The organism is Streptomyces sp. rh34 (genome assembly GCF_002551245.1).
In the GTDB taxonomy this organism is placed as follows: Bacteria; Actinomycetota; Actinomycetes; order Streptomycetales; family Streptomycetaceae; genus Streptomyces.
The window spans coordinates 1-115,343 of sequence record NZ_NTGZ01000003.1 but is presented as its reverse complement, the minus strand read 5'-3'; the positions used below and the strand labels follow the sequence as shown (position 1 = coordinate 115,343).

At 69.2% G+C, this 115,343-nt stretch carries 93 protein-coding genes, 11 pseudogenes and 4 CRISPR repeat arrays (1 of these 108 running past the window's edge); of the genes and pseudogenes, 60 read left to right on the top strand and 44 right to left on the bottom strand.

Features of this window, described 5'->3' with window-relative positions:
• Window positions 1-805 carry the 5' portion of a hypothetical protein gene (locus tag CR470_RS41080; protein ID WP_306667781.1) on the bottom strand. 230 nt of this gene lie to the left of the window's left edge, so 805 of the gene's 1,035 nt are visible here — the first part of the coding sequence; its start codon is at window positions 803-805; its stop codon lies beyond the left edge, outside the window.
• 237 nt (window positions 806-1,042) lie between these two features.
• A pseudogene (locus CR470_RS41075) lies at window positions 1,043-1,813 on the bottom strand (pentapeptide repeat-containing protein); the annotation flags it as partial.
• Between the two features lie 126 nt (window positions 1,814-1,939).
• Between CR470_RS41075 and CR470_RS39255 the strand changes: the two are divergent.
• On the top strand, window positions 1,940-2,137 hold the full coding sequence (locus tag CR470_RS39255) for a hypothetical protein (protein ID WP_179892081.1): 198 nt from the start codon (window positions 1,940-1,942) through the stop codon (window positions 2,135-2,137).
• 70 nt (window positions 2,138-2,207) lie between these two features.
• Here CR470_RS39255 and CR470_RS40205 read toward each other — a convergent pair whose 3' ends face one another.
• Both CR470_RS40205 and CR470_RS01675 read right to left on the bottom strand, forming a co-directional pair.
• The gene (locus CR470_RS40205) at window positions 2,208-2,342 is read right to left on the bottom strand and encodes a hypothetical protein (protein WP_257138335.1); all 135 of its coding nucleotides are present in this window, start codon (window positions 2,340-2,342) and stop codon (window positions 2,208-2,210) included.
• Between the two features lie 38 nt (window positions 2,343-2,380).
• Window positions 2,381-2,668, bottom strand: a complete 288-nt coding sequence (locus tag CR470_RS01675) for a helix-turn-helix domain-containing protein (RefSeq protein WP_097865775.1) — start codon at window positions 2,666-2,668, stop codon at window positions 2,381-2,383.
• Between the two features lie 194 nt (window positions 2,669-2,862).
• Between CR470_RS01675 and CR470_RS40200 the strand changes: the two genes are divergently transcribed.
• From CR470_RS40200 to CR470_RS01665, 3 genes are all read left to right on the top strand, one after another.
• The gene (locus tag CR470_RS40200; RefSeq protein ID WP_257138334.1) at window positions 2,863-3,327 is read left to right on the top strand and encodes a Helicase associated domain protein; all 465 of its coding nucleotides are present in this window, start codon (window positions 2,863-2,865) and stop codon (window positions 3,325-3,327) included.
• Window positions 3,252-3,602 carry a helicase associated domain-containing protein gene (locus tag CR470_RS38595; protein WP_257138339.1) on the top strand — a complete coding sequence of 117 codons (351 nt, stop codon included), beginning with the start codon at window positions 3,252-3,254 and terminating at the stop codon, window positions 3,600-3,602. Before CR470_RS40200 ends, CR470_RS38595 begins: the two co-directional genes overlap by 76 nt.
• A 230-nt stretch (window positions 3,603-3,832) precedes the next feature.
• Complete coding sequence (locus CR470_RS01665; protein WP_097865773.1) at window positions 3,833-5,698, top strand: ATP-dependent nuclease; 1,866 nt, start codon at window positions 3,833-3,835, stop codon at window positions 5,696-5,698.
• Between the two features lie 1,047 nt (window positions 5,699-6,745).
• Here the strand turns inward: CR470_RS01665 and CR470_RS01655 are convergent.
• From CR470_RS01655 to CR470_RS01645, 3 genes are read right to left on the bottom strand one after another with little or no spacing between them, the layout of a single operon-like run.
• A complete protein-coding gene (locus tag CR470_RS01655; protein ID WP_097865771.1) occupies window positions 6,746-7,147 on the bottom strand; it encodes a DUF6009 family protein in 402 nt (133 codons plus the stop codon).
• Window positions 7,144-8,673, bottom strand: a complete 1,530-nt coding sequence (locus CR470_RS01650) for a DNA primase family protein (RefSeq protein WP_097865770.1) — start codon at window positions 8,671-8,673, stop codon at window positions 7,144-7,146. Before CR470_RS01650 ends, CR470_RS01655 begins: the two co-directional genes overlap by 4 nt.
• The gene (locus tag CR470_RS01645; protein WP_257138333.1) at window positions 8,670-9,782 is read right to left on the bottom strand and encodes a bifunctional DNA primase/polymerase; all 1,113 of its coding nucleotides are present in this window, start codon (window positions 9,780-9,782) and stop codon (window positions 8,670-8,672) included. The genes CR470_RS01650 and CR470_RS01645 overlap by 4 nt, the downstream gene beginning before the upstream one ends.
• 685 nt (window positions 9,783-10,467) lie before the next feature.
• On the opposite strand from CR470_RS01645, the gene CR470_RS01640 reads away from it, so the two are divergent.
• The gene (locus CR470_RS01640) at window positions 10,468-11,250 is read left to right on the top strand and encodes a hypothetical protein (RefSeq protein WP_097865768.1); all 783 of its coding nucleotides are present in this window, start codon (window positions 10,468-10,470) and stop codon (window positions 11,248-11,250) included.
• 52 nt (window positions 11,251-11,302) lie between these two features.
• Here the strand turns inward: CR470_RS01640 and CR470_RS01635 are convergent.
• A pseudogene (locus tag CR470_RS01635) lies at window positions 11,303-11,968 on the bottom strand (IS110 family transposase); the annotation flags it as partial.
• A gap of 142 nt (window positions 11,969-12,110) precedes the next feature.
• Between CR470_RS01635 and CR470_RS01630 the strand changes: the two are divergent.
• A pseudogene (locus CR470_RS01630) lies at window positions 12,111-12,995 on the top strand (transposase); the annotation flags it as partial.
• A gap of 62 nt (window positions 12,996-13,057) precedes the next feature.
• Here CR470_RS01630 and CR470_RS01625 read toward each other — a convergent pair.
• Entirely contained in the window at window positions 13,058-13,789 is a 732-nt protein-coding gene (locus CR470_RS01625; RefSeq protein WP_097865767.1) for an HNH endonuclease family protein, read from the bottom strand.
• 571 nt (window positions 13,790-14,360) lie between these two features.
• Here CR470_RS01625 and CR470_RS01620 point away from each other — a divergent pair.
• Window positions 14,361-14,720 carry a VOC family protein gene (locus CR470_RS01620; RefSeq protein WP_097865766.1) on the top strand — a complete coding sequence of 120 codons (360 nt, stop codon included), beginning with the start codon at window positions 14,361-14,363 and terminating at the stop codon, window positions 14,718-14,720.
• 64 nt (window positions 14,721-14,784) lie between these two features.
• Here the strand turns inward: CR470_RS01620 and CR470_RS01615 are convergent, their stop codons facing one another.
• The 3 genes from CR470_RS01615 to CR470_RS39250 all read right to left on the bottom strand — a co-directional run bounded on the left by CR470_RS01615 (window position 14,785) and on the right by CR470_RS39250 (window position 16,909).
• Window positions 14,785-15,528, bottom strand: a complete 744-nt coding sequence (locus CR470_RS01615; protein ID WP_097865765.1) for a hypothetical protein — start codon at window positions 15,526-15,528, stop codon at window positions 14,785-14,787.
• Window positions 15,525-16,505 (bottom strand): hypothetical protein, encoded by a 981-nt coding sequence (locus tag CR470_RS01610; RefSeq protein ID WP_097865764.1) that lies wholly within the window; start codon window positions 16,503-16,505, stop codon window positions 15,525-15,527. Before CR470_RS01610 ends, CR470_RS01615 begins: the two co-directional genes overlap by 4 nt.
• Before the next feature lie 248 nt (window positions 16,506-16,753).
• On the bottom strand, window positions 16,754-16,909 hold the full coding sequence (locus CR470_RS39250) for a hypothetical protein (protein WP_179892090.1): 156 nt from the start codon (window positions 16,907-16,909) through the stop codon (window positions 16,754-16,756).
• 367 nt (window positions 16,910-17,276) lie between these two features.
• Here CR470_RS39250 and CR470_RS01605 point away from each other — a divergent pair, with 367 nt between their 5' ends.
• Window positions 17,277-19,079 carry a hypothetical protein gene (locus CR470_RS01605; RefSeq protein ID WP_143663743.1) on the top strand — a complete coding sequence of 601 codons (1,803 nt, stop codon included), beginning with the start codon at window positions 17,277-17,279 and terminating at the stop codon, window positions 19,077-19,079.
• 47 nt (window positions 19,080-19,126) lie between these two features.
• On the opposite strand, the gene CR470_RS01600 is transcribed toward CR470_RS01605, so the two are convergent.
• The gene (locus CR470_RS01600) at window positions 19,127-19,798 is read right to left on the bottom strand and encodes an SMI1/KNR4 family protein (protein ID WP_097865762.1); all 672 of its coding nucleotides are present in this window, start codon (window positions 19,796-19,798) and stop codon (window positions 19,127-19,129) included.
• A 201-nt stretch (window positions 19,799-19,999) separates the two neighbouring features.
• Window positions 20,000-20,281 carry a restriction endonuclease gene (locus tag CR470_RS01595; RefSeq protein WP_373561382.1) on the bottom strand — a complete coding sequence of 94 codons (282 nt, stop codon included), beginning with the start codon at window positions 20,279-20,281 and terminating at the stop codon, window positions 20,000-20,002.
• 114 nt (window positions 20,282-20,395) lie between these two features.
• On the opposite strand from CR470_RS01595, the pseudogene CR470_RS01590 reads away from it, so the two are divergent.
• Window positions 20,396-20,941 (top strand): annotated as a pseudogene (locus tag CR470_RS01590) (transposase); the annotation flags it as partial.
• A 55-nt stretch (window positions 20,942-20,996) separates the two neighbouring features.
• Here CR470_RS01590 and CR470_RS38585 read toward each other — a convergent pair.
• The 6 genes and pseudogenes from CR470_RS38585 to CR470_RS01570 all read right to left on the bottom strand — a co-directional run.
• A pseudogene (locus tag CR470_RS38585) lies at window positions 20,997-21,119 on the bottom strand (IS5/IS1182 family transposase); the annotation flags it as partial.
• Window positions 21,120-21,198: 79 nt separating this feature from the next.
• The gene (locus CR470_RS01585) at window positions 21,199-21,660 is read right to left on the bottom strand and encodes a hypothetical protein (protein ID WP_107489429.1); all 462 of its coding nucleotides are present in this window, start codon (window positions 21,658-21,660) and stop codon (window positions 21,199-21,201) included.
• Window positions 21,642-21,767: a hypothetical protein gene (locus CR470_RS40195; protein ID WP_257138331.1), complete on the bottom strand. Its 126-nt coding sequence runs from the start codon at window positions 21,765-21,767 to the stop codon at window positions 21,642-21,644. The genes CR470_RS01585 and CR470_RS40195 overlap by 19 nt, the downstream gene beginning before the upstream one ends.
• A 65-nt stretch (window positions 21,768-21,832) precedes the next feature.
• Complete coding sequence (locus CR470_RS01580; RefSeq protein WP_097865761.1) at window positions 21,833-22,429, bottom strand: phage holin family protein; 597 nt, start codon at window positions 22,427-22,429, stop codon at window positions 21,833-21,835.
• On the bottom strand, window positions 22,426-22,890 hold the full coding sequence (locus CR470_RS01575; protein WP_097865760.1) for a hypothetical protein: 465 nt from the start codon (window positions 22,888-22,890) through the stop codon (window positions 22,426-22,428). The genes CR470_RS01580 and CR470_RS01575 overlap by 4 nt, the downstream gene beginning before the upstream one ends.
• Entirely contained in the window at window positions 22,887-23,732 is an 846-nt protein-coding gene (locus CR470_RS01570) for a hypothetical protein (RefSeq protein ID WP_218923745.1), read from the bottom strand. Before CR470_RS01570 ends, CR470_RS01575 begins: the two co-directional genes overlap by 4 nt.
• A gap of 238 nt (window positions 23,733-23,970) precedes the next feature.
• Here CR470_RS01570 and CR470_RS01565 point away from each other — a divergent pair.
• Window positions 23,971-24,724, top strand: a pseudogene (locus tag CR470_RS01565) (transposase family protein).
• Window positions 24,725-24,865: 141 nt separating this feature from the next.
• Here the strand turns inward: CR470_RS01565 and CR470_RS01560 are convergent.
• Window positions 24,866-25,807, bottom strand: a complete 942-nt coding sequence (locus CR470_RS01560; RefSeq protein ID WP_097865758.1) for an alpha/beta fold hydrolase — start codon at window positions 25,805-25,807, stop codon at window positions 24,866-24,868.
• A gap of 118 nt (window positions 25,808-25,925) precedes the next feature.
• Here CR470_RS01560 and CR470_RS01555 point away from each other — a divergent pair, with 118 nt between their 5' ends.
• The gene (locus tag CR470_RS01555; RefSeq protein WP_097865757.1) at window positions 25,926-26,906 is read left to right on the top strand and encodes a helix-turn-helix transcriptional regulator; all 981 of its coding nucleotides are present in this window, start codon (window positions 25,926-25,928) and stop codon (window positions 26,904-26,906) included.
• Window positions 26,907-27,238: 332 nt separating this feature from the next.
• Here CR470_RS01555 and CR470_RS01550 read toward each other — a convergent pair whose 3' ends face one another.
• Window positions 27,239-27,802, bottom strand: coding sequence for a YdeI/OmpD-associated family protein (locus CR470_RS01550; RefSeq protein ID WP_097865756.1), 564 nt, complete (start codon window positions 27,800-27,802; stop codon window positions 27,239-27,241).
• A 423-nt stretch (window positions 27,803-28,225) separates the two neighbouring features.
• On the opposite strand from CR470_RS01550, the pseudogene CR470_RS01545 reads away from it, so the two are divergent.
• Window positions 28,226-28,828: pseudogene (locus tag CR470_RS01545) on the top strand (ATP-dependent DNA ligase); the annotation flags it as partial.
• An 84-nt stretch (window positions 28,829-28,912) separates the two neighbouring features.
• Here CR470_RS01545 and CR470_RS01540 read toward each other — a convergent pair.
• On the bottom strand, window positions 28,913-29,263 hold the full coding sequence (locus CR470_RS01540) for a hypothetical protein (protein WP_257138337.1): 351 nt from the start codon (window positions 29,261-29,263) through the stop codon (window positions 28,913-28,915).
• Between the two features lie 144 nt (window positions 29,264-29,407).
• On the opposite strand from CR470_RS01540, the gene CR470_RS01535 reads away from it, so the two are divergent.
• The gene (locus CR470_RS01535; RefSeq protein WP_257138328.1) at window positions 29,408-29,674 is read left to right on the top strand and encodes a DUF6207 family protein; all 267 of its coding nucleotides are present in this window, start codon (window positions 29,408-29,410) and stop codon (window positions 29,672-29,674) included.
• Between the two features lie 259 nt (window positions 29,675-29,933).
• Here CR470_RS01535 and CR470_RS01530 read toward each other — a convergent pair whose 3' ends face one another.
• Together CR470_RS01530 and CR470_RS39245 are read right to left on the bottom strand one after the other, a co-directional pair.
• Window positions 29,934-30,794 (bottom strand): helix-turn-helix domain-containing protein, encoded by an 861-nt coding sequence (locus tag CR470_RS01530; protein WP_179892089.1) that lies wholly within the window; start codon window positions 30,792-30,794, stop codon window positions 29,934-29,936.
• A gap of 4 nt (window positions 30,795-30,798) precedes the next feature.
• A complete protein-coding gene (locus tag CR470_RS39245) occupies window positions 30,799-31,080 on the bottom strand; it encodes a hypothetical protein (RefSeq protein WP_179892088.1) in 282 nt (93 codons plus the stop codon).
• 588 nt (window positions 31,081-31,668) lie between these two features.
• Between CR470_RS39245 and CR470_RS01525 the strand changes: the two are divergent.
• Window positions 31,669-31,902 (top strand): annotated as a pseudogene (locus tag CR470_RS01525) (ATP-dependent DNA ligase); the annotation flags it as partial.
• Between the two features lie 105 nt (window positions 31,903-32,007).
• On the opposite strand, the pseudogene CR470_RS01520 reads toward CR470_RS01525, so the two are convergent.
• Window positions 32,008-32,271, bottom strand: a pseudogene (locus tag CR470_RS01520) (HNH endonuclease); the annotation flags it as partial.
• 436 nt (window positions 32,272-32,707) lie between these two features.
• Here CR470_RS01520 and CR470_RS01515 point away from each other — a divergent pair.
• The 5 genes and pseudogenes from CR470_RS01515 (at window position 32,708) to CR470_RS39020 (ending at window position 39,896) form a co-directional block, all read left to right on the top strand.
• The gene (locus CR470_RS01515; RefSeq protein ID WP_097865785.1) at window positions 32,708-36,163 is read left to right on the top strand and encodes a DNA polymerase III subunit alpha; all 3,456 of its coding nucleotides are present in this window, start codon (window positions 32,708-32,710) and stop codon (window positions 36,161-36,163) included.
• Window positions 36,160-37,197, top strand: coding sequence for a DNA polymerase Y family protein (locus CR470_RS01510; RefSeq protein ID WP_097865752.1), 1,038 nt, complete (start codon window positions 36,160-36,162; stop codon window positions 37,195-37,197). The genes CR470_RS01515 and CR470_RS01510 overlap by 4 nt, the downstream gene beginning before the upstream one ends.
• 648 nt (window positions 37,198-37,845) lie before the next feature.
• Complete coding sequence (ku, locus tag CR470_RS01505; protein WP_097865751.1) at window positions 37,846-38,781, top strand: non-homologous end joining protein Ku; 936 nt, start codon at window positions 37,846-37,848, stop codon at window positions 38,779-38,781.
• A 40-nt stretch (window positions 38,782-38,821) separates the two neighbouring features.
• Window positions 38,822-39,157, top strand: a pseudogene (locus CR470_RS01500) (ATP-dependent DNA ligase); the annotation flags it as partial.
• Between the two features lie 226 nt (window positions 39,158-39,383).
• On the top strand, window positions 39,384-39,896 hold the full coding sequence (locus CR470_RS39020; RefSeq protein ID WP_143663742.1) for a hypothetical protein: 513 nt from the start codon (window positions 39,384-39,386) through the stop codon (window positions 39,894-39,896).
• A gap of 58 nt (window positions 39,897-39,954) precedes the next feature.
• On the opposite strand, the gene CR470_RS01490 is transcribed toward CR470_RS39020, so the two are convergent.
• Window positions 39,955-40,620: a hypothetical protein gene (locus CR470_RS01490; RefSeq protein ID WP_218923744.1), complete on the bottom strand. Its 666-nt coding sequence runs from the start codon at window positions 40,618-40,620 to the stop codon at window positions 39,955-39,957.
• A gap of 20 nt (window positions 40,621-40,640) precedes the next feature.
• Between CR470_RS01490 and CR470_RS01485 the strand changes: the two genes are divergently transcribed.
• On the top strand, window positions 40,641-41,603 hold the full coding sequence (locus CR470_RS01485; RefSeq protein WP_179892087.1) for a hypothetical protein: 963 nt from the start codon (window positions 40,641-40,643) through the stop codon (window positions 41,601-41,603).
• A gap of 50 nt (window positions 41,604-41,653) precedes the next feature.
• Here CR470_RS01485 and CR470_RS01480 read toward each other — a convergent pair whose 3' ends face one another.
• From CR470_RS01480 to CR470_RS01450, 7 genes are all read right to left on the bottom strand, one after another.
• A complete protein-coding gene (locus CR470_RS01480) occupies window positions 41,654-42,034 on the bottom strand; it encodes a hypothetical protein (RefSeq protein WP_179892086.1) in 381 nt (126 codons plus the stop codon).
• The gene (locus tag CR470_RS01475) at window positions 42,031-42,288 is read right to left on the bottom strand and encodes a hypothetical protein (RefSeq protein WP_097865782.1); all 258 of its coding nucleotides are present in this window, start codon (window positions 42,286-42,288) and stop codon (window positions 42,031-42,033) included. Before CR470_RS01475 ends, CR470_RS01480 begins: the two co-directional genes overlap by 4 nt.
• 96 nt (window positions 42,289-42,384) lie before the next feature.
• Window positions 42,385-42,999, bottom strand: coding sequence for a restriction endonuclease (locus tag CR470_RS01470; protein WP_373561381.1), 615 nt, complete (start codon window positions 42,997-42,999; stop codon window positions 42,385-42,387).
• 167 nt (window positions 43,000-43,166) lie between these two features.
• Window positions 43,167-43,376, bottom strand: a complete 210-nt coding sequence (locus CR470_RS01465) for a hypothetical protein (RefSeq protein WP_097865780.1) — start codon at window positions 43,374-43,376, stop codon at window positions 43,167-43,169.
• A 231-nt stretch (window positions 43,377-43,607) separates the two neighbouring features.
• On the bottom strand, window positions 43,608-43,850 hold the full coding sequence (locus tag CR470_RS01460) for a helix-turn-helix domain-containing protein (RefSeq protein ID WP_097865749.1): 243 nt from the start codon (window positions 43,848-43,850) through the stop codon (window positions 43,608-43,610).
• Window positions 43,851-44,226: 376 nt separating this feature from the next.
• Entirely contained in the window at window positions 44,227-45,879 is a 1,653-nt protein-coding gene (locus CR470_RS01455; RefSeq protein WP_143663741.1) for a hypothetical protein, read from the bottom strand.
• 398 nt (window positions 45,880-46,277) lie between these two features.
• A complete protein-coding gene (locus tag CR470_RS01450) occupies window positions 46,278-47,105 on the bottom strand; it encodes a helix-turn-helix domain-containing protein (protein WP_097865747.1) in 828 nt (275 codons plus the stop codon).
• Between the two features lie 112 nt (window positions 47,106-47,217).
• Between CR470_RS01450 and CR470_RS01445 the strand changes: the two genes are divergently transcribed.
• The 4 genes from CR470_RS01445 to CR470_RS01430 all read left to right on the top strand — a co-directional run bounded on the left by CR470_RS01445 (window position 47,218) and on the right by CR470_RS01430 (window position 49,624).
• Window positions 47,218-47,994 carry an alpha/beta fold hydrolase gene (locus CR470_RS01445; protein ID WP_097865746.1) on the top strand — a complete coding sequence of 259 codons (777 nt, stop codon included), beginning with the start codon at window positions 47,218-47,220 and terminating at the stop codon, window positions 47,992-47,994.
• A 200-nt stretch (window positions 47,995-48,194) separates the two neighbouring features.
• Entirely contained in the window at window positions 48,195-48,335 is a 141-nt protein-coding gene (locus CR470_RS40190; protein ID WP_257138326.1) for a hypothetical protein, read from the top strand.
• Between the two features lie 105 nt (window positions 48,336-48,440).
• Window positions 48,441-49,283 carry an IS5 family transposase gene (locus CR470_RS01435; RefSeq protein WP_097865745.1) on the top strand — a complete coding sequence of 281 codons (843 nt, stop codon included), beginning with the start codon at window positions 48,441-48,443 and terminating at the stop codon, window positions 49,281-49,283.
• A gap of 56 nt (window positions 49,284-49,339) precedes the next feature.
• The gene (locus CR470_RS01430) at window positions 49,340-49,624 is read left to right on the top strand and encodes a hypothetical protein (protein ID WP_097865744.1); all 285 of its coding nucleotides are present in this window, start codon (window positions 49,340-49,342) and stop codon (window positions 49,622-49,624) included.
• 703 nt (window positions 49,625-50,327) lie between these two features.
• Here CR470_RS01430 and CR470_RS01425 read toward each other — a convergent pair.
• Window positions 50,328-51,194 carry a GNAT family N-acetyltransferase gene (locus tag CR470_RS01425; RefSeq protein ID WP_097865743.1) on the bottom strand — a complete coding sequence of 289 codons (867 nt, stop codon included), beginning with the start codon at window positions 51,192-51,194 and terminating at the stop codon, window positions 50,328-50,330.
• A 289-nt stretch (window positions 51,195-51,483) separates the two neighbouring features.
• Between CR470_RS01425 and CR470_RS01420 the strand changes: the two genes are divergently transcribed.
• The 3 genes from CR470_RS01420 (at window position 51,484) to CR470_RS01410 (ending at window position 55,179) form a co-directional block, all read left to right on the top strand.
• Window positions 51,484-52,500, top strand: a complete 1,017-nt coding sequence (locus CR470_RS01420) for a hypothetical protein (protein ID WP_257138324.1) — start codon at window positions 51,484-51,486, stop codon at window positions 52,498-52,500.
• Window positions 52,490-54,406 carry a hypothetical protein gene (locus tag CR470_RS01415; RefSeq protein WP_143663740.1) on the top strand — a complete coding sequence of 639 codons (1,917 nt, stop codon included), beginning with the start codon at window positions 52,490-52,492 and terminating at the stop codon, window positions 54,404-54,406. The genes CR470_RS01420 and CR470_RS01415 overlap by 11 nt, the downstream gene beginning before the upstream one ends.
• A 113-nt stretch (window positions 54,407-54,519) precedes the next feature.
• Window positions 54,520-55,179, top strand: a complete 660-nt coding sequence (locus CR470_RS01410; RefSeq protein WP_097865741.1) for a hypothetical protein — start codon at window positions 54,520-54,522, stop codon at window positions 55,177-55,179.
• Between the two features lie 5 nt (window positions 55,180-55,184).
• Here the strand turns inward: CR470_RS01410 and CR470_RS01405 are convergent, their stop codons facing one another.
• A complete protein-coding gene (locus tag CR470_RS01405) occupies window positions 55,185-55,583 on the bottom strand; it encodes a hypothetical protein (RefSeq protein ID WP_097865740.1) in 399 nt (132 codons plus the stop codon).
• A gap of 505 nt (window positions 55,584-56,088) precedes the next feature.
• Here CR470_RS01405 and CR470_RS01400 point away from each other — a divergent pair.
• A complete protein-coding gene (locus tag CR470_RS01400) occupies window positions 56,089-56,562 on the top strand; it encodes a hypothetical protein (protein WP_097865739.1) in 474 nt (157 codons plus the stop codon).
• Window positions 56,563-56,754: 192 nt separating this feature from the next.
• The gene (locus CR470_RS01395; RefSeq protein WP_143663739.1) at window positions 56,755-57,315 is read left to right on the top strand and encodes a hypothetical protein; all 561 of its coding nucleotides are present in this window, start codon (window positions 56,755-56,757) and stop codon (window positions 57,313-57,315) included.
• On the opposite strand, the gene CR470_RS39240 is transcribed toward CR470_RS01395, so the two are convergent.
• The 3 genes from CR470_RS39240 to CR470_RS01385 all read right to left on the bottom strand — a co-directional run bounded on the left by CR470_RS39240 (window position 57,281) and on the right by CR470_RS01385 (window position 58,485).
• Window positions 57,281-57,427 (bottom strand): hypothetical protein, encoded by a 147-nt coding sequence (locus CR470_RS39240; RefSeq protein ID WP_179892084.1) that lies wholly within the window; start codon window positions 57,425-57,427, stop codon window positions 57,281-57,283. The two genes, CR470_RS01395 and CR470_RS39240, sit on opposite strands and share 35 nt — an antisense overlap.
• Window positions 57,424-57,930: a hypothetical protein gene (locus tag CR470_RS39235; RefSeq protein WP_097865737.1), complete on the bottom strand. Its 507-nt coding sequence runs from the start codon at window positions 57,928-57,930 to the stop codon at window positions 57,424-57,426. Before CR470_RS39235 ends, CR470_RS39240 begins: the two co-directional genes overlap by 4 nt.
• Window positions 57,931-58,008: 78 nt before the next feature.
• Window positions 58,009-58,485 carry a hypothetical protein gene (locus tag CR470_RS01385; RefSeq protein ID WP_097865736.1) on the bottom strand — a complete coding sequence of 159 codons (477 nt, stop codon included), beginning with the start codon at window positions 58,483-58,485 and terminating at the stop codon, window positions 58,009-58,011.
• Window positions 58,486-58,729: 244 nt separating this feature from the next.
• Here CR470_RS01385 and CR470_RS01380 point away from each other — a divergent pair, with 244 nt between their 5' ends.
• The 11 genes from CR470_RS01380 to CR470_RS39225 all read left to right on the top strand — a co-directional run bounded on the left by CR470_RS01380 (window position 58,730) and on the right by CR470_RS39225 (window position 75,574).
• Window positions 58,730-59,053 (top strand): helix-turn-helix domain-containing protein, encoded by a 324-nt coding sequence (locus CR470_RS01380; RefSeq protein WP_097865735.1) that lies wholly within the window; start codon window positions 58,730-58,732, stop codon window positions 59,051-59,053.
• Window positions 59,054-59,672: 619 nt separating this feature from the next.
• A CRISPR array of direct repeats spans window positions 59,673-62,203; the repeat unit is 29 nt; unit sequence GGGACCATCCCCGCGGGCGCGGGGAGCAG.
• A 297-nt stretch (window positions 62,204-62,500) separates the two neighbouring features.
• On the top strand, window positions 62,501-62,863 hold the full coding sequence (locus CR470_RS40185; protein ID WP_097865734.1) for a hypothetical protein: 363 nt from the start codon (window positions 62,501-62,503) through the stop codon (window positions 62,861-62,863).
• 957 nt (window positions 62,864-63,820) lie between these two features.
• Window positions 63,821-66,625 carry a CRISPR-associated helicase Cas3' gene (gene cas3, locus CR470_RS01370; protein WP_257138322.1) on the top strand — a complete coding sequence of 935 codons (2,805 nt, stop codon included), beginning with the start codon at window positions 63,821-63,823 and terminating at the stop codon, window positions 66,623-66,625.
• Window positions 66,618-68,318, top strand: a complete 1,701-nt coding sequence (casA, locus tag CR470_RS01365) for a type I-E CRISPR-associated protein Cse1/CasA (protein WP_097865732.1) — start codon at window positions 66,618-66,620, stop codon at window positions 68,316-68,318. Before cas3 ends, casA begins: the two co-directional genes overlap by 8 nt.
• The gene (gene casB / locus CR470_RS01360) at window positions 68,315-69,007 is read left to right on the top strand and encodes a type I-E CRISPR-associated protein Cse2/CasB (protein WP_097865731.1); all 693 of its coding nucleotides are present in this window, start codon (window positions 68,315-68,317) and stop codon (window positions 69,005-69,007) included. The genes casA and casB overlap by 4 nt, the downstream gene beginning before the upstream one ends.
• Entirely contained in the window at window positions 69,004-70,206 is a 1,203-nt protein-coding gene (cas7e, locus tag CR470_RS01355) for a type I-E CRISPR-associated protein Cas7/Cse4/CasC (protein ID WP_097865730.1), read from the top strand. The genes casB and cas7e overlap by 4 nt, the downstream gene beginning before the upstream one ends.
• Complete coding sequence (gene cas5e, locus CR470_RS01350; RefSeq protein WP_097865729.1) at window positions 70,203-70,940, top strand: type I-E CRISPR-associated protein Cas5/CasD; 738 nt, start codon at window positions 70,203-70,205, stop codon at window positions 70,938-70,940. Before cas7e ends, cas5e begins: the two co-directional genes overlap by 4 nt.
• Window positions 70,940-71,707 (top strand): type I-E CRISPR-associated protein Cas6/Cse3/CasE, encoded by a 768-nt coding sequence (cas6e, locus tag CR470_RS01345; protein ID WP_097865728.1) that lies wholly within the window; start codon window positions 70,940-70,942, stop codon window positions 71,705-71,707. The genes cas5e and cas6e overlap by 1 nt, the downstream gene beginning before the upstream one ends.
• A 4-nt stretch (window positions 71,708-71,711) precedes the next feature.
• On the top strand, window positions 71,712-72,674 hold the full coding sequence (gene cas1e, locus CR470_RS01340; RefSeq protein ID WP_097865727.1) for a type I-E CRISPR-associated endonuclease Cas1e: 963 nt from the start codon (window positions 71,712-71,714) through the stop codon (window positions 72,672-72,674).
• Window positions 72,671-73,021: a type I-E CRISPR-associated endoribonuclease Cas2e gene (gene cas2e, locus CR470_RS01335; protein ID WP_097865726.1), complete on the top strand. Its 351-nt coding sequence runs from the start codon at window positions 72,671-72,673 to the stop codon at window positions 73,019-73,021. Before cas1e ends, cas2e begins: the two co-directional genes overlap by 4 nt.
• An 80-nt stretch (window positions 73,022-73,101) precedes the next feature.
• A CRISPR array of direct repeats spans window positions 73,102-74,970; the repeat unit is 29 nt; unit sequence CTGCTCCCCGCGCCCGCGGGGATGGTCCC.
• Window positions 74,971-75,403: 433 nt separating this feature from the next.
• Entirely contained in the window at window positions 75,404-75,574 is a 171-nt protein-coding gene (locus CR470_RS39225; protein WP_179892082.1) for a hypothetical protein, read from the top strand.
• A gap of 650 nt (window positions 75,575-76,224) precedes the next feature.
• On the opposite strand, the gene CR470_RS39015 is transcribed toward CR470_RS39225, so the two are convergent.
• From CR470_RS39015 to CR470_RS01320, 3 genes are all read right to left on the bottom strand, one after another.
• Window positions 76,225-76,614, bottom strand: a complete 390-nt coding sequence (locus CR470_RS39015; protein ID WP_143663738.1) for a hypothetical protein — start codon at window positions 76,612-76,614, stop codon at window positions 76,225-76,227.
• A gap of 10 nt (window positions 76,615-76,624) precedes the next feature.
• Window positions 76,625-83,194, bottom strand: a complete 6,570-nt coding sequence (locus CR470_RS01325; RefSeq protein ID WP_143663737.1) for an RHS repeat-associated core domain-containing protein — start codon at window positions 83,192-83,194, stop codon at window positions 76,625-76,627.
• A 141-nt stretch (window positions 83,195-83,335) separates the two neighbouring features.
• Entirely contained in the window at window positions 83,336-86,710 is a 3,375-nt protein-coding gene (locus CR470_RS01320; protein ID WP_306667780.1) for a LamG domain-containing protein, read from the bottom strand.
• Between the two features lie 2,134 nt (window positions 86,711-88,844).
• Here CR470_RS01320 and CR470_RS01305 point away from each other — a divergent pair.
• Entirely contained in the window at window positions 88,845-89,516 is a 672-nt protein-coding gene (locus CR470_RS01305) for a hypothetical protein (protein ID WP_097865722.1), read from the top strand.
• A gap of 404 nt (window positions 89,517-89,920) precedes the next feature.
• Window positions 89,921-91,599: direct repeats of the CRISPR family, unit length 29 nt; unit sequence CTGCTCCCCGCGCCCGCGGGGATGGTCCC.
• A gap of 274 nt (window positions 91,600-91,873) precedes the next feature.
• A CRISPR array of direct repeats spans window positions 91,874-92,942; the repeat unit is 29 nt.
• Between the two features lie 1,474 nt (window positions 92,943-94,416).
• On the opposite strand, the gene CR470_RS01300 is transcribed toward CR470_RS01305, so the two are convergent.
• Window positions 94,417-96,513 carry a hypothetical protein gene (locus CR470_RS01300; RefSeq protein ID WP_097865721.1) on the bottom strand — a complete coding sequence of 699 codons (2,097 nt, stop codon included), beginning with the start codon at window positions 96,511-96,513 and terminating at the stop codon, window positions 94,417-94,419.
• Window positions 96,514-97,849: 1,336 nt separating this feature from the next.
• The gene (locus tag CR470_RS01285; protein ID WP_257138319.1) at window positions 97,850-98,614 is read right to left on the bottom strand and encodes a GntR family transcriptional regulator; all 765 of its coding nucleotides are present in this window, start codon (window positions 98,612-98,614) and stop codon (window positions 97,850-97,852) included.
• Window positions 98,615-98,981: 367 nt separating this feature from the next.
• Here CR470_RS01285 and CR470_RS01280 point away from each other — a divergent pair, with 367 nt between their 5' ends.
• From CR470_RS01280 to CR470_RS01190, 19 genes and pseudogenes are all read left to right on the top strand, one after another.
• The gene (locus CR470_RS01280) at window positions 98,982-100,013 is read left to right on the top strand and encodes a hypothetical protein (RefSeq protein WP_097865718.1); all 1,032 of its coding nucleotides are present in this window, start codon (window positions 98,982-98,984) and stop codon (window positions 100,011-100,013) included.
• A 108-nt stretch (window positions 100,014-100,121) separates the two neighbouring features.
• A complete protein-coding gene (locus CR470_RS01275) occupies window positions 100,122-100,679 on the top strand; it encodes a hypothetical protein (RefSeq protein WP_097865717.1) in 558 nt (185 codons plus the stop codon).
• Between the two features lie 172 nt (window positions 100,680-100,851).
• On the top strand, window positions 100,852-101,343 hold the full coding sequence (locus CR470_RS40180; RefSeq protein WP_257138317.1) for a hypothetical protein: 492 nt from the start codon (window positions 100,852-100,854) through the stop codon (window positions 101,341-101,343).
• A complete protein-coding gene (locus tag CR470_RS01265; RefSeq protein WP_097865716.1) occupies window positions 101,343-101,540 on the top strand; it encodes a hypothetical protein in 198 nt (65 codons plus the stop codon). The genes CR470_RS40180 and CR470_RS01265 overlap by 1 nt, the downstream gene beginning before the upstream one ends.
• On the top strand, window positions 101,530-101,712 hold the full coding sequence (locus tag CR470_RS01260) for a hypothetical protein (RefSeq protein ID WP_097865715.1): 183 nt from the start codon (window positions 101,530-101,532) through the stop codon (window positions 101,710-101,712). Before CR470_RS01265 ends, CR470_RS01260 begins: the two co-directional genes overlap by 11 nt.
• Window positions 101,709-101,972, top strand: a complete 264-nt coding sequence (locus CR470_RS01255) for a hypothetical protein (protein WP_097865714.1) — start codon at window positions 101,709-101,711, stop codon at window positions 101,970-101,972. The genes CR470_RS01260 and CR470_RS01255 overlap by 4 nt, the downstream gene beginning before the upstream one ends.
• A gap of 104 nt (window positions 101,973-102,076) precedes the next feature.
• Window positions 102,077-102,304: pseudogene (locus tag CR470_RS41070) on the top strand (DUF5999 family protein); the annotation flags it as partial.
• A 226-nt stretch (window positions 102,305-102,530) separates the two neighbouring features.
• Window positions 102,531-103,109, top strand: a complete 579-nt coding sequence (locus CR470_RS01245) for a DUF6197 family protein (RefSeq protein WP_097865712.1) — start codon at window positions 102,531-102,533, stop codon at window positions 103,107-103,109.
• A gap of 263 nt (window positions 103,110-103,372) precedes the next feature.
• A complete protein-coding gene (locus CR470_RS41065) occupies window positions 103,373-105,148 on the top strand; it encodes a DUF2637 domain-containing protein (RefSeq protein ID WP_097865711.1) in 1,776 nt (591 codons plus the stop codon).
• A 282-nt stretch (window positions 105,149-105,430) separates the two neighbouring features.
• Window positions 105,431-105,946 carry a DUF6197 family protein gene (locus CR470_RS01235; RefSeq protein WP_257138316.1) on the top strand — a complete coding sequence of 172 codons (516 nt, stop codon included), beginning with the start codon at window positions 105,431-105,433 and terminating at the stop codon, window positions 105,944-105,946.
• A 124-nt stretch (window positions 105,947-106,070) separates the two neighbouring features.
• Entirely contained in the window at window positions 106,071-106,595 is a 525-nt protein-coding gene (locus CR470_RS01230) for a hypothetical protein (RefSeq protein ID WP_257138315.1), read from the top strand.
• Between the two features lie 1,138 nt (window positions 106,596-107,733).
• Window positions 107,734-108,654, top strand: coding sequence for a hypothetical protein (locus CR470_RS01225; protein ID WP_257138314.1), 921 nt, complete (start codon window positions 107,734-107,736; stop codon window positions 108,652-108,654).
• Window positions 108,655-108,674: 20 nt separating this feature from the next.
• Window positions 108,675-109,055 carry a hypothetical protein gene (locus tag CR470_RS01220; RefSeq protein ID WP_097865709.1) on the top strand — a complete coding sequence of 127 codons (381 nt, stop codon included), beginning with the start codon at window positions 108,675-108,677 and terminating at the stop codon, window positions 109,053-109,055.
• A 100-nt stretch (window positions 109,056-109,155) separates the two neighbouring features.
• The gene (locus tag CR470_RS01215; RefSeq protein WP_097865708.1) at window positions 109,156-111,483 is read left to right on the top strand and encodes a hypothetical protein; all 2,328 of its coding nucleotides are present in this window, start codon (window positions 109,156-109,158) and stop codon (window positions 111,481-111,483) included.
• Between the two features lie 317 nt (window positions 111,484-111,800).
• On the top strand, window positions 111,801-112,268 hold the full coding sequence (locus CR470_RS01210) for an RRQRL motif-containing zinc-binding protein (RefSeq protein ID WP_257138312.1): 468 nt from the start codon (window positions 111,801-111,803) through the stop codon (window positions 112,266-112,268).
• A 26-nt stretch (window positions 112,269-112,294) separates the two neighbouring features.
• Complete coding sequence (locus tag CR470_RS01205; protein WP_097865707.1) at window positions 112,295-112,768, top strand: hypothetical protein; 474 nt, start codon at window positions 112,295-112,297, stop codon at window positions 112,766-112,768.
• A 142-nt stretch (window positions 112,769-112,910) separates the two neighbouring features.
• A complete protein-coding gene (locus CR470_RS01200; protein ID WP_097865706.1) occupies window positions 112,911-113,492 on the top strand; it encodes a hypothetical protein in 582 nt (193 codons plus the stop codon).
• A 62-nt stretch (window positions 113,493-113,554) separates the two neighbouring features.
• Window positions 113,555-114,331, top strand: a complete 777-nt coding sequence (locus CR470_RS01195) for a hypothetical protein (protein ID WP_097865705.1) — start codon at window positions 113,555-113,557, stop codon at window positions 114,329-114,331.
• A 23-nt stretch (window positions 114,332-114,354) separates the two neighbouring features.
• Window positions 114,355-115,343, top strand: a 989-nt coding sequence (locus CR470_RS01190) for an NUDIX domain-containing protein (RefSeq protein ID WP_107489425.1), incomplete at its 3' end; no start/stop codon positions are given.

Sequence of the window (115,343 nt, the reverse complement as noted above, 5' to 3'; positions counted from 1 at the left end):
TGCCGCCGCCGGCCGGGACGGTCCCGGTCGCTTCCTGTTTCGGGGAGTCCCGGGCGATCCCGAAGCCCATCAGCAGCACCACCGTGGCGAGCATGGTGGCAGCGAGCCAGTACAAGGCCCGCGAGGCACGCAGGCCGTACCCGGACAGGGCCCAGTATCCGTGCAGCAGCCCGCGTTCGGTACGAGTCGTGCCCTCACGGTCGTGACGGCGCATCTCCATCTCGCCGTAATAGAAATCCGCCGCTCCCGGCTCGTTCTTGCTGTCCTCGAACGACTTCCGCAGCGCCCGGTACACCGGTGCCAGCTGCGCCGGTCCGACGTGTCTGGTGCTGAACTCCGCTTCGTTCCAGCCGGGGATCGCTGCTGGCTGGTCGGCGCGCCAGTGGTGTTCTTCGGCGAGGGTGCGGCGCTCGGTGAACCGGACCGGGCGCCCGTGGCGCCAGACGGTGCGGGAGGGGACCTTGGCGAAGGTGCAGGCGCCCTCCAGTCTCAGCTGGTCCAGATGCACGGTCCCGGTGAACAGGCACTGCGACAGGTCGACATCGGCGAGGACCAGGTGAGCCGCGTCCACCCCCCGCAGCGAAGCCATCCGCACCCCGGCATCGGGCGCGCCGTCAAGACCCTGTTCTGCCATCGGCCCTCCGTCGGTGAGCTCGAAAGGACTGGCCTCCGCGGCGATCGTCAGGGGGTGCTCGAAGACCGCGTGGGCGAAGTCCACCGTGGTGTAGCGCAGACGCAGCTCCGCCGTCGCGGACCAGCGGGTCCGCCGGCACTCCAGCTCGCACGCGGCAAGCAAAAGGGACACCGGACCACCGAACACCGCCCCCGACAACCGCACCCGCCCCGCACACACCAACGGCCCGAAGCTGTCCGCCCGCTCGAAGACCGCCGACTCAAACACGGCATCACCCATGAAGGCCGCCGACTCGAACCCGGCACCGCCCGTGAAGGTCGCCGACCCGAACACGGCGTCACCTGTGAAGGTCGCTGACTCGAACCCGGCGTCACCTGTGAAGGTCGCTGACTCGAACCCGGCGCTGGCCGTGAAGGTCGCCGACTCGAACCCGGCGTCGCCCGTGAAAGTCGCCGACTCGAACCCGGCGTCGCCCGTGAAAGTCGCCGACTCGAACCCGGCGTCGCCCGTGAAAGTCGCCGACCCGAACCCGGCACCTTCCGTGAAGGTCGCCGACCCGAACCAGGCGTCGCCCGTGAAGGTCGCCGCCACGAACCCGGCGCTGGCCGTGAAGGTCGCCAACCCGAACCCGGCGGTGCCCGTGAAAGTCGCCGACCCGAACACGGCAACGCCCGTGAAGGTCGCCGCCAAGAACCCGGCGTGGCCCGTGAAGGTCGCCGAGTCGAACCCGGCGGCGCCCGTGAAGGCCGCCGCCAAGAACACGGCGTCGCGCTCGAAGGTCGCCGACCCGAACCTGGCGTCGCCCGTGAAGGTCGCCGCCTCGAACCCGGCGGCGCCCGTGAAGGTCGCCGACCCGAACCTGGCGGTGCCCGTGAAGGTCGCTGACTCGAACCTGGCGTTGCCGAGTCTGGGGTGGTTGGTCGCGGGGTCGCGGAGAGAGTTGAGGAGGGCATCGAGGAGGGGCTCGGTGAAGAGGGTGCCGCGGTGGTCGATGTCGGTGCCGGGGGCCAGGCCGGCCAGATAGGTGTCGCGGTCGGGATCGGCCAGGTGGGCGAGACACGCGGGGTGGCCGGGGACGTGGATGCCGCGGCATCCGACGGGGTCCTCCGCAGTGGTGCCATGGCCGCAGTGCGGCCAGTCGGGCGGAGTCAGGGAAGGGCCGGAGCTCGGGTGCAACATACCTGAAAGACGATCGCGCACGGCCTGATGGTTGCTGGCCCGTCCTCCCGCATGGCCCACTGCACTGAAATCTTCGCTGCCGCACGAAAGGCGTACTGAAATGAATCGTGCGCCACTGAAATCTGCGTGCAGTCCGACATCCAGGAAGCACGCACTCACCCCATAGACACCCACAAGACCCGCAGAGCCCGCAGCACCCGCCCCGCCGGCGGACACCACGGACTCCACGCGTCCCGACGACAGCCCGGCGCGCACCTCCACCACAACAACGGGCACAACCTCGACCAACCCCTCCTGGCCCGCTACCTCGCCGGCCTTGCCTGACCGTAAATCAGCCCCGGTCGGACCTGTCAGAACCAACAGGTCCGACCGGGGCTGATCCGTATGGTCGGCGCTATCCGGCGGCGCGCTCATGGAAGAACAGGCTGGCCCTGTCGAGGAGGGCCTCGACGGTCATTCCCAGGCGCTTCGCCTCCAGCGTCGTCAGGGTCGCCGCCAGTTGGACGGTTACCCCGTACAGAGCGTGCATCCCAACGGCGCCGTGCCTCTGGACTGCGGTGGCGGGGGTCAGGGGTGGATGGTGAGCTGGGCGGCGCCGGGCATCGGTGCGCGGCGGCGGGCGGGCAGGCAGTGGATGGCGCGGTCGACGCCGACGAGGAGGTCTCCGACGGGGATGCCGTAGTGGGCGGAGAGGTTGTCGACGTCGGTGAGGGTCCAGGTTGCGGTGCCGGACTGTTTGCGGCTGATCTGGGTCTGGCTCAGGCGGAGGCCGGCCGCGAGGTCGGCCTGTCGCTCGCCGGTGAGGTGCATGAGGGCGGCGACGGTGAGCCGCAATGTCTGCTCTGTGCTGGGCATATGCGTACTCCGCATCAGAGCCGGGGACCGGCATCGTGGCGGCGGCCTTGAGGCGGCCGGAGATCACCGCGCCGACCGTGCGGTGCAGCGGGTCGGGCAGCGAGCGGGCGATCACCTCCCACAGCAGCGGCACCGGCCACCTTGCCGCGAGGAGCCCGGACACCATGAGGCCCTGGTCCCGGAGCGTGGCTCCGGTGAGCAGCAGCTCGGGGTGTGCCGCGCCGATCGCGCCCAGCAGATCGATGCCGGGCGAGGAGTCGACCCGCACCGGACCACGGGCCGGGGCACCTCTGGGTATCTGGGTCAAGCGCCAGTGCACCCTCTACGGCAGCCTCCACCCCGACCAGCAACACCTGCTCGCCGCGATCGGCATCACCCGCGACGCCGCCCGGGCGCGGGTCGGCCCGCGTGACTCCCGCCGGCTGACCACCACCCCGCGCTTCGATACCGACGTCGCCCATGCCCGCTCGTACACGGCCCAGCACGGACACCTCGCCGCACGCTCGAGCAAGGAACACGAAGGGTTCCCGATCGGACGCTGGCTGGCCGAACACCGCCAACGCGCCCGCAAAAGAACCGCGACATCACCGTCCAGCACGGCCGCCTCACCCCGGACAAACACACGCGACAAGACGGCTTCTCCCTCGGCACATGGCTGAGCCGCCAACGCCGCAACGCTCGCGCCGGCGCCCTCTCCGCCACCACCGCAGCCGCCCTCGCCAGCTTGGATCCGTGGTGGAACCCGCCCTGGCCCTACCCCTGGCAGCAATACCGCACCACGATCAGCGGGAACGAATCCGTCCCGGACACACTCCAACGGTGGGCCAGAGCGCAGCGCAGGCAATGGAGTACCCTCCACCCCGCCCAACAACATCTACTCACCCACACCGGCATCACTGGACGAGATCGCAGTGTCCGACAGACCGGCGGGTAACCCGTAGTGACCATCCACTCCACCATGGTCAGGGGCGCTCCCATCGTCTGAGATATGATCTTCGATCGCCCTTCTACGCTGACGCGCCCTCTGCGACGTTGGGATCCCGGCTCTCCCGTGCCTCATCAGACGCTAGAGTTTTCCCACGTCGCCCCGAAGTGGCGTGATTCAACGGCGCGTTAACGGCTGCTGGCCACCAGCGTGTCCGTGCTGTACTGCAAGGGAGCATTGTGCGACTCGTCGAACTCAGCGTCACTAATTTCCGCTCGCTGGGCGACGTCCAGAGCATGCCGATCCATAAGCAGACCATCCTGACGGGCCACAACGACTGCGGGAAAACAGCGACTTTGGACGCCATCGCCTTCCTGCTAGGCGAGCGCCCCCCCGCGGACAGCGATGTCTCTCAGTTTGCCGAGAGTGAACCCACGCGCGCTGCCCTGCCGGCGGCCGACGATGTTGGGGCACCGGTCGCGGTGACGGTGGAAGGGCGGTTCGACCTATCCGAAGTCGAGAAGAAGGCCCTGGGGCTCAGCTCTTCCATCCAGGTGCGCCGTCGGCACGTGGAAGGCGAAGGCGTCTCGCTCGAGTGGCTGGCGCAGGTGCCGCAGAATCCCGCACTACGGAACGTCTCCTCGCTGAAGGTGCCTGAGCTCCGCACCCTTGCCTCCGATGTAGGCGTCAAGTTGCGGGAGGGCCAGCCGAACGTCAAAGCGAGCTGGACCGAGGTTCTCGAGGATTATGTGGCCTCAGCCCCAACGGTTGCCGGTTGGACGCAGGCGCCCGAGCACGTCGTCAGCGCCCTGCCTCAGCTTCTCTATTTCCGAGGCGACGCCGCGGAGACTCCTGACACTGTGGTCCGCAGCATCCTGACCGCGAAGTTGCGTGAATACACCCTGCGTGAGGAGACCCGACAGAAGATCACCGATCTGGAGTCCGATTTTTCCGGCCTACTCAAGGACGATGCCAGCCGCCTGCAGAAGTTGGTCGAGGAACGATGCGCCCTTGACTCCTTCTCGCTGGAACCGACCGTGCAGTTCCGGCCGACTGTCAGTGGCGTCTCGATGACTGCTGCGGCACCGGGCCAGCGGGCTGTATCACTGGCTGCGGCCGGGGCGGGCCGGTCCCGCAGGATTTCGCTGGCCCTGTGGGAGGCCAGTCAACAGCTTCTCTCAGAATCAGCAAGGGACGGCGCCGCGGGCGGAGTGATCATCGCTTATGACGAGCCCGACACGCACCTTGACTATGAGCACCAGCGTCGCATCATGGACATGATCAAGGTATCGGCGTCCGCCGAGCAATCCACCGTGATCGTTGCCACCCATTCCCTGAACCTGATCGACGGCGTCGACATCCAGGACATCGTGCATCTCAACAGTAGGGATGGGCGGGCCTACGTACAGTCACTCGGCGCAGAGGACAGCGACGAGGATACTCGGCGCTTCCTCTCGAACATGGCGGTTTCCCTGGGCTTCCGCAACAGTGTCCTCCTGCACGAACGGTGTTTCGTCGGGGTGGAGGGCCCCACCGAGTACGCGGCACTGCCAGCACTGTTCAAGCTGGCGTTCGGCTACCCGGTCCAGTCTGCGGGCATCGCGCTGTGGGACTGCGGCGGCAACGACGGTGCCCTCAACTTCGCCAAATTCCTCAAGAAGCACAAGCGCACCGTCTTGTTCCTGGTCGATGGTGACTCGATCCGCGACAAGGAAAAGGAGTTCAGCCTCAATCGTCTGGAGAAGTACGGTTTCACCGAGAAGGACTGCCTATTCCTCGGAGACCCGAACGAGCTGGAGGACGTCTTCAGCGATGATCAGTGGGCCGACACCATGAATGCCGAATGGCCCCGCAAGGACGAGCAGCAGTGGACGTCCACCGACGTTGCAGCTCTGCGCAGCACCGGCAAGTTCAGCAAGTCGCTTCACACCCTGCTGTACCAGCACTCCGAGCATGCCCCCCGCAAAAAGGAGAGCATGGTCGTCGAGCTGGCACAGCGACTGCGGCAGCCCTCAGATGTTCCGCCAGCCTTGGTGAAATCGTTCAAAGATGCGATCAAGGTGGCCAGCGAGGCCGGGTTGCGTCACTGGGCCGAGAACGAGTGAGCCAGCCGCGCTGAACGGCGGGCTTTCATTCGGCTAAGACGCTGCTCACGGGTAGGCGCCTCCCATGAGTGCACTCCGGCAGAAGCCACCCACCGTCGGCCATGTCTGCTCTTCTCCTCACCGCACCACCGGCACCCGGACGGCGCGGGAGGATCTGTATGCCGAACACGCACTGCCATGGCACGCACCTCAACACTCTCCACTCGGTCCGTCACTGGCGTACTCAAAGAGTGCCACGCAGCACTGACAATCGGCAGACCGAGAACAGAGCCCAAGCAAGCTGGCACCTCCTGAAAACTCCCGGCAATGACCTGGGCAGGCTGCTAGACGGCAATGGGGCGTCGGCGTCCGTCGCTGGTGGTGTCGATGGGCGCTCTGCAGACGAAGCTAGCGCAGGCATCCACGGCGATCCCGGTACGGGGCGATGCCTGCCTGCCGCACCGGTCGCTGGGGCGATCCCGAGCTCCTGGGCGAGGTCCTCTTGATCGTCGTCAGCTATGGGCGCAGGCACGGCCGTCGGCAGAGCACCGCACGGCGGTGAGACCGCCCCTCGCCCCGCGCCTGACGGTCAGCTTCTTGGGAGATGCCATTACCTGCCCTCACCAGGTTCTGTTGGCTTCGAACACGACAGTGAGCAGCGTTTTGACAGCAGTTCGGGAGGCACTGCGGTAGCTGGCCTGCGTCGAATGTTCACGGCTTTGAGCAGCAGCTCGGGGGCCGGCAGCGAGATCGGCCGTCTGCCGCTTCCGGAGAGGCAGGGCAAAAGCGCTGGCTACGGGGCCAGGTGGTCCGTCGTGGCGGCACCGTTGCCGGGCACCAGGCCCGTGGTCCGTGTTGCTGCCCGACGCCGTGAACATCGACATCGCCGCCGTGCAGGTGCCTCCCGCAACGGTGAACAACTGCTGACGCGAGTCGTGAACAAAGCCAGGGCCAGGTACGGGGGGGGTGGGCGGCGTCAATCGGTGAGGGTGTCCTTGACCCTTTCCTTGGCCTGGTCGGCTCCGCCTTCGGCGGTGAGCCGCTCGTTGTCGACCGGTACGGCCGGTGTCAGAGCGGAAGAGTTATGCCGAGTTCCTGCATGGCGGTGGAAGGCGGGCCGCCCTCGGAGCGCTCGGTCTTGAAGCCCTTGATGCCGGCTGCGAGGGTGCGGGGGTCGACGGCTTCGGCGGGGGCGCCAGTGGCGTAGAGGCCTTGGGGTTGGGTGTCGCGGTCGTGCGGGAGGAGCCAGAAGACCCGGCGGCGGAAGGTTCCTGAGGAGCGGGAGGCTTTGGCTTGAGGGCTCAGGAGTGCGTAGCCGATCATGCGTCCGTCACGGTGGTAGGGGGGTTTGCCGCGGCGGGTGGGCAGGCGGTCCAGGCTCTGGCGGACGTAGTCGAGGTCGGTGGTCTCTTCGAGCCAGACGAGTTCGATCTCGTGGCTGATCTCGTCCTCGGTGATCAGGGAGCTCATGCGTTCGCCTGCCTCTCCTGCTCGGGGAGCAGTCCGATGCCCGGGTAGTACTTGCGCTGGTTGGACAGGATCATTTCCTTCGGGGAAGCCAGGCCGGCGAGTTCGCGGGCGCGGGCGGCGAAGGCGCGTGAGGTCATGGCCGGGGCTCCTTCTTCCTGGCACCAGGTGCGGTAGGCGGCGTAGAGACCGGTCTGTTCGGCCCGCAGTTCTGGGCCGAGGGTGCAGCATTCCTCGAAGAAGCGGCCGGTGTGGTCCTCGGTCTCGGCGTATGCGGTGGTGGCGATGCGGACGCGTTCGGGTCCGGTGAGATTCTTGTCTCCGGCGAGGTAGCGGCGGGCGCCGTCGATGAGCCAGCCGAGGATGCCGGGACCTTCTTCGGTGACGAGGATGTCGGCGAGGTTGTCGATCTTGCGGTCGTCGGAGACGACGCGGGTGAAGGGGATCAGGCGCATGCGGCGCCAGAATGCGAATCCGCCGGTGCCGACCTCGGGCCGGTGGTTGCCCAGGAGCCAGAGCTTGTGGGTGGGCTGGAAGCTGAAGAAGTCCTGGCGCATCCGGCGGGCCTTGATGCGGTCTCCGCCGGTGAGGAGCTTGACCCGGGCCTCGTCGAACTTGTCCCCGTGCTTGACCTCGGAGCAGACGATGACGCGCCGTCCGTGGAGTTCGGCGAGGTCGGTGGGGTGTCCTTCGTAGGGGCGGGCCATGAGGAAGCCGGGTGGGGCGGCGTCCGCGTAGTCGCCGAGGAGTTTCATGAGGACGTCCAGGAGGACGGACTTGCCGTTCTTTCCTGAGCCGAAGAGGAAGGGCAGGACTTGTCCTCCGACGTCGCCGGTGACGGAGTAGCCGAGGAGGAGTTGGAGGAACTCGATCATCTCGGTGCCTTCGGCGTCGTCGCCGAAGGTGTCGGTGAGGAAGCAGTTCCATCGTGGGGTTGGGCTGGGGCGGGGGCCGACTGAGGTGGAGCGGGAGTGGAAGTCCTTGTTCGGGTCCGGGGTTTTCAGCAGGCCGGTGCGGAGGTCGACGATGCCGTCGGGGGTGCATAGGGCGTAGGCGTCGGCGTCGAGGCGTGCGGCGTTGAGGACCATGCCCGGGGCTGATTTGGCCTGGGTGAGCATGGCGTTCATGCCGGTGGTGGAGAGTGCTCGGCGGCGGTGCTGCTGGAGGGCCTGGGTGGTGTAGAGGCCGCGGGGATCGTTGGAGGCGATGCTTTCGGCGAGGTCGCCGGCAGCCCAGACGACGGTGTCGTCCTCGTCGATCTGCCAGCGGGTGGTGTCCCACCTGTACCAGCCCATGCCGGGGACATGCCGGTAGTCGTTGGCGTAGAGCTTGACGAAGAGTTTGGCGTTGCCGCGGTCGGTGAGGGTGTCCGGCAGGAGCCCGTGCTGGGTCGCTTCCCCGGAGGTAGCCGGCACGGGGGGCGGTAGGGCTTGGGCGGGCAGAGGCAGTGGGGCTTGTTCTCGGATCTGTGCGGCGACGAGTTGCGGGTCGAAGTGGAAGAGCGTGTTGTCGTTGCCGGGGGATGTCATCGGCCGCTCCCGGGGTACAGGGGGCGCTTGAGCCCGGCGGCCATGCCGCTGCGGATGATCTGTTGAGCCCGGCGGTCCTGGCCCGGGCGGGCGGCGGCCGCCGTTTGCAGGAGGATGTCCTCGGCTTCTTTCTGGGTGAGACGGCTTGCGGCGACGAGGCCGCCGAGGGTGTAGGCGGCGCGGTTGAGGGTGTCGGAGAACCCGGCTCCCTCAGCGACTTGGCCGCAGGCTTCGACCGGTGCGAGCACGGAGGCGAGGATGTTGTGGGTGTGGTTGCGGCCTCCGCCCGCGGCGATGACGGCCTGCTGTGCTCTCGGGGGCACTGCGCGGGGGGCTGGAACGTCCAGGGCGGGGAGGTGGCCGGTGCGTTCGAGTTCCTGGGCCAGCCAGTCGGGGAGGACGGCAGGACGCCGTACAGTGCCCAGCGGTGTGTAGGTCCCGGCGGTCGTGGTGGTGCCGGGCGCGACGATATAGCCGCCGTGGGCGCGGACGTCTACCTGCCAGGCCAGAGCACGACCTGGGCTGGAGCCGCTGGAACACTGCCACTGGCGGTTGTCCCCTGCCCGGTACCAGACGTGGAGCCCCCCGGACGGTGTCCGCACGCGCAGCGTGTTCGCGTCCTCTGCCGGGCTGGGCATGTTGCGCAGGGCCGCGAGCACGGCGATGGTGTGGAACCCGTTGGTGAGACCGGTGAGGTTGACCTGGTCGCTGATGGGAATCCCTGGCAGGATCCTGTCGCGGCTGGGGGGCTTCGTCGCGTGGGCATCGATGTCGATCACGATGAGTCCTGCCGGGCCACATGCCACACCGGTACCGAACTGGGGGTTGCCACCCCACCAGCGGTCGATGCGGCGCTGGTCCAGCGTTGCCGCGTGAAAACTGTGGCACCAGCGGCCCTCGACAGGGCAGGTACATCCTGCATGAGAGTGGCCAGGCTGCCGGCAGGATTCACAGTTCGCCGCAGGAGTCTTACGGCCGGGAGCCAGGGGGTGGACCGGCCACCCCTGACGGGCGCACCACCTCGCCGTAGCGAGTGGCACATCAGCGACTGAAGGAAGCGAGCCTTCATCCCGTGAGTCGCTGGGGGAAATCCGCAGGTCAGCAGGCATGTACACCCCCTCTTAGCGACCGAAGCGACTGAACAACAAACACACCTTAGCGAACTGCTGCCCGCTGCTGGCGCTGGCGTGACGGGAAGGGCGCGTCTCCAGCCAGTGAGCAATCGGGACTGCCACTGAAACAGCGACTGAAACAGCTGCGCAGCGACCGGAGCCCTCGGTCGCTGCGCATGGTGTTCCCGAAAGCAGCAGCTCAGGGGCATGGCACTGCAGTGACAGCGACTGAAGCGACTGAAGCTCGCTATATATGACGCACACGCGCACACAGGAGGTCTTGATATATGCCTAAGTCCGGTCGCTTCGGTCGCTGTTCGCTCCACTACTCGCTCCTGACCTGCGGTTTCTTCCTCTTGCGACGGAGCGACCGACGGAGTGCCCAGTCGCTCGGCTTGAGTCGCTGACCAGTTCAGCGACTCAAGCGACTCACATCCCCGCACGCACCGGAACGTGCTGCCTCTCAGTTGGCCTGAGCGCGCCGCGCGGGTCGGGCTGGGCAGCGGCCGCTCAACGGTCTTCCGGGGTTCGGGGGTTCGGTATGACCGCCAGGAACTGTTCTCCGCAGGGCTGGGTGCAGCTGTACAGGTGTCGGGCGGGGCCAGGCGCTGGTGGACGAGGGGGGCGCGGCGCAGTTTCCGCACGGGCGAGGTAACCCAGCCGGCGCAGGGGAGGCTTCCCGATGGTGTCGCTGTGGAGCAGGTTCGACTCGTTGCCCGCAGGACGGTTCAATGCCTGGGTGGCGAACTGGGCACAGATGCACGACTGGCAATCTGACGTGGACCGAGTCCCCGAGCTTCTGGGTCGTTTGGAACATGGGGACGACGATGCGGCGTGGTCGGAGTTGGGGCATCGGTTGATGCTGGAGCGCGACCTGGTGTCGCCCGCGGGCATCGCCGCCCTGCCCCATCTCGTGCGTCTCGCACCGGGGAGCACGAAGGCACGGCACTTGGCCGGAGAAATCATGGAGCGCTCGGCAGGACAGCACGGCTGTGACGATCTGCTGGCTGACAGCGCCGACGCGATCGCCGAATTCGGCATCCACCTGGACCGGCACCTGAAGTCCCGACCGGCCGACTACTTGGTGACCTTCCGCGCGCTGCTCGCGGTCCGGGAGCAGTATCACTGGGCCAACGTCCTGGGGGACTTCACGGACGACTTCTACGACCTGTTGTGCCCTCACTGCGCCACGCAAGTCACCGTTGCTATCGGCGACTACGGGCGCTACTCGGCGATCCGTGACTGGAACCTGGGCGACGTGGACCGGCGTGAGCTCCGGCCGACGCCCGTCGAGGAGCTTTCGGGCGTCGGCCGGTGGATGCACGAGATGGCCATCCGCGATGGGGAAGTCGTACTCGCTGAGGGAATCTCCCATCTTTTCGGCAAGGCAGAGTGTCCGAGATGTGCCAGCGTCTTCACCATCGCGGATGAGTATGAGGCCACCAACTGCCCGATCCTCCGGTAGCCCCGCGTGACACCGGCGCACGGCCCTTCTGAGCAGGTGGGGGCAGTTTCCCTCACGCCGCCCGCGAGACCTGGATGACCGAGGCCGGGAAGGCTGCGGCTTCATCAAACTGTTCACGGTGCTGAAGGCAGTGGTGGAGCTGGCCGATCAAGCCGTTGAACACGTTACGCAGGGCGGAAGCGTGCCAGTCGCCGCGTTCGTCGCGGCGGTGGCGATAGCGGACCATGGCCCCGGGTGAGGCGCGAAGGGCTGAGAAGGCCCAGAGGTAGCCGACGTGGTTGAGCCGGTCGTTCTTGATGCGGCGGCGGGTGACGGCAGACTTCTTGCCGGAGGCCCGGGTGATGGGCGACGACCCGGCATAAGCTTTCAGCCCGCGGGCATTGGCGAACCGGTTCCGATCGTCGCCTAACTCGGCCAGCACGCGGGCTCCAAGCTGGGTTCCGAGTCCTGGGAAGCTCAGGATGATCTCCGCGTCCTCGTGTTGGAGGAAGGCCTCCTCTGCGGCCTGGGCAAGGTCGTCCACGGCGGTGCAGGCGGCTTCCAGCTGGGCGAGGAGCGCAAGCATCTGCCGGCCCAGAGCCTTCTCCACCAGCGGCGGATGGTAAGCCCACTCGGCTCGAAAGATCTCCCGGAGCCGCTCGGTCTCGGCCTCGATTCCCCGCTGGCGGCCGGCACGCCGGAGGGCGGCGGCAATCTGAGGGCGGGTCAGGCGGGCGGCGTCGGAGCCGCCTTGAGCTTGTTTTTTTAACGTCCCCTGTTGAAGGGCCGGTTGGCCATTAGTGGGCGATGAGACAACGGTGCGGCCTTGGTGTGATCATGTGCGTTGTCGAGACGCTGTTGATCATGCCAAGGCCGCGAGGGTGAGTCTCCTGCACGACGCTGTTCGCGTCGAGTCCCTGACCGTGTTGTCGCGGTTCCGGACCGACTTCTACGACTGCCTGACCGCCCGCGCGGACGCGTTGTTCGAGCTGACGGACGCGGTGCTGTGCACCGACGGGCCGGTGCGGTCGCTGGTCGACCTCGCGCTGGCGCCCGAGCACCGCCGGGGTCACGGCGCCCTCTACGCCGGTCTGAATCGCGGAGGGGTGGACGTCGCCCGGCTGCGGCGGGTCTGGGCCGGGGTGCCGCTGCCCCGGGCAGCGGACGGCCGGCTGGTGCTGGCCGTCGATGTCTCGCCGTGGCTTCGGCCGGACGCCGGGACCGTGCCGGACCGGTCGTTCTGCCACACCTACGGCCGCGGCAGCGCCAAGCACCAGATGATGCCCGGCTGGCCGTACTCGGTCGTCGTCGCCCTCGAAAGCGGACGCACCTCCTGGACCGCGTTTCTGGACGCGGTCCGCCTGGCCCCCGGCGCCGACCTGGCCGCTGTCACCGCCGACCAGGTCCGCGAGGTGGTCGAACGGCTCGTCGCCGCAGGCCAGTGGACCGAAGGAGACCCGAAGATCCTGGTCGTGCTGGACGCCGGCTACGACGCCCCGCGCATCGCCTATCTGCTGTCCGGCCTGCCCGTCGAGGTCCTGGGCCGGACCCGTTCGGACCGGGTGATGCGCCGCCCGGCGCCCTCGCGGGAGGAGTTCCTCCTGGCCCATCCGAAGGGCGGACGGCCGCCCAAGCACGGCGGGGAGTTCGTCTTCGGCGACCCCGCCACCTGGGGCGCCGAGCAGGCCGTCACGGTCACCGACACCCGCCTCTACGGCAAAGCCACCGCCCAGGCGGTCGAGGGTTTCGGGGCGCCACTCGTGCACGTCGCACACCACCCGGTCCGCCGGCAGGTAGTCGGTGGTTCAGGCCTTGCTGGTGCCGATCGTCAGGCTGCCGGGGTGAAGGTGACCGTTGTGTCCGGGCAGCCGTCCGCGAGGAGCAGTAGCTTGTCGACCTCGGCCTGGTCCGCGGTAAGGCTCCATCGGAGCTTGGTGGCGGTCCAGTCGGCCGTGTAGATGCAGTGGGCGGACGCGGACGGGGGCAGCCACTCCGCAGGGTCCTTGCTCCCCTTGGACCGGTTGGTCTTGAACGTCACGGCCACAAGCGACCGTTCCGCTTCCACGTCGTTGGCGTAGGCCTCACGGCGGTCCGCCTCCCAGTCCTGCGCCCCGGATGACCAGGACTCTTCCAAGGGCACCATGTGATCGAGGTCAAGCTTGCCCGGGTCGGTAACGGTGACGCCGTCGTAGTAGGAGAGCCATTCCCCTCCGGACAGCTTGCATCCGGCGCCCTTCGTCGGGGGCTTCACGGCTTCGGCGAGGAGCACCTCCTCCCGGGTGTCGCATCCGTCGTCGGGGTCGAGGCCGGCGTTCCAGTGCTTGAAGGCCTTGCGGTCGTATCCGCCCGTGGCCTCGGGGGCGACCTCCAGTTGCCCGATCGCTTCCGCAAGGGGGGTGCCGTCGGCCGGTCCGCCGGGGGCACCGGGACTCGCGGTCTGCGACGCCGCCGGTACGGACGGCTTGTCGTCCTGGGCGACGTTCGGCTCGGTGGTGCAGGCGGCGAGGGCCGTGGCCAGCGCGGCGGCAAGCACAGGTGCCAGGATGATGCGACGGTTCATGGGCAGGGCCTCCAAAAAGGGCAACGGTCCCGGACCATGATGGCCGGTCAGCACGGCGTACGGTGACAGAACGCCGAGGTGTCGATCACCTCAGGAGGACGGTTCAGCCGCAGACCGCGGGTGGTCAGCGTTCCACCGGTCCAAGCGCGCTCGCCTTCTGACGATGGCGGCCCGGCCATGGACATCTGCGCTCCTTACGTCCGCGGCCCGGACCGGCCGCGCTTCGAGACTCTCAGTCGACGAGGCCGGTCAGCATCCTTCCGCGTACTGAACCTGTCTCCGCCGGGCGAGCAAGAGCGACTCCGGCTGCTCCACCCAGGGGGGACGGAACGTCAGAAGGTGGCGCCCCTCGTACGCCCAGGTTCACTGGCAAGGAAACTGAACGACTGGGTTCGATGTCGGCGGACAGTCATGTGGGTCGCGGGATACTCCTCGTCGAGGGAGTGGTGACGCGGCCCTCGACATTCTTCGTGAACACCTTCTTGGGCAGAGTTGCGGCCGGGAGATGAACGGGGTGTCCGGGAAGCGTTTCGGGCGAAGCGTTTTGTCGAGTAGATCGTGGAGGTGGGCTGTGTTCAGCACCGTTCGTACCGTGATGACCTTTGCTGTGGATCCGGAGGCGTCGGCGCGGTGGTGGGGTGAGCTCCTGGACGTGCCCGTGAAAATGGAGGTCAGCGACACCGGTGCCGTCTACGCCTGGGTGGAGATCGGTGGGGTTGAGGTGGGCTTCCATCCGGTGGACGACGAGCGCAACCCTCGCGGGGGGAGCCCGGTCGTGTACTGGGGTGTGGATGACGTCGATCAGGTCCGCGAGCGGCTGTTGGCGGCCGGCTGCGAGCATCACCGCGGCCCGCTGACCATTGAGCCCGGCCGGCGCATCGCTCAGCTGCGCGATCCGTTCGGCACGATTGTCGGCGTCGAGGGCCCGTAGAACCCGCCGAACGCCCGCTGCCCCGCCGACCATCTCGGCCGGCGGGGCAGCGGGCGCTCCGCGTCTACCCGTTCAGGCCGTGCAGGCTTTCCAGTCCGGTGGCCGCCGCGTACGCGTGCAGGGCGTTCTTCAGCGTGCCGGCTGTCCAGCGGGCGCCGAGCGCGGCGGTGGCGTCCAGGTACAGGCCCAGCACCCGGGCCGGGCTGAGCTCGTGTCCGGCCTGCCGCAGGACGGCGGGCAGGGTGATCAGATCGATCAGTCCGGTCACGTCCGGGCGCACGCTCTCCACGTCGAGGAGGACCACCTCGCCGTCCGGGCGCCTGCGCAGGTGCTGGGGCTTGAGGTCGAGGTGGCCCAGCGGCACCAGCTCGGTGCCGTAGGCGTCCAGGTGTGCGGCCAGCACCTCGGTGTAGGCCGCCGGGTTCGTGATCCAGGCCGGGGCCGGGGCGCCGTGCAAGGCGGAGAGGGTGAAGCCGGCCAGTGCGTCGGTGGCCTCGGTGGGCAGTCGCAGTGAGGCCGTGTGGACGGCGGCGACGCGTTCGGCCAGTACGGCGGGCATGGCCGACAAGGTCCAGTCGGCGGGCTCGGGCAGGTACTCCAGCAGCAGCGACAGAGACTTTTCTCCTTCCGCGTACAGCCGGGCGACTGGTGCGGTGTCGGCCAGGAGTGCGTACGCCAGGGTCTCCCCGGCGTACGCGGCCGGATCGGAGTGAAGCTTGAGCACCAGCGGGACCTCCGGCGGCGGCCGGTGCACGGTGAACACCGCGGCGGTGTACCGGGCGCTGAGCACGCTGATCCTGCCGTTCACGCCGGCGCGGCGATCCCTGCGGCCAGGTGCAGGTAGGACAGGGCGGCGAGGTCGGGGCGCTGGTGCTCGCCGTAGATGCCGAAGAAGGCGTAGACGAGGCTGTCGAGGGGGCGGCCGATGTGCCAGCACTCCATCGCGCCGCCGGCCACGTCCCACACTTGCAGGCGTCCTTGGAGCAGGGCGAGGTAGTCCTGGAAGAACATCTCGGCGCCGAAGGGGTAGGCGGCCATCGCCTCCTCGCGGCCGGTGGCCTCGACCTGCACGAAGTCGGCGGTGGTGACGTCCCAGGCGAACTGCAGGAGCTTGCCGTTGGGGCCGTCCTTGAGTCGCAGCACTGCGCGGTGGGGGCCGAGCGGGCCGGAGAGGTACTCGTGGATGCTGCACGCGAGCATCCCGGTGCCGGTGGCCAGCAGCTCGCGGCCCAGCTGCGGCAGTGCGACCCGGACTTCGGCGAGGGCCTGGTCCTGGTCCTGGTCGGTGGGCGGCTGGGTGAGCGGGGAGAGCTCAGTGTCGCCGGGGTCGGCCAGGAACGCGGCGTGGGTGGTCAGCGTCTCGTACTCGAAGTCGTCGTCGATCCGCACCCACCCGACCTGGCCGGACGTGACCATCTCTGCGGGCGAGGCCGGGAGGGTCAGGCGCTCGCCGGGGCGCGGGCCGTGGACGTGGAAGAGGTGCTGGAGGCTGTTGGCGGCCGCGGCCATCGCCGGGTGGTCGCAGTAGAGGAACGGCCCGTGCGGCGAGGCCGGGGGCAGGAAGCCGTTGCCGCACAGCGCCACGTCCTGGATCCCGTCGAGCGGGGCGAGGACGTCGAGCAGTAGCTGGTTGAGGACGCTCAAGCCGGTCTTGTGGCGGGTGCCGTCCACGCCGGGCAGCAGGTTGACCGAGGAGGCGGGCATGCCGGGCGGCACGATCTGGGAGTTGTTGGAGACCACGGCCATCCGCGGTGCGGGCTGGGCGCCCTCGGCGACCTGCGGCACGGACGTCGAGGGCAGTGGAGCGTCCGGCGGCGAGTCGGGCCGGGGCTCAGGAAATGGAACACGGGCTGACATTGTCCGGGTTGGAATCCGCGCTTCCACTCGCCTGGTCGATCCGGAAAGGCAGCAGCAGCCGAGGCCGGGTCGTCCCCAGGCTGTTCCGCTGGGCAGCGGCGTGGAGGCCGTGGACACGCTGCATCGTCGTTGCCCACCGGGGCGTCGGCGGCTCCTCATTTCAGGCGCGTGGGAAGTCAGCGCCTGACCGGCGGGCGACTTTCGAGGGACGCCAGCTCAGCCGGGTCGATGGTTCCCTGCTGCCACTTCGACCGGTAGCGCTTGAGTCGGACTCCCAGCGTGTAGCCGGTCTTTGTCTTCCACCCGACCTTCACACCGTTGCTCTGCAGCAAGAGTGCAACCTGATCGTGACCGAGAGTTCCGCAACCGTGTGCAGCGTCACATCTGGTTCCTGTCGAACGTTCAGGGATGTCCGAATAGGTGGCGTTGATGCGTGAGCGCAGTAGCACCTAAGAAGGTGGACAGCGCGACGAATCGACCACCAAGAGTGAGGGCTGCAACTACGTGTCCAGCTTAGCTAGACGAAAAGGCATGACAGCTCGTATAGCCATGGTTGTCGCGGCTGCTCTATTCCTGGGATCCGGAATAGCAACCGCTGCACCTGAGCCCGACTTGCCTCCCGCTTCCACTCCCAATGCCGCTCCTTCATCTCGCCCTGCAGCAGGTCCGGAGAGCAACGTCCTGGCGGGCAACCGCCCAGTGTCGGGCAAGAACCCACAGGCTGGCCCGACCTGGACTCAGGCGGGCGGGGTATGGCAGGTCAACACCACCGAGACGGTCCTGCGCAACACGGTGACCGACAAGGACAACGACAAAGCGAACCTGACGTTCGAGGTCTACACGACCGATTCTTTCGGCAAGCCGAAAACACAAGTAAAACTTGATGACAGCCAGTTCGGTGTCCTCGTGTCCAAGTATGTGTCATCCGGCTCGACGGCTGAAGTCAAGGTCTCACACGGGAGGCTGAAGCCAGGCGTCACTTACGCCTTCCACACTTCTGCCTACGACGGCGGGCTGTATGAGACCGAGTGGTCCCCGTGGGTCAACTTCAAGATCCGCAACCGGGCTGTCGACATCAAACTGCTCGAGCCCAACAAGGACGCTCCGCCCCTCAATCAGGATGGCCACCAGCAGCCACAGGCTATCGCTCAGCCGGACGTACAGCCGGTACCGCCGGCTGTGCCGCCCATGGGACGTAGCGCGGCAGATGGGTGGAACTGTGGTGAGGTGAACGAGAAGACAAACATTCAGCCGTGTTCACGTCTGGTGCCGGACGACAGTAAGAAGACCCGGGCCGCCCTCACCAAGGGGACGACGGCGGCGCTGCCTCATCTGGTCGACTGGTGCGCGGGCTTCGGGAACTCGCACATCAAGCGGTACGAGGCGTGCATCGGCAGCTTCACTTTCGAGTACGTCGGAGTCGTCGTCAAGGACGGCAAACCCACCGGCGAAGTCCTGAACGCCTCGTGGGCTGTCGGCCAAGAGGTGAAGCTGGCGCCGAATTCGGCGACGTTCACCGAGCAGATCACCCTCGTGCCGGTGGCGGTCGATGCGAAGTTCGTGTCGGTGACGCTGGACGTGCGGTTCGACTGCATGATGCCTGACCGGTGCACCAACGGTCCGCATGCGTGGGACGGAGCACTGGAGTGGCTGGGTGCGGATCCGTTCTCGCACACGGCTGTCGGGAAGATCGATCACACCTGGAGCGGGGCCAACAAGGCCGACACGCTGGACTTGTCCACGAAGATCACCGCCTACTCGCCGGTGGCGAACCCGGCTGCCTCGCGCTGGCAGGCCGATGGCGCGCAGATCCGCTGCGACAAGATTTCTTCCGCCACGCCGGGCTGCACGTTCCACAAGTACATTCCGACGTGGGTGATGAACTTCGACAAGACTCCGGCCGCGGTGGCACACGCATGGCTGATCCAATCCAAGCTGCCGAACCATCCGGGCAGCAGAGCGCACAACAAGCCAATGTTCTTCCTGCCGGAGGCTGCCAAGAACGCCCCTGGCCGTGACCCGAACAAGAACCGGGACGTGATTTGCCCGAAGAACAGTGACGGCACAAGCTGGGCGAGCAGACACGGCAACCCGGACGCCACGCTCGTCCCGGAGATCAGCGCGGGCGACAAGGTGTCGTGCGACGAGTTCGCCTATGCCTCCAGCTACAACTCCGGCGGTATGCCCGGTGGCATCATCGGGGGCCTGAATCCGGTCGCTTCGGGCGATGAATGCGTGCAGACTTACGCCACCCGCGTCAAGCAGGGCGAGTGGCACCTGTATGACGACGAACGCAAGGCGGCCCCGACGTGGAACGAGGTCTGCGGCCGCTCCGCCATGTCGAGTTGGATAAATTCGACCTCGATGGGCGGCGCGTTCAGCTCTGGGTTTTCCGGTAAATACCGGCTGCTCGACAAGGACCCCTACTGGGTGAGCTTCCCTCAGTTCGGTCACTGCGACGCCTCTAAGGGGTCCGTGACCTGCACCGTCCCTAAGCCGTAAAACGGCTGGGGGTCCGGCAGGACACTGCCCCTGCCGGACCCCCAGCCTCAACGAGGAGCATCCAAAAGGATCCGGCCCTCGGGAAACTGAGGCTCTTCCCCAGGGGCCACCCATGTCAGCCCTCCGCACACAGTCAACGCGGGCCAATTGTCCTCGTCACGCTGGCCATCGGGTTCAATAAGACAGCGGCCTTGTTCCAGGGCGTCCGCGATCTCGGCGAGCCACTCCTGAAGCGGCCAGCCCGAGGAAGACTCCGGAATGAGTTCCGGTTCGCGGTCGACCACCCATCGGCCGAGATTACCGCAAGATGGCGCACCCGGGCGGGCGTCGAGGTAGAGCCCATGCCACATGTCGTCCGGAGTGCAGGAGATCGGAATTCGGCCCGGTTCGCGTTCCCAATCGCGAGTCTGCATCACATAGGCGCTCTGCAGTTGCTCCAGTCGATACCAGCCCTGCCCCCCGGGCAGGAAGCCGGCGGGCCACCAGCTCTTCCCGTCCTCAGGATCGTCGATCCCGTCATGAAGCCGGTACCAGGCCCGCAGCGCGGGCGGAAACGTCACACCGATCGCCTCCTCCACAGCCGCGATATCGGCCTCACCAGCCGCAGGGCGCAGCAGTGCAGCGGACGCCGGGGCATGAGCATGCAGCCACTTCTCTACACGCTCCCACGCCGCAGTTGCCTGTCCGGCCAAGGCTTCCACATTCCGTTGATCTGCCATACCCCCCACCGTACAAGCGCGTTCGAAAGGCGCCTTTGAGAACTGTCATGATCACCGCAGCAGCGGCCAGTGCCTGTCAACGGTGGGCTACGAGAGGGAGCGATGGCCACCATGCCGATACTCGGCACCCGGCGGCGGGGGCCCGGCGGCCGGTCCGACTCCAAGCCCCGGGCCGGAGACCCCGACCGGCGGGACGGCCGGCTACATGGCGGTCGGGGCGTGTTCGGTGAGGCGATCCAGCCGCGTGTAGAGGGCTCGTACGAGCCTGGTGCGGTTCTGGGCGCAGTGGACGGTGCCTTGTATTGGTAGGGAGAGGCGTCCGGCGGCTTCGCGAAGGATGATTTCGGCGAAGGCACCGCGGCCGTCGTTCTTCGGCAGGGCGGCGGCGTGGCGCTGGACGTCGGCGGCGACCGCGCGGGCGCCACCGGTCAGTTGGACCACGATCTGCTCATAGTCGCGTGGGGTGAGTTCGGGTTCTTCCATGCGAGGACGGCGGTGACGAGCGCTTCGTACGGTGCGCGGTCCAGCGGAAATCGGCTGTTTCCAGGCCGTGGGGAGCGTGGAGCATGGTGTGGGTGTCGCTCATCGCTTCCCTACGACTCCGGCGGCGTCGAGCGGCCCGGCGCCTGGGTCGCGGAGATCACCGACATGCCCGATCTGACCACCTGGCCCAAGGGGATGCGGCTGATCGTCCGCAAGGAACGGCCGCACCCCGGCGCCCAGTTGCGCTTCACCGATCTTGACGGACTGCGGCTGACCTGCTTCGCGACCGACACCAAAGGCGGCCAGCTCGCCGACCTGGAACTGCGTCACCGCCGCCGGGCCCGCTGCGAGGACCGCATTCGCAATGCCCGCGACACCGGCCTGCGCAACCTGCCCCTGCACGACAGTGCCCAGAACCAGATCTGGCTGGAGATTGTCCAGATCGCCCTCGACCTGCTGGCCTGGACGGGGATGCTCGCCCTCACCGGCGACACCCGCCGCTGGGAGCCCAAACGGCTCCGCCTACGCCTGTTCTCCGCCATCGCACGACTCGTGAACACCGGCCGCCGCCGCTTCCTTCGCTTCACCGCCCGATGGCCCTGGAGCGACGTCATCACCCGGGTAACCGACCGACTCCAAGCCCTGCCCGCCCCCGGCTGACAAGCCACTCCGACCGCCCCAACAACCCGCACCACCCCCGGAGAGTGAGGCCTTTTCATCCTGCCTCTGAGCTGGCCTGATGGAGGGTGAGGACGGCCTGGACGATGGCAGTGATGCGGGTGGTCGAGCATCACAACTTGCGCAGGAGCCGCCAGGTCTTGAGGGTGGCCATGGCCTGTCCAAGGTCCCGCCGTCCGTCCAGACCGAACCGTCCGCTCTCTTCGTCCGCTGCGGTCGTCGGCCCTCTGGCGCCCTGGTCATGGTGTGAACACCCACTTTGAGCCCGCGCGCAGGAACGGCGATCCCGGACCGGGCTTGACAGGCCCGCCTTCACCGCCGATCCGGACGCCGTCGAGCTTCCACCCGTCCCGCCACACGTCGTCGTGGGCTTCTGTGAGGAACACGACCGAGCCGGCCAGCTCGGGGTCGCGGAATGCGTAGACCTGCCACTTCGTCCCAGACGCGAACCGGTCCTCCCAGGAGCCGTGGATGACATCGGCGAGCTGAGCTTCGTGCCCCTCGCCGTCAATGTCGCGGTACTCGACGAAAATCGTCTGCCCGCCATCGGCGTCGTCGGAATGCAGGATGGCCCAGGCGGTGCGGGGCGTCGCGTCGAGAGCGGGCAGCGGTCCGCGTGTCCTCCGGCGCAGGTCGATGGACATCCAGACGAGGAAGGGAACCGCAAGCGCGCCGATCCCGATCATGATCCACGTGAGCACGTGGCCCCACCCTGGACGATCGAGAGGATCCCGATGCCGACCCACACGGCGATGCCGCCGATGACGGCCACAGGCATCGCCCAGCCGTACCGGAACAGAAATGGCATGTCGGCTCCGTACCCGGGGCCAAACACCCGCGCGGCCGCCCGACCGAACAGCGATCCGCTCGTCGTCACGGCAGCGCCCCCTTCTCCTCATGATCGGGCCAGCCAGCGAACTGCTCGTCGGCGAGGTCGTCCGGGTCGACGGAGTTATGCCGGAAACAGATCCGCCGCCCCACCCAGGTCTCATCAGGTCTGTCCGGACTGCCGGATCCTCCGCCGGTTCCACAATCTATGTGCCGTCGGATCGTGACCCCGTCAGGGAGCGTGGCCGTCACCGCGAGCTTGTAGAAGGTCGTGGGAGAGCCCTCCCCGTCGTGGCCCTCCCACGATCTGACCTTGTCGATGACGCCGACGGAGCAGTACGCGTCCGCGAATCTCGCCTGGGAGAGCCGGCTCTCGGCGATGCTGTTCAGGATGGCGCCGATCGCGGTCACGCCTAGGGCGATCCCGAATCCCCAGGGGAAGATGTCGTAGCGACTGACGTCGGCGATCCAGAACCAAATGGCGAGCACGATGCTCGCCAGGTTCATCAGCATGAACAGCCCCACCCCGGCGAGCAGGATCCCGCTTGAGATGTCATCGAACCGGGAGAGACGACGGATCCGTGCCCGGGTCTGCGGCGTCTTCGCCCGGGCAGCCCAGAACTCGACGTACTCGTCGCTCATGACCCATATCCTCTCGGCCGGTACGGGAACGGGGAACCCGGACCGACATCGATCGGTCCCGACATGCCGCCCATGTAGACACCGTCAAGGTTGTAACCGCAGCGCCAGACATCGTTGTGCGCCCCAGTGAGTACAACGCGCGTGGTCGCAGGTGAGTAGGGGTAGATCTGCCATATGCTTCCGGGCGTGAACCGGTCGAGCCAGGAATCATCAATGACATCGGCGAGGTAGGTCTGCTGAGTCGTGCCATCGGCGTCGACGTATTCGACCTTCACGTTCGCTTCGGCCGAATCCGACAAACTCGTGTCATAGACGCGGACCACCGTGGCGGGATAGGCGCGGTTCCGATCGATCAGCGGCGGCTGGCGGTTCGGGTGGCGAATCGCTGGCCAGATGACGAGGAGCATCAATATCACGAACAGTGCGCTCAGGAGGGCCGCTGGCCAGGGCATCCACGTCATCTCGTCAGCCGCCCCTCATTCTTGCGCCCAGATTTCCGGCGGAGCTTTCTGCGGATCTTCTGCAGCTTCTTCGGCACCGGCACGGGCGTGATGGTCACCTCGTCCGAACCGTCCCGCGGTTCGGTGATGAGTACCCACTCGTGCTCTGCGGTGGTGCCGGCTGTCGCGGAGACGGGAAGGTGAAGGATGAAGTAGCCACCCTCTGCGTGTGCGCCGAACAGCGTCGCCGAGGAGAGTGGGTTCGATCGGGCGGGAGGCAGGCCCTTGCGCGAGAGCCACTCCTCGAACGCCGCATGGATTCCCGTCGCCTGGCGGTCGTCCAGACTATGGTCGAGGGCGATGTACGTCGCCCAGCTCGCCTCGCCATCGTCATAGTCCAACGACCCGCGATGGATCGAGTGCACGACGCCGTGCTCGAAGATCCACTCGTTCTCGGCCCGCAGATTCCGCAGCATGCTCGGTCGCAAGAACAGCAACCCGAGGGCGATGAGCAGCCAGACACTGGCGCCGATCCACGCGAGCCACGGCACCCAGTCCGGCCAGGAGTCGCGGCTCTCGCCATTGACCGTGATATTCCAGCCAGCACCGGTCGGATCCGTGACGGTCTGATAAGTCAGAAACGCGACGGCGGCAAGGGGGAGGACCACCCAGAACACCGGCGCGTAGACCAGCTCTGTGCGACGCAAGTCTTCACTGCCCGCCCACCGGGCAACTTCATCGACCGACTCCGGTCGGGGTGCATCGCGGGGGCGGTCGGGACGGGGCGGCATCGATGCGGGATCCCTCGCCCAGATCCCAGCATGTTCGCCGGGCATCTGACTGGTGAAACTGTGCTGACCCATATCGCCCCCCTTGCCGTCGGGTCAGGGGCCACCATGATGCGATGCAAGTATCTGTGTCGACGAAGGCGTGTGACGTCTCCTTCTGTCTGACACATACTCCCATGACCGGCGCTCCCGATCACAGAGCTGGTTCCAACCTGTCGGCGCTGTCCGTCAGTTGGGCGGCTCCGCAACATGATCAAGCTCCTGGTAGGAGGTGTCACGACCAAGATCCACCGCGCCCCACCAGGAGCTTCGCGTGCTCGGCTACCCGTCGTCGATTGATCTCTCCAGCCGCACCCTGAGATACCTGAGCGCTCGACTGCATGCCGGCGGCGGGAGATCGGGACGCGCTGGCGGCGTCTGCCCGTAGGTCGACAGGCTCTGCTCGCCTTGGCCCACCTGAGGTGCGGCGATACCTATGCCCAGCTCGCCGCCGGATTCCGCATCGGTATCGCGACGGTCTATCGCTACATACGCGAGGTCATCGACGTCCTGGCCGCCCTCGCCTCGACCCCGACCGAGGCAATGAAGACCATCCGGACCAAGGCGTTCGAGATCCTGGACGGCACCCTCCTGCCGATCGACCGGATCGCTGCCGACGCCCCGTACTATTCCGGGAAACACGAGCGCCACGGCATGAACGTCCAGGTTTTCACCGATCCGTTCGGTCGGCTGTTGTGGCGCCACCCGCCCTGCCCGGGTCCGTCCACGACCTGACCGCCGCACGGGCCAGGAATCATCGACGCGCTTGCCGCGGCCGAGCTGAAGTGCTGGGCGGACAAGGCTTACCAGGGAGCCGGCTGCCCCGTCCGCGCCCCGTTCCGAGGCCGCCGCCTCAAGCGGTGGAAGCGCCCGCACAACAGCAGTCACGCCAAGATCCGCTGCCTGGTCTAGCAGGCCATGGCCGCGCGCTGAAGAGCTGGCGACTCCGACGGAAGATCCGCTGCAGCACCAACCGCATCACCGCGATCGTCCAGGCCGTACTCGTCCTCCATCACGCGTCAGCATGAGGTTGGAAAAGGCTCAGTGGAACCCGGCGCCCACCCGACGCGACAACCGGGCCCTCGACCTGCACCATCACCGGAAAACCTTCATCCCGAAAGGGCAGAGACCCGGTCAGCTAACCGACGAGGACTCATGAACGATCGAGGCTAGCCCTGCCGGTCCAGCCATTCTGAGATCACGCGGTTGGTTTCTTCGGGCATTTCCCCCTGGATCCAGTGACCGCAGTCCAGGCCGACCACTTCCACGTTGGGCACGAACTCCGCCAGTCTTTCGAACCTCGGGACCGCCACGTCCTGGTCGCCGTAGATCATGAGGGTGGGCTGCTTGATGATCGGGTCGGCGTCCGCCAGCTGGTGCCAGTTACGGTCGAGGTTCCTGTACCAGTTGATGCCGCCCGTGAATCCCGACGTCTCGAACGCGGAGATGATGACGGCCAGGTCACTCTCGGTCATGGCGGGCTCGCCGAGCGGTGCTTTCGCCTTGGCGAGGTTGATGAATGCCATGCCCGGCTCAGGGGGTGCGGGGGGCACGTTCTTCCGGTAGAGGTTGCGGAGGAACTGGGAGGTGTTGACGTCGAGCACGGCGTCCGCGACGCCCGGCTGCCGGTTGAAGTGGACGAAGTAGAAGTCGCCGCCGAGGAAGGTTTCCATGACCTCGATCCACGGTGTTTCTCCGCGTGCCATGTACGGCAGGCTCAGGTTGATCAGCTTGTTCACCCGGTCGGGGTGCAACTGAGCCAGGCTCCAGACGACGAACGCGCCCCAGTCGTGGCCGACGAAGGTGGCGTCGTCGTAGTCATAGTGGTCCAGGAGCGCGACGAGGTCGCCCGTCAGGTGTTCGATGTCGTAGTCGGTCACCTCGGTCGGGCGGGAGGAGTTGCCATATCCCCGCTGGTTCGGCGCGATGACGTGGTAGCCGGCTGAGGCGAGGACGGGCATCTGGCGACGCCAGGTGACGGCGTGCTCCGGCCAGCCGTGGCAGAGCACGATGGGCTTGCCCTTGTTCTCCCGGCCCGCCTCGAAGACTTCGAGCTCCACACCGTTGACCTGGATGAGGGTGGGCTCGGGAAATTCTGCTTGGTTTGACACTGCACGTTTCCTCTCTGAGGGCGCTCGCCGGTGGTCGACCTCCTCGATGAGGTCATGTCGCCACCTTGCTCCCTAAACCGGTCACCTTGTGACCGTTTTTTATGAGATTTTTGTCTGTATGCGATCCGATCGGCTGGTGGCCATACTCCTGTTGCTCCAACGGCGCGAGCAGGTGACAGCCGCGGAGGTCTCCCGGGAGCTGGACGTCTCGGAGCGCACCGCCCGCCGTGACCTCGACGCCCTGGCCATGGCCGGGGTGCCCGTGTACTCCGTGCAGGGCCGAGGCGGCGGCTGGCGCCTGGTGGGCGGTGCTCGTACCGATCTGTCCGGGTTGACCTCCAGTGAGGCACGCGCCCTGTTCCTGGCTGTCGGTCCGGCCTCGGATGCGACGCCGGCGATGAAGGCAGCTCTGCGCAAGCTCGTCCATGCTCTGCCGAAGCCCTTCCAGGTGCAGGCCGAGGCAGCAGCGGCGTCGCTGGTCGTAGACCCGCAGCGATGGGGGGCGAGCCGGATCGAGCACCGGCCGCCGCGCTTCCTCGACGAACTGCAGGACGCGGTGATCAGCGGCGTCCAGGTGTCGCTCGGCTACGTCGACAGCAAAGGCGTCGAAACCCGGAGAACTGTCCATCCGCTGGGCATCGTCGCCAAAGGTCCTGTGTGGTATCTCGTCTCCCACACCGGGACCGGCCGACGGGTCTTCCGGATCGACCGCGTGTCGTCCGCCGACCCCACCGGCGACCCTGTGCACCGGCCCGGGGACTTCGAACTTGCCGAGAGCTGGAATGAGATCGCCGAAGAGGTCGATCGCAAACGAACGCCGCTGGAGGTCCAGGCGGTATGCGCACCCGACGGGGTAGGCATCCTCCGGATGGCGCTCGGCGACCGGCTCGACGTGGGAGGCTCCACGACCGATGGCCGCATCGAGGTCGTGATCCGAGGCCCCAATGAGTACATCCTCGCCGGCGAGCTCTCCGGGCTGGTCGAATGGGTCGAGGTGACCGGCCCTCCGAGTGTCCGAGACCGCCTGGCCTCGATCGGCAACGCCCTCGTCGAACGATACGGCCGACCGCGCACCAGCGGAGACCTTCACCCGTCTTGAAGCGGACGAGGCAGGACTTCGAGAACAGTTCCGCTCAGTAGCGTGGTCTTCGCCGTTCCGGCAGACGCCTGGCCACGAGTCGGCGGGTACGCCGACCCGGCTCGCCGCGGGTGGGCCGTCTCGTGCCGGGCCGACGTCGCCACGCTTCGGCGAGCTTCCGGGGTCGAGGTCGCGGCGGGCGGTGCAGGCTGTGGTTGACGTCTGGCACCTCGTGGGCGGCGGTGTCGATCGCTGCGCTTGGGCGCCGAAAGGGCAAGCCCGACGGGTTCCTGGAACGGCAGGTCCCGCGCTGGACGGCTACGCGCTCGCGCTCGGCCCCTTCGAGAGGGCCCTCAGGTTCCCGGCCGCCGGAACTGCTTGAGCCGCACCCCCTCCAGGCTGTCGGCGATCAGCTGATCCAACCGCCGCTCCCGAGTCTCGGCCCGCTTGGCACTGATCGCATAGTGGATGGCCGACTTGCGGTAGGACGGAGCCTGCCCGCTGAACCACTCCCACGCCCGCGGCTCCGCCTGGAAGCGAGCCAGCTGCGCCGCCTCGAACTCCCAGACCGGCTTCTCCTCGCACTCCCGGTCACGGGCTTCGAACACCGCGATGCCGGCCGGCCGCGTCAGCCCCTGCGCGGTCAGCTTCTCGATCTTGCGAAGGTTGACCTGGCTCCAGTTGCTGCGCGGCCTGCGCGGGGTGAACCGGATCGTCCAGGAGAAGTCGTCGATCGGGCTCTGCCGGCCGTCGATCCAGCCGTAGCACAGGGCTTGGTCGACTGCCTCCGACCAGCTCAGGGTGGGCTTGCCCGTTCCTTTCTTCCACATGCCCACCCGGCATTCGGAGGCAGTCGCGTGGTGCTCCTCCAGCCAGTCCCGGAACTCCTCAGGACTTGAGAAGAAGATTGACTCCATGCGCGCTGCTCCTGTCGGTCGTCTCGCCGGCTCCATTGAACCTGTCGGATACGGCAATCCGAGAGTCTCACCGCGCCGCCCGGAATCTGCGCCGGGGTGTCATCACCCTGACGGGCAGGCAACCACAGGAGCCGAGCGGGGACGGATCGGCCGCAGGCCCCTCGTTCGAGGAGCGCAAGAGCCCCGAAATCGGCGCATTCGGATCGCGAGACAAGGTGTTGATCAACTTCGCGACCGCTGCGCCGACACGACCTGGCGCAGGTTGGTCTCCAGCACGCCAGAGCGCCCGATGCGCGGAGCGATCCGTCAGACCCTCAGGCCGAAGATCATGCCCGAACCCGCGCGCGCGTCAACGCCAGGGCGTCGATTCCGATCCGGTTCGGGCCGTACCACGTCCGAGAATCCACGAACTCACGCGCTTCGGTTTTCGATGTCGTGCACCTCGGCGGCCGGCTCCTGACCGGCCTGCCGTACGCGGAGCGGCGCGGGCTCCTGGAGGACCTCGGGCTGGCCGGGCCGGCATGGTCGACACCCGCAGCGATCATCGGGCACGGGGCTCAGGCCTGGGAGACGGTACGGGCCGCCGAGCTGGAAGGGCTCCTCGCCAAGCGGCTCGACTCCCGGTACGAGCCCGGTGTTCGGTCGAAGTCCTGGTTGAAGATCAAGGTTCACCGTCTCGCCGACGTCGTCATCGGAGGATGGGTTCCCGGGCGCGGCCGGTTGGCCGGTCTGCCCGGTGCCGTCCTGGTTGGCGAGCGGCGCGACGGACTACTGCACTACGCGGGCAGCGTCGGCACCGGCTGGAGTGAGGCCGAACGCGCCCGCCTCGCCGAGCTCCTCCAGGTGGCGGCCATCGATGCCTGCCCCTTCGCACAGATCCCGCCGGTGGCCGGGGCCCGGTGGGTACTCCCCCGGCTCGTCGGCGAAGTCCGGTACTCCTCCCGCACCCGCGCCGGACGCCTGCGCCACCCGTCCTGGCATCGGCTGCGCCCCGATCTCGCACCCGACGACGCTCACCCGACCTGACCGCCGTGCCCCTTTGTGCCCGGGCTCCTCGCTTGTGCGTCCGGGCAATGTCCGGGTTCTGACATGCCTCCGCCCGGCGTCGCGCTACGCCGCCTCGGACATGCGCTCGGGCTGGTCGTCCACGTGCTTCAGCTGCATCCGGCCGTCGACGACGAGACCGGGGCCCAGCGTCTGCCAGAACGGGTGGGTGCTCACCTGGATACCGAGGTCAAGCAGCCGCTTCCGGTAGGCGGCGACCTGCTGATGCTGCTCGTCGGTGTAGCCGGGGCTGTCCGGCTTGGAGGGCCGGTATTCGGAGTGGAGCTGCTTGTCCGCCTGCCACCCGGGCATCGGCTCAGCGGACCAGGGCAAGGTCCGGACGTACTGCTCGTACTCGGACCGGGTCCGGTGCAGAGCGATCTGCGCGTCGCGCAAATCCTGGGGGAAGTCGTACATGGTCACACGAGAATGCTACGTCTGTTCGAATATCGGATGCGAGCGGCACACGGCTCGGCAACCTCACATCACGCGGTCATTCATCCGGGTGGAGCACACCCTGGGCCGTGAACCGGAACCGGCGGCTGCGGCGTCGCACCGGGCATGGACTCCGTGATCGACGCCCGCGACCTCAGTGAGCCCGGGCTCGTCGTACTCGACATCACCGCCGCCGACGAACCAACCGCCCTCGCCCTGATGGACGGGCTGCAACAGCTCTGGGCCACCTCCGGCATCACCACGATCCGGCGCGACCCCGCCCAGCCCGGCGTCCGCGCCCGGGTGCACGCGGACATCCGCCGCACCAACCCCGGCCGCCCGGCAGGCCTTCCCCAGGGAGAGGAAGAGCGGGGCGGCACGCCGAACCAGTGACGGGCAGCAGGGCCCTGTCCGACGACGGTCCGGCATGTCGCCATCGCCGTGCGGCCCGGACGGTGCAGCGTGGAACGCGAGCCCGTCCGGACGCTCTTCGCACGCCCACCGGACTACGTGCCGCAGATCCGCAGCACGTGCCGCTCGCCGTCGATGTCTCGGCCCCGTCCGTCCGCCCGGCGCCCGAGGTCGGATGCCCGTCACTCACGGTCCCTGTCCCGCCGAAACCGGTGGGACAGGGACCGCTGCAGGGGGGCTTCTAGTGGTTCTCTCCCTCGGCGGAGGTTCCGGCGGACAGCCAATCTCCGCAGACGGGGCAGTGCGCGAGGCCCTGGAGGACTGACCGGAGACGGTACCGGCTGACCTGGGCGCACGAGGTGTGGACCGCGGACCACGGTGCGACTGCGCCGGGGAACTTCTCTCGAGGGATCAGGCCGGCCTCCTGCATGCGGGCCTTGGCGAACGGTGCCTCCATCCGGTGGGTCAACTTGACCTGCTCCCGGTCGGCCATCCTTTGGGACAGCCGGTGGTGCTGAACGCGTCGCCAGGCCTGGACCCACATGGGGAACCTCCTTTCCGGTATTCGTAGTGCGACGAGGTACGCCTGAAGGGTCCGCTCCGAGCCGGGAAGGCTCTTACGGCGGGAGAAGCGCTCCGCTGAGCTGCGGGAGAGGGAGGCGTAGCTGCGCGTTTCCTGGTAGTGGCGGTCGGCCCGTTGTTCCATCTCCCGGGTGGAGGGGCGTCCGTTGTCCTCCCAGGCCCGTGCGAGGGCGGCACCGAGTTCGTCGGGGGTCCGCACGAGGTCGATGCCGGGGGCCTGCGTGAAGCTGGGCCGGGTGATCTTGCGGCGGAAGGCGACCGCCTTCTTCCACAGGGCCTCGGTCTCGCCGGGGTCGAGGTCGACGATCGCGACGTAGCCGCGCACCGTGCTCCACGGAGGAGGAGCGCCGCCCCCTTCAGCACGTTGGACGGTTGTGATCGAGCATCCGAGCTTTGTCGCGAGGTCCTGGCGGCTGAGCGCCTTACCCAGCCGGGCTTCCCTCAGGCATTCAGCCAGCTCGCCGATCGCGTTGGCGGCGTTGGCCACCGGCTTCGGCGGTCGGCCCTTGCGGGTCGCCACGGTGTCACTCCTCAACCCTCGCAGAACCCTGGGCGGGCACGGACGCGAGTGCCAGGGTGCGGGCAGCGACGGCGCGCACCGGGCCGATGATTCCGACGACCGCAAGGCGGACGGTGATGGAACCGATGAGCGCGGCCGCTGCGATTACCGCGAGGACGCGGTCTGGCGGCATTGGGGGGCGGTCCGGGAAGGCCCCGATCAGGATGCCGGTGGTCACCACGATCGCGATGATGACGGCGGCCTCGGCGACGCCCAGACGCTGCTGACGAAGGCTGTTATGAGACACGAGTGTTCGCTTTCTGTACCGGCCACCCCGAGGGGGCGGCCGTCGAGGTGCCCTCGGTAACGAGAGCATCCGGCTCCAACCGGCTGCATCGCAGGGGCGTTTGGCTCGCCACTCCGCGTAGATGCATCGTGCCACCGTGCGAGAGTGCGTCCTGCCCGATCGGCGGTACTTAGTTCACTCCTGTCTCACCTGAAGAAGGTTGGCGGCCATGCCATGCCGGAGGCAATGTGCGGAGCCTTCGGTGATCTCGGTCGGCCCGAAGGAGGTTCGCAGTCCGAGAACAGTGTCAAGTTCAGGCCAAAGCAGAAGCGCTCCGTGACGACACTCCCTGCCACCTGCTGGTTCTCCGGGGCTTCATCTGGTGGACTGGATTCCGCTTTTCGAGTCATCGGATATTCGTGCAGCGCTGACTCACTTTCACTTGCGCCGAGCCGGTGATGATTGGGACGATCCGGAAGCCCTGTACCGCAGACCGGCTCCAACCGCAGCTGAACAGGGATTTCACGCACTGGTGTTTGGCTCACCGGCGCGATGCACGGGAGCCGGCGAACCAAGAGCTTCGCCGGCTCCCGCGTTGCTGCACTACGCGGCAGCGCCGGTATCGGGTTGCGCGAGGCCGAACGGGCCCGCCTCGCCGAGCTCCTGTAGATCGCGGCTGTCGACCACCGCCCCTTCGCCGAGGTCCCGCCGGTGGCCGGGGCCCGGTGGGTACTCCCCCGGCTCGTCGGCGAAGCCCGCTATTCGACCCGCACCCGTACCGGACGCCTGCGCCCCTCCTGGCATCGACTGCGCCCCGATCTCGCCCCCGACGACCTCACCTGACAGCGGTGCGGTACGAAGCGACGCGCGAGCCCGCCCGGCATGTGCGGTGCGGGCCTGCTGGAGCGGCCGCCCCGGAGAGCTCGGCCGCTCGCGTCGGCGGCCGCGTCAGGCGGCGGGTGTGTAGCGGACGATGGCGCTCTCGCACGGGCCTTCGGCGTAAACCTTCAGCGCTTCGAGCTCACGGTCATCCGCCGTGAGCTGCCAGCGGAGCTTGGTCGACACCCATTCCCCCACGTACCGGCACTGGGCATACGGGGACGGCGGCATCCAGTCAGCCGGGTCCTGATCCGACTTCTGCCGGTTGCTGCGGGCGGCGAGCGGGACCATGTGGTCGATGTCTAGGGCCCCGGCGCTGGTGACCTGCTGGCCTCTGACCGGCGGGCGGCGTGCGGGCGCGGTCCGACACGGGCATCGCCAGCGCCTGCCCCGAACCTCACCCCTGCCGGAAATCTCGGCGGTCGCGCCGCAGTGCCCGACGAAGGAGTCGCCGCGCTCGACGGGTAGAGCAGGCCGGAGCAACTTCGGGCGGCGCCGGGGACCGCACGCACGGCCGCGCCCTCACCGTCGCGCGGAACGGGGTCGGCCAACGGGCAGCCGGGCGCGATGCCGGAACAGACCTGCCGCCGCGCCCCTACGCAGCCGGATCGGCTCTGGGGGCCGCGGCCCGGGCGCACCGCCTGCGGCTCTACCGGCGACGGGTGCTCCCTCGAATCGCGCTCGAACCTTCGTTCGAATACTCTGGTGGTATCCAGCCGAATGGCTGGAAATGTTCGATGTGTGAGACGGGTGGTGCTTCGTGGGCGGAGTGCACCTCCATGTCTCGTCCGGGTACTCGGCCCGGTACGGCGGGTCCCTGCCCGCCGATCTCGTGCGCCGGGCCGCCGAGCGGGGCATCGGAACTCTCGCGCTGACCGACCGGGACACCGTCGCCGGGACGGTGCGGTTCGCACACGCGGCCGCGGCCGTCGGCGTCCGGCCCGTCTTCGGCGTCGAGGTCGCCGTCACCCCGTACACACCGCCCGGCCCTGCGCCCCGCCGCCGTACTCCGGTGCGGGGCGGGGCCCACGTGGTGGAGGCGGAGCACCGGATCACGCTGCTCGCGCGGAACCGGGCGGGGTGGGCGCGGTTGTGCCGGATCGTGTCGGCCGCGCATGCCGCGCCGGTGGACGGGGTGCCGGTGGTGGGGTGGCCGGTGCTGCAGGAGTACGTCGCGGGCGATGACCTGGTGGTGCTGCTGGGGCCGACGTCGGAGCCGGTGCGGGCGCTGTCCGCCGGGCGCCCGGACGTGGCCGGGCGGCTGCTGGAGCCGTGGCGGTTCGTCGCCGGATCAGGGCTGCGGCTGGAGGCGGTGTGGCTGGGCCGGGAGGGCACCGGCCCCGGCTCCCTGCGCCTGGCCGCCCGCACGCTCCAGCTCGGCGACGAGCACAAAGTGCCGGTGGTCGTATCGAACGCGGTCCGCTACGCCGACCCCAACCAGCACCGGATCGCCGACGTCCTGGACGCCGCACGCCTGCTGCGCCCGGTCGATTCCCGGGCCCTGGACGGCGGAGAACGCTGGCTCAAGGGCCCCGAGGACATGGCCCAGGTCGCGGGGCGGATCGCCGAGGCCGCCGGTACCGGGCCGGAGCGGGGAGCCGCGCTGCTCGCCGAGACCGAGGCGACCGCAGACAGCTGCCGCGTCGACCCGCAGGCGGATCTCGGGATGGGCCGCCCGCACTTCCCTGAGCCGGAAGCCGTCGGCGCCGGCCCGGGGCCGGGGGACGCGATGCGACTGCTCCGGCAGCGGTGCGAGGCCGGGGTGAACGCCCGCGGCCTGGACCACGACAAACGGGCCGTGGCGCAGCTGGAGTACGAGCTCGGCGTGATCGCCCGCCTCGGCTACGAGGGGTACTTCCTCGCGGTGGCGCAGGTCGTCGCGGACGTCCGATCGATGGGTATCCGCGTGGCAGCGCGAGGCTCCGGCGCCGGATCGATGGTCAACCACGCACTGTTCGTCGCGACGGCCAACCCGCTCTCGCACCGGCTCCTCTTCGAGAGATTCCTGTCCGAGCGGCGCACGAGCCTGCCCGACATCGACCTGGACGTGGAGTCCGCCCGCCGCCTGGAGGTCTACGACAAGATCATCGCCCGGTTCGGGCGCGAGCGGGTCGCGGTGACGGGAATGCCGGAGACCTACCGGGCCCGGCACGCCCTGCGGGATACCGGGCTCGCCCTCGGGATGCCGCCGCAGCAGGTCGCCGAGATCGCAAAGGCTTTCCCGCACATCAGGGCCCGCGACATCCGCTCCGCCCTGGCCGAGCTGCCCGAGCTGCGGGACCTGGCCGCACGGGCGGACGAGTTCGGGCCGTTGTGGGAGCTCGCCGAAGGCCTCGACGGCCTTCCCCGCGGGTACGCGATGCACCCCTGCGGCGTCATCCTCTCCAACACCACTCTGTTGGACAGGGCGCCGGTGCAGCCGACGCCGGGCGGCTACCCGATGGTCCAGGCCGACAAGGAAGACGTCGAGCTCGAAGGACTCGGCCTGCTGAAGCTCGACGTCCTCGGCGTGCGCATGCAGTCCGCAATGGCGCACGCCGTCGCCGAGATCCGCCGGACGACCGGACGGCAGCTCGACCTCGACAGCCCCGACCACGTCGACCTCAACGACCAGGCCACGTTCGAACTGATCCGCGCCGCCGACACCCTGGGCTGCTTCCAGATCGAGTCACCCGGGCAGCTTGACCTGCTCTCCAGGCTCCAGCCGAGGCATCTCCAGGACGTCATCGCCGACATCTCCCTGTTCCGCCCCGGGCCGGTCGCCGGGGGCATGCCGGCGCGGTTCATCGCAGCCCGCCACGGCGGTGCCCCGCACTACCCGCACCCCGACCTCGTACCGATCCTCGACGACACCGGCGGCGTCGTGATCTGGCACGAGCAGATCATCGCGATCCTGTCCCGGATGACGGGCTGCGACCGGGCCGCCGGCGACGTCGCCCGCCGCGCCCTCGCCAACCCCGACCGACTCCCCGCCGTCGAAACCTGGTTCCGGCGGGCCGCAGCCGCGAGCGGCCGCTACACCCCCGAGGTCGTCGACGAGGTGTGGTCGGTGATCAAGGAGTTCGGGGCGTACGGCTTCTGCCGCGCCCATGCGGTCGCGTTCGCGGTGCCCGCGGTGCAGTCGGCGTGGCTGAAGGCGCACCACCCCGCTGCCCTGTACGCGGGGGTTCTGGAGCACGACCCCGGCATGTGGGACGCCCGCGTCCTGGTCTCCGATGCCCGCCGCCACGGAGTGCCGGTTCTCCCGGTCGACGTCAACGCCTCCGACACCGCGTACCGGGTCGTGGAGACCGGGCAGGGGTGGGGGGTGCGGCTGTCGCTGTCCGGAGTGAAGGGGATCGGCGAGGACGAAGCGGCCCGGATGGCCGACGGCCGCCCGTACTCCTCGCTCCAGGACCTGTGGCAGCGGGCCCACCCCGCGCTCCCCACCGTCCAGCACCTCATCCGGATTGGTGCCCTGGACAAGCTGCGCGGCGCCTTGACCCGCCGCGACCTCCTGCTCCAGGCGGCCGAACTCCACCGCCACCAGCGCGGCCGGCGCGCCGGGGAAGGGCAGCTCCCGCTCGGCGGCGAGCTGGTCACGACGACGCCGAGCGGGCTGCCGGAGATGACCGGCCGCGAGACCCTCGACGCCGAGCTGGAAGTGCTGTCCATCGACGTGACCCACCACCTCATGGACCACCATCACCGGCTGCTGCGGGAGCTCGGCGCGACCGACGCCGCACACCTGTCCACCCTGCACCCGGGCCAGAAGGTCCTGGTCGCCGGAGTCCGCGCCTCCACCCAGACCCCGCCGATCCCGTCCGGGAAGCGGATCATCTTCGTGACCCTCGAAGACGGCAGCGGACTCGTTGACCTGGCGTTCTTCGAGGATTCGCACGAGTGCGCGCATACGGTCTTCCACTCTGGGCTGCTACTGGTGAGGGGCACGGTCACGGCTCGCGGGCCGCGTCGCACCGTCGTGGGCGAGCAGGCGTGGGACCTGGACCAGGTCGCCGCCGCCCGCCGCGACCACGGCCCCCAGGCCGCCCTCGACCTCCTCGGCACCACCACCCCGGCGCCCACCCCCGCCGGATCGAGCCCGGTATCGGGCAGTGAGGGACGGACCCTGACCGACGGCACCGCAGGAGCCCGCCTCCACCCGTACGCGGACCTCCAGCCCGCCGGTACCCGTTCCGCCGACCTCCGCCGCCTCGGCCACCGCAGCCCCGGGAGCCCAGGATGACCACCACCGCCCGGCAGGTGCGGCATGTCGTCCACCTGCGGTTCGAACTGCCCGACAACATGCGCCTGGAGGACCTGCGCCCGCTGCTGGAACAGGTCACCCCGCAGGTGCAGCTCCTCGAACCCGACAGCGCGGCCCTCGACGTCACCGGCGCCCTGCGCTTCTGGGACCGCGACGCGTCCGGGATCGCCCGCCTCATCCAGCTCCGCGCCGCCGCGCACCACGGCGTCCGGACTGCTGCGGCGGCCGCAGCGAGCCGGATGATCGCCGCCATGGCCTGCGCCCACACACCTCCCGGGCAGCTGCGCACCGTGGAACCCTCCGACGTCGAGACGTTCCTGCGGCCCCGGCCGATCCGGGAGCTGCCCGGCGTCGGCCCCAGCAACGCCCGCCTCCTGTCCCAGCACGGCGTTCACACAGTGGGTGGCCTCGCCGATCTCCCCGTCGCCACTGCCCAGCGCCTCCTCGGCGCGCGTACCGGACGCACCCTCCACGACCGCGCCCTCGGACGCGATCCACGGCCGGTGGTCACCGAGCCCGTCGCGCGCTCCACGAGCGCCGAGCACTGCTTCGACCGGGACGAGCTCGACCCTGACAGGCACCGCCGGGCACTCCTGCACCTGGCCGGCCGGCTCGGCACCCGCATGCGGGCCGACGCCCAGGTCGCCGCTGGCCTCACGATCACCGTCCGCTACGCCGACGGATCAACGACCACCCGCACCCGCACCCTGGCCGAAGCCACCCACCACACCACGCTCCTGGCCCGCAGCGCCTACGACCTCTACGACACGCTCGGCCTCCAGCGGGCCCGCGTCCGAAGCATCACCCTGCACGGTGAGAACCTCCGCCCCGCCGAACACGCCACCCGGCAGCTGGCCTTCGACCACATCGTCGACAAAGCGCTGCTCATCGAAGCCATCCAGGACCGCGCCCGGCAACGGTACGGAACCGACGTGATCAAACCCGCAGCCCTTGCCGAACGGCGCCGTTCCACCACGCCGCGAAACGGGAGTGGTCGCCTTCGCGCCTCGTGACGGCGAGACATCGGCGCAACGAGCCCTCGTCCTGTCCAGCGCTCAGCGCAGGCCGTAGTGCGCGAGGCGAGGGGCGGGCCTTGCCCGGGGTGATGCCCAGGGCGGGGCCGGTCCGCTCCCCGGTCAGGTCGTCGGCGGCCGCGTAGTTGGCGGCCATCCGGCCGGTGCGTTGTGTGGTCCGCTCCAGAGCGGCGACGGCCCGGAGCGCGGCGAGTGGGGCGGTGTCCGCGAGCGTGTCGAGCCGCTCCTGGACCTGGTCGATGAGCTTGGCGACGTCGTCGGGCAGCGGGACGGTTCCGGCTTTGACCTCGGCGATGTGGCGGTCCCAGTCGTCCTCCGGTCCCGCGGTGTCGTACGCGAAGAGTTCCCGGCGGTCGACCTCGCCCCAGTCGATCGAATACAGGTCCTCGCCTCGCCAGCCGCAGGAGCACGCGCCGCGCAGCTGCGCCGCGACCGGCTCTGGTGTACGTCCGGTCCGCCGCCCGTTACGACGGCACCTTGGAGAGGCGAGCGGTGAAGATGCGGGCCGCCCGGACCCGCGTGAGGATCGAAGATGCAGGCAGCGGGCCAGCGGCTCACCGCAGCAGGTGGAACCGCGCTCTGGTCCGCTTCTCGCTCCGACACGTCCCGGGGGGCCTGGAGGTAGGCATGCCGAGGCCGCTGTGGGCCGGCGCGATCAGCTTCGGGCTGGTCACAATTCCCGTGAAGATCGTGTCCGCGACCGAGGACCACGATGTCCACTTCCACCGGGTGCACCTCACGGACATGGGCCGGGTCCGGACGAGGAAGGTCTGCGAGCTCGACGGCGAGGTCATCTCCCAGGACGAGATCGGCAAGGGCTACGAGATCACGAAGGACGAGACGGTCCCCGTGACGGACGAGGAACTCGACCAGATGCCGCTGCCGACGGCAAAGGCGATCGAGATCGCCGCGTTCGTCGACGCCGACACGATCGACCCCGTCCGCATCAGCGACTCTTACTACCTGGCCGCCGACGGGCAGGTCGCCGCCAAGCCGTACACCCTGCTGCGCAAGGCCCTGGAGCGGTCCTCGAAGGTCGCGGTGGCCAAGTTCGCGTGGCACGGCCGTGAGCGCCTGGGCCTGCTGCGGATCCGCGAAGGGGCGATCGTGCTGCACTCCATGAAGTGGCCCGACGAGGTCCGCAGCCCCGACGAGCTGGCCCCGCGCGAGGCCGAGGTCAGCGAGGAGGAGATCGAGCAGGCCCTCCAGCTGGCCGAGCGGATGACGATCGAGGACCTGTCCGGATTCCACGACGAGTACCGCGAGGCCCTGGAGGACGTCATCGCCGCGAAGACGGAGGGGAAGCCCCTGCCCGCCCCTGCGGAGGACGGGAAGCAGGAGAAGGGCGAGGTCGTGGACCTGATGGCCGCCCTGAACGCCTCCGTCAAGGCCGCGAAGGAATCCCGTGGGGAGGACGGCGAGGACGCCACCGTGCACGAGATGCGGCCGTCGAAGAAGACCGCCCGGAAGACACCAGCGAAGAAGACGGCCGCCTCGAAGAAGTCCACGGCGTCGAAGAAGACGGCGAAGAAGACGGCCGCGAAGAAGCGCAGTGCCTCCTGATTCTCACCCTGCGCCAGCGGCGCTGCCGAGGATCGAACCGATGCTCGCAACGCCCGGGACACTCCCGTCGGCCGCCGTCGAGGACGGGTGGGCGTTCGAGGTGAAGCAAGATGGCCAGCGGGCAATGATCTACCTCCCCGGCGACGGCACGATGCTCGTGCGGGCCCGGTCAGGGACGGACATCACCTCCGCGTACCCCGAGTTTCTCCCCCTCGCCACGGTCTTCGGCAGGCAGCCCGCGGTCCTGGACGGGGAGATCGTCGCGCTCGACGAGCAGGGCCGGAGCGACTTCGAGCGGCTCCAGCAGCGGATGGGCCTATCCGCCTCCCCCGCAAAAGCCGCGCGCATGGCATCGCTGGTCCCTGCACACGCGATTAGTGGAGTACGCGCGGGTTCCGCGGGGGTGCTGGCAGGTCAGGAACCTGCATTTCAGCACGTTAAGAAGGGTGTCCTGGGCGACCGATCGGCCGTGTGAGAAATCTGCAGTAACTCGCAAAATCTGCGAGTGATCGCAGCAATAGGCTGCAGCGCACGCCTGGCTGATCCAGACGCACACGCCCAAGCACCCTGGTGCGGATTCGGATGGCGCGCCCCTGTATTACATGGGTGACAGTGCGCAGAACAACAAGAACCGGAGCCGGATCTGTCCTACCGGATGGGCTGCGGCGAACGGTGATGCCAGTGCTCTGGTCGATGCGTCGGATGCGCTGAACTGTGACGAGTTCGCCTTTGCGTCCACTTACAACAGTGGCGGCATGGCAGCAGGTGAAGGCGGCTTGAACCCAGCAATTCCAATGGGCAGCACCACGGGTGTTCCGAACGGGGCCGCGTGCATTCAGACGTACGTCAAAAAGCAGGGAACGTCGCTGCACCTGCTCAGTGTCGCCGACACGGACCCGACGTTCTTCGAAGTATGCGGTCGGTCGGCAATGTCGGGCATCCACAATCAGGAGTCCATGGGCAACCGCTTCGCCACGTTCATGAGGGAGATGCGGATCATGGACAAGGACGCCTACTTTGTCGACACCCGCATGACTGCAGTCAACGCCTGCGTCTACGGTGCGGCGAGCGGCCGGCCGGGTGAGCCTGTCATCTGCAAGCTGACTGCGAAGTAACAGTCAGCTATGGGACCGGCAGGACCCCGTGCGGGACAACCCTGCCGGTCCCGTCCTACTAATTGACTGCAGGAAGTGCGACCGACGGGAGATCTCCCGCATCGACGGCGGCCTGGTCGATCGACAGCCCGCAGTAGCGGCCGACAGCGTCGAAGACAGCCTTCGGAAGCGCCTCACCGTGCTGCTCACGATACGCGATCACCTCTTCCTCGGTAGCTTCGGGAATGGAGGGGTAAACGGCACCCGCCTCCCGGAGCGCCGCGTCCAAAGCGGACGAGCAACCGGTGTCCTCGCCGAACTCAGCCTGCCAGGCATGGCCGTCGCCCGGCGCGTGGACGATCATCGACGGCGGGTTCCACCGGTTCGCCGACAGGCAGACGATCTCCTCATCCGGGTACGGCTTCATCGACTTCACCCCCCGGTAACCGGTAAACCACGTCGCCATACCCCAATCCTCCAACACGTACACCCACTCCCCGCAGGTTCCGTACATGGCGGGATAAACGTGAACTGTGTCCCCGCGCAGTTGCGTAGCAACCGGAACGCGGTCCCTATACAGGTCGCGGCGCGCCAGTTCGTCGAGGTCCGCGCCGAGAGAAATCAGAAACTCGTCCAGGTCAACACCCCGGGCAGCCGTCAGTGAAATACGGCCGCGCATTCCGTGGGTCTGGCCGACTGGGTCTTCGATGCTGTGCTCGCCTATCCACGCAATCCCATGAGACATGCGGATCACACTACCGGGGCGTGTCGATCACCATGGGCGTTCTGCGCAGCACCAGTACGAACACGACGACCTCAGCCAGCCTGGAGCATGAAGAAGGTCCGCTGAGTTCCAAGAATCTGCACAGCAGAACCGGACATGGGCTGGCTTCACCTCCTCGTCAGCGGACCTGGCGGCCCCGGCCAGGAACGGCGGAGCATCGGGCAAAAGCACTCCGCGACATCGGACACAACGAAGACTCCCGCCGCGGCTACCAGCAGGTCGCCGAAGCCGGAGGCCGCCTGGCCCGGGCGGCACGTCGCGGACTGGCCCAGGCCGCCCGCCTCGCCGGCGACTTCCCCACAGCGCTCGCCACTGCCCGGACCCTCGGGTGGGAAGGCCGTCACCAACGCGTCCTGGGGGACCTGTACTGGATCCAGGGGGAAGCCCAGCACGCGGCCGACGCTTATCTGGCCGGACGGCTCGAAGCCGAACAGCACGCCAAGGCCGGCGAAGCAGCTCATACCCAGGCGCTGCGCGCCCTGGCGCTCGCGTTCGTCGACCCTCACCGGGCCGATGAAGAACTCGATCTCGCCGCGCAGCTCCTCGCCGGTCTCGACCTGCGCGCCACGACGTTCAACGCGGCCATCGCCTCTCTCGTCCGCGACGCCGGCGGTCCGGACGTCGAGGACAGGGCCCGCACTTTGCGCGCCGACCTCGACGGCGCGGGGCTCACCTCGACGACGCCCACCCTCGAAATCGCCCTCGCGTTCCACCAGGCCGTCCTCGACGACCACCAGGCGCTGGCCGCCACCATCGCCCGGCTCCGGCAGCAGACAAGCGACGGGGCGTTCGCCTACTACACCGACATCGCACACTTCATGGCCGGCCTTCCGCTGCCCGAGGGCCACACCGCTCCGAACTGGCTGGACGACGCGGCAGCCACCCGAACCCGGTGGCGGGACATCGTCACCGAACGCCGCGACCTGCTGCACGCCCCGCAGTAGCCGCGCCCAGCAGGATCCGCTTCGGCCCGTACCGGACCTGACTCAAGCGGTCAGGGTGCAAGGTCCAGGACCCGGACCGGTTCACCCCGCCACCGGCCCGGTGCGGTCGTCGCGACGACCGCACCGTCCGGGCGGTCCGGTGTCGGCTGCGCCGCGTACTGGCTGTGCGCCACCGACCACGTCTCCTGCCGCGCCAACGCCAGCGCCGCAGCCAGGTCCAGGTCCAGAATGGTGATCCCCGGCAGGGACACCAGGTGCTCCGCCGTTCCAGGCCGGGCCCGGTCCGCTTCGACCAGCGCGCACGCCGGGGCATACAAGAACCAGCCCGGCTCGGCATGAGCCCGGTGGATGAGGCGGGAGGCGAGAACGTTGCCCTGCCCGGCCGCCGTCATCGCGGTGTCGTCCAGGACGATGTGTACGGCGTCGCTCACCGGCCGGCCACCCGCGCCAGACGCCGGTCCAACTCACGGTCCAGATCCTGCTGCTCGTCCGGCGTGGGGGCGTAGCCGTTCCACTCCCGCAACGCCGCGCTTGCCCGCTCCGCCCGCTCCGCCCGCTCGTCGGGCGTCAGCAGCGTCTGGGCGAGGCGGGCCAGATACGCGCGCAGCGACAGACCCTCCGCCGCTGCGATCGCGGCAAGCCGGTCCTTGGCTTCCTCAGGGATACGGACATTGGCATCGGACATCATCGTGCTCCTTCCCATCCCACAAGGGTACGGGTACGTACCCGTACTGAGAAGTTGTCGCGGCACTCCAGAACGCACCACGGTCCAGCGGTTCGACTACCGGCCCTTGCGGGGCGGCGGGACCTTCTGCAGCAGCTCCCACAGCGGGCGCCCGCCGCTCGCCCACGTCGCGAGGACCCGCCTGTCGGCGAGGTGCATGTGCAGCTGGGTGGCGAGGGGTGCGCAGCGGGTGGAGAAGCGGCCGTTGGTGATGACGAGGACGATGTCGGCGCCGTAGAGCTGGCGGGCGGTGCCGTTGACCCGCTGGAGGTCGGGGGTGCCGACGGCCGAGCCGCGGTCGCCGTCCTTGCGGTGCTTGGCCTGGATGACCCAGGTGCGGCCGAGGGGGTCGGTGGCCAGGACATCGGCCCCGTTGTCTCCGGCGCCGCCGATCTGGCGGGCGTCGGTGCACCCGTCGCGGAGCATGAGGTCGCGGATCGCGTACTCGAAGTCGCGGTGGTGCAGGGCGTCCAGCTCGGGGAGTCCGAAGCGCAGGGCCTGCTGGCGTGCCCGGTCCCAGGCCCGCTGCTGCTGGCGCCGGTGGGCCCACCCCACCGTACCGACCACGGCCGCCGCTGCGAGGACGATCAGCGCCCACCAGTTCGTCACGAGCCAGGAGACCACCGCCCACGCGGCGGCCGCAGCCAGGACCACCGCGCCGAACACCAGCACCTGGACGTCGAACTGCCGCCCGCGCCGACGAGACCAACGCCGGGACCGGGACCGGGGGCGGTAAGAGGTAGGGCGGCGCGGTACGGACCGGCGGACGTTGCGCCGGGGCGCGGGCCGACGACGGGGATAGGGACGGCGGGTGGCCATGAGAGCGTCTCCGGGGAGGTTCAGCGGGAAGAGTCAGTGATGCCGGAGGCGAGCTGGCCCAGAAAGTCGAGGATGCCTTCGCCGACCGGGGTCGGGGCGATGACAACGCCGAGGGCGAGCACGATGATCACGGTGAGCTTCTCGTCGTTCCGGCTCCGGGACTCGGTGCGGCGGCGCAGCCGCAGCAGGACGATGACGACGAGCAGCACACCTACGTTGATGGTCAGCATGCTGTTCCGCCCCCGGATCACCTCGGTCCCGTTCCGACCCCTCTGTGTATCCGCATCCGCACGACCGCACCTCAAGGTCATCAAACGATGACGCAAAGTGACCGGTTGGCCGAATCGGCGCACTGAACCGCAGGTGAAGCGGCCGCCCCGCCGTGGAGTCGGCGTGGATCATCCGATCGGGTGACGGCTCCCGGGCGGGCAGCATCGGGGCCGCCAGCAGTCGGCCGCTCTTCACGGGGTGATAGTGAGCTGAGCGGCGCCGGGCATCGGTGCGCGACGGCGGGCCGGCAGGCAGTGAACGGCACGGTCGACGCCGACCAGGAGGTCGATGACCGGAATGCCGTAGTGCGCGGAGAGCTTGTCGACGTCGGCCAATGACCAGGCAGCGCTGCCGGACTGCTTGCGGCTGATCTGAGTCTGGCCCAGGCCGAGGCCCTCGGCAAGATCGGCCTGCCGCTCCCCGGTCAGGTACATCAAGTGTGACCGTGCGCCGTAGTTGGCGGATGTGCACGGTTGTTGGCGGAAGCGCCGAGATGATCACGTGAGCTGCGTATTCGCTGGTGGAGTACACGAGGCGGCCTCCGGAGCCGCCAACTATCACGAACAGGTCCCGCCAACTGCGCTGAACAGAAACGCCGTGACCTGCGAGGACTCCGCAGGCGATCCGCCAACTACGGCGCACGGTCACATCAAGGCGGCGATGGTGAGCCGCAGAGTAGCTTCCGTGCTGGGCATATGCGTACTCCGCATCAGGTATGCGCCGCACTGGCGGCAAGATCGGCAGGCGGGCCCGTGTGGGCCGCTCACCGCCGCAGGGCACCCGTGAGGCACCTGTGGCGGTGAGCGGCGCTCAGAACGGGGCAGGGAAGGGCTGCTGAGCCTCCTGGGCCTCACGGACTGACCCGGAAACCGCCGCGAGGTCCGGGAACTGCGCGGCCAGCTCGGCGCGCAGACGGGCAGTCCCCTCGTCGGCGGCCTGCTGGCGGACCGCGCGGTCCAGGTCCTGCTGGTCCCGCTCGGCGGCCTCGCGGTAGGCGGCCTCCTCGTCCAGGCCGAGCGCGAGCGCTGCGGCCCTGCCCGTCTCGGCCCGTTCCTCTGAGGCATCGCGCTCCAGCTGACGGGCGAGTTCCTGGGCGGCCGACTCGGCCTCGGCCCAGCACCGGCCGCACTCGCCTTCAGAGGGAGCAGCTCCCTTGCCCGGGGTCTCGCAGATAGTGCACACCCACCACCCCGGCCGGCGGGCAGCCGCACGGGCCACCGGAATCTGCCGCCCGGCTTGTGCTGCCGCCCTCTGTGCGGCGCGACGCTCGGCCCTCCGCTCCACGCACGCCAGGCATTCCCGGCTGGTGTCGATATCGGTGCCGTCCTCGCACCGGGCGTACGCACACTCCCCCGGCTTCAGCAGCGCGACGACCACGCCCACGGCGCTGCCGATGCCCTTGCCGTCGACCGAGTGGAACGCGTCTGCGTAGCCGTGCTCCACCCAGCGCCGCGCGGCACGCGCGATCATCTGCTGGGCGGTCCGCCCCGCCATCGCCTCCAGGACCTGCCACCGGTTGCGCGTCGGGAGACTGCCGTAGGGCAGCAGCGCCACCAGCTCAGCCGGCAGCGAGGCCACCACCTGCTTCACCACGGCGACCTGCTCACCCGACAGCTCCACGCCCTGAGCCCGCGGTCCCGGAACGCCCGTCCCCGGCCCCGCCCCGTCCCGGACTTCCGGCGGCGAACCTTCACCCGGCGCGGCGCAGCCGCTCGTCGCAGGCCCGCGCGCACCACTACCTGCACCAGTCCTACGGACGTCACCAGCGCTACGCGCCGGAGGCGCCTGTTCTTCTGTTGACGGTGGTTCTGGACAAGAGGTTCTAGATAGGGCGTCACCCATGACGCCACCCGTAGCGTCACCCATGACGCCAGGGGTGGCGTCACCCATGACGCTACCCCCCTCTGATTCGGTCTCTTGAGGGGTAGCGTCACCCATGACGCCACCCCCCTTCGGAGTCTTGGCCTTGGGCTTCTTCCGCCGCGCCCGTTCCTTGCGCCGCTGCTCCTCGCGCTTGGCTTCCTGGGCCCGCTGCCGTTCTTCGTGGGCGAAGCGCCAGGCATCCAGGTCGAAGTCGGGCGCGTGCTCACCGATCCAGGCATCAACGTCCAGACCGGGCACGGTGTACCCGTAACGGGCGACCAGCTGCGGAGGCGTGCGGGCTGGCGGCGGGACGCCGTGGATGAGCCAGGCGTCGAAGATCTCGTAGAGGTTGGCGTCGTTTTCCTCGGGCTTGCCCTCCACCTTGCGCCGGTGGACCTTTACCAGCCCGATCTCGTTCTCCAGGTAGTCGGCGGCCCGGTCCACGGTCTGCTTGGAGCAGTCCAGGCACGTCGCAAGGGCTTCGCGGTAGGGGTAGCCCTGGCTGGTGTCCCGCGAGCTGACATCCGCGAACGACACCAGCAGGTCGTACAGCGGCTTGGCCTTGCCCGCGTTGAGGCCGGAATCGGAATCACGGGTCACGCAGACAGCGAACATCCCGAACCGGAGCCCGGTGGATCCGGGGCGGCTGACGGCGGGGCGGTGCGAACTGGACGGGAGGCGGCTCACCGGGCCACCCCCGCAGCGGGCCGGAACGCGCGAGCGTGAACCGGGGTGCTGGACCTGGGCGTGATCGTCATACCCAGCCCAAGGTCCTACGGAGTGCCGAACGTGACACAAGAGCCCGAGGAAGTTTCCAGCGGAACCGTCACAGGCCGACGGCGGGGGTGATGCCGCGGACCGCAACAACGCGCTCACTCTAAGAGGTCGCACAGATAGGCACGGTGGTACGCAAGCAGCGAGGCAGGTACGGGATTCTGGCGATCATGGAGTTGCGACGCTCTGTGATCATGGATGGTGCCTTTCTTGAGTGCACCCCCTCACTCGACGGCCACCGTCGCCTGCCACGCGCCCGGGCGCATGCCTGTCGCTTTCCGGAAGAACACCGAGAAGTTGGACGCGTCGGGGAAGCCGAGCGTGTTGGCGCAGGCGGCCGCGGTGAGGCGGTCGTGTGCGAGGAGCCGTTTGGCTTCCAGGACGATCCGATCGACGATGTACGCCTTCGCGCTGCGGCCGGTGACCTGCTGCACCGCTCTTGAGAGGGTGCGGGGCGCGTATCCCAGTGTCCGGGCGTAGTAGCCGGCGTCGTGATGTTCCCGGAAGTGCGCTTCGACGCTGGACCGGAATAGTCGGAACACCGGATTGATCGATCGTGCTTCGGCGTGGGGGGGCCGGAGCCGGGCGATGAGCGCGGAGAGCAGGATCTCGGGCAGCTCCGTCGAGATGTCCCCGGGTGGGGCGGATGCTTCGAGGAGGAGATGGTTGCGCGCGGCGTCAACGAACGGCCAGTCGGCGTCGGGAATGCTCCAGTGTGCGACCAGGTCCGGGGACGCGACGAGTTCCCGGGTGGCGTGGGTGACCGGCGCGGTCGGCACGAACAGCACGACGTGCCCAGCTACGCCGGCGATGTCATCCCATCGGTGCACAGCTCCAGGAGCGACCCACACCGCGGACCGCTCCTGGAGCGGGTGTCGGAGGAAGTCCACGGTGACGGATCCGTGCCCGGCATCGACGACGGCGAGGACGTGGAAGTCGGCACGCTGTGTCCCGCCGTCGTTCAGCTCGCGAAGGCGGTCGAACGTCATGGTTTCGACAGTGGCGGCACGGCGCCCGACGGGCTGGTAGGTCATCTGCCGGATCACGGTCATCAGTCCAGTTTCCACCATCAGGCGACCAGTCATGCCGATGCCCCGGCACAGCGGAAGAGATCCAATGAATACACAGAACAACCACCCCAGAACACTGATCGAGAGAGTCACGATGAACACAACGCAGCAGCCGCCACTGCCCGCTTATGACCACCGGCCGGGGACCGGACCGACCCTGGTGTTTCTGCACTACTGGGGTGGATCCGCCCGCACCTGGGACCTCGTCGTCGACCGCCTCGCGGGACGCGACATGCTCACTGTCGACTTCCGCGGGTGGAGCCGCTCGAGCAACCTGGCCGGCCCCTACACCCTCCGCCAACTCGCCGACGACACACTCGCCGTGATCGCCGACGCGGGCGTCACCGACTATGTCCTCGTCGGACATTCCATGGGTGGCAAGATCGCGCAGCTCATAGCGGCGATCCGGCCCGTCGGCCTCCGCGGGATCATCCTCGTTGGTTCCGCTCCGGCGAAGCCCGCCGCAGGGATCACTCCCGAGTACCGGGAAGGCCTTTCCCACGCCTACGACTCCGACGAGTCCGTCGCTGGCGCACGGGATCACATCCTCACCGCGACCGAGCTGCCCGAATCGGTCAAGTCGCAGATCGCGACCGACTCGCGGGCCAGCACCGACGCCGCCCGCACGGAGTGGCCGCTGCGTGGCATCGCGGAGGACGTCTGCGAGCACACCCGCATGATCAGCGTCCCCGCCCTCGTCGTCGCCGGAGAGAACGACCAGGTCGAGCCCGTCGACGTGCTCGTCAACAACCTGGTGCCCTACCTTTCCGGAGCCGACTTCGCGGTGATTCCGAACACGGGTCACCTGATCCCGCTGGAAGCTCCGGCCGACCTCGCCGACGCAATCACGGCCTTCGCACCAGCAGCCTGACCATCTGCGCGGCCTGAAAATCGACTTCGTCACCGATCACCTGCGGGACGCCCCGCCGCGTGACAGCGTGCGGCTGAGGCCCGGCCATCCCGCGTTGATACGCACCCCCGCCAGACCTGCTTGCCGCGGCCGACCGGGGCGACAAGCCGGTCGGCCCCCGGCGCCGTGCCGAGACACCTCAGCAGGTGGGGCCTTTGTTCATGGACTACCTGCAGGCCGGTGACGTCGAGGATCTGCTGTCGCTCTACGAGCCGAGCAGCGACGGCTCGGCCGCCTCGTGCCCGAGGACGTCTGCGGACCAAGGGCGAGCCCGCGGCAAGGCCACGTGGCCTCTGACCTGATCGTCGTGGACACCAGCCGACGACCAGCACGAGCAGTTCTCCTGCCCCTCACACCAGAGCCGTGACCAGCAACTTCACGATGCACACCACTCATTGGGGAGACCTGTGCCCGCGCTGCCATCGTGGCTGACCGAACCGCTCTGGGACCAATTCGCGTCCCTGCTGCCCGAGCGGCCGGAGTACCACCCGGACCATCCACTCGGCTGCCACCGTCGACGCATCAGCGACCGGATCATCTTCGACAAGATGCTGCAACTGCTGCGCTTCGGCTGTTCTTACGAGGCGATCGCCGACACCACCTGCTCGGCGACCACGATCCGAAGCCGCCGCGACGAGTGGATACGACAGGGCGTCTTCGCCCGGCTCAAGCAGATCGCACTCGACTCTTACGACCGGATCGTCGGCCTCATCCTCGACCAGATCGCCGTGGACGGCTCCATCACCAAGGCTCCTGGAGGCGGCGAGGTCGCCGGACGCTCACCGGTCGACCGCGGCAAGCAGGGCTTGAAACGCTCGGGCATGACGGACGGATACGGCATTCCCCTGGGGCGTGTCCTGGCCGGAGCCAACCGCCACGACTCCCTCCTGCTCGCCCCGACCCTGGACCGCCTGCACGACCTGGGGCCGTTACCCGACGACATCACACTGCACCTGGACGCTGGCTACGACTCGGACAAGACCCGCACCCTGCTCAACGAACGCGGCCTCCTCGGCCGCATCGCACACAAAGGCGAGAAGGCACCCATCCAGGCCAGTCAACGTTGGCACGTCGAACGCACCCACGCCTGGCAGAACGCATTCCACCGGCTCGCCCGCTGCTACGAACGCCGTACCACCGTCATCGACGCATTCTTCGACCTTTCCGACACGATCATCACCGTCCGTAGCCTGATCCGCCGAGCCTGGACCACCCACCGCTGGGACGCACGCCCACACCGCCGCCCATGAGTACACGCCTATCTGCGCGACCTCTAAATCCGCCGGACAGACCGTAGCGTTGCGGCATGACCCTCAACAATGACGAGCGCGAGCTGCTGCGTCGGATCTCTGAGGCCGACAGTCCTGTCGAACCCTCCGACTACTTCCACAGCATCCATCCGCCGAACTTCCCCAAGTCAGCGACCGAGGACGACCCCCGCCGTGAGGCGTGGGTGGAGCTGCAGATGAACCTCTACCGCGCCTACATTCGGCTGCACGAGCTGGGCTTGATTCAAGTGGTGCACCCGGCGAACGGCGAGCGGGGTGATCTCGTGGTGGCCACGGAGGCCGGCCACGACGTACCCGTGTAGCCCGCGCCTGGGCGCTTATCAAGGTGGTCAGCGCGTTGCGGGGTGAGGTCATGCGGGCGTGAAGAAGGGTGGCTCTGCGGAGCTCGGTGCCCTTGTGGTGCTCTTCGCTATTCTCACGCCGTACGGTCCAGCCGCTGGGGCGCGGCTTCCGAAGGCGTGGTGGTGGTCAGCCCGGCCCGTTCAGCGGCGAGGTGTTGCAGGGGCCCGTGCCCGGGATGCGTCGCACCTGCTGCTAGGCGGCCGCTTTGGCGCGGAGTTCCTCTAGGCACTGTCCGGCGGATCATGTGACTGACGGACGGATGGCTCGTTGTTCTCGGCATGGGGTGGGGTGATCTGACGAATAGGGATCTGGCACCTGCCCATCGAGGCACGCCGGGACCCATCCAGACTGTGCTCGGCTTCATGGCCCCGGCCACCGCGACCTGGGTCCACGGCGCCTCCCGTATCGGTGACGTCCTCGCCCGCCGGCCCTGAACACCGGGTGGGGACCGCCGTCACCGTGATCATCCAGGGAGCACCGGGGAGGGTCAGTGAGCGGTGGTGATGCCCCAGCCGGGATCCAGGTCCTGTCGGTAGGCGCGGAGGGACGCTGCGGTGAATGTCATGACCGGAGCGTACGCCCGGCAGACGGCAGGAAACAGTCCCGGCTGGAGCTGGCGTCACCGGCGAGGAGGCCCGCACCGAGTGGGGCCTCCTGCCTCAGCTACGCGCCTCGCCCGAGGAAGGCGTCGAACTCGGAGCGGACGTGTTCCGGCCCGTAGAAGGCCGTCTGCTGGCGGACGAACGCCTCCACGCGGCTCTTGAGCTCGGCGAGCTCCTCCGGCAGGTCGAGGTGCGCGGGCTCGAAGGGCTCCTCCACGCCGACCACCGCGGGCAGGGGATCCTCGTCCGTCCCGACGTCGTGGGTCCGCACATCGGGGACAAGGGGCAAGACGACCATGCGGGAGCCCTCCTTCAGGTTGAGGCCGACCAGGGACGGGGCCCGGAGCAGCTCAGTGACCTTCTCGCGGAGGAAGAACGCGGCCGTGTCCGGCGGCGAGACGATGAACCCCCACTGCTCGTACAGGCGCGCCAGGCCGTCTTCCCATACGTAGCCGGTAAGGATGCGGCGGCCGCGTTGTCGTTCGGTATCCGCGGCTGCGCGGACGAGCTGGCGTCCGATGCCCTGCCCGCGGAAGGCGGGCGCCACGGCCATGAAGGCCAGGTGCGCGCATACGGCGTTGATCCGCGCGAACACGCGCTGTTGCATCCCCGCCTGCTGGGCGTACAGGTGCTGATGCTGTGCCAGTTCGGCCAGCTGGGCTCCGGGCGCCGATCCGTGGTTGCCGCCCGTCACCAGTGCAGCCCCGAGCAGCGTGCGCCGCCGCTCGAAGACGAGGAGGCGGCCCGCCTCCCGGAAGCGGGCGGTATCGACACCGTGGTCGAGCAGCTTGCAGTATCCCTCCAGTTGCTCTCGATCCTCGTCGTTGCGGACTACCTCCGCGAGCAGGTCCCGGATGGCTGATCCTTCGCCGGTCCGCGCCGGCCGCACGCCCGATGTCTCGCCTTTGCGCGGCTTGATTCGTCCCATGTGTACATCCCTGGTCTCGGCGGTTCGCGGCGTCAGGAGAAGCAGCTCACCGTTGCTGGTTAACTCCGCGCAGGGTGGACGCCGGCCGGTCGTTGTGCTGCGGATTCGTTCTTATTTCCCTCTTGATGTCCGGCGTCCCGGGGCTGGGTTGACGTCACGGTCAACGCCTGTGGGCCGTGGAGTCCTTGCGGGTGGATTCACCCTGCTGGACCGGTGAACGGGCCGTGGTGATCGTTGAGAGCGTCGTCAGAGTGATGGGACGGACGGCTCGATAGCGGGAGTGCAGCACGTGGTCTCTTTCGAAACGGTCACGCTCGACATGGCCACGCTGGATTTCCCCACCTCCGAGGAGATCGGGGAGCTGCGCGGCGGTTCCCTGACCGGGTGGGTCGAGTCCGGTGTTTCGGCCGTGGCCGCCTCCGTGGGCAAGCCCGTAGAGAGGGTGCGGTCCCGGCTGGTCAAGGCCGTGGACATCAAGCCGAAGCGGGTACCCGACGATGATGATCTCCGGGAGTGCCTCCGGGTGCTGCGTGTGTGGATCAACGACCCTGCGGCGTACGCTCCCCCCGCGCGGCGCCCGAAGGTGACTCGCCCCGAAGGTATCGGTCAGCTCCCGGTCCCCCGGACCATCAAAGCCGCCCACCTGCCGGTTTCCTGCGGGCTGTGCGGTGACCCGGTCAAGGCCGGGGAGCTGATCGGCCGGGCGAAGGACCCGAAGGGGCGGGAGTTCGTGGCGATGGGCTGGCTGTGCGCGCACTGCCTGTACCGGCGCCGAGAAGAGCCGCGGCGACGCGACGTGCTGCTGCGCTTGCACCATCACCTGTTCGCCGGCAGCGCCTTCGGCCTCAACGCGTACGAGTGCGGGGTCCTGCACACCTGGCTCACGGAGAACACCGCGCTGTCCGGAACACCTGCCTGGACCGCCGATCCGCTGGAGGCGACGCTCGCCCGTCTGCGCACCAGCGTCCAGGAGAACAAAGGCACTACCTGGATCGCCACCCCCACCGCGCACACGATCGCCACGGTGCTGACGAGCTCTTCCACCGCTTCACCCGCGGAGTCCGCTCTCCTGGGCGCCATCACGCAGCACATCGAGGAGTGGGCGACCAACCCGGCCGGTGTCGACCACCGCCGGTTCGGCACCGGCCCTCGCTACCGGGCCCAGGTCCTCAGGACGACTCCCCGCCCGACCCAGCTCTCAGCACGGGGCGGCCCGTTCGACCTCCATCAGACCCCAGCCGGCGCCGCCGAACCCGACACCACCTCACCCGAAGCAGAGGCAGAGGCGGCCGACCATGGCGTATGAGGTAGTCACCCGGCACTTCCGTACGGATGCCGAAGCACGGTGGAGCGTGTTCCTCGACGCCCTGGAGGTGCCGTACCTCTATGCTCCGCGCCGGTTCGTCACGGCGGCGGGCGAGGCCTTCGCCCCGTCGTTCTGGCTGCCGGAGGACCGGATCTGGCTGGTCCTCTCCTCTGACGGGCGACCCGGCTGGTGGGAGGCCTTCGTGCAGACGGTCGGAGCGGCCGGCCCCGGCAAGGAGGAGGGGCTGCTCCGGAACGCGACCGCCGTGCGGGAAGAATGGCACGGTTCGCCGCTCTTCGTGCCCACCTGCAAGCGTCCCGAGGCCGCGTACCACGGGTGTTCGCGGGCCGGCTCGGAAGATCTGGTCACCCCCGGCGGGGAGGTTCTCACCTGGCTGCGCTGCCAGGGCTGCGGCCGGTTCGTCTGCAGCGCGTACGGACAGGAGCCGCCCTGCGGCTGCCCCGAGGGCGCGGACGACGATCCCCGGCTGGACGAAGCAGCCCACTGGGCGACGCAGCAGGCAGTCGGCACCGCCGACGCCGCGCCCGGGACCGCGAGCGCCTCCTTCCACCTGAACATGATCACGCCCGTGGGAGCCCGGGCGGCTGAGCCCTGCGAGGACGGCTGCCGATCCCTGGGCAACGCCCTGCGGGACGAGCTGCCCGCGTGGGTCCACCACGACCTGGATCCGCGGCTCAACACCACGTGCGTCCAGTGCCCCCACCCGATCTGCGACGCATGCGGCAGCCGGCCGGCCACCGACGCCGGAGAGCGGTGCCTGCACTGCGCGCCCGTTCCCGCCCTGTCGAAGACCCGTGCACGACAGGTCCTCAATGACCTTGCCGGGCAGGCCGGCAGCGCCGCGGGTCTTCCCGCACGAGAGATCAACACCCTCCTGAACCGCGCGAGGCGGCTACGCAACCGTGCCCAGTTCACCCTGTACGACCTGGCCGAGGCCCTGACCCTCGCCGAGGCGTGGGCCGCCGACCCCGCGACGATTCCCCGCCCGGCCAGCGCCACCCCGTTGACCGAGGAGGAACTCGACGACCTGGAGGCGGACGCGCTGCGGCCGCTGCTGAACAGTCTGGCCGCCCGGCTGTCCGGAAAGACCCGGATGCCGATCGCCCACGTCCAGGTGAAGCTCAACGAGCTGATGGGAGTCCACCAGCGGGGCGAGGCCGACGGCGAGGCGCTCCGCGAGGCCGTCGGGCAGGCCCAGCTCTGGAACTCCGACCCCATGGCCCTGCGCATGTACGTGGAGGGTGTCGAAGGGGTCGAGCCCGACGACCTGCCCCCGGTGATGAGCACTCGGGTCCTCCGCACGAGGGTCACCTGCTCGTTGTGCACCGACACGATCGCGGCCGGGGAGACCGCCGGGCGACTGCACATTCCGCAGTCGTGGAAAGGCCCCCGGCTCGGCCCACTGTGCGGGCACTGCCTGCGCGACCGGCGGACCAAACCGCGCCCGGTCGACCTGGTTCTGCGCCTGTTCCACGGTGTCCTCGCCACCGGGTGGGCGCAGCTCAACGCCCGCGAGGCGGAGGGACTGCTGCAACTTCTGCCCCGCGAGGCGCCACCGGGTCTGGTGTCCGGGCTGGAGCCGGCGTACTGCGACGCTCTCGTGGTCCTTCACCGTGCCGTCGACTCCGGATCCGCGAAGGAACTGCTGTCCTTCCTGCACGCTCGGGCGGTGGCCGAGGTCCTGCACGCCGGGGCGCTCAGCGACACGGTGGCGCGGTCCGGCGAGGTCCTGGCTGCGGTGGTGCAGCACTTCGCCGAGTGGGACGACCCTGCGCTGCTGAACCCGGGCGGCTACCGGTTCCAGTACGAGTGGCGGGAGGACATGCTCCGCCAGACCCCTGGGCCGACTCTGCTGTCCCGCCGACCGCGGCGCGTTTTCGTGTAGAGGATCACCCGGGACTCACCCCCTGCCCGCTTCGTCCTCCGGTCCGACTGAACGATCGGGCCGGGCAGGATTCGTTCCGCGACTGCTCCACAGATCAGGAAGGCGAAGGTCCCGTGCCGTACAGCGGACGCATCAATGTCACTATCGGTGAAACTCAGCTGAAAGAGGTGGAGTACTTCGGGGAAGCAATTTACAGCCCGGTCCGGCGCGGCAAGACCGGTTGGGGGATGGCCATCGAGGTTCCCGCAGTCATTGAAATGATCCGCCTTGTAGACGAGGGGAAGACATCTGCAGATCGGCTGGTGCGGCTTCTGGAAAGCGTGGCCGAGAACATCCGCACGGATTACGGAGAGGATGAGGAAGGCGAAACCCCTTGGGGTGCGGACTGCCCATCCGAAGGTTGCACCGTGTGTGACGGAGCGAAGGAGGAATTCGCCGCGCTCGCCGCACGGACCCACGTGGAACGGCAACGGTTCCAGGACCCGGACAACTACCCGTATGTCCGCGGCAAGCACACCCTGCACAGGGCGGCGTGCTCCGAAGCGCAGCGGGGAATCGGCTCTCGAAGCCCCGACTGGACGCGAAACGAGGCACAGGACCTGCGGTCCTTCGCTCACGAGCACGTGACCAACTCCGGCTGGGCAACCCACATGACGATGCTCACTCCCGAGGACGTGGCGCAGTGGATCGCCACTCGTACCGGGCCACGCGGCGGCGCGCAGTACAAGCTGTGCAAGATCTGCCGCCCTTCGATTCCGCAGGCGAGAACCTGATCCCGCTACAACCCGTACTCGCCGAAGTCCCACATGTCGCGGTCGTTGAGGAAGATGGCCCCGACAGCAAAGGCTTCCCGTACGATGTCGAATCCCTCGGCGGCATGGTCGACAGGGGGCAGCGCTCTCATCTCCGCGACCTCGCGGGCCGCCTCCACGCTGAGCACGTTCTGATTCTCTGCCAGCGTCAGAATGACGTCAGACGTCATCACGATCACCCTGCTGAGCATTTCGGCGGTCTCGACCCTCGGCCCGGTGAACGGATCGTCCATCAGGAACTCGTCCCGGCGGATACCGCGTTCCAGCTTGAACTCCGGGATCGTCAAGGGCCGCTCGTACTCTTCCTGCAGCCACTCGGCACCGTCCTCCCCGAACTCGTCGAAAAGGACGGAGGCAGGACACACTTTCCCGTAGTCCGGGTGCCTCGGTCGCGGCTCACGTCGGGGAGCCGCGAGCCGGCGATGCACTTCCCTCCGTGGGCCACGGTCCCGTGCGCGCCGCTTCCGGGCCCTCGGCACCCTGCCGCTCCGCGACTTCGGCACGTTGCCCCCTATCCGAATCACCCGAATTACGGTGATAACGACGTGCTGCACCAAAGGTTGCCGGGCCCGAACTTTGGGGTGAGCCCTCGGTTCCCCAGCGGGCCCGCCGCAGCCGGCGTGACCACCGCCGTGGAGCTGCACCCACACGGCACAACGTCCTCCTCGTCGAGACCAACGCTTGCCCACCACCCGTCTGTCCCAGCGCACTAGTCGAGGAGGTTGCGCGGGCAGTGCGAGGCTCACATCTCGCCTGCGGACTGCTGGAGTGGGCACGAATGGCGGTAGCAACGAAGGGTGCGGCTGAGCTTGGTTGATGGATATGAGCTCCTGCGGATGCGATTTTGGCATCTCTACTGGTCCGGGCCTTATGGCCGCCTCACACCTGCGTCTGCACCAGAGCGGCGGCAAGAGAGGGAGTCGCAAGCGTCCCGACACGCTGCGGATTCTCGTGATGATCTGTACCGACCTCGAAGGCGACAAGCCGATCCAACTCGACTTCACCGAAAAGGCGATGGAAATCGAGGTGAGCGTCGAGCAGTTGCGCGCCGAGGTGGACTGGTTCGTCGAGCACGAATTCCTGGCGCTCGACGGAAATGTCGACGGGGTAGCGCGCGTCTGGGTGAATCCCTCAGTCGGGTTCTTTCCAGGCACGGATCCACGGGTAGCGGCGGCCCGGCACAGGTTCCCGTACATCCAACCCGCCGAGGGCGGGATGAGCGCCGAGGAGCCTGTCGTCGTCCACCCGTACGAGCCCGAGCTCTGGGAGGCGGTCTACAACGCCCAGCGGGATCTCTTCGAGAATCCACCAGTGTTCAACCTTTGCCCAGCACACGCCGGGTAGCCGGCAGGCCAGCCGCCGATCTGGCTAAAGGCTGTCCCGGAATCCAGTGCCGGGCTGGGGCGCCGTTACCCCGGAGCGGGAGGTGGCGGCTACTGACCTGACGCTTGCGTCGGGCGCCCGCCCCGGGAAGAGTTCCGTCCTGCGGACGTCGTTCGGGGCGGGGCGTGGGAGCAGGGGTGAGAGATGTGTGTGATGGACGCGGCGGTCAAAGAGGCTGCCGTTGCCCGGTTCCTCCGCGAGTATCCGCAGATGGAGCAGGCTGCAGGCGACCACCCCGCGCTGCTGGGCTGCGCTGACGTCGGTTGGTCGCAGATTCCCGGGTGCCCTGCCGGGGTCCCGGTCCTGCTCCGCGGTCTCCTGGATGAGGTAGCCGGCCCTGCGGCTCTGCCCGTGCTGGAGAACGTCCTGATGAACAGTGTCTTTCACGTGAGCGCCGTGATGCCGGCCGTCCTGCCCTTCCTGATTCGCCTGGCAGCCGTCCCTGACATCGCGGTGCGGTCCGGATTGGTCGACTTCCTGGTCGTCGCCGCGGATCTGTCTTCGTCCGTCGATGCCGACGATGAACTCCAGGTGCTGCTGTTCGGCAAGGACTCCGATCACCCGGAACGCGAGTGGTGCAGGGCCGCCTTCGCCGCACACGCTTCCGCCCTGCGCGCATTGCTGGAGGACGGGGCCCTTCGGGACGGACTGATCAGCGTGGATGACCGCGAGTGCCTGCTCAGGGCTGTGGAACCGCAGCGACGTCCTTCCTGACTGCCCGCAGCAAGCGGCGGGCGGCGTCGAAGCCGTGGCGCTCGGCCCACCGCTCGATGAGTTCCTGGCGCTCGGCGGCCGCCGGGTCCAGGGCCGGGGGATGTGTGTTCACCGTGTCCTCCGTCCCCGGTGGAAGCCCTGTCGGTGGGCCTGGTGGCGGGCGCCGCGCAGTCGGCGGCCCTCGCGGTGGTGGTGGTCGGCCAGTTCGGCCAGGGCCTCGCGGGCGGCGGCGGCGGCCGTCGCCCCCTCGGGACCTGCGGCCTCGGCCAGTTCGTCCAGGGCGCGGCGCAGTTGCTCCAGGCGCCCGCCGTCGTCCGCCGACGGGGGCTGGGACGGGGGCAGGTAGGTGCAGTGGGTGCGCAGCCAGGCGTGGGTGACGGTGCGGGCGGTGGAGGGGGAGGGCCACTCCATGCCCTCGTCGTCCACGCGTACGCGGACGACCTCGACGCCGACCGCTGTGGCCGGGTCGGTGGACGCCTCGGGCGGGTCGTACCGGTTCGTACGCAGGAGGGAACGGCTCTCGCACTCACGCCAGATCTGGTGCAGGCCGACCGGCACGACGGTGTCGATGCCGGGCAGGCCGTCCTGACCGTCCGGCTGGTAGTTGTTGCTCACGAGTGGGTGCCCTCCTCTGGTTGTCGCGGACGATTCAGCCCCCGGCCGACCGGTTCCTCTGTTCCCGCTTCTGCTGTCTCATCCCTCGGCGGTGGTGTGCGAGATGCCGCCATCGCTCGCGTCGCCGGTGCGCTGCTCCACGAACTCAGCGTGCTCGGCGCAGCTGTAGCGCAGGCGGAGCCAGCGAGGGAGGTGGTCGGGGTGGTCGGCGAAGCGCTGAGCGATCTCCACGAGCCGGTTCCACTCGGTCGGCAGACTCTGGCGAAGGGTCTGCACGAGCCCCACCCGGTCGATGTTCCCCTCGGTGAGCTCGACCTCCCAGGAGACCAGGGCGTTGTCGAGATCGCGGCAGTCGGCGTCGATGGTCCGGGCGAGCTGCTCGGCGACCCAGCGGGCCTCGGTTCCCTCCGGCTGCGCCCGGGCGATCTCGCCGAGGCGCGCGGCGAGGAAGTCCTGCAGCGGCCCGACGTCGGCGGGACGGAGGTCGTCGGCGAACTCCAGGATCGCTGCCGGGGCGAGGAAGGCAGCGCGGCCGGGGGTGACGTAACGGGTCATCGGGTTCCTTCCGAGGAGGTGTTCGCCGACGCCGCTTCGGCCGAGGCGGCAAGCAGTTCGGCGTACTGACGGTTGGTGGTAACGCTGCTGCGGGCTCGTTCGGCGCTGTTGCGGTGCTCGTCGCCAAGTTCCGGCTCGGCGCCGGTCAGCTCCTCGTACAGGGCGGCGATCTCCTCGTTGAGCGCGGCCAGCCGGTGCAGCGCTCCTGCCCGTGCCCCCGGGCGGGCACCAGCGTCGTTGAGCGGTGACAGCTAACGATTCGTTCGGCCGTCTCGATGACGACGACTACCCCGCCTACACCATGGGCCGGGCCGCCGAGATGCTCGGCACCACCCACGGCTTCCTCCGGGCGATCGGCGAAGCCCGCCTCATCACCCCCCTGCGCTCCGAGGGCGGCCACCGCCGCTACTCCCGCTACCAGCTGCGCATCGCCGCCCGCGCCCGTGAGCTCGTCGACCAGGGCACCCCCATCGAGGCCGCCTGCCGCATCGTCATCCTCGAGGACCAGCTCGAAGAAGCCCAGCGCATCAACGCGGAACACCACCGCACGACCGGCCGGCCAGCCTGACGGCTCGCGCCTGGTCCTGCTCGATGTCGCCGCTGACGAAGAAGCTGGCCGTGATCCGGCCGGAGTACATCGGCGTTGCTTTCGGCCCTGCCCGACTGCAGAGCCTTGTTCGACGGGACCGCCGGAGTGAACCCGGCACACGGGGCGGTGCGCCGCCCGGGCCGGAGACCCCGACCCGGTGAAAGGTCTGGTTTCAATGGCGCTTTGATCCGGCGCAGCTTGGCGCCGCAAGGGGGAGTTCCCGGGCTTCCGCCGTCACGCCGCCCGCCCGGGAGCTCCACCCACCTCCCCCGGCCGGACACCCCGGCACTTCGCGTAAGCGCACGGGCGCGTACGGGCGACGTGCTCGCTGAGGCGAACGGCGGATCGAAACCGACGGCTCACGCCGCTTCGTGGCCCAGATGCCGGGGTCACAGTCGTGAACTGGTGGTGCGGGGCAGGATGCCGGTCAGGCAGCACCAGGCGGTGTGATCACGACGTTGATCCGCGCTTCAGGCGTCGTGCGGTGAGGTAGCCGCCTGCCACGGCGGCTCCGGGCCCTCGGGTGGTCGCGGGGACCCGGCGGCTCACCTCCGCTCGCACGGAGAGCACACGCACACGGTGAAGCCCAGTTCACGAACCGCCGGTCCCCGCGGGCGCGGGGAGCAGGTCCACGTACGCCTTTCCGTACGGCTCGTCGAGGGACCATCCCCGCGGGCGCGGGGAGCAGTGAGGTCCCGGCGGGGCTTTGGCGTGGGCTCAGGGACCATCCCCGCGGGCGCGGGGAGCAGCGTGCGACCGGCCCGGCTGCTCGTGCGGCGGCGGGACCATCCCCGCGGGCGCGGGGAGCAGTGGAGCTTGACGTAGGCGCGGAGGGTGAGGTCGGGACCATCCCCGCGGGCGCGGGGAGCAGGTACCGGCCTCGGAGTCGCGCACCCAGCCGTTGGGACCATCCCCGCGGGCGCGGGGAGCAGCGTCCGAGGCCGAGACGAAATACCAGGACGCGGGGACCATCCCCGCGGGCGCGGGGAGCAGGGCAGCAAGCCGCCCAACGTCGTCCCCCCGTACGGACCATCCCCGCGGGCGCGGGGAGCAGTACCTGGAGCGTGCCTTCAGCGAGGCTGAGCAGGGACCATCCCCGCGGGCGCGGGGAGCAGCTGCTGGCAGCCAACGCCGAGTACAGGCGTGCGGGACCATCCCCGCGGGCGCGGGGAGCAGATTTCCTGCTCCCGGCGGGGGGTAAGGCTGCGGGGACCATCCCCGCGGGCGCGGGGAGCAGGTACTGGGAGTCGACGCTGTCCGCACCGGCCCGGGACCATCCCCGCGGGCGCGGGGAGCAGCTGGAGGGCCTGTCGAACCTTGCCCCCGGAGACGGGACCATCCCCGCGGGCGCGGGGAGCAGCCGGTCCCCGCGTTGATGGCCCACCCGGGACGGGGACCATCCCCGCGGGCGCGGGGAGCAGGACCCGGCGGCGAGCTTCGCTGTGGTGATGGTGGGACCATCCCCGCGGGCGCGGGGAGCAGTCGTTGAGGCGCTGGGCGATCGTGCCGAACTGGGGACCATCCCCGCGGGCGCGGGGAGCAGTCCAGGATCCGCAGGACGGACGGCCCGCCAAGGGGACCATCCCCGCGGGCGCGGGGAGCAGATCGGCCACAGCTGCACGATCTCCCCGGCCCCGGGACCATCCCCGCGGGCGCGGGGAGCAGGTCTCACCGCACGGGCCGCCGCCTGGGTGCGCGGGACCATCCCCGCGGGCGCGGGGAGCAGCTTGCGGGCGTTCATCGGTTGGCCTCCCAGGCGGGACCATCCCCGCGGGCGCGGGGAGCAGAGCCCAGCGTCCTCGTCGTCCTGGTCGTCGTCGGGACCATCCCCGCGGGCGCGGGGAGCAGGAGATACGGGCGTCCTGGTCCGACAGCGCGTCGGGACCATCCCCGCGGGCGCGGGGAGCAGGTCCGATTCGGCGTTTGTGCAGGTCAGACCCCGGGACCATCCCCGCGGGCGCGGGGAGCAGGGGCTACTACAGCCTGGACCAGGTGGCTCACCGGGACCATCCCCGCGGGCGCGGGGAGCAGGAAAGTGGTCCGCCCCGATCCTGCCGCTCGTCGGGACCATCCCCGCGGGCGCGGGGAGCAGTTCTCGGCGGCCCGCTTCTGCTGCGACGCCTGGGGACCATCCCCGCGGGCGCGGGGAGCAGACGATCGCGAACCCTCGCCGTGACCGGCAGATGGGACCATCCCCGCGGGCGCGGGGAGCAGGAGTGGAACCGTCCTGACGACAGCCTCCACTGGGGACCATCCCCGCGGGCGCGGGGAGCAGGGAGGCGTGCGCGAGTTGGAGACGCATGGCCAGGGACCATCCCCGCGGGCGCGGGGAGCAGTCTCACGTTCCCTCACGTTTCGTGGCGTTGCCGGGACCATCCCCGCGGGCGCGGGGAGCAGAGCCTCATCGCCGAGTACGCCGACGACATCGCGGGACCATCCCCGCGGGCGCGGGGAGCAGACACCGCAGCCCAGCAGCTCGCCGCCTCCGCCGGGACCATCCCCGCGGGCGCGGGGAGCAGACTTCGCCTCCCAGCGCCCGGATGCCGAGTCTGGGACCATCCCCGCGGGCGCGGGGAGCAGGCCCCGCAGTATCACGCGTGCCCGTCACCGCGGGGACCATCCCCGCGGGCGCGGGGAGCAGATCTCGCAGGGGGAGCACGAGAAGTACGCCCGGGGACCATCCCCGCGGGCGCGGGGAGCAGCCCGCGCCGCCGCCCTGCGGGCCCATGGTCTGGGGACCATCCCCGCGGGCGCGGGGAGCAGCGCCCGCGCCCGACGCCACGGAGGCCGACCGCGGGACCATCCCCGCGGGCGCGGGGAGCAGCCGCCGGAAGGCGGACATGAAGCGCCGCGGGATGGACCATCCCCGCGGGCGCGGGGAGCAGCACACGTCGGCGCGGGCCGCCAGCTCCACCCTGGGACCATCCCCGCGGGCGCGGGGAGCAGGAGCTTCCGGTCCAGCGGCAGGCCGGGGTGGAGGGACCATCCCCGCGGGCGCGGGGAGCAGGGCTCCCACCCATGCGACGCGGCCATCACCCAGGGACCATCCCCGCGGGCGCGGGGAGCAGAGGTCTCCTCGCTGCTCGGCTGCCTGAACCCAGGGACCATCCCCGCGGGCGCGGGGAGCAGACTTCCTGACCTGCAGCGTTACAGCGGGAAAGCGTGATTCTCGAGCACTTTCACCGAATCCGACATATCGACCATCAGCTTTCTCCTGCCGTGACTACAAGGCTCTCCCCAGCACCCGGCGAACAGTTCTGGTCCCGCCAGGTAATCGCGCCTCTACGATGGGTACCCGCGCCGATCCTGGGAGCACTCGTGCTGGATCACACCCCGGACTACCCGCCGAAGACTCCACCACCGCCGAAGCGACCTGTACAGCCGCCGCGTCCTGAAACGAGCCTGGAAGGAACGGCGCGGGCTCGGATGCTGGTACGGAACCGGCGGTCGGCGAACTGGTCGCTCGAGGCAGCTGCCTGGTCGCCGAAGAAGGCCTGCACCAATGTCGTGCGCCAGCTGCACGATTGGGGATACCGAGAGGCCGACCAAGCTGCGGAGGATCTGACGGAGGCGTTGGTGCGGGCCGCGGTCGCCGATGGCGGCCGGCGGGTGTCCCTGCACCTCGCGGACCAGAACCGGCAGGCGCTGATCGTCGCCCTGTCCCACCGGCCAGGTCTCGCGGTCGCGGACACCGCCGTCCTGGCGGAACTGACCAGCCTGGGCGCGATCTCGTGCGGAACGGACACCGCAGAAGACGGCCGCAGAATGTGGGCCGTACTCGACCTGTAGAACGCGGGAATCCATCAGGCTCTACTCCCTAGTGCGGTCCGTGAGCGGGCCTGCGCGACGCAGGCCGAGGGCACGCGGGGGCAGGGCGTTTCGTACTCGGGCTGGGTCGGGTGGGCCCATCCCTGCACGCGCGGGGAGCAAGGACCAGGCCGAAGGCAGGTAAACCCGGCGGGAGGACCATCCCGCACGCGCCGGGAGCAGTCGGTCCGTACAACCATCCGGGATTGCAGACGGGCCATCCCCGCGGGCGCGGGGAGCAGCTGTCCGGCACCGGCGACGCCGGCCGCGTGCAGGGACCATCCCCGGGCGCGGGGAGCAGAGCTTGGGAAGAACCTCGGTGGAGGCGGTGGTGGGACCATCCCTGCGGGCGCGGGGAGCAGAAGCACCGGCATTTCTTCGGAGATCTCCAGCAGGGATCATCCCCGCGGGTGCGGGGAGCAGTCGCCGCAGGAAGTGGCTCAGTACCTGGCGAAGGGACCATCCCCGCGGGCGCGGGGAGCAGACGACGCAGGTCAGAAATTTCTGACCCCCGGCGGGACCATCCCCGCGGGTGCGGGGAGCAGCTGGTCATCTTGTCGATGTTCGGCGGGGTCGACGGACCATCCCCGCAGCCTTCCTGACCTGCAGCGTTACAGCGGGAGGGTCGAGATCTCACACACTTTCATCGATTCCGACATATTGGTCATTTCGCCATCTTCCTGTTGCCTGTTGTGCTGGGTCGCGGATTACGTCGGGCGGATTTTACGGCGAGTTGTCGGTCGACGTGATGTTGTCGATCGAAAAGCATCAGATTTTCTGATCAGGGCGTGTTGTTCAGTTGCTTGCCTGTATTCATCTGACATGGCTGATGAGGGTGGGGCCTGTTCGGGCCTTGGGGGGCGGCTCCAGGGTGCTGTTCGGCGAGTGTGGGCGAAGCACGACCGGGATACGGAGGGTTGGCTGCCGTTGTGGCGGCACATGGAGGACAGCGCCGCTGTGGCGGCGCTGTTGTGGGACGAGTGGCTCCCTGAGCAGGTTCGGGATGTGATCGCGGGGCCGTTGCCCGGCGGGGTGGAGGATGCCCGGCAGCTGGTGGTGTGGCTGGCTGGGGTGCATGACATCGGGAAGGCGACGCCGGCTTTCGCGTGTCAGGTCGATCAGCTCGCCGACCGGATGCGGAATGCAGGTCTGGATATGCGGACGCAGGGGCAGTTCGGGCCGGACCGGAAGGTCGCTCCGCATGGTCTGGCCGGGCAGTTGCTGCTGGAGGAGTGGCTGGAGGAGCGGCACGGCTGGTCCGGGAGGCAGTCGGGGCAGTTCGCGGTCGTGGTGGGTGGTCACCATGGTGTGCCGCCGGAGCACGGGCAGATCAAGGCGCTGTACGACCGGCCGCATCTGCTGCGTACGCCGGGCCCCAGCCAGACGGTCTGGCGGCGGGTCCAGGACGAGCTCCTCGACGGGTGCGCGGACGTGTTCGGTGTCCGGGAGCGGCTCGGTGTGTGGCGTTCGGTGCGGCTGCCGCAGCCGGTGCAGGTGCTGCTGAGCGCGGTCGTGATCGTTTCGGACTGGATCGCGAGTAACCCGGAGCTGTTTCCGTACTTTCCGCAGGAGACGCCGCGTTCCGGTGAGGAGCGAGTTGCGGCCGCCTGGCGCGGGCTGCGTCTGCCGCCGCGGTGGGAGCCGCGGCCTGCTGCGGTGGATGCGGGGGAGTTGTTCGCTGCCCGGTTCGATCTTCCTGCCGGGGCGGTGGTGCGGCCGGTGCAGGAGGTCGCGGTGCGGTTGGCGCATGCGGTGCAGAAGCCCGGGCTGATGGTGATCGAGGCGCCGATGGGGGAGGGGAAGACCGAGGCCGCGCTGGCGGTGGCGGAGATCTTCGCCGCGCGTACCGGAGCTGGCGGGGTCCTTTTCGCGCTGCCGACGATGGCGACGGGCAACGCCATGTTCCCGCGGCTGCTTGACTGGCTGGAGCGGCTGCCGGTCCGGGGCGGGACCCCGTTGTCGGTGCTGCTGGCGCATTCGAAGGCCGCGCTGAACGACGACTTCGCCGAGTTGATGCACAACAGCCGTCAGCCGATCGTGGCGGTGGATGTCGACGAGGACGTTCCGCGGTGGCGTCCCTCGGATGTGGGTCGGACGGCGCCGGCCGTGTTGGTGGCGCACGCGTGGCTGCGCGGGCGGAAGAAGGCGCTGTTGTCCTCGTTCGTGGCGGGCACGGTGGACCAGTTGCTGTTCGCCGGGCTCAAGAGCCGTCACCTGGCGCTGCGTCATCTTGCGGTGGCGGGCAAGGTCGTCGTGATCGATGAGGCGCACGCGTACGACACGTATATGAGTGTCTATCTGGACCGGGTGCTGGAGTGGCTGGGCGCGTACGGGGTTCCGGTGGTGGTGCTGTCGGCGACCCTGCCGGCCCGTCGGCGCCGTGAGCTGGCGGTCGCCTACGCGGGTGCCGGTCCGGAGGCGGAGGGTTTCGGCGAGGTGGAGGATGCCTCGGGCTACCCGCTGGTGACCTGCGTGGCGCCCGGCCTGGCTCCGGTCGTCGAGGATCCGGCGGTGTCGGGGCGGGGTGGCCAGGTGCTGCTGGAGCCGTTGGAGGATGGGCTGGACGTGCTCGTGGAGCGGCTCGGTGCGGAACTCGTCGACGGCGGATGTGTGCTGGTCGTCCGCAACACGGTGCAGCGGGTCCTGGATACGGCGAAGGCGCTGCGCGAGCGGTTCGGCGAGGAACTGGTGACGGTCGCGCATTCCCGGTTCGTCGATGTGGACCGTGCGATGAAGGATGCCGGTCTGCTTGACCGGTTCGGACCTCCCGGCAGGTCGGGGGCCGGGCGGCCGGTGGGGCCGCACATCGTGGTGGCGAGCCAGGTGGCCGAGCAGTCCCTGGACGTGGATTTCGATCTCCTGGTCAGCGATCTGTGTCCTGTTGACCTGCTGCTGCAGCGGGTGGGGCGCCTGCACCGCCATCAGCGGGGCGATGGTCAGGCACACCGGCCGGCGGGGATGCGGGTGGCGCGGTGTCTGGTGACAGGGGTGGACTGGTCCGGTCCGGTTCCGGCTGCGGTGCGGGGTTCCGTCGCGGTGTACGGCCGGTACAGCCTGCTTCGGTCGCTGGCCGTGCTCCGCCCGCATTTGGAGAAGGGCGGCCGTGCGGTGTGCCTGCCGCAGGACATCAGCGTGCTGGTGCAGGCGGCGTACGCGCAGCAGGCATACGTACCCGGCGGGTGGGAGGAGGAGTGGGAGCGGGCTCTGGTGCGGCACGAGAAGCACCGGGCGGACCAGGCGGAGCGGGCCGGCCGGTTCCGGCTCGATGCGGCGGGGCGGGCGGGGCGGCCGCTGATCGGCTGGGTGTCCGGGGGTGCCGGGGATGCGGACGATACGCGGGCCGGCCGAGCTCAGGTCCGTGACAGCCAGGAGACGCTGGAAGTCGTCGTCGTGCAGCGGCTGGCGGATGGGCGGCTGGTCACGTTGCCGTGGCTGGCCGAGGACGGCCGCGGGCGGGTGCGCGGCGGCCTGGATCTGCCGGTGGACCGGTGTCCGTCTCCTGCGGCGGCGCGGGCTGCGGCGAGCAGTGGTCTTCGGCTCCCGGTGCAGTTTTCGGCGCCCGAGGTGATGGACCGGGCGATCGGCGAGCTGGAGGAGTTCTTCGTGCCGGCGTGGCAGGCGAAGGACAGTCCTTGGCTGGCCGGGCAGCTGATTCTCGTTCTGGACGCCGATTGTCAGACCCAACTGGCAGGCTTTGCCCTCCGATACAGCGAAAGTGATGGACTTGAGGTGACCCGTGGCTGAATCACCGCCGGGACAGTTGGCCGGCAGCGGCCCGTTATCGTTCGATCTGACCGGCCGTCCGTGGATCGGGGTCCTGCGCTGCGACGGTGTGCAGGAGGAGATGTCGCTGCGCACGGTGTTCGCCGAGGCGGGGCGGGTGCGGCGGCTGGTGGGGGATCTGCCCACGCAGGAGTTTGCTCTGCTGCGGTTACTTCTCGCGGTCGCGCACGACGCCCTGGACGGACCCCGCGACATCGATCACTGGGCGGATCTGTGGGACGACGAAGGGTGCTTCGCCCCTGTTGACGCCTACCTGGCCGAGCACCGGGGCCGGCTGGACCTGCTGGACGCCCAGGCCCCGTTCTTCCAGGTCTCCGGTCTGCAGACAGGTAAGGGCGAGGTGGCTTCCCTCAACCGAATCGTCGCGGATGTTCCGAACGGGGACCCGTTCTTCACCTCGCGGATGCCCGGGGTGGAGCGTCTCGGATTCGCCGAAGCCGCCCGGTGGGTCGTGCATGCTCACGCGTTCGACACCTCCGGCATCAAGAGCGGGGTCGAAGGCGACGCCCGGGTCAAGGGCGCCAAGGTCTACCCGCTCGGTGTGGGCTGGGCCGGCGCCCTGGGCGGTGTGTTCGCCGAGGGGAGCACGCTGCGCGAGACGCTGCTGCTGAACCTGGTCGCCGCGGACACGGGCGGGATCCGTTTCGATTCCGGTGACCGTCCCGCGTGGCGGCGGAACCCCGACGGGCCCGGTGTGCTGGACGGGCGGCAGCCGAGCGGAGTGCGCGACCTGTACACGTGGCCGACGCGCCGGCTGCGGCTGCACTTCGACGAGAGCGGGGTTCACGGCGTCGTCCTCGGCTACGGGGACCCGCTGGGCGCCCACAACATGCACACCCGCGAGCCGATGACTGCCTGGCGGCGGAGCCCGGCGCAGGAGAAGAAGCGCGGCGAGCCGGTGGTGTATCTGCCCCGGGACCACGATCCTTCGCGGGCCGCGTGGCGTGGGCTCGCCTCGCTGATCACCGGGCGCACCGAATCCTCGCAGGGAGCGGAGGCGGCGCCGTTCCTGAGGCCTGGGGTCCTGGAGTGGGTGTCGCGGCTGGCCACCGAGGGTGTGCTGGAGCGCAGTTTCCTGATCCGCGCGCGGGTGATCGGCGCGGTGTACGGGACGCAGCAGTCCGTGATCGACGAGATCGTCGACGACCGCCTGTCCATGGGCGTGGTGCTGCTCCACGAGCGGGACCGGGCGTACGGGACGCAGGCCATCGATGCGGTTTCCGACGCGGAGGGTGCGGTCACCGCTCTGGGTGACCTGGCCACTGATCTGGCCCGCGCGGCCGGCGCGGAGTCCGACGGGCCCCGTGGCACGGCCCGCGACCAGGGCTTCGGAGCCCTGGACGGCCCCTACCGTGCATGGCTGTCAGACCTTGCCGAAGCCCAGGACCCATACCTGGCACGGGAGGGGTGGAAGCGGGACGTCCGCCGCATCGTCGAGCAGCTGGGCCGCCAGCTCCTCGAGACGGCCGGGGAGGCCGCGTGGGCCGGGCGGACCGTGCCCGCCAAGCAGGGCACCCAGTGGCTCAACTCCGGCCTCGCCGACGCCTGGTTCCGAGCCCGCCTCACCAAGGTCCTCGGCACCCCCCAGGCCGCGACCCCGACGGCCGGCAAGACCGCGCCCTCCGACGACCTCCTTCCGAAGGTGACTGCATGACCACCGCTATCCCGCTGACCGCCCGGCAACGGGTACGGGAAACCACCGACGCCCTGATCCGCCCTCTGCAGCGCGACCTGCTCGGGGACCGGCCACAGGCCGTCGCCGCCCTGGCCCGCCTGCGCCGTGGCGCGGGCAAGGACACCTCCCAGGTCCCGGACCTGTGGGGCCTGGTCGACATCGGCCCTCTCCACGACCGGCCCCAAGACGGCGGCCGGCCCCTCACCGAAGGCGAACTCGTCCACGCCGAGGACGCGGTGCACACCGCACTGACCCTGTGGGCCCTGCATCAGCAGTCCCGCGGACACGGCATGCACCAGAGCGGCCACCACCCCACCCACCACGGACTCGGAGCAGCAGTACGTCAGCTGATGCCGCCCGGCGAGATCGCCGAGCCTGTCCGTAAACGCCTGGTGAGGGCCGGTACCGCCCCCGACCTGCCGCACCTGGCTCAACGGCTGCGCGACATCGTGCTTCTGCTGCGCCAGCAGGACATCCCCCTGGACTACGGGCTCCTCGCGGCACAGCTGTACCAATGGCAGGCCCCCGGCGGCCGGGACACGGTCCGCCGAGCATGGGGCCGCTCCTTCCACGCCCACCGCACCGCGCAGAACACCTCCACGACCGGTATTCCGGCGCCCGCGGCTGCCCCGGACAACGACCTCACTGCTGACAAGGACGCCTCGTGACGACCCGTATCTACCTTGACGTGCACGCCCTGCAGACCGTGCCTCCCAGCAACCTGAACCGCGACGACACCGGGGCTCCGAAGTCCGCCGTCTACGGCGGGGTCCCCCGCGCCCGGGTCTCCAGCCAGGCGTGGAAGAGGGCCACGCGCGCCTACTTCAGCGACGAGCACCTGCTGGAGCCGAACGAGCTCGGCGTGCGGACGAAGAAGGTCGCCGAGGTCCTCGCCGAACGCATCAGCGCCCTCGACCCCGCCATCGAGCGGGCCGAGGCCCTGCAGACCGCGGCCGTGGTGATCGAGACCGCCACCGGTTCGAAGATCGAGGTCCCCAAGCGGAACGCGGACGCCGCGAAGGAAGGCGAGGAGCAGCCGGCCCCGCAGTCGAAGTACCTGATGTTCCTCAGCGCGCGCCAGCTCGACAGCCTGGCCGCACTCGCCGTCGAAGGCTCACCGGACATCAAGGGATACCTCAAGGACAAGGCGAACAAGGCCCGGGCCAAGGAGATCGCCGACACCCGGCACTCCGTCGACATCGCCCTGTTCGGACGGATGGTCGCCGACTCCGCCGACATCAACGTCGACGCCGCCGTCCAGGTCGCCCACGCGATCAGCGTCCACCGGGTCGAGAACGAGTCCGACTACTACACCGCCGTCGACGACCGGAACACGGACGCCGAGCCCGGCGCCGGAATGATCGGAACGGTCGACTTCAACTCCGCCACCCTCTACCGCTACGCCGCACTCGGCGTCCACCAGCTCACCGACAACCTCGGCCAAGGGCTGCGTGAGGACGAGCCCCTCACCACCCCGGTGCGCCGCGCCGTGGAGGCGTTCGTCCACGGCTTCGTCGCTTCCCTGCCCACCGGGAAGATCAACACGTTCGGGCACCACACGCTGCCCGACGCGGTCATCGTGAAACTCCGCACCACCCGCCCGGTCAGCTTCGTCGCCGCGTTCGAGGAACCCGTACGAGCAGACCACCGGAGCGGCCACGTCAAGGAGGCTTCCGCCCGCCTGGCCGAGTACATCCCCGACATCGAACGCGCTTACGGAGACGAGGAATCCACCCTCACCTGGGTCCTGCGTGTCGGCCCGAACACGGAAAAGCTCACCGGGATCGGTGAGGAGGCCACCAACCTGACCTCCCTCGTCTCCCACGTCGGCCAGGCCGTCGCCGACCACCTGGACAAGCCCGCATGAGCGTCCTCACCCTGCTGCTGGCCGGCCCCCTGCAATCCTGGGGGGCCTCCGCCCGTTTCACCCGGCGCACCACCGAAGCAGCCCCCACCAAAAGCGGGGTCCTCGGCATCCTCGCCGCAGCCCAGGGCATCCAGCGCGGCGACGACGACCGCGTCGCCGAACTCGCAGCCCTGCGCTTCGGCGTCCGGATCGACCAGCCCGGCACCCGCGTCCGCGACTTCCAGACCGCCCACCACCGCGTCACCGAGAAATCGATGCCGCTCTCCGAACGGTTCTACCTCGCCGACGCCGTCTTCACCGCAGCCGTCGAAGGCGACCACACCCTCCTGACCGCCCTCCACAACGCCCTGCGCAACCCCGTCTACCCGCCGTTCCTGGGACGCCGCTCCTGCCTGCCCGCCCGCCCGGTCGAGCTCGCTGTCCACGACAGCACCCTGCCCCACGCCCTGGGCGAAGAGCCCTGGCACGCCGCCGGCTGGTACCAGAAACTCCACCGCACCACCCTCACCGTCCCCCTCGTGATCCTCCGCGACGCCGACCCAGGCGACCACAACGGCGACACCCTGCGCGACCACCCCCTCAGCTACGCCTCCGAGCACCGCCGCCACGCCCTGCGGACCGTCGTCACCGAAACCGTCGACATCCCCAACCCGCGTGCCACCACCCGCCTGCCGGCCCGACGGCAGCCCGCACCGCACCACGACCCGTTCGGTCCGCTGGAGGACACCCTCTGATGCACCTGACCCGATTCCGCCTGAACACCGCACGCCCCGGCGCCCGCCGCCTGCTCGCCTCCCCCCAGTCCCTCCACGCAGCGGTCATGGCCTCCTACCCCCACCTCCTGCCCACCGACAACACAACCCAGGGCCCCCGCGTGCTCTGGCGCCTCGACCACAACGCGCGCGCCGAAGTGCTCCTCTACATCGTCAGCCCCGACCGCCCCGACCTCACCCATCTCGTCGAACAGGCCGGCTGGCCCGCCGCCCACAGTTCCGAAACCCCCGGCTGGCACACCCGCCCCTATGCCCCCTTCCTCGACCGCCTCGCCCAAGGCGACACCTTCGCCTTCCGCCTCACCGCCAACCCCGTCCACTACATCCGGCGCAAGGACGGCGAACCCACCAAAGCCACCGCCCACCTGACCCCCAGCCATCAGATGAACTGGCTCCTGAAACCCGAGAGGCAAGAACGCGCCGGCTTCCACATCAACGAGAAGCCCCACGACCAGCGCCTCCTCCCCGCCGGGCTCACCGACCAACACCACCCCCACCACGGCGACCGCTACACCCTCACGGTCCGCGACGAACGCACCCTCTCCTTCGCGAAGAGCCGCGACACCCGCCCAGCCAGCCCCAAGGTCAAGGTCGTCACCGTCACCTACGACGGCCACCTCACCGTGACCGACCCCCACGCACTGCGCCGCACCCTCACCCAGGGCATCGGCCGTGCCAAGGCCTACGGCTGCGGACTCTTGACCCTCGCCCCCGTACCCGCCGGCTGACACCATGACGACCGTCGGCAAACGCCCCGCCCTCACCCCCCGCCACCTCACCCGGACCGCGGACCGCCTCTCCTTCATCTACCTGGAACGGTGCACCGTTCACCGGGACGCCAACGCCATCACCGCCGAAGACGCCGACGGGACCACCCACATCCCCTCCGCCACCATCGGCACCCTCCTCCTCGGCCCGGGCACCCGCATCACCCACCAGGCGATGAGCGTCCTCGGCGAAACAGGAGCCTGCGTCATCTGGGTCGGCGAACACGGCGTCCGCTACTACGCAGGAGGGCGCGCCCTCAGCCGCTCCGCAGCCCTCCTCGAAGCCCAGGCCACCCAATGGGCCAACGTCCGCAGCCGCATCGCCGTCGCCCGCGCCATGTACCGCCTGCGGTTCCCCGACGAAGACCCGGCCCGCCTCACCCGCCACGAACTCCTCGGCAGAGAAGGCACACGGGTCAGGGACTGCTACCGAGCCCAGGCCGCCCGCACCGGCGTTCCCTGGAACGGACGCAAATACACTCCCGGCGACTTCACCAGCGGCGACCCGGTCAACCAGGCGATCACCGCCGCCGCACAGTGCATGTACGGCGTCGCACACGCCGTCGTCGCCTCACTCGGCTGCAGCCCCGGCCTCGGCTTTGTCCACTCCGGACACGAGCTCTCCTTCGTCCTGGACATCGCCGACCTGTACAAGACCGACATTGGAATCCCCCTCGCCTTCGACGTCGCAGCCGAAGCGGAAGAGGACGTCGGATCACGCACACGCCGAGCCCTCCGGGACAGGATCAACGAGACGAGGCTCCTCGATCGCTGCGTCAGAGACATCAAGGGGCTGCTCCTTCCCGACGATCGCTCAAGCGACGCAGGGGAAAACATGGACCGCGTAACACTTCAGAGCGACAGAGGGCTGAATGTGGCGTCCGGGGTGAACTACGGAACGGACGAGCAAGAGGCAGCAATCTGGTGACCGTGATCGTCCTCACCAACTGCCCTCCAGGCCTGCGGGGCTTCCTCACCCGATGGCTCCTGGAGATCTCCGCCGGCGTGTTCATCGGCAATCCTTCATCCCGCATCCGAGACGTGCTGTGGGACGAAGTCCAGCAGTACGCCGGACAAGGGCGTGCGCTTCTCGCCCACACAACCAACAACGAGCAGGGCTTCACGTTCCGTACCCACGACCACTCCTGGCACCCCACCGACCACGAAGGCCTCACTCTGATCCAGCGCCCCAACGACAGCAAGGGCTCAACGAGTAGCGCTAAGAAGACAGGGTGGAGCGCAGCATCCAAGCGCCGCCGCTTCGGAAAGAGGTAGGCGGAATGTCTTATATGTCGGAATCAGTGAAAGTGCTTGAGAAACTGATGAACCCACGGTAAACCTGCAGGTCATCGAGTCTGCTCCCCGCGCCCGCGGGGATGGTCCCGACCCCGAGCCCATGGACGACCCGAAGCCGGACTGCTCCCCGCGCCCGCGGGGATGGTCCCTCGCGGAACGGTTCAGTGTGTCGCGAGCCGTCCTGCTCCCCGCGCCCGCGGGGATGGTCCCCCCTGCCGCCCTCCTCGTAACCGAGCAGTAGCCTGCTCCCCGCGCCCGCGGGGATGGTCCCGAACGCCGTTACGGCCGGAGCTGTGTCCGGTTCTGCTCCCCGCGCCCGCGGGGATGGTCCCGGCCGGCAGGTCGAGCACCTCGTCGAGCCGGACTGCTCCCCGCGCCCGCGGGGATGGTCCCTTCTAGAGGTCACGTCAAGGCATTCACGCAGGCTGCTCCCCGCGCCCGCGGGGATGGTCCCGCCACCGGCCTGCCACGCCCACGCCGTACGCACTGCTCCCCGCGCCCGCGGGGATGGTCCCCCGGATCCATCCCGGACGGCCGCCCCGTATGCCTGCTCCCCGCGCCCGCGGGGATGGTCCTCCGGAGACGCCGACGCCGATCTGTACGTATCCCTGCTCCCCGCGCCCGCGGGGATGGTCCCAACCTGCGGACCGGCGGGGACATGGCGCGGCGCTGCTCCCCGCGCCCGCGGGGATGGTCCCGAGCTGGCCCGCGGCGACCTCAAGTCGGGCCGCTGCTCCCCGCGCCCGCGGGGATGGTCCCAAGCTGGAGGACGGCGGCTGGCTAAAGCGGGACTGCTCCCCGCGCCCGCGGGGATGGTCCCGGAGGCAGACGAGCGGGTGACTGCATGGGTGCCCTGCTCCCCGCGCCCGCGGGGATGGTCCCGTCTGCCCCTTCTGCGCACGGCTCGCGAGGGTCTGCTCCCCGCGCCCGCGGGGATGGTCCCTCGGCGCCCTCGATGAGCAACGCCTCGTTGTCCTGCTCCCCGCGCCCGCGGGGATGGTCCCGCGCTAATCGCCGATGCGGCAGAGCACGCGGACTGCTCCCCGCGCCCGCGGGGATGGTCCCGGACAACCCGGGCAGCCGCACGGCAAAAAGGGCTGCTCCCCGCGCCCGCGGGGATGGTCCCCTGAACAAGGTCGCGAACGAGGCGGCAGGGAACTGCTCCCCGCGCCCGCGGGGATGGTCCCGGGACGAATCCGGGGTCCGTCGAGGCGTGGACCTGCTCCCCGCGCCCGCGGGGATGGTCCCACAAGCGTAGGTACCACCGGACCGCCGAGCAGCTGCTCCCCGCGCCCGCGGGGATGGTCCCGTGACCGACAGATCGCCGCCCTACGGAGGACCCTGCTCCCCGCGCCCGCGGGGATGGTCCCCGGGGTCAGCCCGGTGACGGCGCGCCGCGTCCCTGCTCCCCGCGCCCGCGGGGATGGTCCCGTCTTCGTCGATGCCGAGGGTGAACCCGTCGACTGCTCCCCGCGCCCGCGGGGATGGTCCCGCCCCGCGCACCAAGCCGTCCCAGCTGAGCAACTGCTCCCCGCGCCCGCGGGGATGGTCCCCAGGACCGGTGAGGCCGGTCGGCCCGGTCGAGCTGCTCCCCGCGCCCGCGGGGATGGTCCCGCCCGCCGACCAAAAGGCCGGCGGGCGCCGTCCTGCTCCCCGCGCCCGCGGGGATGGTCCCAACCGGAACCACAAAGGCGCGTGGGGGCCGGTCTGCTCCCCGCGCCCGCGGGGATGGTCCGATTTCGCCCCCGAGCGTCTCCAGACCGCAGGGTCCGGGGCGCTGCTCCCCGCGCCCGCGGGGATGGTCCTGGACCGCTCCCCTGCCGAGGGCGTGAAGGCTCCTGCTCCCCGCGCCCGCGGGGATGGTCCCGCAGACTCCGGGTGGCTTTGACCGACCGGTCCCTGCTCCCCGCACCCGCGGGGAGGGATCTGTCTAAAACCCCAAAGCCGCAGGTCACAGGCACGGGCTTCGAAGCCCCGAAACGTATTCTCCCCTTCTCGAAACGCCCCAGAGTCCGTCTCACTGTGCAGGCACCGTGCTCCTGGGCTCGACACAGGCTCGCTCCAGGAGCTGATCGACGGGCGGCCGGGCACCCGACCGCCTCGGTCCGCAGCCGCCCGTATCACCGCCGACCTCTCCGAGCTGTCCGAGCGCCGCGACTCGAAGCCCGCGCAGCGCGAGGCGCAGGAGGAACTGTGCACCGTCAGGGCCGGGACTCGCACCACATCCATGACCTGGTTCCCGGTGACATGCTCCGCGTCACCGGCTGCCCACACGCTGGGCAAGCCGATATGGCTGGTCGTCACCGAGCTCCGCCGTGCTGGAGACCGCGCCGGAGCTGTCCGAGTCGGCCGCCGTCGGCCATGGCCGTCATCGAGCGCTACGGGTCGTATGTCTGCTACTTCGACGCCGATACCACCGGCGTGGAGGTGTTCATCGAGGGTGGCACGTGGGTCGGCGCCGCGCCCGATCCGAACGACCTGGGCGCACTGCTGGAAGCCTTCGAGCACCGCCAGGCCGCCAGCGGCGAATAGCGGATCCGCCCTGCCCATCCGTCCCGAGAGCCTGCACCGCTACGCGCACGACTGGCCCCAGATCAGCGCGGATCCGATTCCAGCGTGCGGGCGGCCGCTGCCCGCCGACCACGAGGAGATCCACCCGGACAATGGGGCCGTGGTCGGGCTCACCACCGCCCAGCTCAACCACACCCCCAAAGACGTGCGAGACGAAAACCGGCTCGTCGCCCACCAGCTCTGCCACCTGCGCATCGACCACAGCCACCAGCGGGGCACCCGCTCACTCGCCCTCGCCGTCCCCGCTCCAGCAGCTGCCCGTCCCCGAGCCCGACGACCCATACGATCGCCCGCTGCCGACCGTATGGGTCACGTTGGCCTGCACGGTGCGTGACCTACGCCACCACTGAGGAGCTCACCGCGACCCGCGAGTTCAGTCCACGGCACCTTCGTGAACACCACCGACCATTACCTCCGCCCGGCCAGCTCCAGAACCGAGCAGGAGGGCCCCCGATGATCCGCCGCTGCGGCGCCCCGGCACCATCCCCCATAGACAGGGCCGCCGTCGACCGGTTCCGTGCGACGCTCACCGCCCTGCGCAACTCCGGGCCTTGGACGCCTTGCACGGGCGGCGGGCAGAGATTGCGGGTTTCCCATCGTAGATCCCTACTCTAACCTTTCTGCCACTGATTTCGGTCAAAGACGTAATACACGTCTTGGCTATCCAGTTGCTGCCGGCGATAAACCCGAACCTTCCACTCCCCCGCCCGCGGAAGCTGCAGTGAGACTTCGTCAGGATCCTCCGGCTCGGAAACGCTAAGCACGCCTGAGGCAAAAATCATTGTTCCGTCAAAGAGGAGCTCTGCGCCTGGAACTGCTTTCCAGCCCGTATGAACTTCGACATTGACATCTGCGTCACTCTCCCCCATGACGGTGAGACTGCCTGGAAGGAAAAGAAAATCCTCCTCTCCAGTTTCGATGACAGGATAGTCGTCGGTGCCGAAGTCTCGAAAAGACACGATCCCGGCCTGAATTGTTGCCTGAAACGCTAGTTCACTCACGAGGAGCACCTCATCCTGCTACATAAATTCCGTGCTTGTTCTTCACATTGATAACCGTCACGAGGAAGGGGTCACCCTTGCCCATTCGGTTGATCTTATAGAAACGCGCCAGGTCATTCCTCTGAATGATCTGTTCGGGCTTAAATGGGACGGGCATTGTCTGCGCGCCAATTCCGCCCTCCTTGGTGCTCGCGAAGGGGTACTCGTCACAGCTCTGCGGACCTTGCCACGAACTTCGACAGCCAGCAAATTCTCGATTTTGTGCAGTTTTGTTCTTATCGGCAAGATAGTGTAGCAGGAAGGGGTGGCCGCTATCGATCGCAGACTTGTCATTTATGGCGATCTTAGGCGTGCGCTTTCCGTCGACAACGAAAACAGGCAGCCTTCTGCAGCCACCCTCGCTGAGGCCTTGAGACGTTTTGCAGCTGTCAACCACCTCATCCCATTGACCTTCGGTCAACCCTTCCGGGACATCGTAGAACTTCTTCCACACTTCATCCATGTCGACACTGATATCTTGTGTCATTTTGCCCAGGATCGCCGGAATTATCTTCATTGCCGGTCGCGCCAGTGGTGGGGCCACCATTCCCGCACTCAGCGAGCCCGCCATCAGCGAAGGGCCTCCCGATTTCGAATTTCCAGACCACCCTCCCTTTCCGATGGTGTAACTGCTGTTGTAATAGGTAGTAGAACCATCCGTGTTATTACTCACCGGCTTCGAGTAGTCAACGGTCCAAGAAGTATCCGTCTTAGACCAGCTCTCGGTCCCGCCGTTACACGATGAACTACTTCCTCCGCAGGCTCCGTCAGGCCTGAGCCCCGACGGGTCCGTCAGAGAGACGGGATTTCCGTTAGCGTAAACGTAGCCATTCAGCGATTGGTGCTGATCGAGTGAAAGGATCGGGTCAATGCTGATGAACTGGCCAATATTTGGGTCGTACTCGCGTGCTCCGATGTGAGTCAGGCCTGTTGTCGCATCAATGGGTTTACCAAGGAACCCCTTGTCGTCCGGCCAGGAAGTCTGCTTGGTGCCGCGCGGTGCGCCGAACGGTGTGCTGTAGCGCTTGGTGACGGCCTGGGTGGTGGCGTCGGTGGCGACGCTGCTCGTGCCGTGGTGGTCGGCGGCCAGGAAGCTGAGCTTGGTGCCGACCGTGCCCGACGTGGCCGTGCGGACGGCGAGCGTCTGACCCGCGGCGCTGTAGTAGCGGGTGCCGGTGACCGTCTTCGCGGTGCCCTTGACGGTGAGGCGTACCTCGGTCGAGCCGAGGTAGAGGACGGTGTCCCCGTCGCCGGTCGCGCGGCGGATTAGCAGTTCCCCGTCCGCGTCGTAGAGGTAGCCGGTACCCAGCGCGGGCTTGGTCCCGGTAGCCGGTTCGGTGGTGGAGGCCAGTTCGCCCTCGGAGTTCCAGGCCAGGGTCTGGGTGGCCTGGGTGCCGGGGCGGGTGGTCGTGTTGCCCGCCAGGTCGTAGCCGTACGTGGCGGCCTTCGCCCCGGTGGTCTTCACCAGGGGGTGGGGCTGGCCGGCCGGCGTCTTGTACTCGTAGCCGGTGGTCGCATCACCGGTCGCGGTGTGGGTGGTCTCGGTGCTGCGCTGGCCCGCGCTGTTGTACGTGTAGCTCGTCCAGTACGGTGCCGCGCCGTCGAGGTTGGCCGTGGTGCGGCCGGAGGCGGCGCAGTCGGCGGACTTCGGGGTCCAGGCATCGGTCATGCGGCGGTGTTCGTCGTAGGCGAAGCACTGGTTGTCGGCCTCGGCCGTGCCGCCGAGCGTCGTGGGGTCGAGGATCGACAACACGTTGCCGGCGTCGTCCCGGGCGAAGTTGAGGTCCTGGAGCATGTACGGGTGGGTCTGGTCCGTGACATGGCTGCGGGTGAGTCGGCCGGTACCCGGCTCGTACTTGTTGGTGATGTAGGTGTTCTTCGCGCCCGCTCCCAGCGAGAGCTGTTCGACCTGGCCGATGGCGGAGTACGAGACGCCGAGCAGGTAGGTGCTGGTGCCCGAGAGCTCCGTGACCAGGCCGGTGGAGTTGTACTTGGGCGAGACGATCTCAGCGGCGAGGCCGCCGGCTCCCGGCTCCTTGGTGTTGGCGATGCTCCCGTCCGGGAGGTACGCCGTTCCGAACGTGAGGGTGGAGGTGACGGCCCCGGAGGTGACCAGCGGGTCATCGGCTGGCAGCACGACGTCGGTGCTGGTGGCGCGGCCGAGCGTGTCGTATGCGGTGACCTGCTTCTTGTACTTCTTTCCTGTGGCTCCGCCCACGTAGCGGGTGGAGGCGTCGGGCTGGCCCTTCAGGAGCGTGTCGTAGGTCCAGTCGGCGAGCTTGTTCGCGTCCGACTTTTCGGACTGCCACAGGCCGGTCTTGCGGCCCAGTTCGTCGTACGCGTACAGCAGCTTCGAGTTGCGCGCGTCCTTGGTGAGGCCGACCTGGTCCAGGTCGGTGTACTGGGTGCTGGTGCTGCCCTTGTCCGGGTCGGTCGCGGTGACCTCGCGGCCGAACAGGTCGTAGGTGTAGCTCCACTTGGCATCGTCGATGCCGGTGATCACGGACGGCTTGCCGTCCCGGGTGTAGTCGTACTTCACCCGGGTGTAAGGGGTACCGGTCGCGGCCCCGTACGCCGTGTCCGTCGGGGTGGCGCCCCCGTAGGTGCGGGTCTCCGCGGTGCGGCCCAGCGCGTCGGTGATGGTGCGCGAGGCGTTTCCGCCCTGGGGCGCGGTGGTGGCGGTCGAGTCGCCGGTGTAGCTGGTGGTGGTCGACCAGCGGTCCGCTCCGAACACGGTGAGCGTGGTCTTCGTGGGCCGGGCCGCCGCGTCGAACGTCGTCCGGGTCAGCGCCGGGGTGTGGGCGTAGGAGGCGCGAGTGTAGGTGCCGTTCGGGGCCTTGAGGTTGTCGTAGATGTCCGCGTACGTCTCGTAGGCGAGTCCGCGCGCGTCGTAACGGGTGTCGGTGAGGATCCGGCCGCCGAGCGGGGATTCGGTCTGGGACTGGAGCGGACGCAGCAGGGCGTCGGCGATGGCGTAGCTGGTCCGGTAGGTCTGGCCGTCGGCCCTGAGCGTGCTGACGGAGGTCCAGGGCTGGCTGCCTCGCGCGAAGTTGTAGTCGTACTTCGCCGTGGGTGTGTCGATGCCCTTGGTCCGGTTCGGCGCCCAGGTGGCGATGAGGCGGCCGAGTGCGTCGTAGGTGTTCTCGGTCTTCTTCAGGTTGGCGTCGAGCGTACTGGTGACCGATCCGCGCGCCGGATCCAGGTACGAATACGCCTTGTGGACCTGTCCATTGGAGGTCAGTTTTGGTGCCGAGATAATAGTCGAGGTCAGCGGGCCGGCCGTCGCTGGGTAGTACGCGGTGGAAGTGATGTAGCCCTTGGCATCGGTGATCGCGAGCGGGCGGCCGAGGGTGTCATGGGTGGCTTTCGTGACGGTCTGCCAGCCACCGTTGGCGGCCGGATGACGGTCATTGGTTCCGGCGACTACCGGGTACGCCTTGGCTCTGCCTGCCCAGGTCGCGAGCCCGCGCGTCGGGGTCTGGGAAGCGGTCCAGCCGGTCGCGGAAGCGTTGTCGTAGACGGCCGCGGTGTCGGACAGCACGTCTCCCCGAACCGCGGAGCTCGCCGGGAGGCTGAGCTTGTCGTCGGTGATAGTCGCCCCAGCCGAGTCGAGGCAGGCGGAGCCGACGACGCGCGTACGGGAGACGAGGTTGGTCAGCCCCTTGGCGGGGTTACGGGCGTACCAGGTGCGTGCGCAGGTTTCGTCGCCGGACTTGGCCATGTCGCCGCTCGAGTCGGTCCGGGTGACCATGCCGTAGGTGGTGTCGTACGTGTGCGTGGTGCTGGTGCGCCGCCAGGTGTTGCTGACGGGCAGGTAGGTGTTCTGGTACGTCCGCGCGGTGCGGACGAAGTTCGCCTTGGTGTTGGCGTACGAACGCTGCTGGCTCGCCGTCTGCTGGTACCAGATGTTGCTGAAGGACACGGAGACGGGCTCCGCGGCGTTGTAGGTGATCTCCTGGCGCAGGAACCCGGAGTAGACGTCCAGGTCGGTGGCGTCGGACGCGTTCAGGCCCGCGACGTCGATCCCCAGGACCTGGGCGCTGCGGGTCGTGCCGTCGAGGCGCTTGTCCCCGTGCATGCCCTGCATGTACAGGCGCACCGTCTTGGACTGCGGGTGGTCGGTGTCCCCTGTGTACGTGGTGACCTTCTGGTATCCGCGCCAGCTGGACCAGGTCCGCTCGTCCTGTGGGGTGAAGGGGTCGTTGTTGTAGTGCCAGCCGGGGTTCTCGTAGGTGTACGAGTTCTCCACCGCGGGGTTCTGGCCCGCGGGGTCGGAGGTGGTGACGGCGAGGACGTTGTACTTGTGGAACCAGTCCAGTATCGGTTCGCCGCCGTTGGCCGGCCAGTAGACCGGATAGCACGAGAGGTTGTTGTCGTCCTCCGCCTTGGGCATCTTGCTGCCCCGGACGCACTGCGGGTCGGAGAGGGTAACCGTGGTGATCGCGCCGGTCTCCGTGGTGACCGTGTTGATGCGCGGGCGGGTCAGCGGGCGGATGTTGTCCGTGGCGTCGACCCGGTTGGGCCGCATGTGGTAGCCGAATTCGACCGGCGGCACGGTGACGGATCCGCCGTTCTGACCGGTCCGCTGGAGCGACTTGAGGACGAGCGTCTTGTCCGAGGGGTTGCCGATGTCCCCGCCGTCCAGGAACTGGTAGGCGAGCGCGTAGCTGTCCACCGGCTTGTACGCGTCGGGCTCGGCGGCCGTGGACCACACCTGCGTCTCGATGGAAGTGAGCATCTTGCGGGTAAAGAAGGACGGCCCCGTGGCGAGGCAGTCAGTCTCATTGGCCGTACAGATAGCATCGAAGGGGACATCAGGCCATCTTTTGGCGGTGTCCTCGGTCAGTGCGGAGCAGTCGTCGGCGGTGCAGCGCTCGCTGTAGGTGAAGGAGACCTTCCCGGATGCGTTGCCGGTGAACAGGGTGTCCGAGCGGAGGCCGTACCTGATCTCCTGGAGGTAGCCGCCGCGGGTGTACTCGGCGAGCTCGGTCTTGTCGCCGTTCTTGGCGTAGTGGTTCGTGTCCGCCTTGTACCAGTAGGTGGAGGCGTTGCCGTGGACGTCGGTGACCAGGTCGAGGTTCCAGCGCCACGCCTGGGTCTTGGCACGGCCGGAGAAGCCGGTGCCGGAGGAGTATCCGGGCTCGCCGGAGTCGTCGCCGAAGACGGGGACCGTCCAAACGGAGTTGGTCCGCTCCGTCCCCGCGCCGGGCAGCTTGTTCAGACCGAAGGTGTAGACCGTACCGTCGCCGGTGGTGACCTTCCAGTACTCGCCCTTGCCGTCGCCCTTGCCACCGGCGATGTCGTCGCCGTCGTCGTCGTTGGCGGCACCGGTCTCGTGGGTGACCTGGGAGGCGTCGTCGTTCTTCAAGCGCCACACGCCAGTGGTGTCATCTTTGACCAGCTCATTGGCCTTGCCACTAAGGACCAAAGTAGCGTTCTCGTACTTCCAGCACTGGTCGACCTTGTCATCCTGGCCGTCACCATCACACGAGCCGTACTTGCGCTCGATGTAGGAAGAAGTGAGATCGAATCCCTCACCCAGCATGGAGCCCTGGTTGTTGGTGTTCGAGGTCCGGCCGTCGGTGCTGGCCGTGTCGTAGGAGACCGACAGCGAGGGCGCCGGTCCCGCGGCGGCGGGCGGCACGCTGAGGGGGTAGGACCAACTGAACGCTCCCGACGAGCCGCCGGCCTCCCAGCTGGAGGACGCGGCCAGTGGCGTCGCCTTGTAGTCGCCCGCGCCGGACGCCGGGGTGGCGGACGCCGTCACGGCGAAGACGGCCGCCGAGGACGTGCCGCTCCTGGCGGCAGCCCGGGGTACGACCACCTGTGCGGAGAGGGTCTGCGCGACGGTGTCGTTCCGGGACGGCACGGCGGTCTGTGTACGGCACTCCCGCTTCTGCGGGCTGGTCAGCGCACAGGCGGGCAGTGACACTAGACCGAGGCGCGAGCCCCAGTTTCCGCCGATCGCGTCGGCGAAGGAGGAGTAGTCGACGGTCAGCCCGGCCTTGCCCGGCGAGTCGACCGCGGCGGTGAACACCACACCGGTGACGCCCGCGCCGCGAGCGGTCTTCTGGTCGAGGACGTTCACGCTGGCGGTGCCGGCGGCGGCCGGTGCGGGCTTCGCGGCACGGGAGGAGGCCTTCGAAGGGCGAGGCGCGAACAGGGACACGGGTCCGGCGCCCGCCGTTCCCCGCTTCCCGGATATCTCCTGGTCGCTCCGTGACGGCTTGGGCCAGCGGGCCGCGTGCTCGCTGCGGGCCTGTGCCGCCTGCCGGGCGTTAAGGGCCTTGTTCTCCGCCGCCCGCTCGCGCGCCTTGCTCGTCCCCAGGGCCGGGACGGCCTTGACTTTGCTGATCCGGGGCGCCGGAACGTCGGGACGTCCCAGGGGGTCCGCGGCCATCGCCATCGGGGCGAGGCCGGCGGGTACGGAGAGGGCGAGCGCCAATGCCCCGACCAGGGGTACGCGGAACCGCCGAGTGCCACCGGAGCCGAAGCGGCCTGGCGTGGTGCGCCTCAGGAAGGCGGGAAGGGATCGGGACACGGACACGTCTTCTCTCCGGGAGCGGCAGCCGAACCGCTCGCGGGCGGGACAGCAGGGTGGAGTGCGGGGGTGCGGGCGTGACCGGCGCGTACGGAGCCGGTCACGCCCGAGAGTGCGGAGTGCGGGGTGCGCTGGTGGAGCTCAGGTTCCGACGACGTCGGAGACCTGCTCGCTGTCGCTCAGCGCTCCCGCCCAGAGGCGGATGTCGTTGAGCCGGCCGGGGAGGAAGTTGCCCCAGGATCCGAGATAGCCCTTGCCGGCCGCGAGTTCGCCGGTTCCGATCTGTGCGGAGTAGGCGACGCCGTCGCTGGTCTGCTGGTCGGACGTGAGATACAGCTGGATCGTCCGGTCCTGCGCGTTGTAGACGCCGGTGAGGCGGGTCTCCGAATCCACCAGGGCTTCTTCCATGCTCTGCACGGATGTGCCGCTGCCGTCCGCGGTCAGGCGCCCGAAGTTCCAGCGGCCGACGGGAACGGTGACGGTCTTGAAGTTGCCGTTCTCGTCGACGACCGGATCGCCGTTCTCGTCGTATTCCGGTTCCTGCCTCGTGCCGGTCTTCTCGAACCACAGGCTCCAGGAGGAGCCGGTCGCGGTGCGCTGGCCCAGAACCTGTGCCTTGTAGCCGTTCGGCTTCGTCAGGATCTTCGCCCCGTCGACCACGGCCTGTGCGGTGACGGTGAAGGACCCTGAGTCGTCCACCACCGGCCCGGGTGTCGTACCCGCTCCGGCGGTGCCGTCCAGCTCCAGTCCCTCATCGGTCAGCGAAGCGCCCGAAGAAAGGGCCAGGGCACGGCCGTAACCCGAGACACTGTCCGTCAGGGACGTTCCCTGCGCTCCGGCGGGTTCCCACGCGGCGACGAGTTCGACCGAGGCCTTGCCGTCGGCGGCTAGCAGAGCGCTTTCCTGCGCCACCTGCGGCCCGGTCAGGGCCTCCTGCCACACGGCTGCCTCGTCGATCACTCCGGGGAAGTAGTCCGTGTAGACGCCCGACCAGTGGACGCGGCCGATCTGCAAGGGGCCGTTGGCGGCCCAGGGCGTGGTGAAGGCGGTGGAGGCCTGCAGCTCGCCGTTGACGTAGAGGCTGATGGTGTTGTCGACGGCGTTGAAGACGCCCGCGAGATGAGTCCAGACCTTCGGCACCGCCTCGTTCTTGGAGACCACACGCTCGTACGGCCAGCTTCCTCCCGCAGGTGCATCCACGGTGGCCTCGCGGAAAGTCCACTTCTTGAGGCTGTGCTCGTAGCCCAATAGGAAGGGGCTGCGGTTGACGCCGTCTTGGCCCATCACGGTGGCGTTGCGCGTCGGGTTGTCCATTCGGACCCATGCGGCGACGGTGTAGGAGGCTCGGGTGTCGATGACTGGTCCGGTGGTGGCCGCGTAGGACGTGGTGCCGTTCAGCTTGAGGCCGCTGTCGGTGGTCTTGACGGCAGGCGCGGTCTCGGTCGCGGGGGTGACAGTGACCTCGCCCCGGCGTCCCTGGTCGGTGCGGGTCGCTCCACCGGTCAGGTCGGCGTTGTCGCCCAGGCTCGGATCAGCGGTAGAGGTGTCCAGGGCTGCGCCGGACGCCTCGGCGAAGTTCCAGCGGGCGACGGGCCCGTCGCCTTCCTTGACCACGAATTCGACGGAGTTGCCGGCGCCGGGGAGGTAGTTGTCCTTCGCTTCGGCATGCAGGGTCATCGTGCCGGAGACAGGAGGTACCGGGAAGATCTTCGCGGTGGCTCCCGGCAAGTAGGAGGACCAACCCGAGCTGTAGGAACCGCTGGTCAGCTTGTAGCGGTAGGCGATGTTCACGTCGCCGGGCGCCGGGCCGAGCGTGAAGGAGCCTGCCTTGCCCGGTTTTCCGTGGGGGACGCAGTCGTTCGGCGTGCAGGGTGTGTAGGAGTCCGTCCCGGTGCTGTTGAACGTGATGGTCGGCGGCTTCGGCGCCTGACTATCGATCTTGAAGTAGCACCAACCCGTGGTGGAGCCGTTGGAAGGCCCGGCCAGCCACTCGGAACCGTAGTGGGACCGTGTCCAGGCACGCATACGCAGGAGTGTGTTCTCCGGCAGGGTCGGGGCTGTGTACGTGACCTTCACGTTGTCGCCGACGTATCCGCTGCTGGGACGGACGGCCTCGCTCATCGCGTTGACCCAGGTGCCGTCGCTCTGCTTCTTGTCCACGTCCATGGCCACGCGCAGCTTCGCGCCGGACTCGCCGCCGGACGCCGTCTGAGGTGTCGCCGTCAGGTCCGGAGTGGCGTCGGTGACGATCGCCGGAGCGGACTCGACCGTGTTGCAGTCGTGGGACGCGCCCACCACAGGACCGATGTTGCTGGGCTTGGCCGGCTTGCCCACATAGTCGACGCTCAGGACGGCATCGTCGTCGAACCGCTTCCACGCGATCGTGTCGGACTCATCCTTGGCCATCAGCATGAGCGTCAGCCGGGAGATCTTCCCGTCGGCGAAACTGCGGACGGTCGGCGTCAGGTTCTCGTCGGGCTCCGGCGCGTAGTCGTGGAACTCGATGGGCGCGCGCGGCTGGGACGGTGAGCAGTGGGTGCCACGGCCCGCCGACACCTTACGGTCCCCCATCTGGTCCAGCTTCTTCGGGCCGGGCCACTTCGACGACGAGGAGATGTTGTTCGTACGCTCCAAATCGACCCAGCGCGCGTCGCACGAGAACGACCACGTCTCCGTGACGGCGAAGGTGGCGTCCAGGACGTGCTTGCCCTTCAGCTTTCCAGGAGAAAACTCGAAGTACATGCGGTTCACATAGCCGTTGCCACAGTAGTACGAGACGCCTCCGATGACCGCCGAACCGCACTTGCCGACGCTCATGCCGTTCTTGCCACCGGAGAAGTTCCAGAACACATCACCGTCCGACGAGAGCACCGTGCGCTCGGAGTCCTCCAGATCAACCGGCGGGTCGATGTAGAGCGGGAAGTCCTTCTCTTCGGTGCTGGACAGCATCTCGGCGTCGGGCTCAACCGTCATCGTCGAGTCCGTGAAGCGAAGATCCATCACCGAGGACGCATCACCAGGCCCCGGGCCGGACAATCGGTCCGTCTCCTCCACGGGACCGACCGGTACGGGCTCACCCGTACCGGGTCCGACGGGAGTGGCACGCTGGAGCGACCGCTGGACAGGAGCGGAGGCAGCGCTGTCACCAGCGGAGTCCCACATCCGGGCAGCGGGCGAACGGAAGACCGGTCGGCCGTTGCCGTCCAACGCGTCCGCTCCCCCGCCGACGCCGGCGCGAATCTTCAGGCCCTCCGCGCCGAATCGGTACTCAATTGCCTTGAGTGCCGGGTTCGCTGCTGCTTCGGGCGTCTCCACCTCCAGCACCTGCCTGAAGCCCTCGACCGTCGCGGTGAGGACCAGGTTCACGTCCGGCAGTACGTTCTCGTAGACCGCGTGTTCTCCGTCGAGGCGCGGCGCGGGCAGTGCACCGGGCCAGCCGAGCGATACGGATTGTCTGCCCTCGGCGATGGTGACGAGGTCCGCTCCATCACCCCCGCCGGAGAATGAGAGGTCCACAGCGGCCGCCGCAGGACCGACCGACCCGTCTGTATGTCGCACCAGGGTCGGGTCGGGTTCCACCCACTTCCCTTGGCGAGCCACGCGGACCGGAGCGATGGATTTCTCCATCGTGAACGTCGTCCCGTCCGGGTTGGCGAAGACCGTTTCCCGCTCGGAGCGCTCCTCCACCACTTCCACACGTTCGCCCGACGCCACAGCGGCGGCCGAAGCCCGGAGCTCCGGCGAACCCAAGGGGGCCGGAAGGGAAGGCGACGCCGCTGCCTGCGAGTTCAGCGCTGGAACCACGCTCAACATAGCGGACAGCACAGCCGTCACGCACACACCGTGACGCGCTCGACGCCACATGCCACCAGTCACAGACCCGCCCCGTTTTCCACATGGCCTTCACAAAAGTCAGCCAAATATCGAGGCCCCCAAGGGGCACGTCAAGAGTGATCTAGGGCACAGGCATGGAAAGTGGCGATTGCGAATCCGGGAGTTTCAACCTGAAGCGGGCGACCGCCACCCGCCAGCAAAAGCGGACCGCGCGCCCGGAAAAGCATATCAACTACTGTGTAGCAAGGCGCAGTTGATGCGTAGCAGCGACTGCTGAGAGCCGAGCGTCTGCACTCACTCCGTCATCTCCGATTTCGCAAGGTAAACAGTCCAGAAACGCCCGCCTCCGGGCCATCTGGATCTTCCACGCCTGCGCCGCCCTCGCGGAACTCATCCACTAACTGCCCGTTCTCTATCCGTTCGTGTGCTCGGTCTGGTTCGAACGGGATGCTGGATCGGGTGAGTTGGCTGACGTCAGGGCATGAAGAGAAGGGCCTCTTGGTAGCTCGCGGTTGTCGAGTCCAGCGGGAAGCAAAAGGCCCTGTTGTCGAAGTGTTGCGTGGTCACGGTGGCCTGGCCCAGTCCGTTCACTCCTGGGTGTGACTGTCCCGCCCACAGGTTCGGGAACGCGGCCGACCGGCCGGAGCACCAGCCCCGGCACGGCTCGGACAAGACTGATGCGGAGTGGGCCCTGGTGCGGGGTCTGCTGCCGGTGGCGGGATGGCTGGAGGGCCGGGCGGGCGTTCGTTCTGTCCGTACTCGTGGCGGTGCGGGATGAGCAGGCCGGTGCCTCGGTAGCACCGTCGGCGATCACGGTGGTGCGGCCGACGGCTTGTAGGCCACGGTCTAGTGTCCTAGACGTCAGCTATTCCGTGGTGTGAAGTGTCTCTCGTGTCAGTCCCAGTGCCGGATCCATGTGTCCCGCGGGGATGGTCCTGTGGTGACCCTGTACGCCCACATGAGCCGGATCTGCTCCCCGCACCCGCGGGGATGGTCCCAGGCTGCGGCCATGCACGCCGCGTGGGCTTCCCTGCTCCCCGCACCCGCGGGGATGGTCCCTGGATGCCGTTGATGCCGACGTAGAGGGAGGCGGCTGCTCCCCATGTACGTAGGGATGGTCCCGGTCCGTCGCCATCGACACCCGAAAGTCTTCGCTGCTCCCCGCACCTGCGGGGATGGTCCCCACTTCTCAGGGTGACCGTCCTCGGTTCCCTGCTGCTCCCCGCGCCTGCGAGGATGGTCCCCGCACGGCCAGCTCGAGGGCCCGCGGGCCCGTACTGCTCCCCAGCGCCCGCGGGGATGGTCCCGTCGCGCTCCTCCTGGTCGTCGCCGTGGTCCTCTGCTCCCCGCGCCTGCGGGGATGGTTCAGACGCCCGGCACCCCTTCGAGACGTGGGCGGCCTGCTCCCCGCGCGCAGGGATGGCCCCTACCGTTGAAGTACTCCGTACGCACCGGAAGCTGCTTCCCGCACCTGGGGGGATGGCCCTCCGTGGGCCGGTTTGCCAGGGCTTGTCGTGGACTGCTCCGCGTTCTCGCGGGGTTGTTCCCACCTCCGAGCAACATGCGGATCGCGTTGCGAAGCGCTCTTGTGCGCAGCGGAGTTGTGAGCCACCTTGGGTGGGTAGTGACAGATCAAGGCACGGCGTCGTGCCTGCGGGTTGGGGGCGGCTCTTGGCGAACGGGCGCGTGCGGCTCAGTGGCGGAACAGCGTGGCAGACCGATTTCCGGCGGCGAACAACAGGCCGCCCGGTTCTGAGCGCTATGGATATCGCGATGATCCGTCGCTCGCTGAACGGCACGCTCACCGAACTGCAGCGTGATCGATCGCTTTGACGTGGTCAAGGCGGCGGATCTCTTCGAGTGGGCCTGGCACCAAGCTTCCCAGGCTCCGCCGCGCGAGACCCGGGAGCAGCGGGTGCAGCTCAGGGATCTTAAGGAAGTGTTGGGATCACGCCGGTGGCGAGAGGAGGAGCGTCGCCTGGCCGCGCAGGAGCTGACTTCGCGGCCGGTGGAGGGCATGCCTGCGCCTGGTTGGAAAGTCGCGAAGCGGCCGTCCTCCGCACAGGTTCCCGTCGTACGGCCGAGGACGGTGTGGTCCTCCGACACATCTCGGGCCAACGTTCCAGCCCCAGCCCCAGTGCAGGTGCCTGTGCCCGTTACGGAAGCGCATCCGGTTCTTAAGGACGTTCGGGCGTCGGGGTATCTGGGGGCGGGACCGCTCGCAGAGCTCGCGACGGACCTGCGGCCGCTGCTGGAGCAGACCGCTCGGGCCGGAACGACCACTACTTGGAAGGCGATCCGCAAGCGTCAGCCCGCCCTGGCTCGTCTACACCGCGATGACGAGAGCGTCCTGCTGTGGCTCGTCGACGACGAACGCGATCAGGGAGATCCTCTGCTGTCAGCCCTGGTCACGGTCGGCGACCGGCAGATGCACCCGCGATTCCCCACCATCGCTGAGCAGCTCGGCGTACCGCCGGACGCTATCTGACGCAGCAGCGCTCCACCTGGAGCTACGAGGTCCTGAAGTCCCATCAGCGCTGGCGCCACCCGTGCTGATGCGGAAGTCTGCTCCCCACGCACGTGAGGATGGTCCCATCGGCATGGGCGCGGTCGCGCTCGCCCTCACCTGCTCCCCACCAGGTGGGGATGGCCCTGGGCGGGTACGGGCGGGCTGGTGCTCTCCGCACTTCTCCCCTCATATACGTGGGGATGATGGCCCCTCCGTGATCGCCGGCCAAGAGGCGCGATTACCTGGCGGGACCAGAACTGTTCGCCGAGTGCTGGGGATAGCCTTGTCGTCACGGCAGGAGAAAGCTGATGGTCGATATGTCGGATTCGGTGAAAGTGCTTGTAAATCACGCTTTCCCGCTGTAACGCTGCAGGTCAGGAAGTCTGCTCCCCGCGCCCGCGGGGATGGTCCCCAGTGGAGGCTGTCGTCAGGACGGTTCCACTCCTGCTCCCCGCGCCCGCGGGGATGGTCCCCGCAACATCGTCTCCGCCTTCGGCTGGGCCTCCTGCTCCCCGCGCCCGCGGGGATGGTCCACAGGGAGAAGCCATGGCATACAAGGCACCGGACTGCTCCCCGCGCCCGCGGGGATGGTCCCAGCGCCGCGATCAGCGTCGCGATCAGCGACGTCTGCTCCCCGCGCCCGCGGGGATGGTCCCGGCAGCCTTCTGGAGCCCCGACATGCCCTGGACTGCTCCCCGCGCCCGCGGGGATGGTCCCCCTCGCCTACGGGGGAGCAGCCGGCTTCCTCGCTGCTCCCCGCGCCCGCGGGGATGGTCCCGGGTTCTTGCTCGCCGCCTTCGCCGCGGTCCGCTGCTCCCCGCGCCCGCGGGGATGGTCCTCACTCAGAAATCGAGGACACCGTGAAACAGAACTGCTCCCCGCGCCCGCGGGGATGGTCCCTTGGTCGGGGACTCCGACGGGTCACCGACGGACTGCTCCCCGCGCCCGCGGGGATGGTCCCTCCCTTACCAGAGCTCCACAGTATGTCTCGACCTGCTCCCCGCGCCCGCGGGGATGGTCCCGCGGCCGAGGACGCCGACCTCTCCGGCTGGAACTGCTCCCCGCGCCCGCGGGGATGGTCCCACGGAGAGGTGTCGGGTGAGGCAGGTGGTTACCTGCTCCCCGCGCCCGCGGGGATGGTCCCCCTGCGTGTCGGCGACACCCCCTCCGGACAGCCTGCTCCCCGCGCCCGCGGGGATGGTCCCTCGGCACGGGCTTCCTCGAAGGCGTGCTCTCCCTGCTCCCCGCGCCCGCGGGGATGGTCCCCGCAACCGCTTGTCGACCGCCCGGCGCAGCTCCTGCTCCCCGCGCCCGCGGGGATGGTCCCCGGTGCCGTCGCGGACCAGGAGTGCGGCGTCGCTGCTCCCCGCGCCCGCGGGGATGGTCCCGCGCCCTTGCTCGGCGCACCACTTCTTGAACACTGCTCCCCGCGCCCGCGGGGATGGTCCCGCGCCCTTGCTCGGCGCACCACTTCTTGAACACTGCTCCCCGCGCCCGCGGGGATGGTCCCTGCGACTGGGACGGCGGCGAACGCCCCATCCCCTGCTCCCCGCGCCCGCGGGGATGGTCCCGGTCGCGGACCCGGGCGTCTCGGACCGTGGCACTGCTCCCCGCGCCCGCGGGGATGGTCCCGTCGGCTCCCGCCGAACGCCGGGCGCCGGAGGCTGCTCCCCGCGCCCGCGGGGATGGTCCCCAGACCGTCACCCTCGACCTCACCGCGTTCGACTGCTCCCCGCGCGTGCGGGGATGGTCCCGTCGACATCATGTGGTGCGTCCCCGTAGCCATGGCCTGCTCCCCGCACCCGCGGGGATGGTCCCTGACAACCCGGAGTTGTCGGGTGCCGCGTGGCCTGCTCCCCGCACCCGCGGGGATGGTCCCAGGCAGGAGTCCTCCTCACGCTTCCGCGCCTCCTGCTCCCCGCACCCGCGGGGATGGTCCCCGGATCTGGGACGGGGTGCCGGACACGGCCCCCTGCTCCCCGCACCCGCGGGGATGGCCCCTGGGGGATGGTCGGGACGATGTCGACCGCCGCCTGCTCCCCGCCCGTGCGGGGGTGGCCCCACGTCGGTGTAGGCGTGGGACGGGCCGGTACGCTGCTCCGCGCCGCGAGCATGTGGTCCCTCCGTGGTCGCGGACAGCCGACCAACGTGCTGTTCCCCGCACCCGCGGTTGGCGTCCGTGCTGTCGAGGTGCTCCACCACGATCCGCGGGCTATAAGCTCGATGCCACGGCATCAGCCACACGGAGGCGGAGTCAACTTCATGACCGATATGTCGCATTCGGTGAAAGTGCTCGAGAAGTGCACCAACCCGCTGTAAAGCTGCAGGTCAAGAAGTCTGCTCCCGGCGCGTGCGGGGATGGTCCCAAGGAGTTCGCTCGCCTGTTCCCCGACGGCGCTCTGCTCCCGGCGCGTGCGGGGATGGTCCCCATCGGGATCGGCTGGGCGTGGGCGACGCGGTCTGCTCCCGGCGCGTGCGGGGATGGTCCCCCCGATGAGCCGCCTCAGCAAGCCCGACACCACCTGCTCCCGGCGCGTGCGGGGATGGTCCCGCTGGCGAGGCTGACGCTCGCCTCTTCGGCGACTGCTCCCGGCGCGTGCGGGGATGGTCCCCCAGACGGCGGCGGCGCGCAGTTGGTCGGCGGCTGCTCCCGGCGCGTGCGGGGATGGTCCCCATTCGGCAGGGCTCCCCACGCGATGACATTGCTGCTCCCCGCGCGTGCGGGGATGGTCCCCTTGAGGGTGCCGCCGCTCGGGACTATTCAGGCTGCTCCCCGCGCGTGCGGGGATGGTCCCGAGCCGGAGCCCGTTCTCGTCAACCTCTTTGACTGCTCCCCGCGCGTGCGGGGATGGTCCCCTGCGGTCGATCGCACGCCGGGCCCGTGCGGCCTGCTCCCCGCGCGTGCGGGGATGGTCCCTCGACCGGACGGAGGGGGGCCCTACGCGTACGCTGCTCCCCGCGCGTGCGGGGATGGTCCCGCGGCATCGTGTGCGTCGCATGGGTCGACCGGCTGCTCCCCGCGCGTGCGGGGATGGTCCCCATCGATCCACGGGGAGGACGAGATCAGCAGTCTGCTCCCCGCGCGTGCGGGGATGGTCCCGACAACAAGAACCTGACGCGCCGCCGTCAGAACTGCTCCCCGCGCGTGCGGGGATGGTCCCAGCCGGGTCTGGGACGCGAAGGCGGAGATCTGCTGCTCCCCGCGCGTGCGGGGATGGTCCCGACGAGGACACTCCACTGGGCGTCCACATCAGCTGCTCCCCGCGCGTGCGGGGATGGTCCCAAGGGCCGCGACGGCAACGGCCTGGAGCCGTTCTGCTCCCCGCACGTGCGGGGATGGTCCCGTGAAGGTCATCTGGACCGGCCACACGTCGGTCTGCTCCCCGCGCCCGCGGGGATAGTCCCAGGGGGGCGTCCACCGAACGGGACAGCGGTGCCTGTTCCCCACGCAGGTGAGGACGAGCCCGGCGTGGATGTGTGGAAGTTGGGTTCGCCGGCTGCTTCCGCGCCTGCGGTATGGTCCCGACGGTTTGGCAGTTCCTGGGCGCTGTTCCCGGCGGCCCGTACCAACGCCTCCGTCAGGTCCCCCCGCCGCCACAGCACTCCTGCTCCCCACGTACGTAGGGATGGCGCCGGTCCGTCGCCGTCGACACCTGGAAGGCGTCGCTACTCCCCGCGCGTGCGGGGATGGTCCCTCCAGGGGCGCGGCCACGAACAGCATGCGCGTCTGCTCCCCGCACGCGCGGGGATGGTCCCGAGACGATCAAGCTCCTGATGACCCGGACCGGCTGCTCCCCGCACCCGCGGGGATGGTCCCGCCGTGGTGGGCATCCAGACCCGTTGGCACCCCTGCTCCCCGCACCCGCGGGGATAGTCCCGGCTCCAGGTGGTCGGTACGGTTGGTGGGCCGCTGCTCCCCGCACCCGCGGGGATGGTCCCGTGACCACGGGCACGGGTCGTCGGGGGTCCTGCTCCCCGCGCCCGCGGGGATGGTCCCGAAGCGGCGCCGCGACCGTGGACGAGGACGAACTGCTCCCTGCACCCGTGGGGATGGTCCCGGCCCCCCGAGTCCTCGGCATTTCAGCTGCCGCTGCTCCCTGCACCCGCGGGGATGGTCCCACCATCGCGACCGGGAATCTCCGTCCGGCTGCTCCCCGCGCCCGCGGGGATGGCCCCGCCACGCCGGGCCTTGCCGACGTGCGGTCGCTCTGCTCCCCGCACCTGCGGGGATGGCCCCGCCTGCTGTCCTGCCTCGGCCTCGCGACCCGGCTGCTCCCCGCACCCGCGGGAATGGTCCCTCCCTGGCCACCGACTGGTCGTCGGTGCTCGTCTGCTCCCCGCACCCGCAGGGATGGTCCCGCAGCATGACCCCCGAAGACGCCGTCCCCACCCTGCTTCCCGCGAGTGCGGGGATGGTCCCGGCTTCGGTTCGGCACCGTCGAGGAGTGCGTCCTGCTCCCCGCGCGTGCGGGGATGGTCCCGGTGCACGGCGGTTGGTGTTCCTGGTCCGGACCTGCTCCCCGCGCCCGCGGGGATGGCCCCGACGGCGGCACCGCCCCGGTTCGGGACAGGATCTGCCCCCCCCGTGCCCGCGGGGATGGCCCCTACCCGCGCGTGGTCCAGGTCCCGTACGGCTCCTGCTCCCCGCGCCCGCGGGGATGGTCCCGAGGTGGAGCGGGCGGTCAAGAAGCTGGTCCGCTGCTCCCTGCGCCCGCGGGGATGGTCCCAACGCCGCGCAGGTCGCCGAACGGCGGGCCGCCTGCTCCCCGCACGTGCGGGGATGGCCCCGCCATGACCTGGAGCGGGAGGGAGACGACGACCTGCTCCCCGCGCACGTGGGCCTGGCGGGCCAAGTCGACACCGGACACCTCGCCGCCGCTCACGACTGCCCCCAGGTGGAGTAGCTGAGGTTCAGGTGCCCGAGCCCGGATAGGTGCTGCGCCTGGTCGACCAGTTGGTTGCTGAACAGTCGCCTCGCTGACGGCTCGCCGTAGCGGTCGATGTGGTCGAAGACGACGCTGTGGTCCTTCATCGCCCGCACCCGCCAGTCGCGCACCTGGTCGGGGGTCAGGTCCTCGAGGACTAGCTCCTGGTCGTTGTCGACGTCGGCGGTCTCCGGCTCCAAGGCCGGAGCGGCGGCGGCCGGGCGCGGTGTGGGCAGCACGACCGGGGCGACCGGCGCGGCCGGGACGTCGTCGTCCGGCTGCGCGGCGACGGCCTCGGTGCGAGCCGCCTTCGCTTCGGCCTTCCGGGCGCGGTACTGCTCCCACTCGGACGCCTGCGCCCACGCCCTGGCGGTCACGGTTTCGTGCAGTTGCCGGTCGGTGGCTGCCCGCCGCTCGGTCTCGGAGGCTTCGGGCATCGCGGCTTCGATGGCGGTCGCGACCGCGTGGCGGGTGGCACGGCTGTTGACTTGCCGGTCTTCGCAGCGCGGGCAGTCCTGGCCGGAGTCGAGCAGCGAGCCCTCGTCGCACCGGGGCTCCGCGCACAGCCGGATCTGTGGCAGGCCCCGGCCGATCAGCCAGCCCACCGGGTCCGTGATCGGACTGCCCAGCCGCATCTGGGTTTCCAGGCGCCGGGCGAGCCGGTCGGCGAGGATCTGCGGCGCATCTGTGGGACCAGCGAATCCGACCAGCCGGGCAAGCTCGGTACGGGCCTTGGCCTCCACCAGGCGCCGGACGGCCGGACGCTCCAGGCGAGCCCAGACCAGCTTGACCGGGGTCAGGACTGCCCGCAGATCCAGCGACGGCAGGGCCGCCCGCCCCTGCTGCTGCCTGCCCTGACCTTCGCTCTCCAGGACCCGCAGGCTGCCACCGGCCACCGGCCCGCAGCTGCCCTTTCCGCCTTCGATGGACGGGGGGTTCTTCGGCTGTTCCCCGCGAAGCGGGCCACCTTCGCCGTCCACGGCCTGGTCCTCGCGCTCGCACGCACGGTCCGGCAGATCACCGAACCCACCACGGCCGTGGCCGGAAAAGCCATCAGAGAGCGAGAGAGGAGAGCCGGGAGTAACCAGGGGAGGGTGGTAAGGGTGAAGGCCTGCCGCAACACCGGGGTCTGCAACATCCGCCTCATTCGCAACAGGCACGCCGTTGACCTGCGGATCCTCATCCGACTGCGAGGGCTCACTACGCCCTGCTGCAACACCGTGCTCTGAAAACACGGACTGCACGGCCTCCGCACGGTCCTCCCGGACCACGTCAGCACCACCACGGCCGTGCGCAGCGGCGACCGCCGGCACCAGCAGCCGCGACCGGTTCGCGAGCCCGGACGCCGTCTCCAGACGCACCCGGGACACCAACTCCCGGCCCTCCAGCCGTCCGAGGATCCCCGCCGCCGCAGCCGCCGTGCACCCCATCAGCCGGGCCAGCGTCGCCGCCGCCCGGCCACGCTTGGTGTCCACGCTCCCACCGCACAGCCGAACCCGCCCGGCCTCCCGCGCCTCCAGCACCAGCAGCAGCAGCGCCAGACGGTCCGTCGCCGCGCCCCGGCCGGTACGCGTACCGATCAGCCCGGCAGGCGTCACCCGCCCGTCCCGGTGCGTCCAGCCCGGCCCCATCACGGCCTGCAGCAGCCGCCACAAGGTGGCGTACTCCTTCTTCGTCAGGTTCAGCGGGTGCCCGACCACACCCTGAGCGGTCCACAGTTGCTCTACCTTGCACTCCAGCCCGTCGTCCTGGCCGTAGTCGCCCTCCGCCGTGCCGACGGAGACCATGCCCGAGCGGCGCAGCTCCGGCAGGACGTTGGAGGCCATGTACGACACGGACACGCCGATCCACCGCCCCAGCTCCGAGGTGCGGATCTCCACTACCCCGGTCTCCGACCGCGTCCGTGACGCGAGCACCAGCACCGCCAGGCGCACCGCGTTCGACGCACCTTCCAGGCCGTCCGAGTTCAGCAGCGCCCGCACCGCGCCACTCAACCGGGCACGGGCGTCCCGACCGAGCGACAGCGGGTGACCCGCGGCGCGCTCCGGCACCGGGCCGGCCTGGACGGACCGCAGTCGACGACGCGACGCCCGGCGGGCGACATTTGTACGAGGGCGAGTGAACGCGGCGGCCGGTGCCGCCACGGCGCTCATCGGCCCACCGACCTGGCGGACGCCAGCGCACGAAGAAGCAACTGTGTGTCCGCAGGAGCCAGGCAGCTCACCGGCGCACCACCGCGGCGCAGCACGAGGGAGAGGACAGCCCTCGAAAGGACGAAGCGAACGTGCCCGTCACGCCCACTGAGCAGGAACCCGGCGGTGATCTCCGTCACGCCGGATCTGGTCCGCGGCGCGAAATCGGGGCTGGAAAGGGGTGTGCGGGCATGCCGAAGCTGGCCGTCGCACGAAACGTCGTGCACAATGACTCCCGTGACGCGGGGCCCGCCTCGTGGCACGACGAAGCCCCGAAAGGGCTTCGGTTTCTGGAGAGAAACCTGATGTTGAACCGCTCGACCGGCGCCAACCGGACGGGCAACCCCTTCGGGGGAGCTCGGCAAAGCTCCTCCGGTGTCAGAAGGGCGCTCCAGCTGAGGCGACGGCAATCGCTTCGCGGCTCGGAGGCCCGGGGCGGCAGACCCATATGGGTGCCGCCCCAGAAGGACTATGTCACCTCAACCCCCTCGACAGAGGCGCGGGTCGGGGCATATCCAGGCAGCACGAACACCCCGTCGAAGGACCAGCGACCTGCGAGGTCGCTGACCCCACGGCGGGGTGCAGTGTGTGCGCGTGCGGGTACGGGTACCCTGATCACGTCGCCACCTCCTGGTTTGTAGGAGTAAGCGGCCGGCCAACCGACCTCCATCACAAGGTCGTTGGCCCGAGTGGCCCCTCCCGGTTGCCAAGCCGGTCGACGGGGCCACTCGCATTTTCGATCTACGTCAGACGCCACCATACCGCCGAGGTCTGCCCTGAAGAGACCTTGGGCGCAACGTGTCGATTCCACTGCTCGCAGCGCCCACTGACGGCACTTCACGATCTCGCAGGCACCAGGTGCAAGGCCAGCTGCTCGCCACACCAGGCGGCCACCAACCATCCGCGCAGGAGCAGTCAACGGTTCCCAGCTGAAGTCATCTGTCATTTCGACCTTCCGGCCTCCTTCGCCGATCCCCTTCCCCATACGGTGCGGAGGCGCGGCCCGGGCCCCACCGGCTCGAAGTCTGCGGGACGGAGGACTGAGCCTGGTGCGGCCGAGCTTGGCGCGACCTCTTGATCGCGCGGAGGTGACAAGTGGGGGTGACATTCAAGATGTCATCCCCACTCGTCACTTTGGGAGCTGCCTTCCGGATGCAGTGTGCGCTGTCCAAGCAGCTTGTTCCGAGGCCCCGTGTCATTTCTTGAGAGCGTCGACTGCCAGAGATGTGCTCCATCGGAGGATGGTCGCTCCGCCGGTGATCTTCACCGCTACTTCAACGACACGATCGTCGGCCAGCGTTACCGTCCGGACGATTTGGCTTACGACCACATCTCCAGCCGTCAGGCCCAAATGCTCCTTTTCCGCGCTGGTGGCAAGACGCGACGTCACTTCCTCCAGAACGCGATGCTGAGCAACGCCAAGACGCGCCGCTGCCAGCTCGCGAGAGCCGCCGGTCGAAACAGGCTCAGCCAGCTCGGGCGCCGCAGCGACCACGAAGGCGGGGTAGTAGGAGCTGCTCAGGTGTACGGGGACACCATTGCGGCTGACCACACGGTGGCGGACATGGACAGGCGTGCCAGGCGTGACGTCAAGGCGCGGTGCAACCAACTCGTCCGCTCCGACGGTGCCTACCTCGAAAATCCGAGAGCTCTCGCCGCCGTCCAGCGCCTTTCCCGTCTCCTCGTAGAGCCGGACGCGGGTGCCGATGTTGTTGCTGGCTGGCCCAACCACAACCGTGCCCACGCCCGGCTTGGCCATGGTCAGGCCTTCCATCTTGAGGACTCGGTAGGCCCTGTTCGCGGTCGTCTGAGCCACGCCATAACGCTCACAGACCTGCCGCAGCGACGGCATCGTGGTGCCTGGCTCAAGCACCCCGTCCTGAATCTGCTTGCGATAGTTCGCGGCGATCTCTGCATATCCGACTGTATTGGGCATACCGGTCTCCTCTCTCTGATTCACGCGCCCCACCTCCATTGGTGCAGCTCTATACGTCAGAGGGTACGCCACGCAAACTTCCAGCGCTACCACTAGCGTTAGGGAGCGCTAGTGGTCTACATTGATGTCGTGGCGCTGCTGAATCACCGGAGGCACTGTCCTTAGGCGGTTCTGCCCAGCGCCGACTGCACCACTGCACAACCAGTCGCCACTTCGGTGGCCGCGAGGAGTCTGAGGCAACCAACTCCTCCTCGTGCCCGTGACTGCTGCATAAACGTCGCAGCGCGTATGCGCTGTCGGTCCGTCAGGACGCCCGGTTTTCCGGTGGGTCCTGACGCGGCCGAGAGGGCACCCGCGACGCCCACCCCCTGCCATCGTGAGGAGTTGTCCCATGACCGCACCCGTCCGTGAGCGTGAGGTCCAGACCGTCAGTCAGAAGCGCAAGCGGAGGACGAGGTCGCGCACGATCAGCCACCTCGACCCGATCGTCGTTTCCAAGCTCCCCCCGCACGAGTACGACCTCGACCCCGCCTCCATCTCCCTCGTGTGCCCGACCTGCCGCACCTGGGTCCCGATCCGCGTCGCCGACACGGAGCGGGCCACGGCCAAGCTGGTCCCCCACCACAATGAGCCCGCCGGCACCGAAGACCCGGTCCGGTGCCTCCTCGGCAGCCACCGCCTCGTCACGATCGACGTCAACATCGCCAAGTGGTCCCGCCGCCTGGAGCAGGGTGTCGCGGAGACCAGCGGCCGCCGCGCCGACCGCGTCGTCCGCAAGCCCCAGCCGATGCCCACCCCCGCCGTCATGCAGATCGTCGGCGGCCTCGTCGACGAACGCACGGCCCGCAAGCTGCACGAGGCCCACGTCAAGAGCTGCACGACCTGCTCCGCAACCACCCCCCGCTGCGCGGACGGCCGCCGCCTCGCCGAAGCCGCACCGAAGCTCGTCGCCGCGCATGTCACGGCCTGCACCACCTGCGCCCCGCCGAAGTCCCGCTGCGCGGGGGCCCGCCGCATTGCCGCCGCCGCGCCGAAGCTGGTCCGCTCGCACATCACGAGCTGCGTCACCTGCTCGCTCACGGGGTCCCGGTGCGCCGATGGCCGCCGCCTTGCCCACCTCGCCGCCCACACCCAGCGGACCGCACCCATCCGCCGACAGAGGCAGACGGAGCAGGAGGAGTGGGCCGCCCACCAAGCTTGGGCGCTGCGCCTGCTGCACGACCAGCAGTGGGACAAGCTGGGCCGCCCGGTCCACGAGACCGACCAGCAGCGCGTCCGCGACGTTCTGACCGCGCTGCGCAAGATGCTCAACGTCCCGACCAAGCCCGGCGCCCGGCCGCTCACCACGTGGGAGCGAGCCGAGCTGGAGACCACCATCGCGGTCGTGGAGCGGCAGCAGAAGGACCTTACCCACCGCTGGTAGGCGACGGACGAACGACCACGGCCGGTCATCCCGACGAAACGGGGTGACCGGCCGTGGCTGCTCGTACGACCAGTCAAGTTGACCGGAACGTGAAAGGACAACAGCCGCATGAAGCTGCCGTTTGTACGACGCACAACCGCCGACGCATTACGCAGCCAGCTCGCCCATGCCGAGCGAGGGGCCGTTGCCCTGGCCGCGAGCATCGAGGTCAAGAACGGCGAGGTGGTGCGCCTGACGGACGAGCTGAACGGCGCTCGCCTTGCTCGGGAGGCACTGGTGGCCGCGTACGACATCGCCAACTCCCGGGCCAGGCGTGCCGAGGAGAAGTCCGCTGAGCTGGAGACCCGCCTTCGGACAGTCCCGGCACTGCCTGATGCGGGTGAGACCAGCGTGGACGAGCCCGACCCCGAGCCGGAGAACAGGGACTACGCCTTCACCCTCCTCAACCTCGTACTTCCGCGGTTCGCCGATCTCATCGCGCAAAACGGCGGAGTCCTCCCGGATAACAACTACGAGGCTCTGTCGATCTACGTGAACGGCGCTTCGCGGCACGGCCTCACCGAGGCCGAAGTCGAAGAGCTCCGAGCCAGGCACAACCTCCCCGCGCCGATCTTCCAGAGGGCGAAGAACTTTGCGTCTCGCCCTCTTCCCGCCGGCGCCGCCTGACCCAGCGACCGGACGAACGACCGAGGCCCGGCCGACCCGATAACTCGGGTCGGCCGGGCCTCGGCTGCTCGTACAGCAGTCGACTCCCCTCGCTGGGGAGTGAACGGCGACAGCCCCAGGGATCGCACCCCCGGGGCTGTCCAGGGCCTGACTGGAGGACCTGATGCACAGCATGACACGCACGACCCCCGCCCTGGCGGGCGGCGTCTGCCCCACCTGCCAGCTCATCATGGAGGCCTGCACCTGCACCGGCGTTACGCAGCTGCTGACCGTGCTGGCCCCCCACGCGGGAGTGGCTGACAAGATCGGCCGCCAGGACGACCAGAGCGGCGACGACGGCCGCGGCGACGAGCGCGACGAGACCGACCGCGCCTTCCAGCGTCTTGTGCAGCAGTTGGTGGTCGACGGCGACGACCGAGCCGCCGTGGCCGGCCGCCGGGCGCGGCGCACACTCCAGGAGATGGACCCCGGTTACGAGCGTCAGCCCGTGCTGATCCTGCACCGTCCGGCGATGGCCGACGACGCCTGCGGGCTCTGCCACCGGTGGGGCTGCACCGGGCACGACTGCCCGCCCGGCGTCACCGCGCTGACCGAGCAGGAGCGCAAGGACCTGAGCGACAAGGTCCGCGACGCCAACAAGCGCAGCACGAGCCGCCCGAAGTAGTGGCTCACCTCATACGCGCCGCCCGGACCGCTCAGTATCTCGCGGTCCGGGCCCTCACCGTTCACGGCCTGGGCCACCCGCTGACCTTCGCGCTCCTGGCGGCCGCCTCCACGGCGGCCGCCAGGGCGTGGGACCGGGGCCACCCCGTGGACGCGATCCACACCGCACCCGGACAGAGAGCCCGTCGTGCCCGCTGACCTCCACACCCGCTACATGAGCGCGACCAACAGCTGGGGCGCCCACCTCAAGGGCTGCCCGACCTGCACCGCCGAGCGACGCTGCCCGGACGGAGCGCCGCTCTGGGAGCGATTCGAGCGCTTGCAGGACGCCTACCTCAACCATCTCCGCGACAAGAGAGGCACGTCATGACCGTCACCTCCATCGCCACCTTCGCCGCCCCGGCCAGTTCCACCGGAACGGCATCCGCATGCGTCTCCCCCCTCGCTCCGACGAGCAGCTACCCCACCGAGGCCGGGGCCGTCGTATACGTCTACACGGACTCCGACGGCAGCCTGAGCAGCGAGTGCACCGGCTGCGGCGAGTACGCCTGGACGCTCGAACTCACCGAGATCTTCGCCTGGCACCACGCCTGGACCTGCCGCAAGAAGCCCCACTCGTCGGCTGCCTGACGGCCTGCCTGCTGCCTCCCCTGCCCGTCCCGGCCGCGTGCCGGTACGGGCAGGGCCGAGGGGAGCCGGACAGCCCGGACCAACGCACCTGAGGAGAGGCTCGCATGCCCAAGACGACGAACACCCCCACAGTGCTGCCGGACTCGCTGTGCAAGCACACCCAGAAGTGCCCGAGCGCCGACAGCCCCGACCGGGAGGCCGCGAAGGTCGTGGCCGCCCACCCGGAGCAGGGCTGGAACCTGTTGTGCAACGCCGTCCTGCTCTTCGAGGACACCGGCGAACTGCTCCCCGACGGCCAGGTCGTTGCCCCGCACCGGCCCACCGACGCCGCCCTGGACCTCCGGCTCACGGAGGGCCACGCGCTGATCGGGGGCACGGCCCGCCGCGGCAAGACCGGCATGGCCGCGCTCCACGCGTCGATGACGGCCCGGTCCACCAGCGCCTCGTCGCCGGTCTGACGGCTGCCCGACCCGCCCGCACCGACCGCCCCCCACGGCGGCCGGGACGGGCGTTGACAGGGAGCCGAACAGCCCGGACCATCCGACGAACGAGGCCACCATGCCCCAGAGCCAGACCAATACCCCGCCCCGGACCCAGGCTTTCACCGCTACCGCCGTGGTCATCACGACGGAGATGCTGGAGCGGGCGGCGCGGCTCGTGCCCGACTCCCCGCACATGTCCTGGACCGGGCCCTCGGGCGAGGAGTCCACCGGAGAGGCGGTCGCCCGCCACCTGGAGGCCACCGTCGACCTGCTGGCCACGAACGGCTGGGACCGCATCTGGACCCCGCCGACGCCCGCCCAGCTCGCCGAGGCCGACGCCGCCGCGACCACCGAGACCATGCTCCGCCAGCTCCTGGACTACATCCGCGAGGAAGAGCGCTCCGCCAGCGGCAGGCTCACCGCCGGTGACGCGCTGAACCGTGTCGCGAGGACTGCGGACGGCGACCCCGACACCGGCCGCATCGCGGGTGACGTGCTGGATCTGGTCGTCGTTGCCCTGACCGGGCACCCGTCCGCCCGATTCGGGTACTGGTCGGAGCGTCTTAACCGCACCTTCGCGGACATCACCGCGCTCCTCACCGCCGGCGCTCTTTTCGCTCGCACCTACGGCCCTGCGCCGGAGCGTGCCGCCTGACCGCGCCCAGCATTTCGTTTCCACCCGGCCTGCGTTTCGTCTCCGCCCGCCCGCGTTTCGGGAGCACCGGCCGCCCTCCCCCAGGCACCGGTGCTCCCGCCGCGCTGGACCGGGCGGAGACGGAGTTCCGGACCACGGCCGGTGAGCCGCACGAACCCCAGTTTCGGTTCCACCGCACCCCGTTTCGGGAGCAGCCGCCCGCGTTTCGGGGGCAGCGCCCGCCGTTTCGTTCACGCCCTGAACCCCTCATTCCGGAGGCCCTGATGACGATCACTGAGTGGCCGCGCACCGCGGCCGTCCCCGACCCCGTTTCGCCCGCACCGACTGTCGTTTCGGAGACACTGGCCGCTGTTTCGGCAGCACCCGGCACCGTTTCGGAGACGCCGGATTTCGTTTCGGAGACGCAGAAGCGGAATCCGGACGAGACCGGCTCCACCTCCGGGCGCGAACCGCTGACGGGTCTGCAGAAGCTCGCGATCGGCGGCATCGTGGCCGCCGCGCTGATCCTGGCCGGGATCGGCCTGTACCTGTCGTTCGCGCACGTCGCGAGCTTCGCGCACAAGGAGCTCCGCTTCGGCTCGCTGGACAAGGGCCAGCTGTTCGCCGTCGGCGTCGACGTCGGCATCATGGTGATGATCGCCGTCGACCTCCTGATGGCCTGGCTCAAGCGCCCCATCACCTGGGTCCGCTACCCGGTATGGCTCCTGACCAGCGCAACCGTCGTTCTCAACGCAGCCTCGGCCACGCCCAAGGACAAGCAGTGGGAGCTGCTGGACTACGTTGCCGCGTTCGCGCACGGCGTCGTCCCGGTCCTTTTCATCATGATCGTAGAGGTCGGCCGTGACGCGATCGACCGGATCGTGCGCCCCGACCGGGAGGGCCGCGACGCGATCCCGCTGATCCGCTGGGTCCTGGCTCCGGTCGCCACTCCCCGGATCTACCGCAGGATGCGGCTGTGGGGGGTGTCCTCCTACCCGGAGATGGTCCGCCGCGAGCAGGACCTCCTCGCCTACGAGCAGTGGCTCAAGCGCAAGTACAACGGAGACCTGTCCAAGGCCACTGACGACGAGCGGCTGCCGATGAAGATGGCCCCCTACGGCTACACCGTCAGCGAGGCCCTCGCCATGCCTGACCAGCAGGAAGCCGAGGCGGAGAAGCGGGCGGAGGAGGCCGAGCGGCGGCGCCGGGAGGCGACGACACGCCAGAAGCTCGCGGAGAACCGGGCCGAGGCCGAGCGCCTGGAAGCGGACGGCCAGCTCGAATCGGTCCGGGCCCGGGTGGACAGCGAGAAGGGGATGGCCCGGGCGCACTCCAAGGCGCAGATCAGCGCCGCCGAGAAGGCTGCCGCCCAGGATGAGGCGGCGCTGGAGACCGCGGTCCAGGCCGAGGCCCGCACACGCGTGGCCGAGGCCGAGCGTGAGGAGGCCGAAGCCCGCGAGGCGACGGCCGACGCTGACCTCCGTACGGCCGAGCTGGAACGGCAGGCGGCGCAGAAGCGGAAGGAGGCGGCGGAGGCGGACAGAGCCGCTGCGGCCGAAGCGCAGGCGGTCGAGACCCAGGCCATCGCCGAAGCTCGCCAGGCCACAGCCGAAGCCGACCAGGCCGCCGCCGAAATCGAAGCGGCTGCCGCCGAAACGCGTCGGGCTACTGCCGAAACGGAACGGAAGGAGGCTGAGGAGATCAAGCGGAAGGCACGCGCCGAAGTCAGTGCCGAGGCCGCCCGCAAGGCTGCCGCCGAAACGGCGAAGGCTGCTGCCGAAACGCATCGGGCTGCTGCCGAAATCGAGCGGCGCGCGGTCGAAATCGAGGACGAGGCCAAGCTCAGCCCGCGCGAGCGCTCCGTGCGCAAGGTCGCACGCCTCGCCCTCACCGCCGGCCTCCTTCCCGACGGCCTGGCCCCGGAGGACGTGCAGGACGAGCTGAACGCGCGTGTCTCGATCACCGACGTCCAGCGCGAGTGCGACGTGTCCTCCACCGACACCGCCTCCAAGTACCGCCAGGAAGCCGCGATCCTCATCGCCAACGGCTACCGCCCCTGACCTGCGCATTCGTCCACGGGCACACAGCAGTGAGGGCCAGCACATCCGAAGTGGGCTGGCCCTCACCGCTACCGAGCACAGCAGCTCTGCTCCCGTCCCGGGGGCGCTTCCACATGTCGCCGGAATCCGGCTTCTTCACCTGCCACCAGTACCTCTGACGAAGTCCTGGTGGCAGACGAAGGTGCCCGATCCGCATCCGGACACCCGCCTGAACCGATCAGGCGCGAAGGCCCCCGTCACGCGGGGCCTTCGGCTTCCCCCGATGTACGGAAGGAGCGCAGCATGACACCCACGACGAGCGGGGCCGCCCCGGCGTCGGGGCGCTTCACTCGCACGACGGCGCCGCCGGAGTCCCCGCCGGCACCGCCCGCCGTGATCCCGCAGGCCCTGGAGATCTGGGCGCCCGAGCCCCCGACCTGGGGTCAGCGCATGATCCCGAAGGGGATCCGGTCCGCTATGGCTGACCTGGGGCTCTGGCAGGAGCCGCGCCCGTTGAAGCCGTCGTTTCACCTGACCCAGGTGATCGAGGTCCTCACCCGCTACGGCTGGTGCCAGTCCTTCGATTTCTCCCCTACCGGACGCATGTGTCTCAGGGGCGCCCAGACCTTTCTGGAATCCACCGGGCATGTGACCGCGATCGATCGGGGAAAGGCCGTGAATTACCTCCAGACGCAACTGTCCCGCCAAGGCGTGACTATGCGGTTCTGGGAATGGAATGACCTCCCCCACAACACCTTCCGGGGTGTGGAGGCTACGATTTCTGCAGCCTCTGACATGGCGCGAAAGAACGGAGACTGAAATGACACCGGAAGAAGAGAGAGCTTTCGAGGGAATTGAGGCCGGATTGGCGACCGGAATGAACTTCGGAAACAGTAATCTGGACGCCTCTCCGTATGCCGATGAAGGGCCGTACGGCACCCCGGTGGAAAAGCACAAGAAGGCCGGTCTGACCCGCCGTGGAAAGGTTGCTGTCGCGGTGGCCTCGGTCGCGATCGTCGGCAGCGGGACCATCTGGTTCCAGGTCCATTCCGCAACTGTCGCGAAGGACGAGAAGGAGGCCGCTGCCCTCCAGCTCCAGATGAAGCGGCTGGAGCTGGAGGAAATGAAGATTCGGAACGACAAGGCGGTCGCCGACATGGAGGCCGCGTCCAGCTCCGCCGCCAAGGTCCAGGCGGCCCTGGACCAGTGCGTGAAGGACACCTTCGCCGTGGTCCACAAGAAGTACGGCACGCCGTCCAAGAGCGCGGTCGTGGCGGACTGCAAGCACCAGTACGAGACCGCCGACGGCTCCGACATGGCGGCTGCCAGCAGTGCCCGCGACACGAGCGGCGAAGCGGGCCGGGGAGACGGCGGTGGGGTCAACTCCCCCGCCCTGCTCGGGCTCGTCGCCGGCGGCGCCCTGGCCCTCGCGGTGTTCGCACGCAAGGGCAAGAAGGCCGACGCCTAGTCACTCAAGGTGATTAATTACTCATTCCTCCCTGGCGGAGAACAGCCGTTCAGACGCCCCGTGAGGGTCTGGATATGGCGTTCTCCGCCAGGGAGTGAGGAGTGAGGAACCATCGACGATCACGGAAAGTGAGGAAGAGATGGCGACCGATACGGTGCCCCCGGTACCCGCAGGACCCCCTGATCCGCCCGCCCCGGCCGCCGCCGGCAGCGTCCCGGCACCAGCCGGAGACACCGGCATCATGGCCGCCCTGATGGCCGCGGTAGAACCGGCCCGGCCCGTCACCGCGCCCGGGGCCGGGGCCCGGCCGGAGGGTGACGCCCCGGCCGCGAAGGCGGACCCCGACGGCGCGGTGGACCGCTCCTCCCCCGGCTTCACCAGCGCGGTCAGAGCACCGGAGGACCTCGTCGGCGCCGACTCCGACGCGGCCGGTGCCCGGCACAAGGAGGGCGTGATCAAAACGCTGCTCCGTGCAGGTGCGACCCGCTGGGCGAAAGGTGGCGGAGCGGCCAACAAGCGGCTCGACGTGGCAAAGGCCCAGGCTGCCGCACATCAGGTGAAGGAAACCAGGACCACCACGGTCATGAAGTCTTCCGGAATCCCCACCCGAAGCAGTTCCGGAGGGACCGGAGGCGGGGGTCAGGGATCTACCGGGAAAAATACTGGTGGTTCGGGTAGGAATTCCGGCGGAAACGGCTCCGTAGGTACCGGGCGTGGCGGAAGCGGTGCCGGGCCCGGAGGCGCAGGTCGGGGTTCTTCCGGATCCAATGGCGGCAACGGCTCCGGCGGTCGTGGATCTTCCGGTTCGAATAATGGCGGCGAATCCGCAAAGAGTCGCGGCTCCGGCGGCAATTCCGGCGGTGTTTCGCCCAAGAATTCCGGCGCTCAAAAGCCGGACGAATCGGCGGGCAAGGGAAAGGGGGGCGGTTTCGCAGGGAATTCCGGAGTCAGTGGAAAGGATGGCGGAAACGGAAAGCCCGGGGGAAACGGAAAGACCGGGGCTTCCGGAACCGGCGGCGGATCGGGATCGGGCGGCTCGTCCGGCGGTCGCTCCCCCGACTCGAAGACCAAGGACGGCAAGGACCAGAGCCCGAAGGACGGCACGGGCAAGGGTCCGAAGGGCGGCCCGAAGGCCGACATGGAGAAGCGCGGCGGCAGCCCGGGGTCGGGCTCCGCGGGAAGCGGCGGCAAGTCCGGCTCCAGCGGCGGCACCGGCAAGTTCGGCACGAGCGGCAAGGACGGCAAGAGCGGCTCCGCCGGCGGCGGCTCGACCGGTACGGAGAGCCGGACTCCGCTCCAGCGGTCGCGGGAGACGGGGCACGGCGACGGTTCCGCTGTCCGGAACGTGGTCGACCACGTGCAGGCGTACGCGAAGGGCGCGAAGGACGGCTACCAGGACAAGCGCGAGGAGAACGGCAAGGAGCACGCCCGCCTCGACAAGGCCCACGACCAGCACAAGGCGAAGCAGCAGGACCCGAAGAAGGACGACCCGCAGCAGCAGGGGACGAAGGTCGCCGGACCCGATGGTCAGACGCTCGTCATCGCCCCGCCGGATGAGAAGGACGACGGCATGAGCACCGACGTGAAGCCCCTCCTGGTCAAGGAGATCGACCCGAACACGCTGACCCTGGGCACCGAGGGCGCAGCCGGGTCGGTCAGCCGGAAGGAGCTGCGGAACTTCAAGCAGTACGAACGGAAGCTGGAGGCCAAGGAGAACCACCTCGTAAAGGTGGCCGACGCGTGCAAGTCGTTGGAGGCCGCCGCGGAGGACGAGTCGAGGGACTGCCAGCAGCTCGCCGAGCAGGCGAAGGCCGTCAAGGGCGGGGAGAAGCTCGCCGCGAAGCTGTCGCGGCTCGCCGACAGCGCGAAGGCCCAGGCGACGGAGGCCGCCGAACTCCGCAAGCGCGCGCAGCGGGCGGCGGAGATGTGCAGGGTCGTCCTGACGAACATCGGGACCCGGTACGCGCCGCTGTACAAGGCGGTGGTGGACAGCGACGAGACGAAGCCCGCCGAGCTCCGGTTCTACAACGACAAGGGCTCCTACGCGACCGCCGCGTAGGACCAGAAGGAGAGCCGATCATGGCGGAGCTGACGTACAAGGCCCTCGTCCGGAAGACCGAGGCCAAGGAGAAGGCCCTGGCCCGCAACGCCGAGGGCGTCAAGAAGGCCGCGGAGAACATCAAGGAGCTCGCCGACGACACCGCCTCCGACGCGGACGCGCTCGGAGCCAAGAGCGTCGACCGCGACTCCCTGGCCGAGTGCCAGGAACTCGCGAAGATCATCCGCGGCGTGTCGGAGGGCGCGATCACCTACGCGTCGAGGACGGCCGACACCGCGAAGGCCGCTAAAGCGGCCGGTGATCAGGCCCGCACCACCCACGCCGGTTTCCAGGAGGCGTTCGACCGCTCCAACGTGACAGACCTGGAGCAGGTCAGCCGCGACTGGTTCGAGCAGGAGTAGCACCACCCATCACCGGCGCGGCCGGCCCCCGGAGGGATCACACCCCCGGGGGCCGGCCGCGCCCCTGTGCACCACCCAGAACTCAGACAGGAGACCCCCCATGTCCACGCCCACCCTCACCAGGACGGTGCCGAACGCGGAGCCGGCGGAGCGGGCCGCCGCGGCACTCCAGATCGCTCTCCCCGTCGGGGTGGGCCTCCTCGCCCCCCTCCTCGACCCGAGCGCGGCGGTCTACGCCGGAGCCGGGTTCCTGGCCGGTGCCACGTTCACCGGCGCTAACTACATGAACCGTCTGGGCCGCTGGGCCTCCCAGCTCCCCGGGATCGACATCGCGCGGGCGCACCGCGACACCCTGGGGATCTCCACGATCACCACCGGGATGAGCCTGGCCCTGGGGCAGCTGGGCGGCGCCGACGCGTCCGAAGCGCTGATGGCCGGGTTCCTGGAGCCGGTCACCGTTCCCGGGATCCTGTCGCTGGGGTGGTGGGCCGCGGTCGGCTTCACCGGCTGGCGCCTGCGCCGCGTCTTCGGCCACCGCACGGTCACGGTCCAGGGGCAGTCGGCACCGGCCGCACCGGGGCCGGCGAACACCGGTGACCCCGCCCCGGTGTCGCTCGCCGACAAGATGATCGCGGCCTGGGGCCGAGTCATCAGCGACCCGAAGACGGGACGCCACCGCAACCAGGTCCTCTCCGACGTCGTGATCTACCCGGACCGCTGGGAGGGGCGGATCACCGCGGCCCTGGGCGACTCCGTGAACGTGTCGAAGGAGTCCGTCTCCAGCCTCTTCGGCCGCTCCGTCGATCACATCGACCTGAAGTTCGGCACGCACTCCGGCGAGGCCCTCATCACCGTCTGGTACACCCAGCGCGCCGAACTGGACCCCTCCACCCTCGAAGGAGCCTGGAAGCGGGTGAGGGCGCGGATCCTCCCGAAGACCCACCTGGAAGAGGTCCGCCCGGACGAGCACACCGGCGGCCAGGTCGCCCGCGTCATCGCCGACGACGACCTCGACGCACTCCCCCGCGTCGTCAACCTCGGGGAGCTGGCCGGTGCGCTGCGCCGTTCCATCGACCTCGTCTCCTACGAGCCGGGACGGCGCGACCCGCGGCGCGCGATCATCCGCGTCATGGACCACAACCCGCTGGAGAACGGTCACGACTTCCCCGGCCTGGAATCCCTGGTCGCGACCCCGGGCGGCTGGGTCAGTATCGGGAAGATCGCCTCCGGCTTCCCCGCACGGATCCAGCTGTTCGATCCGAAGCTCGGCGCCCTCCACGTCGTGATCGCCGGTACGACCGGCTCCGGCAAGGGCGGCACCGCCCAGATGATCAGCCTCGCGTACCACGCGAACATGATGGCCCAGATCTACGGCGACCCGAAGGGCGCCAGCAACCCCGCGATCCCGAAGATGGCCGCCTACAGCGGCCTGACGAACCTCGGCGCCCTCGGGGCCATGCGGCTGTCCTGGTGGGTTCTCCAGCACCGGATCGAGGAGGCCGCCCGCCTGGAGCTGAAGAACTTCGCCCCCACCGCGACGCGGCCGTACTGCGCCACCATCCTGGACGAAGCCGCTCAGATGCTGGCCCCGGGAGCACCGAACCGCAAGGAGGCCGTGAAGATCGTCAAGGACGGCGCCTCCCTGACCCGTTCCCTGGGCATGCCCTGGGTCCTGATCAACCAGACCGTCAACCTCGACCAGCTCGGCAGCGAGCAGGCGATCCGCGCGAACCTCCTGGCCGGAGGGACCTGGATCATCCTGCGCACCGACAGCGACCAGGTGAACCTCGGCGACCTCCCCCCGGGCTTCGAAGGCCTGAACCCCTCCCTCATCCCGGCGGTGTGGGCGGAGGAGGACGACTCACTGGTCTACGACCCGACCGTCGAGGAGTCCGACCCGCGCCGCACCTTCGGCCTCGGCTACGTCGCCGCACCGGGCGGCCGCGCGGGCATGATGCGGATCGACAACCTGGAGGACGCCACCGAGCACATCCGCCCGGAGAACGTCATGGCCCCGGTCGACGTGCCGTGGTGGGGCGACGAGGCGTACATGGAGGAACTGGCCCAGACCCCTATCCCCGGCTTTGAGGAGAAGGACGGCGAAGGCGGGACACGTGAGGCGGGGACCTCGTTCCCAGGCGTCGACCTCCCGAAGCCCAGGGAGCGGACGTCGGAGGAGAAGGTCCTGGCCGCGCTGCGCGACGAGTCCGACCCCTTGTACGTCAGCATGCTCGACGAGGACGACGACATCACCCCCGACGACATCGACTACGTCGAACGCGGCCACCTGCTCGCCGCCAGCGGGGTACCGGAGTCGACCTTCGCCAACGTGCTGAACAAACTGGAGAAGAAGGGACAGATCCACCGGATCAAGGACGGTAAGACCTCGAAGGTCGCCCTGGGCAGCCGACCGGACGAGACCGACTGACGGGCCGCCCTGACCACAGGTCACATCACCGCGCACTCCCACGGGCGCCCCGCTCCAAGTCGTACCGCACCCGCACCACGCACCCGCACCCCGCCGGACAGCCCATCGCCGGCGGGGTGCTCGCCGTACCGGGCAGACCACCCGGCCCGCCTGGCCGCCACTCCCGCGCCCTGCCGACGCATCGACGTCAGCGGGGCGCGGTGCTGTCCACCCACCTGCTGGAGGAGATCACTCGTGCTCATCCCCCGCCCGCGCCGCCGGATCGGCCGGCTCCGCCCGCAGCGCCCCGCCCGGCTTCCCGGTATCTGGAGCCGGTGATGCCGCGCACCCGCCGCAAGCGCCGCCGCGAGGTGACGCGGGTGCCCCGCAGCGACGCGATGCTGCCCGAGTACGACCGCGGCACCGTGCCCGAGGGCCTCGTGACACGGCGTGCTCTGCGGGAGATGGGGCTGAGCCCCGGCGACAACAAGGGCCCGGTCGCGATCCTGCGGTGCCGCCTGTGCGCCACCCGCCCGAACTGGTCCTGCCGCCACCCCACCCGCGGCTTCCTGCTCCGGGTCGACCTGGCCCGCCCCAAGCGGATCCCGACGCTCGCTCAGGAACTGGCGCTGGACCGCGCGATGGCCGCCCGAAGCACCTGCTCGAAGTGCTCGCGCCGGTACTACTACTGCCTCCCCCTACACACCGTGGGCTCCTGCGACCCCTGCGCCCAGGGATACGAACCCACCCCCGGCACCTACGTCCACACCACCACCACGCCGGTCACGCACCGGCTCGCCGCCTGAGCAACCACTTCTCGAAGGAGCACACGATGACCGAGACCCTCACCCCGCCCGCCGCCGGCTCCCCGCTGGCGCTGCTGTTCGACATCACCACCGCCGCGCAGCAGACCGCCCGCATCGTCCAGGACGAGGAGCGCGACATGGCGGCGACCGCGGCCGCCGACCACGTCTACTCCGCCTACCCGAACACTCTGGGCCGGGCGGTCGACCACGACGCGTGGACCGGCTTCCCGGCCCTGCGGGACCACGGCCTGCAGCTCAGCGCGGTGGCCTACCTCGACGGCGGGCTGTGGCTCCACCACACCATCCCCGCCCTCGGTGACTTCCGCGACGTCCTCACCCTGCTCGTGCCGTGCGACTGCGGGCACGGCTACGTCCCCTCGCTCCTCGAGGACGAGAACGACCTCCTGGAGCTCCTCCAGGAACTACGCCCCACCGGCGGGCGCGCGGTACACCGTGGCGACACCGGCGGCCCGTACTGCGCGAGCGCCCCGACGGCCTGAGCCGCCGGTACCCGACGAACGTGACACAGCCCTCGCCCCGGCCGCGCAGGCCAGAGCGAGGGCTGCCGGGTGGCCGCGCATCGGCAAAGGGCCGGCCACCCACTCACTTCACCCGCAATTCGAGATCAGGAGAACCACCAGCATGCCCAACCGCCCCACCATCGAGCGCCTGGCCCTCTTCGGAACCCTCCTGGCGACCTTCGGCGAGCTGCATCCCGCCTGTGACCACTGGGCCCAGGGATCGAAGACCGCGTCGCGGAAGCGGAAGTACGGCACCGCCCTGGTCCACGCCGACGGCACCCCCGCCACCTCGAACTCCACCCGGCCGACCATGACCACCAGCACCCTCGGCAGGCGTGCGGTCGCCTGCCACGTCGCGTCCTATACCGCCGTACAGCTCGGGGCGACCATCGCGATCACCCGCGCCTTCGGCTACCGGATCACCCCGGCCGCCCTCCTCGCCGGGGCGGCCATCAACGCCGGAACGCACGCCGCGATCGACCGTGGCGCCTTACTGCTGTGGCTGGCGAAGAGGACCAAGAAGACCGGCTACATCGAGCACTGCCAGGCCGTCCGCATGGACGACAAGGGCACGCTCACCCGCGAGGTGAACGGGCCGGGCAGCGCATGGATGGAGCTGGACGCAGCGCTCCACCGAGTTATCGGGATCGGCGCGGCCGCCGTCACCACCTGGCTCACCACTCGCCCCGGCGCCCGCCGGTGACCCGCACCCGCCCGAAGCACCGACGAGCACTCAGCAGCCGACACCTGTCCCTGGAGGACCGCATGGCACGCACGCCCAAGCCCGTCACCTGGTACATGGCCACCCCCGCCGACGGGATCATCGAACTGTCCCGCCAGGCCGGAACGCCGGTCAGCGTCGCCGACGCCGTCGGCCAGGTCGTCGACCACCCCAACCCCTGCCGCACCAAGTGGTTCGACGAGAGCCGCTTCTCGTACTTCCGCATGGTCAAGCGGGTGGGCGAGGTCCTGGAGGACACCGGCATCTGGCCCGCCATCTGGCCGGTCCGGCTCTGGATCGCAGAGCCGGTCGGCGACGCCGGGAACTGGAGCCACCAGCACTTCTCCTACCGGCTGGTCGCCCACCAGATCCGCGTGCTGGAGGAGACCGACCCCTGGCCCGCGCTCGGTGCCGGCGGCCGGGAGGTCCTGGACGTCATCCACGAGCAGATCCCCGAGCGGGCCGTCCGGTGGGCCGCCGACTGGGACGCCGACCCCGAGGGCATGGAGGAGCGGCGCTGGAACTGGCGCCTGTGCGGGACCCGGGACATCGGCCGCGGGGAGTGGGCGCAGGCGGTGGCCGACATGACCTCCTACGCCCGCCGCGAGTCCGCCGCCCAGCGCTGGGCCGAGCAGCTGGCCACCGACACCGTCGAACGGATTCTCGCCGCCACCGACTTCAGTCAGGACGCGGTCGACTACGCCCGCTCCCGCGCCGCCGAGCTCACCGTCGCCGCCCAGCACCAGACCCGGCTCAGCCCGTACGTCCTCGACGCGCTGCGCGGTGTCCGCCTCGACGCCGCGTCGGCCGTCACCGCCTGACCCAACTGACGGAGAAACCCCATATGAGCAACACCACCGCGACCACCGAGACCGTCGGGGCCGTCCCCGCTGCACTGCGCGACTGGTCGGTGAGCTGGCCGCAGTACACGCCCACCGACGTCACACCCCCCGCACTGCTCCCCGCGGCTCTGGCCCGCCACGTGCCCGACTGGGCCGAAGCCGCCCCCAGCCCGACCGACGTACGCGACTGGGAGCGCCGCCAGGCCGACGCGCTCGTCCCCTACCAGCTCGACGGGCAGGGCCGGCCGCTGAACCCGCACGGGCGCACCGGCCACACCGGCCGAAACCTTGGCAAGTGGGGCGAAAACGCGGCCGCCGACCCGATCGTGGTCGCGGGCACCGGCCAGAAGCGCCGACTGCTGCTGATCACCCGCGACGACATCCACGTGGAGGCCATCCCCGGGGGCATGGTCGATCCGGGCGAGACCGCCCCGGCCGCCCTCGTTCGCGAGCTGCGTGAGGAAACCGGCGTCGACCTCTCCGACCACGTGCCGGTGATCCTCGGTCGACAGGTCGTGGACGACTGGCGCAACACGGATTGCGCCTGGGTGTCCTCGACCTCCGCGCTCTACCAGCTCCCCACTACGGTGACCGCCATCGGTGCCAGCGACGCGCTGGACGCCACGTGGTGGCCCTTTGTCAGCATCGAGCAGCTCGACGCGACGATCACCGCCGCCGGGCGCACCCTGTACGCCGCCCACCGGCCTCTCCTGCAACGCGCTCTCGACCACCTCGCCCGGATGGCGACCACGCCGCCCACTTCGATCGCTGAGCTGATCGCCCGGCACGCCACGAACCTCGCGCACCTCACCGAGGAGCCCCTCGCCGAGACCGGGTCCGACCTCATCGACCAGCTCCGCGAGGCCGAAGAGCGCCTCGACCAGGTCGGCATTGGCTTTGTTCACGAGTTACGACAGCGGTTGTTCACGTCTTTGGGAGGCGCCCGTCATGAGGCGAAGTCGGTGTTCACGAGAACGGGAGGCACCGAGTA

What these genes read in the sequence shown, in the direction of transcription:
- CR470_RS01580 (WP_097865761.1), bottom strand. Translation starts at nt 22,429, where the DNA reads ATGAGCGACGAGTACGTCGAGTTCTGGGCTGCCCGGGCGAAGACGCCG.
- CR470_RS01645 (WP_257138333.1), bottom strand. Translation starts at nt 9,782, where the DNA reads ATGCCTGCTGACCTGCGGATTTCCCCCAGCGACTCACGGGATGAAGGC.
- CR470_RS01225 (WP_257138314.1), top strand. Translation starts at nt 107,734, where the DNA reads ATGGAGAAGCGCGGCGGCAGCCCGGGGTCGGGCTCCGCGGGAAGCGGC.
- CR470_RS01220 (WP_097865709.1), top strand. Translation starts at nt 108,675, where the DNA reads ATGGCGGAGCTGACGTACAAGGCCCTCGTCCGGAAGACCGAGGCCAAG.
- CR470_RS01415 (WP_143663740.1), top strand. Translation starts at nt 52,490, where the DNA reads ATGGCGTATGAGGTAGTCACCCGGCACTTCCGTACGGATGCCGAAGCA.
- CR470_RS01650 (WP_097865770.1), bottom strand. Translation starts at nt 8,673, where the DNA reads ATGACATCCCCCGGCAACGACAACACGCTCTTCCACTTCGACCCGCAA.
- CR470_RS01600 (WP_097865762.1), bottom strand. Translation starts at nt 19,798, where the DNA reads ATGGCAGATCAACGGAATGTGGAAGCCTTGGCCGGACAGGCAACTGCG.
- cas6e (WP_097865728.1), top strand. Translation starts at nt 70,940, where the DNA reads ATGCACCTGACCCGATTCCGCCTGAACACCGCACGCCCCGGCGCCCGC.
- CR470_RS01200 (WP_097865706.1), top strand. Translation starts at nt 112,911, where the DNA reads ATGCCCAACCGCCCCACCATCGAGCGCCTGGCCCTCTTCGGAACCCTC.
- CR470_RS01510 (WP_097865752.1), top strand. Translation starts at nt 36,160, where the DNA reads ATGACCACCACCGCCCGGCAGGTGCGGCATGTCGTCCACCTGCGGTTC.
- cas3 (WP_257138322.1), top strand. Translation starts at nt 63,821, where the DNA reads ATGGAGGACAGCGCCGCTGTGGCGGCGCTGTTGTGGGACGAGTGGCTC.
- CR470_RS01465 (WP_097865780.1), bottom strand. Translation starts at nt 43,376, where the DNA reads ATGCTGACCATCAACGTAGGTGTGCTGCTCGTCGTCATCGTCCTGCTG.
- cas1e (WP_097865727.1), top strand. Translation starts at nt 71,712, where the DNA reads ATGACGACCGTCGGCAAACGCCCCGCCCTCACCCCCCGCCACCTCACC.
- CR470_RS39225 (WP_179892082.1), top strand. Translation starts at nt 75,404, where the DNA reads ATGGCCGTCATCGAGCGCTACGGGTCGTATGTCTGCTACTTCGACGCC.
- CR470_RS01430 (WP_097865744.1), top strand. Translation starts at nt 49,340, where the DNA reads ATGACCCTCAACAATGACGAGCGCGAGCTGCTGCGTCGGATCTCTGAG.
- CR470_RS01575 (WP_097865760.1), bottom strand. Translation starts at nt 22,890, where the DNA reads ATGACGTGGATGCCCTGGCCAGCGGCCCTCCTGAGCGCACTGTTCGTG.
- CR470_RS01280 (WP_097865718.1), top strand. Translation starts at nt 98,982, where the DNA reads ATGACCGCACCCGTCCGTGAGCGTGAGGTCCAGACCGTCAGTCAGAAG.
- CR470_RS40205 (WP_257138335.1), bottom strand. Translation starts at nt 2,342, where the DNA reads ATGCACGCTCTGTACGGGGTAACCGTCCAACTGGCGGCGACCCTGACG.
- CR470_RS01640 (WP_097865768.1), top strand. Translation starts at nt 10,468, where the DNA reads ATGGTGTCGCTGTGGAGCAGGTTCGACTCGTTGCCCGCAGGACGGTTC.
- cas5e (WP_097865729.1), top strand. Translation starts at nt 70,203, where the DNA reads ATGAGCGTCCTCACCCTGCTGCTGGCCGGCCCCCTGCAATCCTGGGGG.
- CR470_RS01655 (WP_097865771.1), bottom strand. Translation starts at nt 7,147, where the DNA reads ATGAGCTCCCTGATCACCGAGGACGAGATCAGCCACGAGATCGAACTC.
- CR470_RS01535 (WP_257138328.1), top strand. Translation starts at nt 29,408, where the DNA reads ATGGACTCCGTGATCGACGCCCGCGACCTCAGTGAGCCCGGGCTCGTC.
- CR470_RS01490 (WP_218923744.1), bottom strand. Translation starts at nt 40,620, where the DNA reads ATGTCTCATGGGATTGCGTGGATAGGCGAGCACAGCATCGAAGACCCA.
- CR470_RS01275 (WP_097865717.1), top strand. Translation starts at nt 100,122, where the DNA reads ATGAAGCTGCCGTTTGTACGACGCACAACCGCCGACGCATTACGCAGC.
- CR470_RS01550 (WP_097865756.1), bottom strand. Translation starts at nt 27,802, where the DNA reads ATGGAGTCAATCTTCTTCTCAAGTCCTGAGGAGTTCCGGGACTGGCTG.
- CR470_RS01385 (WP_097865736.1), bottom strand. Translation starts at nt 58,485, where the DNA reads ATGACCCGTTACGTCACCCCCGGCCGCGCTGCCTTCCTCGCCCCGGCA.
- CR470_RS01595 (WP_373561382.1), bottom strand. Translation starts at nt 20,281, where the DNA reads ATGGAAGAACCCGAACTCACCCCACGCGACTATGAGCAGATCGTGGTC.
- CR470_RS01570 (WP_218923745.1), bottom strand. Translation starts at nt 23,732, where the DNA reads ATGGGTCAGCACAGTTTCACCAGTCAGATGCCCGGCGAACATGCTGGG.
- CR470_RS01460 (WP_097865749.1), bottom strand. Translation starts at nt 43,850, where the DNA reads ATGTACCTGACCGGGGAGCGGCAGGCCGATCTTGCCGAGGGCCTCGGC.
- CR470_RS01555 (WP_097865757.1), top strand. Translation starts at nt 25,926, where the DNA reads ATGCGATCCGATCGGCTGGTGGCCATACTCCTGTTGCTCCAACGGCGC.
- CR470_RS01400 (WP_097865739.1), top strand. Translation starts at nt 56,089, where the DNA reads ATGGCCGCCTCACACCTGCGTCTGCACCAGAGCGGCGGCAAGAGAGGG.
- CR470_RS40180 (WP_257138317.1), top strand. Translation starts at nt 100,852, where the DNA reads ATGACACGCACGACCCCCGCCCTGGCGGGCGGCGTCTGCCCCACCTGC.
- CR470_RS01445 (WP_097865746.1), top strand. Translation starts at nt 47,218, where the DNA reads ATGAACACAACGCAGCAGCCGCCACTGCCCGCTTATGACCACCGGCCG.
- CR470_RS40195 (WP_257138331.1), bottom strand. Translation starts at nt 21,767, where the DNA reads ATGCCATTTCTGTTCCGGTACGGCTGGGCGATGCCTGTGGCCGTCATC.
- CR470_RS01625 (WP_097865767.1), bottom strand. Translation starts at nt 13,789, where the DNA reads ATGAACCGTCGCATCATCCTGGCACCTGTGCTTGCCGCCGCGCTGGCC.
- CR470_RS01475 (WP_097865782.1), bottom strand. Translation starts at nt 42,288, where the DNA reads ATGTCCGATGCCAATGTCCGTATCCCTGAGGAAGCCAAGGACCGGCTT.
- CR470_RS41065 (WP_097865711.1), top strand. Translation starts at nt 103,373, where the DNA reads ATGACGATCACTGAGTGGCCGCGCACCGCGGCCGTCCCCGACCCCGTT.
- CR470_RS01210 (WP_257138312.1), top strand. Translation starts at nt 111,801, where the DNA reads ATGCCGCGCACCCGCCGCAAGCGCCGCCGCGAGGTGACGCGGGTGCCC.
- CR470_RS01255 (WP_097865714.1), top strand. Translation starts at nt 101,709, where the DNA reads ATGACCGTCACCTCCATCGCCACCTTCGCCGCCCCGGCCAGTTCCACC.
- CR470_RS01425 (WP_097865743.1), bottom strand. Translation starts at nt 51,194, where the DNA reads ATGGGACGAATCAAGCCGCGCAAAGGCGAGACATCGGGCGTGCGGCCG.
- CR470_RS01245 (WP_097865712.1), top strand. Translation starts at nt 102,531, where the DNA reads ATGCCCCAGAGCCAGACCAATACCCCGCCCCGGACCCAGGCTTTCACC.
- CR470_RS40190 (WP_257138326.1), top strand. Translation starts at nt 48,195, where the DNA reads ATGGACTACCTGCAGGCCGGTGACGTCGAGGATCTGCTGTCGCTCTAC.
- CR470_RS01195 (WP_097865705.1), top strand. Translation starts at nt 113,555, where the DNA reads ATGGCACGCACGCCCAAGCCCGTCACCTGGTACATGGCCACCCCCGCC.
- CR470_RS01395 (WP_143663739.1), top strand. Translation starts at nt 56,755, where the DNA reads ATGGACGCGGCGGTCAAAGAGGCTGCCGTTGCCCGGTTCCTCCGCGAG.
- CR470_RS01540 (WP_257138337.1), bottom strand. Translation starts at nt 29,263, where the DNA reads ATGTACGACTTCCCCCAGGATTTGCGCGACGCGCAGATCGCTCTGCAC.
- CR470_RS01675 (WP_097865775.1), bottom strand. Translation starts at nt 2,668, where the DNA reads ATGCCCAGCACAGAGCAGACATTGCGGCTCACCGTCGCCGCCCTCATG.
- CR470_RS39020 (WP_143663742.1), top strand. Translation starts at nt 39,384, where the DNA reads ATGGGTGACAGTGCGCAGAACAACAAGAACCGGAGCCGGATCTGTCCT.
- CR470_RS01235 (WP_257138316.1), top strand. Translation starts at nt 105,431, where the DNA reads ATGACACCCACGACGAGCGGGGCCGCCCCGGCGTCGGGGCGCTTCACT.
- CR470_RS40185 (WP_097865734.1), top strand. Translation starts at nt 62,501, where the DNA reads ATGCTGGTACGGAACCGGCGGTCGGCGAACTGGTCGCTCGAGGCAGCT.
- CR470_RS01215 (WP_097865708.1), top strand. Translation starts at nt 109,156, where the DNA reads ATGTCCACGCCCACCCTCACCAGGACGGTGCCGAACGCGGAGCCGGCG.
- CR470_RS01205 (WP_097865707.1), top strand. Translation starts at nt 112,295, where the DNA reads ATGACCGAGACCCTCACCCCGCCCGCCGCCGGCTCCCCGCTGGCGCTG.
- CR470_RS01450 (WP_097865747.1), bottom strand. Translation starts at nt 47,105, where the DNA reads ATGACCGTGATCCGGCAGATGACCTACCAGCCCGTCGGGCGCCGTGCC.
- ku (WP_097865751.1), top strand. Translation starts at nt 37,846, where the DNA reads ATGCCGAGGCCGCTGTGGGCCGGCGCGATCAGCTTCGGGCTGGTCACA.
- casB (WP_097865731.1), top strand. Translation starts at nt 68,315, where the DNA reads ATGACCACCGCTATCCCGCTGACCGCCCGGCAACGGGTACGGGAAACC.